116 protein-coding genes, 2 tRNA genes, 1 other RNA gene and 1 other annotated feature (1 of these 120 running past the window's edge) are annotated in these 112653 nt (G+C 56.4%); of the genes, 55 read left to right on the top strand and 64 right to left on the bottom strand.

Annotated elements, in window-relative coordinates:
* Positions 1 to 8 precede the first annotated feature (8 nt).
* Positions 9 to 758: a chitin disaccharide deacetylase gene (gene chbG, locus FOY96_RS12825; RefSeq protein WP_143347202.1), complete on the top strand. Its 750-nt coding sequence runs from the start codon at positions 9 to 11 to the stop codon at positions 756 to 758.
* Positions 759 to 887: 129 nt separating this feature from the next.
* On the opposite strand, the gene katE is transcribed toward chbG, so the two are convergent.
* On the bottom strand, positions 888 to 3137 hold the full coding sequence (gene katE / locus FOY96_RS12820) for a catalase HPII (protein WP_143347201.1): 2250 nt from the start codon (positions 3135 to 3137) through the stop codon (positions 888 to 890).
* A gap of 50 nt (positions 3138 to 3187) precedes the next feature.
* On the opposite strand from katE, the gene cedA reads away from it, so the two are divergent.
* Positions 3188 to 3580, top strand: a complete 393-nt coding sequence (gene cedA / locus FOY96_RS12815; RefSeq protein WP_315987703.1) for a cell division activator CedA — start codon at positions 3188 to 3190, stop codon at positions 3578 to 3580.
* Between the two features lie 48 nt (positions 3581 to 3628).
* On the opposite strand, the gene FOY96_RS12810 is transcribed toward cedA, so the two are convergent.
* From FOY96_RS12810 to hxpB, 3 genes are all read right to left on the bottom strand, one after another.
* Complete coding sequence (locus FOY96_RS12810) at positions 3629 to 5020, bottom strand: L-cystine transporter (RefSeq protein ID WP_045336125.1); 1392 nt, start codon at positions 5018 to 5020, stop codon at positions 3629 to 3631.
* 127 nt (positions 5021 to 5147) lie between these two features.
* Complete coding sequence (locus tag FOY96_RS12805; RefSeq protein WP_014883483.1) at positions 5148 to 5738, bottom strand: metal-dependent hydrolase; 591 nt, start codon at positions 5736 to 5738, stop codon at positions 5148 to 5150.
* 101 nt (positions 5739 to 5839) lie between these two features.
* Positions 5840 to 6511, bottom strand: a complete 672-nt coding sequence (gene hxpB / locus FOY96_RS12800) for a hexitol phosphatase HxpB (RefSeq protein ID WP_143347200.1) — start codon at positions 6509 to 6511, stop codon at positions 5840 to 5842.
* 148 nt (positions 6512 to 6659) lie between these two features.
* Here hxpB and FOY96_RS12795 point away from each other — a divergent pair, with 148 nt between their 5' ends.
* The gene (locus tag FOY96_RS12795) at positions 6660 to 7196 is read left to right on the top strand and encodes a YniB family protein (protein WP_023311291.1); all 537 of its coding nucleotides are present in this window, start codon (positions 6660 to 6662) and stop codon (positions 7194 to 7196) included.
* Between the two features lie 36 nt (positions 7197 to 7232).
* On the opposite strand, the gene FOY96_RS12790 is transcribed toward FOY96_RS12795, so the two are convergent.
* The 3 genes from FOY96_RS12790 to pfkB all read right to left on the bottom strand — a co-directional run bounded on the left by FOY96_RS12790 (position 7233) and on the right by pfkB (position 9528).
* Positions 7233 to 8093: a fructosamine kinase family protein gene (locus tag FOY96_RS12790; protein ID WP_143347199.1), complete on the bottom strand. Its 861-nt coding sequence runs from the start codon at positions 8091 to 8093 to the stop codon at positions 7233 to 7235.
* Positions 8094 to 8198: 105 nt separating this feature from the next.
* Positions 8199 to 8489: a type V toxin-antitoxin system endoribonuclease antitoxin GhoS gene (ghoS, locus tag FOY96_RS12785; protein ID WP_143347198.1), complete on the bottom strand. Its 291-nt coding sequence runs from the start codon at positions 8487 to 8489 to the stop codon at positions 8199 to 8201.
* A 106-nt stretch (positions 8490 to 8595) separates the two neighbouring features.
* Positions 8596 to 9528 (bottom strand): 6-phosphofructokinase II, encoded by a 933-nt coding sequence (gene pfkB / locus FOY96_RS12780; protein WP_143347776.1) that lies wholly within the window; start codon positions 9526 to 9528, stop codon positions 8596 to 8598.
* Between the two features lie 295 nt (positions 9529 to 9823).
* Here pfkB and FOY96_RS12775 point away from each other — a divergent pair, with 295 nt between their 5' ends.
* Positions 9824 to 10582 (top strand): DUF481 domain-containing protein, encoded by a 759-nt coding sequence (locus FOY96_RS12775; RefSeq protein WP_033145273.1) that lies wholly within the window; start codon positions 9824 to 9826, stop codon positions 10580 to 10582.
* Positions 10583 to 10662: 80 nt separating this feature from the next.
* On the opposite strand, the gene yniD is transcribed toward FOY96_RS12775, so the two are convergent.
* Both yniD and yncL read right to left on the bottom strand, forming a co-directional pair.
* Positions 10663 to 10770: a small membrane protein YniD gene (gene yniD, locus FOY96_RS12770; protein ID WP_008500658.1), complete on the bottom strand. Its 108-nt coding sequence runs from the start codon at positions 10768 to 10770 to the stop codon at positions 10663 to 10665.
* Between the two features lie 98 nt (positions 10771 to 10868).
* Complete coding sequence (gene yncL, locus FOY96_RS12765; protein WP_021241082.1) at positions 10869 to 10961, bottom strand: stress response membrane protein YncL; 93 nt, start codon at positions 10959 to 10961, stop codon at positions 10869 to 10871.
* 322 nt (positions 10962 to 11283) lie between these two features.
* Here yncL and thrS point away from each other — a divergent pair, with 322 nt between their 5' ends.
* From thrS to selO, 14 genes are all read left to right on the top strand, one after another.
* The gene (gene thrS, locus FOY96_RS12760; RefSeq protein WP_008500657.1) at positions 11284 to 13212 is read left to right on the top strand and encodes a threonine--tRNA ligase; all 1929 of its coding nucleotides are present in this window, start codon (positions 11284 to 11286) and stop codon (positions 13210 to 13212) included.
* Between the two features lie 3 nt (positions 13213 to 13215).
* Positions 13216 to 13758, top strand: coding sequence for a translation initiation factor IF-3 (gene infC, locus FOY96_RS12755; protein WP_014069901.1), 543 nt, complete (start codon positions 13216 to 13218; stop codon positions 13756 to 13758).
* Positions 13759 to 13855: 97 nt separating this feature from the next.
* Positions 13856 to 14053 carry a 50S ribosomal protein L35 gene (gene rpmI / locus FOY96_RS12750; RefSeq protein WP_003030583.1) on the top strand — a complete coding sequence of 66 codons (198 nt, stop codon included), beginning with the start codon at positions 13856 to 13858 and terminating at the stop codon, positions 14051 to 14053.
* A 50-nt stretch (positions 14054 to 14103) separates the two neighbouring features.
* Positions 14104 to 14460 (top strand): 50S ribosomal protein L20, encoded by a 357-nt coding sequence (gene rplT, locus FOY96_RS12745; RefSeq protein ID WP_000124850.1) that lies wholly within the window; start codon positions 14104 to 14106, stop codon positions 14458 to 14460.
* Positions 14461 to 14577: 117 nt separating this feature from the next.
* Positions 14578 to 14702 (top strand) — a sequence feature (Phe leader region).
* Positions 14583 to 14627 (top strand): pheST operon leader peptide PheM, encoded by a 45-nt coding sequence (gene pheM / locus FOY96_RS22980; RefSeq protein WP_001386830.1) that lies wholly within the window; start codon positions 14583 to 14585, stop codon positions 14625 to 14627. Its footprint overlaps the feature before it by 45 nt.
* Positions 14703 to 14764: 62 nt before the next feature.
* Positions 14765 to 15748: a phenylalanine--tRNA ligase subunit alpha gene (pheS, locus tag FOY96_RS12735; protein WP_003857809.1), complete on the top strand. Its 984-nt coding sequence runs from the start codon at positions 14765 to 14767 to the stop codon at positions 15746 to 15748.
* 15 nt (positions 15749 to 15763) lie between these two features.
* Positions 15764 to 18151, top strand: coding sequence for a phenylalanine--tRNA ligase subunit beta (gene pheT, locus FOY96_RS12730; RefSeq protein WP_143347197.1), 2388 nt, complete (start codon positions 15764 to 15766; stop codon positions 18149 to 18151).
* A 4-nt stretch (positions 18152 to 18155) separates the two neighbouring features.
* Complete coding sequence (gene ihfA / locus FOY96_RS12725) at positions 18156 to 18455, top strand: integration host factor subunit alpha (RefSeq protein ID WP_003857805.1); 300 nt, start codon at positions 18156 to 18158, stop codon at positions 18453 to 18455.
* A 103-nt stretch (positions 18456 to 18558) separates the two neighbouring features.
* Positions 18559 to 19539 (top strand): vitamin B12 ABC transporter permease BtuC, encoded by a 981-nt coding sequence (gene btuC, locus FOY96_RS12720; RefSeq protein WP_143347196.1) that lies wholly within the window; start codon positions 18559 to 18561, stop codon positions 19537 to 19539.
* 34 nt (positions 19540 to 19573) lie between these two features.
* Positions 19574 to 20125 carry a glutathione peroxidase gene (locus FOY96_RS12715; protein ID WP_023311298.1) on the top strand — a complete coding sequence of 184 codons (552 nt, stop codon included), beginning with the start codon at positions 19574 to 19576 and terminating at the stop codon, positions 20123 to 20125.
* Positions 20125 to 20880, top strand: a complete 756-nt coding sequence (gene btuD, locus FOY96_RS12710) for a vitamin B12 ABC transporter ATP-binding protein BtuD (RefSeq protein ID WP_143347195.1) — start codon at positions 20125 to 20127, stop codon at positions 20878 to 20880. The genes FOY96_RS12715 and btuD overlap by 1 nt, the downstream gene beginning before the upstream one ends.
* 74 nt (positions 20881 to 20954) lie before the next feature.
* Positions 20955 to 21419 (top strand): NlpC/P60 family protein, encoded by a 465-nt coding sequence (locus FOY96_RS12705; protein ID WP_008500650.1) that lies wholly within the window; start codon positions 20955 to 20957, stop codon positions 21417 to 21419.
* A gap of 294 nt (positions 21420 to 21713) precedes the next feature.
* Positions 21714 to 22430: an EAL domain-containing protein gene (locus FOY96_RS12700; protein ID WP_032657851.1), complete on the top strand. Its 717-nt coding sequence runs from the start codon at positions 21714 to 21716 to the stop codon at positions 22428 to 22430.
* 61 nt (positions 22431 to 22491) lie between these two features.
* On the top strand, positions 22492 to 23934 hold the full coding sequence (gene selO / locus FOY96_RS12695; protein WP_143347194.1) for a protein adenylyltransferase SelO: 1443 nt from the start codon (positions 22492 to 22494) through the stop codon (positions 23932 to 23934).
* A gap of 40 nt (positions 23935 to 23974) precedes the next feature.
* Here selO and FOY96_RS12690 read toward each other — a convergent pair whose 3' ends face one another.
* The 5 genes from FOY96_RS12690 to FOY96_RS12670 are packed head-to-tail and all read right to left on the bottom strand — an operon-like array spanning position 23975 to position 28749.
* Positions 23975 to 24745: a 3-hydroxybutyrate dehydrogenase gene (locus tag FOY96_RS12690; protein ID WP_143347193.1), complete on the bottom strand. Its 771-nt coding sequence runs from the start codon at positions 24743 to 24745 to the stop codon at positions 23975 to 23977.
* A 10-nt stretch (positions 24746 to 24755) separates the two neighbouring features.
* Positions 24756 to 26147: a GntP family permease gene (locus FOY96_RS12685; RefSeq protein WP_048979470.1), complete on the bottom strand. Its 1392-nt coding sequence runs from the start codon at positions 26145 to 26147 to the stop codon at positions 24756 to 24758.
* Between the two features lie 44 nt (positions 26148 to 26191).
* On the bottom strand, positions 26192 to 27373 hold the full coding sequence (locus FOY96_RS12680) for an acetyl-CoA C-acetyltransferase (RefSeq protein WP_143347192.1): 1182 nt from the start codon (positions 27371 to 27373) through the stop codon (positions 26192 to 26194).
* Positions 27374 to 27382: 9 nt separating this feature from the next.
* Complete coding sequence (locus FOY96_RS12675) at positions 27383 to 28039, bottom strand: CoA transferase subunit B (protein ID WP_143347191.1); 657 nt, start codon at positions 28037 to 28039, stop codon at positions 27383 to 27385.
* 2 nt (positions 28040 to 28041) lie between these two features.
* A complete protein-coding gene (locus FOY96_RS12670) occupies positions 28042 to 28749 on the bottom strand; it encodes a CoA transferase subunit A (RefSeq protein WP_033145285.1) in 708 nt (235 codons plus the stop codon).
* 140 nt (positions 28750 to 28889) lie between these two features.
* On the opposite strand from FOY96_RS12670, the gene FOY96_RS12665 reads away from it, so the two are divergent.
* Positions 28890 to 29813, top strand: a complete 924-nt coding sequence (locus FOY96_RS12665) for a LysR family transcriptional regulator (RefSeq protein ID WP_033145286.1) — start codon at positions 28890 to 28892, stop codon at positions 29811 to 29813.
* On the opposite strand, the gene FOY96_RS12660 is transcribed toward FOY96_RS12665, so the two are convergent.
* The 8 genes from FOY96_RS12660 to ppsR all read right to left on the bottom strand — a co-directional run bounded on the left by FOY96_RS12660 (position 29780) and on the right by ppsR (position 37910).
* Positions 29780 to 30559, bottom strand: coding sequence for a heme ABC transporter ATP-binding protein (locus FOY96_RS12660; RefSeq protein ID WP_033145287.1), 780 nt, complete (start codon positions 30557 to 30559; stop codon positions 29780 to 29782). The genes FOY96_RS12665 and FOY96_RS12660 overlap by 34 nt on opposite strands.
* On the bottom strand, positions 30552 to 31544 hold the full coding sequence (locus FOY96_RS12655) for a FecCD family ABC transporter permease (protein ID WP_143347190.1): 993 nt from the start codon (positions 31542 to 31544) through the stop codon (positions 30552 to 30554). The genes FOY96_RS12660 and FOY96_RS12655 overlap by 8 nt, the downstream gene beginning before the upstream one ends.
* Positions 31544 to 32365 carry a heme/hemin ABC transporter substrate-binding protein gene (locus tag FOY96_RS12650; protein WP_033145289.1) on the bottom strand — a complete coding sequence of 274 codons (822 nt, stop codon included), beginning with the start codon at positions 32363 to 32365 and terminating at the stop codon, positions 31544 to 31546. The genes FOY96_RS12655 and FOY96_RS12650 overlap by 1 nt, the downstream gene beginning before the upstream one ends.
* Positions 32362 to 33390, bottom strand: a complete 1029-nt coding sequence (locus tag FOY96_RS12645) for a hemin-degrading factor (RefSeq protein WP_143347189.1) — start codon at positions 33388 to 33390, stop codon at positions 32362 to 32364. The genes FOY96_RS12650 and FOY96_RS12645 overlap by 4 nt, the downstream gene beginning before the upstream one ends.
* A gap of 35 nt (positions 33391 to 33425) precedes the next feature.
* Positions 33426 to 35408 carry a TonB-dependent hemoglobin/transferrin/lactoferrin family receptor gene (locus tag FOY96_RS12640; protein WP_143347188.1) on the bottom strand — a complete coding sequence of 661 codons (1983 nt, stop codon included), beginning with the start codon at positions 35406 to 35408 and terminating at the stop codon, positions 33426 to 33428.
* 77 nt (positions 35409 to 35485) lie between these two features.
* Positions 35486 to 35668, bottom strand: a complete 183-nt coding sequence (hemP, locus tag FOY96_RS12635; RefSeq protein ID WP_033145291.1) for a hemin uptake protein HemP — start codon at positions 35666 to 35668, stop codon at positions 35486 to 35488.
* A gap of 209 nt (positions 35669 to 35877) precedes the next feature.
* Positions 35878 to 36924 (bottom strand): 3-deoxy-7-phosphoheptulonate synthase AroH, encoded by a 1047-nt coding sequence (gene aroH / locus FOY96_RS12630; RefSeq protein WP_033145292.1) that lies wholly within the window; start codon positions 36922 to 36924, stop codon positions 35878 to 35880.
* A gap of 152 nt (positions 36925 to 37076) precedes the next feature.
* Positions 37077 to 37910 (bottom strand): posphoenolpyruvate synthetase regulatory kinase/phosphorylase PpsR, encoded by an 834-nt coding sequence (ppsR, locus tag FOY96_RS12625; RefSeq protein ID WP_023311315.1) that lies wholly within the window; start codon positions 37908 to 37910, stop codon positions 37077 to 37079.
* Positions 37911 to 38245: 335 nt separating this feature from the next.
* Between ppsR and ppsA the strand changes: the two genes are divergently transcribed.
* The 3 genes from ppsA to FOY96_RS12610 all read left to right on the top strand — a co-directional run bounded on the left by ppsA (position 38246) and on the right by FOY96_RS12610 (position 44637).
* Positions 38246 to 40624: a phosphoenolpyruvate synthase gene (gene ppsA / locus FOY96_RS12620; RefSeq protein WP_023311316.1), complete on the top strand. Its 2379-nt coding sequence runs from the start codon at positions 38246 to 38248 to the stop codon at positions 40622 to 40624.
* Positions 40625 to 40857: 233 nt separating this feature from the next.
* Positions 40858 to 42258, top strand: coding sequence for an MFS transporter (locus tag FOY96_RS12615; RefSeq protein ID WP_033145293.1), 1401 nt, complete (start codon positions 40858 to 40860; stop codon positions 42256 to 42258).
* Positions 42259 to 42261: 3 nt separating this feature from the next.
* On the top strand, positions 42262 to 44637 hold the full coding sequence (locus tag FOY96_RS12610; protein ID WP_143347187.1) for a glycoside hydrolase family 3 N-terminal domain-containing protein: 2376 nt from the start codon (positions 42262 to 42264) through the stop codon (positions 44635 to 44637).
* Positions 44638 to 44642: 5 nt separating this feature from the next.
* Here the strand turns inward: FOY96_RS12610 and rprA are convergent.
* Positions 44643 to 44750: antisense sRNA RprA (rprA, locus tag FOY96_RS12605), an RNA gene on the bottom strand.
* 209 nt (positions 44751 to 44959) lie between these two features.
* Positions 44960 to 46075: an AI-2E family transporter YdiK gene (gene ydiK, locus FOY96_RS12600; protein ID WP_033145295.1), complete on the bottom strand. Its 1116-nt coding sequence runs from the start codon at positions 46073 to 46075 to the stop codon at positions 44960 to 44962.
* Between the two features lie 199 nt (positions 46076 to 46274).
* Between ydiK and ydiJ the strand changes: the two genes are divergently transcribed.
* The 3 genes from ydiJ to FOY96_RS12585 all read left to right on the top strand — a co-directional run bounded on the left by ydiJ (position 46275) and on the right by FOY96_RS12585 (position 50018).
* Positions 46275 to 49331, top strand: coding sequence for a D-2-hydroxyglutarate dehydrogenase YdiJ (gene ydiJ, locus FOY96_RS12595; RefSeq protein ID WP_143347186.1), 3057 nt, complete (start codon positions 46275 to 46277; stop codon positions 49329 to 49331).
* Positions 49328 to 49738: a 1,4-dihydroxy-2-naphthoyl-CoA hydrolase gene (gene menI / locus FOY96_RS12590; protein WP_023311321.1), complete on the top strand. Its 411-nt coding sequence runs from the start codon at positions 49328 to 49330 to the stop codon at positions 49736 to 49738. Before ydiJ ends, menI begins: the two co-directional genes overlap by 4 nt.
* Before the next feature lie 85 nt (positions 49739 to 49823).
* Positions 49824 to 50018, top strand: a complete 195-nt coding sequence (locus FOY96_RS12585) for a YdiH family protein (RefSeq protein WP_003857766.1) — start codon at positions 49824 to 49826, stop codon at positions 50016 to 50018.
* An 88-nt stretch (positions 50019 to 50106) separates the two neighbouring features.
* Here the strand turns inward: FOY96_RS12585 and fdhF are convergent, their stop codons facing one another.
* From fdhF to ycgZ, 4 genes are all read right to left on the bottom strand, one after another.
* Positions 50107 to 52257, bottom strand: a complete 2151-nt coding sequence (gene fdhF / locus FOY96_RS12580) for a formate dehydrogenase subunit alpha (RefSeq protein WP_143347185.1) — start codon at positions 52255 to 52257, stop codon at positions 50107 to 50109.
* Positions 52258 to 52448: 191 nt separating this feature from the next.
* Entirely contained in the window at positions 52449 to 52727 is a 279-nt protein-coding gene (locus tag FOY96_RS12575) for a biofilm/acid-resistance regulator YmgB/AriR (protein WP_048977426.1), read from the bottom strand.
* A 29-nt stretch (positions 52728 to 52756) separates the two neighbouring features.
* Positions 52757 to 53077, bottom strand: coding sequence for a hypothetical protein (locus FOY96_RS12570; RefSeq protein ID WP_143347184.1), 321 nt, complete (start codon positions 53075 to 53077; stop codon positions 52757 to 52759).
* A gap of 4 nt (positions 53078 to 53081) precedes the next feature.
* Complete coding sequence (gene ycgZ, locus FOY96_RS12565) at positions 53082 to 53321, bottom strand: regulatory protein YcgZ (RefSeq protein WP_143347183.1); 240 nt, start codon at positions 53319 to 53321, stop codon at positions 53082 to 53084.
* 338 nt (positions 53322 to 53659) lie between these two features.
* On the opposite strand from ycgZ, the gene FOY96_RS12560 reads away from it, so the two are divergent.
* The 9 genes from FOY96_RS12560 to ldtE all read left to right on the top strand — a co-directional run bounded on the left by FOY96_RS12560 (position 53660) and on the right by ldtE (position 62739).
* Positions 53660 to 54880: a diguanylate phosphodiesterase gene (locus FOY96_RS12560; RefSeq protein ID WP_143347182.1), complete on the top strand. Its 1221-nt coding sequence runs from the start codon at positions 53660 to 53662 to the stop codon at positions 54878 to 54880.
* Between the two features lie 188 nt (positions 54881 to 55068).
* Positions 55069 to 55797, top strand: a complete 729-nt coding sequence (locus FOY96_RS12555; RefSeq protein WP_033145300.1) for a MerR family transcriptional regulator — start codon at positions 55069 to 55071, stop codon at positions 55795 to 55797.
* A gap of 313 nt (positions 55798 to 56110) precedes the next feature.
* Complete coding sequence (sufA, locus tag FOY96_RS12545; RefSeq protein WP_033145301.1) at positions 56111 to 56479, top strand: Fe-S cluster assembly scaffold SufA; 369 nt, start codon at positions 56111 to 56113, stop codon at positions 56477 to 56479.
* 8 nt (positions 56480 to 56487) lie between these two features.
* The gene (gene sufB / locus FOY96_RS12540) at positions 56488 to 57978 is read left to right on the top strand and encodes a Fe-S cluster assembly protein SufB (protein ID WP_143347181.1); all 1491 of its coding nucleotides are present in this window, start codon (positions 56488 to 56490) and stop codon (positions 57976 to 57978) included.
* A 9-nt stretch (positions 57979 to 57987) separates the two neighbouring features.
* Positions 57988 to 58734, top strand: a complete 747-nt coding sequence (gene sufC, locus FOY96_RS12535) for a Fe-S cluster assembly ATPase SufC (RefSeq protein WP_143347180.1) — start codon at positions 57988 to 57990, stop codon at positions 58732 to 58734.
* A complete protein-coding gene (gene sufD, locus FOY96_RS12530; protein ID WP_143347179.1) occupies positions 58709 to 59980 on the top strand; it encodes a Fe-S cluster assembly protein SufD in 1272 nt (423 codons plus the stop codon). Before sufC ends, sufD begins: the two co-directional genes overlap by 26 nt.
* Positions 59977 to 61197 (top strand): cysteine desulfurase SufS, encoded by a 1221-nt coding sequence (gene sufS, locus FOY96_RS12525; protein ID WP_143347178.1) that lies wholly within the window; start codon positions 59977 to 59979, stop codon positions 61195 to 61197. The genes sufD and sufS overlap by 4 nt, the downstream gene beginning before the upstream one ends.
* A gap of 14 nt (positions 61198 to 61211) precedes the next feature.
* Complete coding sequence (gene sufE, locus FOY96_RS12520) at positions 61212 to 61628, top strand: cysteine desulfuration protein SufE (protein ID WP_028012869.1); 417 nt, start codon at positions 61212 to 61214, stop codon at positions 61626 to 61628.
* A gap of 97 nt (positions 61629 to 61725) precedes the next feature.
* Entirely contained in the window at positions 61726 to 62739 is a 1014-nt protein-coding gene (gene ldtE, locus FOY96_RS12515) for a L,D-transpeptidase LdtE (RefSeq protein WP_039262109.1), read from the top strand.
* 60 nt (positions 62740 to 62799) lie between these two features.
* Here the strand turns inward: ldtE and lpp are convergent, their stop codons facing one another.
* From lpp to FOY96_RS12495, 5 genes are all read right to left on the bottom strand, one after another.
* On the bottom strand, positions 62800 to 63036 hold the full coding sequence (gene lpp, locus FOY96_RS12510; protein ID WP_010430241.1) for a murein lipoprotein Lpp: 237 nt from the start codon (positions 63034 to 63036) through the stop codon (positions 62800 to 62802).
* A gap of 309 nt (positions 63037 to 63345) precedes the next feature.
* Entirely contained in the window at positions 63346 to 64767 is a 1422-nt protein-coding gene (gene pykF, locus FOY96_RS12505; RefSeq protein WP_029739779.1) for a pyruvate kinase PykF, read from the bottom strand.
* Positions 64768 to 64774: 7 nt separating this feature from the next.
* A complete protein-coding gene (ynhH, locus tag FOY96_RS23365) occupies positions 64775 to 65071 on the bottom strand; it encodes a protein YnhH (RefSeq protein ID WP_432612584.1) in 297 nt (98 codons plus the stop codon).
* Between the two features lie 73 nt (positions 65072 to 65144).
* Complete coding sequence (locus tag FOY96_RS12500; RefSeq protein WP_045887795.1) at positions 65145 to 66290, bottom strand: trans-sulfuration enzyme family protein; 1146 nt, start codon at positions 66288 to 66290, stop codon at positions 65145 to 65147.
* Positions 66291 to 66301: 11 nt separating this feature from the next.
* Positions 66302 to 67672 carry a pyridoxal-phosphate dependent enzyme gene (locus FOY96_RS12495; protein ID WP_032657782.1) on the bottom strand — a complete coding sequence of 457 codons (1371 nt, stop codon included), beginning with the start codon at positions 67670 to 67672 and terminating at the stop codon, positions 66302 to 66304.
* A gap of 400 nt (positions 67673 to 68072) precedes the next feature.
* On the opposite strand from FOY96_RS12495, the gene FOY96_RS12490 reads away from it, so the two are divergent.
* The 4 genes from FOY96_RS12490 to fumD all read left to right on the top strand — a co-directional run bounded on the left by FOY96_RS12490 (position 68073) and on the right by fumD (position 70912).
* On the top strand, positions 68073 to 69095 hold the full coding sequence (locus FOY96_RS12490) for a methionine ABC transporter ATP-binding protein (protein WP_143347177.1): 1023 nt from the start codon (positions 68073 to 68075) through the stop codon (positions 69093 to 69095).
* Positions 69088 to 69756, top strand: coding sequence for a methionine ABC transporter permease (locus FOY96_RS12485; protein ID WP_008500617.1), 669 nt, complete (start codon positions 69088 to 69090; stop codon positions 69754 to 69756). Before FOY96_RS12490 ends, FOY96_RS12485 begins: the two co-directional genes overlap by 8 nt.
* A 23-nt stretch (positions 69757 to 69779) precedes the next feature.
* A complete protein-coding gene (locus FOY96_RS12480; protein ID WP_008500616.1) occupies positions 69780 to 70592 on the top strand; it encodes a MetQ/NlpA family ABC transporter substrate-binding protein in 813 nt (270 codons plus the stop codon).
* Positions 70593 to 70702: 110 nt separating this feature from the next.
* Positions 70703 to 70912, top strand: coding sequence for a fumarate hydratase FumD (gene fumD / locus FOY96_RS12475; RefSeq protein ID WP_008500615.1), 210 nt, complete (start codon positions 70703 to 70705; stop codon positions 70910 to 70912).
* On the opposite strand, the gene FOY96_RS12470 is transcribed toward fumD, so the two are convergent.
* From FOY96_RS12470 to FOY96_RS12455, 4 genes are read right to left on the bottom strand one after another with little or no spacing between them, the layout of a single operon-like run.
* Positions 70893 to 71579: an amino acid ABC transporter permease gene (locus FOY96_RS12470; RefSeq protein ID WP_032657777.1), complete on the bottom strand. Its 687-nt coding sequence runs from the start codon at positions 71577 to 71579 to the stop codon at positions 70893 to 70895. The two genes, fumD and FOY96_RS12470, sit on opposite strands and share 20 nt — an antisense overlap.
* Positions 71563 to 72339, bottom strand: coding sequence for an amino acid ABC transporter permease (locus tag FOY96_RS12465; RefSeq protein WP_039262345.1), 777 nt, complete (start codon positions 72337 to 72339; stop codon positions 71563 to 71565). The genes FOY96_RS12470 and FOY96_RS12465 overlap by 17 nt, the downstream gene beginning before the upstream one ends.
* Positions 72339 to 73154, bottom strand: a complete 816-nt coding sequence (locus FOY96_RS12460) for an amino acid ABC transporter ATP-binding protein (RefSeq protein WP_039262344.1) — start codon at positions 73152 to 73154, stop codon at positions 72339 to 72341. Before FOY96_RS12460 ends, FOY96_RS12465 begins: the two co-directional genes overlap by 1 nt.
* A gap of 2 nt (positions 73155 to 73156) precedes the next feature.
* Positions 73157 to 73987 (bottom strand): ABC transporter substrate-binding protein, encoded by an 831-nt coding sequence (locus tag FOY96_RS12455; protein ID WP_161798672.1) that lies wholly within the window; start codon positions 73985 to 73987, stop codon positions 73157 to 73159.
* A 242-nt stretch (positions 73988 to 74229) separates the two neighbouring features.
* On the opposite strand from FOY96_RS12455, the gene FOY96_RS22975 reads away from it, so the two are divergent.
* Complete coding sequence (locus FOY96_RS22975) at positions 74230 to 74400, top strand: hypothetical protein (RefSeq protein ID WP_157843316.1); 171 nt, start codon at positions 74230 to 74232, stop codon at positions 74398 to 74400.
* 92 nt (positions 74401 to 74492) lie between these two features.
* On the opposite strand, the gene FOY96_RS12450 is transcribed toward FOY96_RS22975, so the two are convergent.
* Entirely contained in the window at positions 74493 to 74633 is a 141-nt protein-coding gene (locus FOY96_RS12450; RefSeq protein ID WP_003857665.1) for a hypothetical protein, read from the bottom strand.
* A 125-nt stretch (positions 74634 to 74758) separates the two neighbouring features.
* On the opposite strand from FOY96_RS12450, the gene FOY96_RS12445 reads away from it, so the two are divergent.
* Both FOY96_RS12445 and FOY96_RS12440 read left to right on the top strand, forming a co-directional pair.
* Positions 74759 to 75541 (top strand): MBL fold metallo-hydrolase, encoded by a 783-nt coding sequence (locus FOY96_RS12445; protein WP_143347176.1) that lies wholly within the window; start codon positions 74759 to 74761, stop codon positions 75539 to 75541.
* A gap of 72 nt (positions 75542 to 75613) precedes the next feature.
* A complete protein-coding gene (locus FOY96_RS12440; RefSeq protein WP_023311344.1) occupies positions 75614 to 76249 on the top strand; it encodes a carbonic anhydrase in 636 nt (211 codons plus the stop codon).
* 28 nt (positions 76250 to 76277) lie between these two features.
* Here the strand turns inward: FOY96_RS12440 and FOY96_RS12435 are convergent, their stop codons facing one another.
* From FOY96_RS12435 to mdtK, 4 genes are all read right to left on the bottom strand, one after another.
* Entirely contained in the window at positions 76278 to 77873 is a 1596-nt protein-coding gene (locus FOY96_RS12435) for an FAD-NAD(P)-binding protein (RefSeq protein ID WP_143347175.1), read from the bottom strand.
* 118 nt (positions 77874 to 77991) lie between these two features.
* Positions 77992 to 78068 (bottom strand) — tRNA-Val (locus FOY96_RS12430).
* Between the two features lie 4 nt (positions 78069 to 78072).
* Positions 78073 to 78149 (bottom strand) — tRNA-Val (locus tag FOY96_RS12425).
* 153 nt (positions 78150 to 78302) lie between these two features.
* The gene (gene mdtK, locus FOY96_RS12420; RefSeq protein WP_087822431.1) at positions 78303 to 79676 is read right to left on the bottom strand and encodes an MdtK family multidrug efflux MATE transporter; all 1374 of its coding nucleotides are present in this window, start codon (positions 79674 to 79676) and stop codon (positions 78303 to 78305) included.
* A 225-nt stretch (positions 79677 to 79901) separates the two neighbouring features.
* Between mdtK and FOY96_RS12415 the strand changes: the two genes are divergently transcribed.
* The gene (locus FOY96_RS12415) at positions 79902 to 80546 is read left to right on the top strand and encodes a riboflavin synthase (RefSeq protein WP_039262338.1); all 645 of its coding nucleotides are present in this window, start codon (positions 79902 to 79904) and stop codon (positions 80544 to 80546) included.
* A 30-nt stretch (positions 80547 to 80576) separates the two neighbouring features.
* Here FOY96_RS12415 and cfa read toward each other — a convergent pair whose 3' ends face one another.
* Together cfa and punC are read right to left on the bottom strand one after the other, a co-directional pair.
* Positions 80577 to 81725 carry a cyclopropane fatty acyl phospholipid synthase gene (gene cfa, locus FOY96_RS12410; protein ID WP_023335428.1) on the bottom strand — a complete coding sequence of 383 codons (1149 nt, stop codon included), beginning with the start codon at positions 81723 to 81725 and terminating at the stop codon, positions 80577 to 80579.
* Positions 81726 to 82023: 298 nt separating this feature from the next.
* Positions 82024 to 83223: a purine nucleoside transporter PunC gene (gene punC / locus FOY96_RS12405; protein WP_143347174.1), complete on the bottom strand. Its 1200-nt coding sequence runs from the start codon at positions 83221 to 83223 to the stop codon at positions 82024 to 82026.
* Positions 83224 to 83337: 114 nt separating this feature from the next.
* Between punC and punR the strand changes: the two genes are divergently transcribed.
* Entirely contained in the window at positions 83338 to 84249 is a 912-nt protein-coding gene (punR, locus tag FOY96_RS12400) for a DNA-binding transcriptional activator PunR (protein ID WP_064672347.1), read from the top strand.
* Positions 84250 to 84266: 17 nt separating this feature from the next.
* Here the strand turns inward: punR and purR are convergent, their stop codons facing one another.
* Positions 84267 to 85292: an HTH-type transcriptional repressor PurR gene (gene purR / locus FOY96_RS12395; RefSeq protein WP_023335431.1), complete on the bottom strand. Its 1026-nt coding sequence runs from the start codon at positions 85290 to 85292 to the stop codon at positions 84267 to 84269.
* A 297-nt stretch (positions 85293 to 85589) separates the two neighbouring features.
* On the opposite strand from purR, the gene cydH reads away from it, so the two are divergent.
* A complete protein-coding gene (cydH, locus tag FOY96_RS12390; RefSeq protein WP_008500596.1) occupies positions 85590 to 85679 on the top strand; it encodes a cytochrome bd-I oxidase subunit CydH in 90 nt (29 codons plus the stop codon).
* A gap of 163 nt (positions 85680 to 85842) precedes the next feature.
* Positions 85843 to 87009, top strand: coding sequence for an MFS transporter (locus tag FOY96_RS12385; RefSeq protein ID WP_143347173.1), 1167 nt, complete (start codon positions 85843 to 85845; stop codon positions 87007 to 87009).
* A gap of 38 nt (positions 87010 to 87047) precedes the next feature.
* Here FOY96_RS12385 and sodB read toward each other — a convergent pair whose 3' ends face one another.
* Both sodB and FOY96_RS12375 read right to left on the bottom strand, forming a co-directional pair.
* Positions 87048 to 87629 carry a superoxide dismutase [Fe] gene (gene sodB / locus FOY96_RS12380; protein ID WP_029739795.1) on the bottom strand — a complete coding sequence of 194 codons (582 nt, stop codon included), beginning with the start codon at positions 87627 to 87629 and terminating at the stop codon, positions 87048 to 87050.
* Positions 87630 to 87751: 122 nt separating this feature from the next.
* Positions 87752 to 88525, bottom strand: a complete 774-nt coding sequence (locus FOY96_RS12375) for a C40 family peptidase (protein WP_023311354.1) — start codon at positions 88523 to 88525, stop codon at positions 87752 to 87754.
* Positions 88526 to 88863: 338 nt separating this feature from the next.
* Here FOY96_RS12375 and grxD point away from each other — a divergent pair, with 338 nt between their 5' ends.
* Positions 88864 to 89211 carry a monothiol glutaredoxin 4 gene (gene grxD, locus FOY96_RS12370; protein WP_003832760.1) on the top strand — a complete coding sequence of 116 codons (348 nt, stop codon included), beginning with the start codon at positions 88864 to 88866 and terminating at the stop codon, positions 89209 to 89211.
* 44 nt (positions 89212 to 89255) lie between these two features.
* On the opposite strand, the gene rnt is transcribed toward grxD, so the two are convergent.
* The 5 genes from rnt to eptA all read right to left on the bottom strand — a co-directional run bounded on the left by rnt (position 89256) and on the right by eptA (position 93927).
* On the bottom strand, positions 89256 to 89906 hold the full coding sequence (gene rnt / locus FOY96_RS12365; protein ID WP_023311355.1) for a ribonuclease T: 651 nt from the start codon (positions 89904 to 89906) through the stop codon (positions 89256 to 89258).
* 95 nt (positions 89907 to 90001) lie between these two features.
* Positions 90002 to 90409, bottom strand: coding sequence for a lactoylglutathione lyase (gene gloA, locus FOY96_RS12360; RefSeq protein WP_013096923.1), 408 nt, complete (start codon positions 90407 to 90409; stop codon positions 90002 to 90004).
* A gap of 100 nt (positions 90410 to 90509) precedes the next feature.
* Positions 90510 to 91607 carry an alkene reductase gene (locus FOY96_RS12355; RefSeq protein WP_023311356.1) on the bottom strand — a complete coding sequence of 366 codons (1098 nt, stop codon included), beginning with the start codon at positions 91605 to 91607 and terminating at the stop codon, positions 90510 to 90512.
* Positions 91608 to 91660: 53 nt separating this feature from the next.
* Complete coding sequence (locus FOY96_RS12350) at positions 91661 to 92260, bottom strand: TetR/AcrR family transcriptional regulator (RefSeq protein WP_029739798.1); 600 nt, start codon at positions 92258 to 92260, stop codon at positions 91661 to 91663.
* A gap of 41 nt (positions 92261 to 92301) precedes the next feature.
* Entirely contained in the window at positions 92302 to 93927 is a 1626-nt protein-coding gene (gene eptA / locus FOY96_RS12345; RefSeq protein WP_143347172.1) for a phosphoethanolamine transferase EptA, read from the bottom strand.
* Positions 93928 to 94076: 149 nt separating this feature from the next.
* On the opposite strand from eptA, the gene FOY96_RS12340 reads away from it, so the two are divergent.
* From FOY96_RS12340 to sodC, 3 genes are all read left to right on the top strand, one after another.
* Positions 94077 to 94316: a DUF1289 domain-containing protein gene (locus FOY96_RS12340; protein ID WP_008500587.1), complete on the top strand. Its 240-nt coding sequence runs from the start codon at positions 94077 to 94079 to the stop codon at positions 94314 to 94316.
* A 48-nt stretch (positions 94317 to 94364) separates the two neighbouring features.
* Positions 94365 to 95261 (top strand): aldo/keto reductase, encoded by an 897-nt coding sequence (locus FOY96_RS12335; protein WP_143347171.1) that lies wholly within the window; start codon positions 94365 to 94367, stop codon positions 95259 to 95261.
* A gap of 81 nt (positions 95262 to 95342) precedes the next feature.
* Positions 95343 to 95861 carry a superoxide dismutase [Cu-Zn] SodC gene (gene sodC / locus FOY96_RS12330; protein WP_045887807.1) on the top strand — a complete coding sequence of 173 codons (519 nt, stop codon included), beginning with the start codon at positions 95343 to 95345 and terminating at the stop codon, positions 95859 to 95861.
* Here the strand turns inward: sodC and FOY96_RS12325 are convergent.
* From FOY96_RS12325 to FOY96_RS12315, 3 genes are read right to left on the bottom strand one after another with little or no spacing between them, the layout of a single operon-like run.
* Entirely contained in the window at positions 95840 to 97873 is a 2034-nt protein-coding gene (locus FOY96_RS12325; RefSeq protein WP_143347170.1) for an FUSC family protein, read from the bottom strand. The two genes, sodC and FOY96_RS12325, sit on opposite strands and share 22 nt — an antisense overlap.
* Positions 97873 to 98733 (bottom strand): efflux RND transporter periplasmic adaptor subunit, encoded by an 861-nt coding sequence (locus FOY96_RS12320; protein ID WP_087822437.1) that lies wholly within the window; start codon positions 98731 to 98733, stop codon positions 97873 to 97875. The genes FOY96_RS12325 and FOY96_RS12320 overlap by 1 nt, the downstream gene beginning before the upstream one ends.
* 2 nt (positions 98734 to 98735) lie before the next feature.
* A complete protein-coding gene (locus tag FOY96_RS12315) occupies positions 98736 to 98972 on the bottom strand; it encodes a DUF1656 domain-containing protein (protein WP_143347169.1) in 237 nt (78 codons plus the stop codon).
* A 186-nt stretch (positions 98973 to 99158) separates the two neighbouring features.
* Here FOY96_RS12315 and slyA point away from each other — a divergent pair, with 186 nt between their 5' ends.
* A complete protein-coding gene (gene slyA / locus FOY96_RS12310; protein WP_033145325.1) occupies positions 99159 to 99599 on the top strand; it encodes a transcriptional regulator SlyA in 441 nt (146 codons plus the stop codon).
* A 36-nt stretch (positions 99600 to 99635) separates the two neighbouring features.
* On the opposite strand, the gene FOY96_RS12305 is transcribed toward slyA, so the two are convergent.
* Both FOY96_RS12305 and slyB read right to left on the bottom strand, forming a co-directional pair.
* Entirely contained in the window at positions 99636 to 100997 is a 1362-nt protein-coding gene (locus FOY96_RS12305; RefSeq protein WP_143347168.1) for a sensor domain-containing diguanylate cyclase, read from the bottom strand.
* Positions 100998 to 101196: 199 nt separating this feature from the next.
* Positions 101197 to 101664, bottom strand: coding sequence for an outer membrane lipoprotein SlyB (gene slyB, locus FOY96_RS12300; RefSeq protein WP_023311367.1), 468 nt, complete (start codon positions 101662 to 101664; stop codon positions 101197 to 101199).
* A 255-nt stretch (positions 101665 to 101919) separates the two neighbouring features.
* On the opposite strand from slyB, the gene anmK reads away from it, so the two are divergent.
* The 5 genes from anmK to pdxY all read left to right on the top strand — a co-directional run bounded on the left by anmK (position 101920) and on the right by pdxY (position 106502).
* Complete coding sequence (anmK, locus tag FOY96_RS12295) at positions 101920 to 103044, top strand: anhydro-N-acetylmuramic acid kinase (protein ID WP_143347167.1); 1125 nt, start codon at positions 101920 to 101922, stop codon at positions 103042 to 103044.
* A gap of 93 nt (positions 103045 to 103137) precedes the next feature.
* Entirely contained in the window at positions 103138 to 103461 is a 324-nt protein-coding gene (gene mliC / locus FOY96_RS12290; protein WP_143347166.1) for a C-type lysozyme inhibitor, read from the top strand.
* 57 nt (positions 103462 to 103518) lie between these two features.
* Complete coding sequence (pdxH, locus tag FOY96_RS12285; RefSeq protein ID WP_024909355.1) at positions 103519 to 104175, top strand: pyridoxamine 5'-phosphate oxidase; 657 nt, start codon at positions 103519 to 103521, stop codon at positions 104173 to 104175.
* Positions 104176 to 104300: 125 nt separating this feature from the next.
* Positions 104301 to 105575: a tyrosine--tRNA ligase gene (gene tyrS, locus FOY96_RS12280; protein WP_143347165.1), complete on the top strand. Its 1275-nt coding sequence runs from the start codon at positions 104301 to 104303 to the stop codon at positions 105573 to 105575.
* A 66-nt stretch (positions 105576 to 105641) separates the two neighbouring features.
* Entirely contained in the window at positions 105642 to 106502 is an 861-nt protein-coding gene (gene pdxY / locus FOY96_RS12275) for a pyridoxal kinase PdxY (RefSeq protein ID WP_047061666.1), read from the top strand.
* Positions 106503 to 106579: 77 nt separating this feature from the next.
* Here the strand turns inward: pdxY and gstA are convergent, their stop codons facing one another.
* The 7 genes from gstA to rsxC form a co-directional block, all read right to left on the bottom strand.
* Positions 106580 to 107185: a glutathione transferase GstA gene (gene gstA / locus FOY96_RS12270; RefSeq protein ID WP_143347164.1), complete on the bottom strand. Its 606-nt coding sequence runs from the start codon at positions 107183 to 107185 to the stop codon at positions 106580 to 106582.
* A 105-nt stretch (positions 107186 to 107290) separates the two neighbouring features.
* Positions 107291 to 108799, bottom strand: coding sequence for a dipeptide/tripeptide permease DtpA (dtpA, locus tag FOY96_RS12265; protein ID WP_033145330.1), 1509 nt, complete (start codon positions 108797 to 108799; stop codon positions 107291 to 107293).
* Between the two features lie 591 nt (positions 108800 to 109390).
* The gene (gene nth, locus FOY96_RS12260; RefSeq protein WP_008500570.1) at positions 109391 to 110026 is read right to left on the bottom strand and encodes an endonuclease III; all 636 of its coding nucleotides are present in this window, start codon (positions 110024 to 110026) and stop codon (positions 109391 to 109393) included.
* Entirely contained in the window at positions 110023 to 110709 is a 687-nt protein-coding gene (locus FOY96_RS12255) for an electron transport complex subunit E (protein WP_023617347.1), read from the bottom strand. The genes nth and FOY96_RS12255 overlap by 4 nt, the downstream gene beginning before the upstream one ends.
* Before the next feature lie 2 nt (positions 110710 to 110711).
* A complete protein-coding gene (gene rsxG, locus FOY96_RS12250; RefSeq protein ID WP_048979524.1) occupies positions 110712 to 111332 on the bottom strand; it encodes an electron transport complex subunit RsxG in 621 nt (206 codons plus the stop codon).
* Positions 111333 to 111342: 10 nt separating this feature from the next.
* Positions 111343 to 112395 carry an electron transport complex subunit RsxD gene (gene rsxD, locus FOY96_RS12245; protein ID WP_143347163.1) on the bottom strand — a complete coding sequence of 351 codons (1053 nt, stop codon included), beginning with the start codon at positions 112393 to 112395 and terminating at the stop codon, positions 111343 to 111345.
* Positions 112396 to 112653: the final stretch of an electron transport complex subunit RsxC gene (gene rsxC / locus FOY96_RS12240; protein ID WP_143347162.1), read on the bottom strand. 1878 nt of this gene lie beyond the right edge of the window; only the last 258 of its 2136 coding nucleotides appear in the window; the start codon falls outside the window, past its right edge — the gene reads right to left on this strand; it ends in the stop codon at positions 112396 to 112398.

The following is a 112653-nucleotide window of genomic DNA, read 5'->3' as shown; positions in this document are numbered from 1 at the left end:
GACGCACAATGGAAAACCTGCTGATCGTTAATGCTGATGATTTTGGCCTCTCGAAAGGTCAGAACTACGGCATTATTGAAGCCTGTCGCCGGGGTGTTGTGACCTCGACCACGGCACTGGTGAATGGTGAGGCGGTTGAACACGCGGCGCAGCTGAGCCGCGAGGTGCCGGAGCTGGGCGTCGGCATGCATTTTGTGCTGACGCTCGGGATGCCGCTTTCGCCAATGCCGGGCCTGACGCGCGACGGCCAGCTGGGCAAATGGATTTGGGAACTGGCGGAACAGGGCGTTCTGCCTCTCGAAGAGGTTGCCCGCGAGCTGGAGTGTCAGTTCAACCGCTTTGTTGACGCCTTTGGTAAGGCGCCGACGCACATCGACAGCCATCACCACGTGCATATGATCCCGGCAATTTTCCCCATTGTCGCTGAGTTTGCAAAATGCAAAGGCGTGGCGATGCGCGTGGATCGGGAGGCTCGCGGCGTGCCCGACTGCGCCGTGACCACCACTGAGGGATTCAGCAGCGCATTTTACGGCGACGAGATCGACGAAGCGCTGTTCCTTAAGGTGCTGGATGATTCCAGCGCGCGGGGGGAACGGTCGCTGGAGGTCATGGCGCATCCTGCTTTTGTCGATAACACCGTGCGGAAAAGCGCCTACTGCTGGCCGCGCCTGGCGGAGCTGGACGTGTTGACGTCGCCGTCGCTGAAATACGCGATTGCCGAGCGCGGGTATCGGTTGGGAACGTTCGGGGATTTGTGAGAAATTCCCCCTCACCCTAACCCTCTCCCCAAAAGGGAGAGGGGACTGGGCCGTGCGGTCTGTAATGCGAACACAGGTCTGCATTTCACCCTCTCCCTTTCAGGGAGAGGGCCGGGGTGAGGGTATTTTTTACGCCGGGATCTGGTCAATCTTACTGCTGCGCGACCAGACGCGGTGCGCGGCGAGCAAATCAAACAGCTTCGTCATAAAGGCATCGTCAACGTTGTCTCCCTCGACAATGCCGTCCTCACCCTGATCGGCCACCTTCAGGTGCGCCTTAAACCGTCGCGCGTCGCCGGACAGCGCGATCGGTTTCAGGTGCTTGTAGGCTTCCAGCAGATAATACACCGCGTCACCGTTGCTCAGCAGGCTGTCTATATCTCCGCACGGCACAATCACCGCATCGACGGTCAGCGATGGCGCCCCGGCAAAGGTCGCCGCCACCGGCAGCACGGAGCCGTCATCGGCGGTCACTTCCCCCATGCGGGAATAAAGCAGTTTCGCATGCACGCCCTGTGTCTTCAGCGCCTGCATAATCCCCAGCACGTCGCTGGCGCGGGTTTTGTCGTTCAGCAGGATGGCGACCACGCGGCCTTTAATCGAGCCACCCGGCACGGCATACAGGCTCAGCGACGGATCTTTCTTCACGCCGTTAACCTCTTTAGGCGGGGCAAGATTGCGCTGCTCGTCGGTCAGCGTAATGCCCAGGTTATCCGCAACGCTCTGGGCGAGCTGAATATCAATGCGCGCCAGATGATCGACCACACGCTCGCGGATGTAGGTACGCACCACTTTGCTCAGCTCAAAGCTGAAGCCGCCGATAATGTGCTGTTGCTCAATCGGCGTCTGGCTGTTCCAGAACAGGCGAGGATGGGCGTAATACTCGCCGAACGACGGGCTGCGCTCGCGAATTTTGTTGCCGTCGATACGCTCCTGGTACGATTCGAATCCACCGCGTTTCGGCGCCGGAGGCGTTTCGCGCGGCCAGTTATCGTTGATGGAGTTCGGCTCATAGTTCGCCGGATTGGTATCAATATCCTGACGGTGCATCCCGTCGCGCTGGAAATTGTGGTATGGGCAGGTTGGGCGGTTAATCGGAATTTCGTGGAAGTTCGGCCCGCCCAGACGGCTGATCTGCGTATCGGTATACGAGAACAAACGTCCCTGCAGGAGCGGATCGTTGGTGAAGTCCAGCCCCGGCACGATATGCCCCGGGTGGAACGCGGCCTGTTCGTTTTCGGCAAAGAAATTATCCGGGTTGCGGTTGAGCACCATTTTACCCACCAGCTGAACCGGCACCAGCTCTTCCGGGATCAGCTTCGTCGGGTCAAGCAGGTCGAAATCGAACTTAAATTCGTCCTCCTCCGGAATGAGCTGCAGGCCCAGTTCATACTCCGGGAAGTCGCCCGCTTCAATGGACTCCCACAGCTCGCGGCGATGGAAATCCGGATCGCGACCGGTCAGCTTCTGCGCCTCATCCCACACCAGGGAGGCTTTACCCGCCACCGGCTTCCAGTGGAAACGGACGAACGTGGCTTTACCCTCGGCGTTGATCAGACGGAAGGTATGGATGCCAAAGCCTTCCATGGTGCGATAGCTGCGCGGAATGCCGCGGTCTGACATCGCCCACATCACGTTGTGTAAGGTTTCAGGCTGCAGGGAGACATAGTCCCAGAAGGTGTCGTGCGCGCTTTGTCCCTGCGGTATGGCCCAGTGGGGCTCCGGTTTTACCGCATGGACAAAGTCAGGAAATTTATGCGCATCCTGAATGAAGAACACCGGGGTGTTATTGCCCACCAGATCGAAAATACCCTCTTCGGTATAAAACTTGGTGGCAAAGCCGCGGATATCCCGGACGGTATCTGCCGAACCCGCGCCGCCCTGTACGGTGGAGAAGCGCACAAATACCGGAGTGATTTTGTCCGGATCGGAGAGGAAATCCGCTTTGGTGATCGCTTTCAGGCTCTTATAGGGCTGGAAGTAGCCGTGCGCAGCGGAACCGCGCGCGTGGACGATGCGTTCCGGTATCCGCTCGTGGTCGAAATGGGTGATTTTTTCCCGCAGGATAAAATCTTCCAGCAGGGTTGGCCCGCGCGCGCCTGCGCGAAGGGAGTTCTGATCGTCAGCAATGCGCACGCCCTGATTGGTGGTCAGCGCAAAACCTTCGCCGCCTTTGCGGTGCGGCTCAAGCGATTTCAGCTTCTCGTTTCCCGTCTCCGGCGATTTCATGCTTCCCGGTGCGGTAGGCTGTTCGCCCGGTGCAGAGGGGCCAGGGGAGGGGCGATGAGAGCCGTCAGCAGGGGCGAGAGAGTCCATACCCGGTTGAGATTCCTCAGTGCCATGAATCGGTGATTGATGTGTTTTATCTTTGTTCGACATTGCACGCTTCTCCTTTATCCATTGCTAAAAACCCTATTAAGGATAGAACAATGTCGCGAGATGGCTCGCGAACTAAGAGTTTTCACATGCCGTCATTGACGAAAGGAGCCTTCTCACCCACTCGGGGCGCGACGGAAGGCAGCAGGATCGGCTATCATAGAATTTTCCTGCTTCAAGAATTTGCTTTAGTGAACCAGTCGCTTATGAAACCTCTTCGTCAACAAAACCGCCAGGTTATTAGCTATGTGCCCCGCGTTGAGCCCGCGCCGCCTGACCATGCCCTGAAAGTGGAGGGTTTTCGCGATGTCTGGCAGCTTCGGGGGAAATACGTGGCCTTCGTGCTGATCGGCGAACATTTCCGCCGCTCGCCCACGTTTACGGTGCCGGAGTCAGCGCAGCGGTGGGCGATGCAGATCCGCCAGGATGAAGAGGTTGAAGAATAACAGCCATAAAAAAACCGCCATCAGGCGGTTTTTTTATTTCTACCGAGTTTAACGGTGCGCCAGCTCGGCGTCGTCTTCACTTTCCAGAATCGCTTTGTCGGTCTGCTTCAGCCACTGGCTGGTCAGCGTACCGGCGGTCATGGAGCCGCTTACGTTCAGCGCGGTACGGCCCATGTCGATCAGCGGCTCAACGGAGATCAGCAGCGCGACCAGCGTCACGGGCAGGCCCAGCGCGGGCAGCACAATCAGCGCGGCGAAGGTTGCGCCACCGCCAACGCCCGCAACGCCTGCGGAGCTTACGGTAACAATCCCGACCAGCGTGGCGATCCAGACCGGATCCAGCGGGTTAATCCCAACGGTAGGGGCGACCATCACGGCCAGCATCGCCGGATACAGACCCGCACAGCCGTTCTGACCAATGGTGGCACCAAAGGAGGCAGAGAAGCTGGCGATGGATTCAGGCACGCCCAGACGGCGGGTTTGCGCTTCAACGTTCAGCGGAATAGACGCGGCGCTGGAACGGCTGGTGAAGGCAAAGGTCAGTACCGGCCAGACTTTACGGAAGTATTTCAGCGGGCTGACGCCGTTTACGCCCAGCAGGATGCCGTGCACCACGAACATAATGCCCAGGCCCAGATAGGAGGCGACAACGAAGCTGCCCAGCTTGATGATGTCCTGCAGGTTAGAGCCGGCAACCACTTTGGTCATCAGCGCCAGCACGCCGTAAGGCGTCAGCTGCATCACCAGACGCACCAGCTTCATCACCCAGCTTTGCAGGGTGTCAATCGCGGTCAGCACGCGTTCGCCTTTAGGCGCGTCGTCTTTCAGCAGCTTCAGCGCCGCTACGCCCAGGAACGCGGCGAAAATAACCACGCTGATGATCGAGGTTGGGCTCGCACCGGTCAGGTCAGCAAACGGGTTCTTCGGAATGAAGGAGAGCACCATCTGCGGCACGGTCAGGTCAGCCACTTTACCAACATAGTTGGTTTGAATCGCGGTAAGACGCGCCGTTTCAGCGGTACCCTGAACCAGACCTTCTGCGGTCAGGCCAAACAGGTTGGTGACCAGCACACCCACCAGCGCGGCAATCAGCGTAGTGAACAGCAGCGTACCAATGGTCAGGAAGCTGATTTTTCCCAGCTGCGTGGCGTTATGCAGGCGGGCCACGGCGCTCAGAATAGAGGCGAACACCAGCGGCATAACGATCATCTGCAGCAGCTGGACATAGCCGTTACCGACGATGTTGAACCACTGAATAGAATCTTTCAGAACTGGATTATCGGAGCCATAAATTGCCTGTAATGCCAGACCAAATACGACACCCATGGCCAGACCAACCAGCACTTTTTTCGCCAGGCTCCACTGTTTGTGGCGCGCCTGCGCGAGAAGCAATAGCAATACAGCGAACACAACGACGTTCGCGATGAGTGGAAAATTCATCCCCGTTCTCCTGATTTATTATTGGGTCGGTTTTTACCGATCCTGTTGGCGGAAGGTTAGCAGAAGTGTGATGTAGCGCTTATATCCAAATGGAATGGTTTATGACAAATGGGATAATTTTGTCGGTTTACTGTTCAATCTGGTGATGAATAAAGCGATTAAACTGAAATTGCAGCGAATTAATCATCTGGGATGACCAGCGAACTGCACTGTTTTCGGGCAAGGTTTGCGGCATCCAGACGGCGTAAGCAAACAGCGCCATGCACAATACGCGCTCAAGCTGGTTTCCTTTCTGCGGTGCGAGGATGGGAAAACGGAAACGCCAGCGGCAGGGCCACAGCAGCGGCACGCCCGCAGGCGTCAGCATATCGGCGAGAATATGGCTTAAATAGCCCAGCACCATCCCCTGGATGGCATCGGCGGGGACTATCCAGCTTTCGGGCACCTTCAAATAGAAAAGCGTCAGCAGGCCAAACACGGCCAGCAAGCTGTGCGTAAACCCCCGATGGCCGAACGCGCGGGCGATGGGTTTCGACACCCACTTCAGGCGTTGTCCGAGGAAGGACTTGGGGTGGTCAATGTCGGGCAGCAGACAGGTCAATACGGCGGAAGGGACAATATGCCACCAGTCCCCCTGTGCCAGCACGGGGGTGAGTTCAGCGTTTTTGGCAAATACTGCGCACGCAATAGAAAAAAGCAGGTGGCCTTCCGCCGTCATGATAAAACCCACAAAACTGTCAATTCATACAGTATAGGGTTTTTATACAGTAGGCGGAAGAGGTGACGGTGTAACTGTTTGTCACAAACCGGAGAAGGGCGTTAACTGCCCTGCAGATGATGCACCGTGAGTTCTGCCAGCGAGTTAAGCTTAACGTCGGCGAGGGCAAACCGGGGGTCGTGACGGCCTTCTTCAGCGGGCACCACAATGGAGCGCATCCTTGCAGCCTTCGACGCCACCATACCGTTAACGGAATCTTCCAGCGCAACGCAGTTGAGGGGATCCAGGCCCAGCTTTGCGGCACAGTCCAGATAGACCTGCGGGTGCGGCTTGCTGTAAGGCAATTTTTCAGCGGACGCCAGCGCGTCGAAACTGTCGCGCAGTTCAAACATCGTGAGCACTTTTTCCAGCATATGCAGCGGTGAAGCCGAGGCCAGTCCGACCTTCAGCCCCTGGGCTTTACACAGCGCGACGGCCTCACGTACGCCGGGCAGCAGCGGCCTGTTCTCTTCCACCAGAGAAATGGCGCGGCTGATAATGCGTGCGGTCACCTCATCGCGATTGGGACCTACCCAAGGCTGTTGGGCAAACCACAGGTCAACCACCATATCGATGCGCAGGCCCAGCGTATCGGGAAGTTCATTACGGCGGCTGATATCCACGCCCAGGCTGGCCATAACGTCCAGTTCGGCGCGATCCCACAGCGGTTCGGAATCGATCAGTAATCCATCCATGTCAAAAATTGCGGCAAGAATTTGGCGCGGTGTCGACATCACAACGTCTCCTTATCCAGGGTGTTCGACAGACGATACGTGCTAAGCACACTCTGCAATTTAGCATATTGCTTTTAAAGAGCGGGCGAAATTGATGACCAGCAGGTAGACTTAGGCACAAATAACGCGTCTTTATGAAGAGGAACTGATGACGTATCAACAAGCTGGACGCATTGCGGTCTTAAAACGTATTGCTGGCTGGGTGATTTTTATTCCTGCCGTCATTTCTACGCTGATTTCTGTACTCAAATTTATGTACGACCACAGCGAAAAACAGCCGGGTATCAATGCGGTAATGCTTGATTTCGCTCATGTCATGATTGAGATGATGCGTTTTAATACGCCATTTTTGAATGTCTTCTGGTTTAACTCACCCACCCCGGATTTTCATCAACAGCTGAATATCGGCTTTTGGGTGATATATGCCCTGATCTTTGTCGCGCTGGCATTACAGGCCTCTGGCGCGAGAATGAGTCGCCAGACGCGCTTTTTACGCGAAGGCGTTGAGGATCAGTTGATTCTGGAGCAGGCCAAAGGCCCGGAAGGAATGAGTCGGGAGCAGATTGAATCCCGCATTGTTGTGCCGCGTCACACCATTTTCCTGCAAATTTTCCCGCTCTATATCCTTCCCGTGATTATCATTGTGGCGGGATACTTCTTCTTCTCACTGCTCGGTTTTCTGTAAGCGATAAGGGTGGCGGCAAGGCCACCCGTTATCTTCTCAGGCGGCAAGCATACGCTCGAGTGCCCGCTGCGCGTTAACAAGGTGTTCTCCGCCAAAAAGAATGGCACGGTTCATCAGCGTATAAAGCTGATACACCGGCTGGCGGTCGAGGAAACCGGGCGGGAGGGGGGAAACAGACTGGTATCCGTCGTATATTTGCGGCGGCTGCTCAGGATGAAGCGGCAGCATGGCAAGATCGCACTCTCTGTCACCCCAGTAGCAGGCCGGGTCAAAGATGTACGGGCCGTTGGGACCCAGCGCGCAGTTATTGGACCACAAATCGCCGTGAAGCATAGACGCCTGAGGCTGGTGGGATGCCAGACGCTGTTGAACGTGCTCGACGATGGCGTCGATATTGCCAAATTCCAGCCCTTTCTCGGCGGCTAGCTCTAGCTGCCAGCCAATGCGCTGCTCGGCAAAAAATGTCGACCAGCGACGCTGCCAGGCATTGGGCTGTGGCGTGGTGGAGAGATCGTTGTCAAAGTCGAGACCAAACTGCGGCTGGTCGCTCCATTGATGCAGGCGCGCCAACTGTTGGCCAAGGATGAACGCATTATGGGCATCCAGCGGGCGGGCGGGGAGATATTCCATCACCAGGAAGCTGTAGTCGCGGTCGCTCCCCACGGCCAGAACCTGCGGGACCGTGACCGTTTTACTGCGGGACAACAGCTCCAGCTGGTCGGCTTCGGCGGTAAATATTGGAAGCAGCTCTCGCTCATCGCATTTAACGAAGAGATCGCGCCCAGCGTAGCGTAAATGCCACGCGGCGTGGATCTCACCGCCTGGCAGTTCGTTACGCAGTTCAATTTCACCTTCACCCAGCTGCTCACGTAAAAGATGACTGATAGCCTGCCACATGTTGTCTCTCCCATGTTGTCTGCCAGATCATAAAGTTAGCGCATAACTGCGGTAAAAAAATACGAACTAACGCACACCTGAGCGGTTTAAATTCATACTGCGCACTTATTGTTCTTTTTTTCGCCAGCTTTCCCAGGTATCCACGTCAATTTCGGCAGGCTTGTCGGTCACGCTCTCCACCAGACTGGCGGCCAGCGCATGAACCTCTTCCTGACTCAGGGCGCCGATCAGACCAAATGTCAGGGTGCCTAAATCATGAATGTTGCCCTCGTCATCCGTCAGCGTGAGGAGAAAATTAGCCCGGGTGAAAGCATTGTTGAGCTCATTCAGCTCGGTTAGCGATGCTTCATGAAGGTTGATGGTCACGACGTGGCGTGTGATGTCACCACTGCTCATAATTCACCTCATTGTTATCATGGAAGTTTTCTTAGCATAGTCGATAGTTTGCGTTTGGCGACTCAGAGACGACATTCCCCTCCGTAACGACGAAGGGGAACAGGCGTTAATTTCGGGACAGGTAATCGACGATTTTTTGCGTATCGGCAAGCGAACAGAGACGCGTGCCCTGGTTGATGGTGGCGGCGCTACCCGCCGCCACGCCGTAGCGTGTCATTTCGAGCAGAGAGGCGCCCTGCGCCAGTTTTAGCGTCATCGCACCCACCATGCTATCGCCAGCGCCAACCGTGCTCTGGCTCTTCATCGGCGGTGGGACAACCTGAACGGACGACGATTCATCGACTGCCAGCGCCCCCTGAGGGCCAAGGGAGACGACTACGCGCCGCGCTTTACCGCTTCGCACCAGCTCCTGCGCGGCGGTGCGCACATCATCAGGCTGCGTCAGTTCGCGGTTGACCAGCGCGCTTAACTCTTTCTGGTTGGGTTTGACCAGCTCCAGATTGCCCGGCACCAGAGCCGCCTGCAGGGCCTCGCCGCTGCTGTCGACTATGCAGCGGATACCGCGCTGCTGCGCGGCCTGAATCAGCGCCGTCAATTTTTCCGTGCTTACGCCGGGCGGCAGGCTGCCGCTTACCACCAGCAGCGCGCCGCTTTCTATTGTCAGCACTTTCTCTTCAAGCTGACGAAACTCGTCATCGCTGAGTTTCGCGCCCGGCATGACAAAACGGTACTGCTCGCCGCTGGATTCTACGTGGACATGCAGGTTTTGCCGCGTCCAGTCTTTCGCCTCAACGGTTTCAACGGCCACCTGTTCATCGGCCAGCAGAGAGACCAGGTATTCACCGGTAGCACCGCCTGCGGGAAAAATTGCCGTGGCTTTGCCGCCGAGGTGTGTAATGGCGCGCGCCACGTTGATCCCGCCGCCGCCGGGCTCAAAGACCGGGGCGCTGCAGCGCAATTTACCTTCCGGGTAAATCTGCGGCGTCAGGGTGGCGGAATCCAGGGAAGGGGAGAGCGTCAGAGTATAAATAGAAACCATCATTACCTCCTTTTAGCATGGGTTCTTATTAGCCTGGCACCATTTGTCAGGAAGGCAATGTAAATAACAGTATGATTTTAAATATGAATACTGACGAAAAGTGAGGCGGGGGATATATAAAATAAAACGCTTTTTGAGATCGTTCTTATTCAAAAAATGAAATAAGAAAACATTGCTATGTTATTTGCGGCTTTTTATAATTTGTTACCTTTCTCTGGACGCCTTGTCATTGATCCTCAAGAAAGATTCCGGGACCGTGTGGTCTCTTTTTTTGTTGTACGGACTCCTTAATAAAATGAAGCTTTTAAAGACAGTGCCCGCTGCACTGATGCTGGCGGGTGGCGTGTTTGCGGCTATGAACGCGACCGCTGATGATACCGTTTTTACTGTCATGGACGATCCTTCCACCGCGAAAAAACCGTTTGAAGGTAACCTGAACGCCGGATACCTGGCACAATCCGGTAACACGAAAAGCTCTTCTCTGACGGCGGACAGTACGCTCACCTGGTACGGTAATACCACCGCCTGGTCTCTGTGGGGTAATGCCAGCAACACTTCCGCTAACGACGAACGTTCTTCCGAGAAGTATGCGGTAGGCGGACGTAGCCGTTACAACATGACCGACTATGACTACCTGTTTGGTCAGGCAAGCTGGTTAACCGACCGGTACAACGGTTATCGCCAGCGCGATGTATTCACCGCCGGTTATGGTCGCCAGTTCCTGAACGGTCCGGTACACAGCTTCCGTTTTGAATTCGGTCCGGGTGTGCGTTATGACGAGTACACCAATGGCGATACCAAAACCCAACCGCTCGGTTACGCTTCCGGTACCTATGCCTGGCAGATGACTGACAACACCAAATTTACCCAGGGTGTTTCTGTATTTGGTGCCGACGATACGACGCTGAACTCTGAGACGGCGCTGAACGTGGCTATCAACGAACACTTTGGCCTGAAAGTCGCCTACAACGTGACCTGGAACTCTTCACCACCAGAATCTGCACCGGATCATACCGACCGCAGAACCACGGTTTCACTGGGTTATAGAATGTAATAAAAGCGGGCCGATGATGATGTCGGCCCGTTTATTGTCTGCGGTCTTTTGACGTCCCTTCTGATGACTTGTCTTCGCCCCTAGCCCCAAATCATTGCCGCCCAACGGAGTAGCAGCATTGCGCCGCAGATGGCAATCAGCACCAGCACCATTTTCCAGTGTTTTACGGCAAATCGTTTAGTTGGCATAACCTAATCCTTGTTGGTTGATATCCCCAGTCTACCAAACAGGGCCGAAATATGCCCCTTCTCAGGAACGATTGGGTTATGCCAGCGTAGGGTTCGGCTCAGAACCAGTGGAATCGTTCGGCGAGAATCAACAATAAACCTGTGGCGGAAAGGATGTTCAATATCACAACCGTTCTACTGGATACGTTCATGGTATGCACCTTTGGGTTTATAGACCTGTTCAAGAGTAGCCCAGCATCTTTGAAATGCGAGCGCAGGGGAGAAGCAACCTGCAAATTCGTGCGAAAGCGCCAGCCCATCAATCTGGCCGCAGAGGGTGCAATCTCCTTGCCGTTAGTGTTAACATTACGTCGCTTGCCGTAAATCCACATTAATCTGAATTCGGCTGGTGAATGATGACGAACCAATTTGACGATTGTTGGTCAGATGGTGTCGTAATCTATTGTCAAATCACGATTATTTTCTTTGTATATGCTCTTATGTGTGGGGCATCACTGCAAATAAGGATATAAAATGCCTGTAATTACTCTTCCTGATGGCAGCCAACGCCATTTCGACCGTGCTGTTAGCCCAATGGATGTTGCCCTGGACATTGGTCCTGGTCTCGCGAAAGCGACTATCGCTGGCCGCGTTAACGGTGAGCTGGTGGATGCTTCCGATCTGATCGAAAACGATGCGACGCTTGCAATCATCACCGCGAAAGACGAAGAAGGTCTGGAGATCATTCGTCACTCCTGCGCGCACCTGTTAGGCCATGCCATCAAACAGCTGTGGCCAAACACCAAAATGGCGATCGGTCCGGTTATCGACAATGGTTTCTACTACGACGTTGACCTTGACCACACCCTGACTCAGGAAGATATCGACGCGCTCGAAAAACGCATGCACGAGCTCGCCGAAACGAACTATGACGTCATCAAGAAGAAAGTCAGCTGGCACGAAGCGCGTGAAACCTTCGTGAAGCGCGGCGAGAGCTACAAGGTCTCTATTCTTGACGAAAACATTTCGCATGATGACAAGCCTGGCTTGTACCATCACGAAGAATACGTCGACATGTGCCGTGGACCTCACGTGCCGAACATGCGCTTCTGTCATCACTTTAAGCTGATGAAGATCGCAGGCGCCTACTGGCGTGGCGACAGCAACAACAAGATGTTGCAGCGTATCTATGGTACCGCGTGGGCCGATAAAAAAGCCCTGAACGCGTACCTGCTGCGCCTGGAAGAGGCGGCGAAGCGTGACCACCGTAAAATCGGTAAGCAGCTTGACCTGTACCACATGCAGGAAGAAGCGCCGGGCATGGTGTTCTGGCATAACGACGGCTGGACTATCTTCCGTGAACTGGAAACTTTCGTACGCTCCAAGCTGAAAGAGTACCAGTATCAGGAAGTGAAAGGCCCGTTCATGATGGACCGTGTGCTGTGGGAAAAAACCGGCCACTGGGACAACTACAAAGATGCGATGTTCACCACCTCGTCTGAGAACCGTGAATACTGCATCAAGCCAATGAACTGCCCGGGCCACGTTCAGATCTTCAACCAGGGTCTGAAGTCCTACCGCGACCTGCCGCTGCGTATGGCGGAGTTCGGTAGCTGCCACCGTAACGAGCCATCAGGTGCGCTGCACGGTCTGATGCGTGTTCGTGGCTTTACTCAGGATGATGCGCATATCTTCTGTACTGAAGATCAGGTCCGTGACGAAGTTAACGCCTGTATTCGTATGGTCTACGATATGTACAGCACCTTTGGCTTCGAGAAGATCGTAGTCAAACTCTCAACGCGTCCGGAAAAACGTATCGGTAGCGATGAGACATGGGATCGCGCAGAAGCGGATCTCGCCGTGGCGCTGGAAGAGAACGGCATTCCGTTCGAATACCAGCTGGGCGAGGGCGCATTCTACGGTCCGAAAATTGAATTTACCCTGTATGACTGCCTCGATCGCGCATGGCAGTGCGGTACTGTACAGCTGGACTTCTCCCTGCCGCAGCGTTTAAGCGCCTCTTATGTTGGCGAAGACAACGAGCGTCAGGTACCGGTAATGATTCACCGTGCAATTCTCGGTTCTCTGGAGCGCTTCATCGGCATCCTGACCGAAGAGTTCGCTGGCTTCTTCCCAACCTGGCTTGCGCCAGTGCAGGTCGTGGTGATGAACATTACCGATTCTCAGGCGGATTACGTTAAAGAATTGACGCAGAAACTACAAAATGCGGGCATTCGCGTAAAAGCAGACTTGAGAAATGAGAAGATTGGCTTTAAAATCCGCGAGCACACTTTACGTCGTGTCCCGTATATGTTGGTCTGTGGTGATAAAGAGGTGGAAGCAGGCAAAGTTGCCGTTCGCACCCGCCGTGGTAAAGACCTGGGCAGCCTGGACGTAAGTGAAGTGATTGAGAAGCTGCAACAAGAGATTCGCAGCCGCAGTCTTCAACAACTGGAGGAATAAGGTATTAAAGGCGGAAAACGAGTTCAAACGGCACGTCCGAATCGTATCAATGGCGAGATTCGCGCCCAGGAAGTTCGCTTAACAGATCTTGAAGGTGAACCACTGGGGATTGTGAGTCTGAGAGAAGCGATCGAAAAAGCTGAAGAAGCTGGAGTAGATTTAGTTGAAATCAGCCCTAACGCCGAACCGCCAGTTTGTCGTATCATGGACTACGGCAAGTTCCTTTATGAAAAGAGTAAGTCTTCTAAGGAACAGAAGAAGAAGCAAAAAGTTATCCAGGTTAAGGAAATCAAATTCCGTCCTGGTACCGACGATGGCGATTATCAGGTAAAACTCCGCAGCCTGATTCGCTTTCTGGAAGATGGCGATAAGGCCAAGATCACACTGCGTTTCCGCGGTCGTGAGATGGCCCACCAACAGATTGGTATGGAAGTGCTTAACCGCGTCCGTGACGATCTGAGTGAACTGGCAGTAGTCGAATCCTTCCCTACGAAGATCGAAGGCCGCCAGATGATCATGGTGCTCGCTCCTAAGAAGAAACAGTAAGGCCTTCAAGCAGCAAAATCTGTGGAGCCTTCGGGTTTCATAGGTTTTGTTCGCCTATGTTTCGTTTATTTAACAATGCGAAGTGGAAGTTATTAAGATGCCAAAAATTAAGACCGTACGCGGTGCTGCTAAGCGCTTCAAAAAAACCGGTGGTGGTGGATTTAAGCGTAAGCACGCAAACCTGCGTCATATTCTGACCAAAAAATCTACTAAGCGTAAACGTCACCTGCGTCCAAAAGGCCTCGTTTCTAAAGGCGATCTGGGTCTGGTTATCGCGTGCCTGCCGTACGCATAAGCCGTTAACGTTTAATTTTTTACTAAGAATATAGATACAGGAGAGCACATATGGCTCGCGTAAAACGTGGTGTAATTGCACGTGCACGTCACAAGAAAATTTTGAAACAAGCTAAAGGCTACTACGGTGCGCGTTCACGCGTATACCGCGTTGCCTTCCAGGCTGTTATCAAAGCAGGTCAGTACGCTTACCGTGACCGTCGTCAGCGTAAGCGTCAGTTCCGTCAACTGTGGATTGCGCGTATCAACGCAGCAGCACGTCAGAACGGTATTTCTTACAGCAAATTCATCAACGGCCTGAAAAAAGCCTCTGTTGAAATCGACCGTAAGATCCTGGCTGACATCGCAGTATTCGACAAAGTAGCGTTCACCGCTCTGGTCGAAAAAGCGAAAGCAGCACTGGCATAAGCCAGTTGAGAGAGGGGGCTTTGCTCCCTCTTTTCATTTAACACCATCAGAAGATTGACATTTATCCGTCCAGGCTTTTCAATAAGGTCTTAACGGTTTTTACCAGACAAGGTAACGCAAGCATGAATGCTGCTATTTTCCGCTTCTTCTTTTACTTTAGCACCTGATTTCAGGAGGCTAGCGCGTGAAAGATGAAACGAAAAACAGCGCCAGATAAGCCTCCCGATGGAGGCTTTTTTTGTGCCTGAATTTGAGAGAATAACTCCACCAAATCGGTGTCTGCACCGACATAATGAGGAAAATCATGTCACATCTCGCAGAGCTGGTTGCCAGTGCAACAGCCGCCATTAATCAGGCCTCAGATGTTGCCGCGTTAGACAATGTCCGCGTCGAATATCTTGGGAAGAAAGGGCACCTGACCCTTCAGATGACAACCCTGCGTGAGCTGCCGGCAGAAGAACGCCCGGCAGCAGGTGCGGTGATTAACGAAGCCAAAGAGCAGGTACAGCAGGCGCTGAACGCGCGTAAAGCCGAGCTGGAAAGCGCGGTGCTGAATGCGCGTCTGGCCGCAGAGACGATCGACGTTTCTCTGCCGGGTCGCCGTATCGAAAACGGTGGTCTGCACCCGGTTACCCGCACCATCGATCGCATTGAAAGTTTCTTCGGTGAGCTCGGCTTTACCGTGGCGACTGGCCCGGAAATCGAAGATGATTACCACAACTTCGACGCCCTGAACATTCCTGGCCATCATCCGGCACGCGCTGACCACGACACTTTCTGGTTCGACGCTACGCGTCTGCTGCGTACTCAGACCTCCGGCGTTCAGATCCGTACCATGAAGGAGCAGGAGCCGCCAATCCGTATTATCGCGCCGGGCCGCGTCTATCGTAACGACTACGATCAGACCCACACCCCAATGTTCCACCAGATGGAAGGTCTGATTGTTGATAAAAACATCAGCTTCACCAACCTGAAGGGCACGCTGCACGATTTCCTGAACAACTTCTTTGAGGAAGATCTGCAGGTTCGTTTCCGTCCGTCCTACTTCCCGTTCACCGAACCGTCTGCGGAAGTTGACGTGATGGGTAAAAACGGCAAATGGCTGGAAGTGCTGGGCTGCGGCATGGTGCATCCAAACGTGCTGCGCAACGTGGGTATCGATCCGGAAGTTTACTCCGGCTTTGCCTTCGGCATGGGCATGGAGCGTCTGACCATGCTGCGTTACGGCGTGACCGACTTACGTGCATTCTTCGAAAACGATCTGCGTTTCCTCAAACAGTTTAAATAAGGGCAGGACAGAACAATGAAATTCAGTGAACTGTGGTTACGCGAGTGGGTGAACACCACCCTGGACAGCGACGCGCTTTCTAACCAGATCACCATGGCAGGTCTGGAAGTCGACGGCGTTGAGCCGGTTTCCGGTGCCTTCAACGGCGTGGTCGTTGGCGAAGTGGTCGAGTGCGGCCAGCACCCGAATGCTGACAAACTGCGCGTAACAAAAGTAAACGTGGGCGGTGACCGTCTGCTGGATATCGTCTGCGGTGCGCCAAACTGCCGTCAGGGCCTGAAGGTGGCCGTGGCGACCGTCGGTGCGGTGCTGCCGGGTGATTTCAAAATTAAAGCGGCTAAGCTGCGCGGCGAGCCGTCTGAAGGCATGCTGTGCTCCTTCTCCGAGCTGGGTATTTCCGACGATCACAACGGCATTATTGAGCTGCCGCTGGATGCGCCAATCGGCACCGATATCCGTGAATACCTGAAGCTTGATGACAACACTATCGAAATCAGCGTCACGCCAAACCGTGCCGACTGCTTAGGTATCATCGGCGTGGCGCGCGACGTGGCCGTGCTGAACCAGACTGAGCTGAACGCGCCGGAAATCGCGCCGGTTGAAGCGACCATCAGTGACGTGCTGCCTATCCAGGTTGACGCTGCGGATGCTTGCCCGCGCTACCTCGGTCGCGTGGTGAAAGGCATCAACGTGAAAGCGCCAACTCCGCTGTGGATGAAAGAGAAGCTGCGCCGCTGCGGTATTCGCTCTATCGACGCCGTGGTCGACGTGACCAACTACGTTCTGCTGGAGCTGGGCCAGCCAATGCACGCGTTCGATAAAGACCGTATCGACGGCGGCATCGTTGTGCGCATGGCGAAAGAGGGCGAAACCCTGGTTCTGCTCGACGGCAGCGAAGCGAAACTGAACGCCGACACCCTGGTGATTGCTGACCACAGCAAAGCGCTGGCAATGGGCGGTATCTTCGGGGGCGAGCACTCGGGCGTCAACGACGAGACGCAAAACGTCCTGCTGGAATGCGCGTTCTTCAGCCCGCTCTCCATCACCGGTCGCGCACGCCGCCACGGCCTGCATACCGATGCCTCTCACCGCTACGAGCGCGGCGTTGACCCGGCACTGCAGTACAAAGCGATGGAACGTGCGACCCGCCTGCTGATCGACATCTGCGGCGGTGAAGCGGGCCCGGTTATCGACGTCACCAACGAAGCGGCCCTGCCGAAGCGTGCGACCATCACCCTGCGCCGCAGCAAGCTGGATCGCCTGATTGGTCACCACGTTGCCGATGCGCAGGTAACCGACATCCTGAAACGTCTGGGCTGTGAAGTAACCGAAGGCCAGGACGAATGGAAAGCCGTTGCGCCATCATGGCGTTTCGACATGGAAATTGAAGAAGATCTGGTGGAAGAAGTGGCCCGCGTTTACGGCTACAACAACATCCCTGACGAGCCTGTCCAGGCAGGTCTGGTGATGGGCACCCACCGCGAAGCCGACCTGTCCCTGAAGCGCGTGAAAACCATGCTGAACGACAAAGGCTACCAGGAAGTGATCACCTACAGCTTCGTTGATCCAAAGCTGCAGCAGCTGATCCACCCGGGTCAGGAGGAGCTGATCCTGCCAAGCCCAATTTCCAGCGAAATGTCCGCGATGCGTCTGTCTCTGTGGACGGGCCTGCTGGGCACTGTCGTTTATAACCAGAATCGCCAGCAAAACCGCGTGCGAATTTTCGAAAGCGGTTTGCGCTTTGTACCGGATAATCAGGCAAATTTAGGCATCCGTCAGGATCTCATGCTGGCTGGCGCCATCAGCGGCAACCGCTATGAAGAGCACTGGGACCTGGCAAAAGGCACGGTTGATTTCTACGATATGAAGGGCGATCTGGAAGCGATTCTGGATCTGACCGGTAAATTATCTGAAATTGAATTCCGCGCAGAAGCTATCCCGGCTCTGCATCCGGGCCAGAGCGCAGCTATCTATTTAGACGGCAAACGCGTTGGTTTTATTGGGGTTGTTCACCCTGAGCTGGAGCGTAAGCTGGATCTGAACGGCCGTACCATCGTGTTCGAGCTGGAATGGAACCCGGTGGCTGACCGTGTTATTCCTCAGGCTCAGGACGTCTCCCGCTTCCCGGCAAACCGCCGTGATATCGCGGTTGTGGTCGCGGAAAATGTGCCTGCAGCAGATATTTTGGCCGAATGTAAGAAAGTTGGCGTAAATCAGGTAGTTGGCGTAAACTTATTTGACGTGTACCGCGGCAAGGGCGTAGCAGAAGGTTTCAAGAGCCTCGCTATTAGCCTTATCCTTCAGGATACCAGCCGTACACTCGAAGAAGAGGAGATTGCCGCTACCGTCGCCAAATGTGTAGAGGCATTAAAAGAGCGATTCCAGGCATCATTGAGGGATTGAACCTATGGCGCTTACAAAAGCTGAAATGTCAGAATATCTGTTTGATAAGCTTGGGCTTAGCAAACGGGATGCCAAAGAGCTGGTAGAGCTGTTTTTCGAAGAGATCCGTCGTGCTCTGGAAAATGGTGAGCAGGTAAAACTCTCCGGTTTTGGCAATTTTGATTTGCGAGACAAAAACCAACGTCCGGGCCGCAACCCGAAGACGGGGGAAGATATTCCCATTACAGCCCGCCGCGTGGTGACCTTCAGACCCGGCCAGAAGTTGAAAAGCCGTGTCGAAAACGCAACGCCCAAAGCAGAGTAATATGAACTAACTAAAAAGGCCGCCCACGCGGCCTTTTTTCTTTGCGCTCTCCGGCAAACCCGCCGTAAAATCAATTACATCTCTCGCTACTAAAACCGTACACATGCTTGATTATGCCCATCGCCAGCACCGTTCCGATAAGCGTCACCTGCTTTTGCTGGTGCTGTTGCTCATTGTCGCCGCGGGCGTGAGCCTCTGCGCGGGCGACAGATGGATCGGGCCTGAAAGCTGGTGGGGGCCTGACGGGCAGCTCTTCGTCTGGCAAATTCGCCTGCCGCGCACCGTCGCGGTGGTTCTGGTCGGCGCCGCGCTGGCGCTGTGCGGCACCATAATGCAGGCGTTGTTTGATAACCCTCTGGCGGAGCCCGGGCTGCTCGGCGTGTCAAACGGCGCAGGCGTAGGCCTGATTGCGGCGGTGATGCTGGGTGGGGGAGAACTCTCCGGATGGAGTATTAGCCTGAGCGCTATCCTCGGCGCGCTGCTAATCACCGCGATCCTTCTTCGTTTCGCCAGACGGCACTTATCGACCAGCCGCCTGCTGCTTGCCGGCGTGGCGCTGGGGATCATTTGTAGCGCGCTGATGACCTGGGCGGTCTACTTCTCAACATCCTTTGACTTGCGTCAGCTGATGTACTGGATGATGGGCGGCTTTGGCGGCGTTGACTGGCACCAGGGCTGGCTGATGGCGCTGCTGGTACCGGTTATCGTGTGGGCTGCCCTGCAGGCGCAGCCGCTGAATATGCTCGCGCTGGGTGAAACCTCTGCCCGCCAGCTCGGCATGCCGATTGGGTTCTGGCGTAATGTGCTGGTGATCGTCATTGGCTGGCTGGTCGGCGTCAGCGTGGCTCTGGCGGGCGCGATCGGTTTTATCGGGCTGGTTATTCCGCATATGCTGCGTCTGTGTGGCCTCACGGACCATCGGACCCTGCTTCCGGCCTCGGCGGTTGCCGGGGCCGTCACGCTGCTGGTGGCTGATATCATCGCCCGGCTTGCCCTGACGGCCGCAGAGCTGCCGATTGGCGTGGTGACCGCCACGCTGGGCGCGCCGGTATTTATCTGGCTACTATTAAAAGCTGGACGTTAATTCAACAAGCCGTAAGACAACCTGAGGGAATGCTATGCAGTCAGATATCCTGAATACTGAAGTGACCACCATTGATGGCGATAACACCACGCTGGAAGGCTACAAAGGCAACGTGCTGCTTATCGTCAACGTGGCATCCAAATGTGGCCTGACGCCGCAGTACGAACAGCTGGAGAACATTCAGAAGGCCTGGGAGAAAGACGGTTTCACCGTACTGGGCTTCCCGTGCAACCAGTTCCTGGGCCAGGAGCCGGGCAGCGAAGAGGAGATTAAAACCTTCTGCAGCACCACCTATGGCGTGACGTTCCCGATGTTCAGCAAAATCGATGTCAACGGCGAAGACCGCCATCCTCTGTATGCGAAGCTGATCGCTGCCGCGCCGAAGGCCGTTGCGCCGGAAGGAAGCGGTTTTTATGAACGCATGGCCAGCAAAGGCCGCGCGCCGCTTTACCCGGACGATATCCTGTGGAATTTTGAAAAATTCCTGATTGGCCGCGACGGCCAGGTCGTTCAGCGTTTTTCGCCGGACATGACCCCTGAAGATCCGATCGTCATGGAATCGATCAAGCTGGCGCTGGCGAAATAATGTCGTTGCTGATGCAGCTCACGGACGTTGCCGAGAGGGGACGTCTGGAACCGATAACCGGTACCATCAATGCGGGAGAAATCCTGCATCTTGTCGGGCCAAACGGTGCAGGGAAGAGCACGCTGCTGGCACGGATGGCAGGCATGACCGACGGAGAAGGGCAGATAACGCTGCTGGAGCATACGCTCGCCGACTGGTCACCGGTCTCGCTGGCGCACCGGCGCAGTTACCTCGTGCAGCAGCAGGTGCCGCCCTTTGCGATGCCGGTCTGGCACTATCTGATGCTGCATTTGCACGACAAACAACAGACGGCACTGCTGACGGACGTGGCCGCAGCCCTGGGGCTGGAAGATAAACTGTCCCGGCATGCCAGCCAGCTTTCCGGCGGAGAGTGGCAGCGGGTGCGTCTGGCGGCGGTCATTCTTCAGATCCACCCGGCAGGTAATCCTCACGGGCGAATGCTGCTTCTCGATGAACCCATGAGCGGTCTGGACGTGGCGCAGCAGGCGGCACTGGATACGCTGTTAAGCGCCCTGAGCCGAAAAGGTATCGCCGTGGTGATGAGCAGTCATGACCTCAACCACACCCTGCGTCATGCCCACCGGGTGTGGCTGCTGTCGCAGGGAAAGATGATCGCCAGCGGCGCGCGGGATCGGGTTCTTACGCCGCCCCATCTTGCCCGCGCGTACAACATGTCGTTCCGCAGGCTGGATATTGAGGGACATAAGATGCTGATTTCTACCGGGCAGACGTAACCGTTTCTTGCCTCTTAGCACAATTGCACGCTAAATTACGAAAAGAACAAAAAAAGCAGAGGATTCGTCTGAAAATGCGATTCTGGTTTCTCCTGATGGCCGCACTTTTTCTTGCGGGATGCAGTAGCCATCGTGCGCCGCCGCCTAACCCACGGCTTTCAGATTCGATCACCGTCATTGCCAGCCTCAACGATCAGCTGAGCAACTGGCGCGGCACGCCTTATCGCTACGGCGGAATGAGCCGCGGCGGCGTAGATTGTTCCGGCTTCGTTCTGATGACGTTCCGCGATAAGTTTGATTTACAGCTTCCGCGCGAAACGCGCAAGCAGGCCGAAATTGGCACTGAAATTGATAAAGACGATCTTCTCCCCGGGGACCTGGTTTTCTTCAAAACCGGATCGGGTGAAAGCGGTCTTCATGTGGGGATATATGATACAGACAATCAGTTCATTCACGCCTCGACAAGCCGCGGGGTGATGCGCTCTTCTCTTGATAATGTTTACTGGCGTAAAAATTTCTGGCAGGCACGACGTATATAGTCTTTGTCAGACACTTCTCTTATGACGGCATGGTATCTAATAAATCATGCCGTTTTTTCTCAAATAAGATGCTTAAAGTTAAATTTATCTAAAATTAGCGAATCCTGCATGTGTCTGTTTTATCTAAAACTGGCTATTATTCGGCAACCAGGATAAAATTATTTTAGATTCAGGGATAAATCTGAAAATAAATACGGAACTAATGAAATTAATCTTATTAAAATCAAGACAGTGGAATTGTGTCGGCAATTGCTCCAGGATGTCCTCTCTCATCTTTAATGCGGAGCGAGTGCAATGATTATTACGCTAGATAATGCTTACCAGTCTGAACTGCTGCTTCTGCCTGCTCGTAATAGCGCAGGGGAGCTTAAAGGTTTAGAGGTTCTGGTTAACTTTACTGGCGTCGGCAGCGATGTGCGGATCCCCACTGAGCTCGTTATCCCTCGGCTTTCAGCAGCTGAAGAGTTAGTGCTGTTTAACGAAAAATTGCAATTGCTTGATACCTGTAAACTGTTTTTTATTCAGCATCAGTTAATTGCATGGATCAATATTACACCTGCAATAGTTGAATTTTTATTAAGTAATGGAAACGCTGTTTCAATCCTTGAGCGTTACCCGTTTCTTGAGTTTACTGTTAATGAGAATTATCCAGGTTTAAATAACGGAAAGGACGATCTGCAGCTGGCGAGAATGGCAATCCATTTCCCGTTGGTCCTGGCAAACTTTGGCGCAGGTGCCGCATCGCTCAAAGCGGTCTATGATGGATTATTTAAACGGGTTATTCTCGACAAAGGCTTCATTCAGCAGCGTGCCCCGGAGCTCTCTTTTGAGCCCTTTATGCGCGCCATCCTCTGGCAAATCACGCCGCACTGCCAGTCAGTGATCGTCTCGGGCATTGACGACCACGGCCTGTTGCAACGCGTTTTGTCCTTCAATTTTGGCGCCATGCAGGGCGCACTCTGGCCAGCCGTCTCTGCGGAGCACGTTACATCGCTGGTTCAGCAGCGATAACCCTTGTTTTCGCCCGTGTTTAAGTCCGGGTAAACCCTCTACACTAAAAGCAGGAGGACTTATGACCCTGTCTTTTACTGCTCACTGGCATGACGAGTTGCCTGGCTTTTACACCGCACTCAAACCAACACCGTTACAAAATTCACGCCTTATCTGGCATAACGATTCGCTTGCAGAAGAGCTGGCCATTCCGCCTGAGCTGTTTCAGCTTTCAGAGGGCGCTGGCGTCTGGGGCGGTGAAACGCTTCTCGCCGGGATGCAACCTCTGGCTCAGGTCTATAGCGGACATCAGTTTGGCGTCTGGGCGGGGCAGTTGGGCGACGGCAGGGGGATCCTGCTCGGCGAACAACGGCTTCCCAACGGGGGAACGGTTGACTGGCACCTGAAAGGGGCAGGCCTTACTCCCTATTCGCGAATGGGCGACGGGCGCGCGGTGCTGCGTTCAACGATTCGCGAGTGCCTGGCGTCCGAAGCGATGCATGCCCTGGGTATTCCCACTACGCGCGCGCTGTCGATTATCACCAGCGATACGCCGGTAGCGCGCGAAACGGTGGAAAAAGGGGCAATGCTGATGCGTATTGCGCAAAGCCATTTGCGCTTCGGCCATTTCGAGCACTTTTACTATCGCCGCGAGCCGGACAAGGTTCGCCAGCTGGCTGATTTTGCCATTCGTCACCACTGGGCGCATTTGCAGAACGAGGCGGATAAATACGTTCTCTGGTTCAGGGATGTGGTTGCCCGTACCGCAAGCCTGATTGCCCGCTGGCAAACGGTGGGCTTTGCGCATGGCGTCATGAATACGGACAACATGTCGATCCTGGGGCTGACCTTTGATTACGGTCCGTTTGGTTTCCTGGACGATTATCAGCCTGGCTATATCTGCAACCACTCCGACTATCAGGGACGTTACAGCTTTGATAATCAGCCAGCGGTTGGCCTGTGGAACCTGCAGCGGCTTGCGCAAACCCTGTCGCCGTTCATCGACGTAGATGCCCTCAATGATGCGCTCGACAGCTATCAGGACATATTGCTGCGAGAATATGGCACGCTGATGCGCAACAAGCTGGGGCTGATGACGCAGGAGAGGGGCGATAACGACATTCTCAACGGTCTGTTTGCCCTGATGGCGCGCGAGGGCAGCGATTATACCCGTACCTTCCGGATGCTGAGCCAGACGGAGCAGCACAGTGCGGCCTCACCGCTGCGCGACGAGTTTATTGACAGACAGGCGTTTGACGACTGGTTTGCCACTTACCGCGCGCGGCTGCAGCAGGAGCAGGTAGATGACGCTGTCCGACAGACGCAGATGAACGCGACGAATCCAGCGATGGTGTTGCGCAACTGGCTGGCGCAGCGGGCGATTGAGCAGGCAGAGCAGGGTGAATACGACGAACTACACCGTTTGCATCTGGCGCTGCGCACGCCGTTTGCCGACCGGGATGATGACTACGTCAGCCGCCCGCCTGACTGGGGCAAGCGGCTGGAGGTCAGCTGCTCAAGCTAGCGATTTTGCCGGGTGGCGGCGTCGCCTTACCCGGCAAAAATTACTGCGCAACCCAGCCGCCATCCATATTCCACGCGGCGCCGCGAACGTTCACGGCGCCATCGCTGCACAAAAACAGCGCCAGTTCACCCAGCTGCTCCGGGGTAACAAACTCGCCCGAAGGCTGTTTCTCCGCGAGAAGCCGATCGCGAGCCAGCTCCGGCGGGACGCCTTCAGCGATGCGCTGGTCGATTTGCTGTTGCACCAGCGGCGTCAGTACCCAGCCGGGGCAGATGGTGTTGGCGGTAATACCGGTGCGGGCAGTTTCCAGCGCCAGCGATTTCGTAAAGCCCACTACGCCATGCTTGGCGGCCACGTAGGCTGACTTCTCTTTTGACGCGACCAGCCCGTGAACGGAGGCGATATTGATGATGCGCCCCCAGTTTTTCTCGCGCATGGCTGGCAGCGCCAGCCGGCTGGTGTGAAATACCGAGGAGAGATTAATGGCGATAATGTCGTTCCATTTCTCCACCGGAAACGCATCAACCGGGGCGACATGCTGTATCCCGGCGTTGTTGACAAGAATGTCCACGCCGCCAAACTGCGATTCGGCGTAGCGCATCATGGCTTCAATTTGCAGCACGTCACGCAGGTCCGCATCGTGATAGCCCGGCTTTTTGCCCAGTTGCGCAATCTCTTCTCTTGCTGATTCGCTGTCGCCGAAACCGTTGAGGATCAGCTGCGCTCCGGCCTTCGCCAGCACGCGGGCGATCCCAAGTCCAATGCCGCTGGTCGAGCCCGTCACCAGCGCGGTCTTACCGTTCAGATTCATCTTTCTCTCCTTACACAATGCCGGTCAGATAGAACACGGCAATGACAAAAAGCACTGCCAGACTTTTAATGAGGGTGATAGCGAAAATGCCGCCGTAGGCCTGACGATGGCTCAGGCCGGTAATCGCCAGCAGGGTAATCACCGCGCCGTTATGGGGAAGGGTATCCATCCCCCCGCTCGCCATCGAGGCCACGCGGTGCAGCACCTCAAGCGGGATATTGGCGGCGTGGGCGGCGGCGATAAACGAGTCTGACATGGCGGCGAGGGCAATGCTCATCCCGCCGGACGCCGAGCCGGTGATCCCCGCAAGCACCGTCACGCTGATGGCCTCATTCAGCAGCGGATTCGGGATGGCCGCCAGCGCTTTGGATAACACCAGGAACCCGGGCAGGGCGGCGATCACCGCGCCGAAACCGTATTCCGAGGCGGTATTCATCGCCGCCAGAATGGCACCGCTCACCGCGGTCCGGCTGCCTTCAGCCAGACGACCCCGAATATTGCGAAAGCCAAAAATCAGCACCAGCACGATACCGGAGATCAGCGCAGCCTCGACGGCCCAGATGGCGGTGATCTTGCCCACCTCGGTCACAATCGGTTTCGCCAGGCCGGGCAGAGTAAGCTCGTGGGTCGTGCCGTACCAGCCGGGGATCCAGCGGGTAAACAGCAGGTTCAGTATGCCCACCACAAGCAGCGGGGAGATAGCAATAAGCGGGTGCGGAAGGTTAATGTTATCCGGCGTCTCGGGTTCATTTTTCAGATCCGTGCCGTAGCCCTCGTTGTTATTGAACGCCTTACGACGCTGGCGCTCCAGCCAGAGCAGGCCAAAAACGATAATAAACAGAGAGCCGATAAGCCCCAGCCACGGCGCGGCCCAGGCGTTTGTGCCAAAGAAGCTGGTGGGGATGATATTCTGGATCTGCGGCGTGCCGGGCAGGGCGTCCATGGTAAACGAAAACGCCCCCAGCGCCACGGTGGCCGGGATCAGCCGCTTGGGGATGCCGCTCTGGCGGAACAGTTCCGCGGCAAAAGGGTAAACCGCAAACGCCACCACGAACAGCGACACGCCGCCGTAGGTTAACAGCGCGCACACCAGGACGATCACCGGAATGGCGTGGCGACGACCGAGGATCTGAATCGCGGCCGCGACGATAGATCGTGAGAAACCGGAAAGCTCAATCAGCTTGCCGAAAACGGCCCCCAGCAGGAACACAGGGAAGTAGAGCTTGACGAAGCCCACCATCTTTTCCATAAACAGGCCGGTAAACGTCGGGCCGACGGCACCCGGATCGGTCAGCAGCACGGCGCCGAGCGCCGCAATCGGCGCAAACAAAATAACGCTGTATCCGCGATAGGCCGCCAGCATCAGCAGCGCCAGCGCCGCCAGGGCAATTAACACGCTCATTACGACTCCTCACTTTAATTATTATTCGGGTATCAACGAGATGCTTAACGCTCGACGGTCAGAGCAATGCCTTGCCCGCCGCCCACGCACAGGGTGACGAGCCCTTTTTTGACGTCACGGCGCTGCATTTCGTACAGCAGCGTCACGAGGATGCGGCAGCCGGAGGCGCCAATCGGATGACCCAGGGCGATAGCGCCGCCGTTAACGTTCACCCTGCGCTCATCCCAGCCGAGCTGCTTGCCTACCGCCAGCGCCTGGGCGGCAAAGGCTTCATTGGCTTCAATGAGATCCACGTCATCGAGCGTCCAGCCCGCCCGCGCCAGCGCCGTCCGGCAGGCGCTGACCGGACCGATGCCCATTACCGACGGGTCAACGCCCGTCACGGCGTAGCTCACGATGCGACCGAGGATCGGCAAACCGCTCTCCCGCGCCTTTTCGCCGCTCATCAGCAGCACCGCGGCGGCACCGTCGTTGAGCGTCGACGCATTTCCGGCCGTGACCGTGCCTTCCGCCTGCAAAAAGGCGGGGCGCAGCTGCGCCAGCTGCTCAGCGGTGGTGCCTGGCCGGGGCTGTTCGTCACGGCGGACGATAAGCGGCGGTTTTTTGCCCTGTTTCACCGTCACCGGCGCTATCTCGGCGTCAAAGCTACCCGCTTCGATGGCGGAGGCCGCTTTGTGCTGCGACCGGGCAGCGAAGGCGTCCTGCTGCTCGCGGGAAATGGCATTCTCCCGGGCGACGTTTTCAGCGGTAATCCCCATGTGGTAATCGTTGAACGCGTCCCACAGGCCGTCGGTAATCATGCTGTCCTGCAGGCCCGTATGGCCAAAACGGAGCCCTGCACGCGCGCCGTCCAGCAGATAGGGAGCGTTGCTCATGCTCTCCTGACCGCCAGCGATAGCCATGTCCGCGTCGCCGCAGCGGATCGCCTGCGCGGCGAGCTGCACCGCTTTTAGGCCCGCGCCGCAGACCAGGTTGACCGTTGTCGCCGGCGTGCTGACGGGTAATCCGGCGGCGATGGCCGTCTGACGCGCGGGGTTTTGCCCGCATCCCGCCGTCAGCACCTGTCCGAAAATCAGTTCATCTACCTGTTCTTCGCGAAGATCGCTGTTCTCCAGCAGGTGCCGCACCGCTACGGCCCCTAGCTCAACCGCTGAAAGGGACGATAGCGAGCCGCGAAAACTGCCTATGGGGGTCCGCGTTGCCCCGACAATCATGACTTCTTTCATCGTGAGTCCTCAGTTGAAGCGCATCTCGCGAACGTCGTCCGCCACAATCATTTTCCCGGCTGTCTTAGCCGCAATTTCGTCGATACTGACGCCGGGAGCGTATTCCCGCAGGATGAACGCGCCGTCCTCGATCTCCAGCAAAGCGAGGTCGGTGAGGACCCGACGGATACAGCCCGCGCCCGTGAGCGGCAGCGTGCAGCGCGGCAGCAGCTTTGATTCACCGTTTTTCGACGCGTGGGTCATCACCACAATGATGTTCTGCGCCCCGGCCACGAGATCCATCGCGCCGCCCATGCCCTTGACCATCTTTCCGGGGATCATCCACGAGGCGATATTGCCCTCGACGTCCACTTCAAACGCGCCCAGCACGGTCAGATCCACATGACCGCCGCGGATCATGGCAAACGACTGGGCCGAGTCGAAAATGGCCGCGCCGGTGCGCGCGGTTACGGTCTGTTTACCGGCGTTGATCATGTCGGCGTCAAGGCTCTGCTCGTCAGGAAAAGCCCCCATCCCCAGCAGTCCGTTTTCCGACTGGAGCATCACGTCCATTCCGTCCGGAATGTAGTTCGCCACCAGGGTAGGGATGCCGATCCCCAGGTTGACGTAATACCCGTCGCGCAGCTCGCGGGCGACGCGCATGGCCATCTGTTCACGGGTTAACATCGTCAAACTCCTTCCGCGCGCAGGGTGCGCTGTTCAATGCGTTTTTCAAACTGGCCGACAATCAGCCTGTCGACGTAAATTCCCGGGGTATGAATGGCCGACGGGGGCAGCTCGCCCGGTGCAACAATCTCTTCCACCTCAACGACCGTTATCCGGCCCGCCGTTGCCATCAGCGGATTAAAATTTTGCGCGGTATGCCGATAGACAACGTTGCCGTACCAGTCCGCTTTCCAGCCCTTAATGAGCGCGAAATCGCCGGTAATGGCCTCTTCAAGGATGTAGTGCTTCCCCGAAAACTGGCGCACGTCTTTGCCGGCAGCCACGGGCGTGCCGTAGCCGGTGGCCGTGTAAAATGCCGGAATACCCGCGCCGCCCGCGCGCACCTTTTCCGCCAGCGTGCCCTGAGGCGTGAGTTCAATCTCCAGTTCGCCGCTCAGCACCTGCCGCTCGAACAGGGCGTTCTCGCCGACGTAAGAGGCCACCACTTTGCGAACCTGCCGCGTTTCGAGCAGTATCCCGAGACCGAAACCGTCCACGCCGCAGTTGTTTGATACCACCGTCAGATCTTTCACCTGACGGCGTCTGACCTCTGCAATCAGGTTCTCCGGAATCCCGCACAGGCCGAAGCCGCCCGCCAGCAAGGTCATTCCGTCCGTCAGCCCTTCCAGCGCCTGCGCATAGCTGCCGACGCGCTTGTCCAGTCCAGCCATAGTCATCCCTCCCGTTATCCGTGCCGGTATCATTAGGGGCGGCGACTCATTTGTTAATTTTGAATTTGTGACCCACTCATTTGGTTTTTTTATTAATTTACTGTTAACTAAATTTTTTCAATTAGTTAACAGGATGAAAAATGAGAATGAGTGTCAAACAGTTACGCGCGTTTTTAGCGGTAGCTCACACTCTCAATTTCGCGCACGCCAGCGAACGGCTGAATCTTTCCCAGCCGGCCCTGAGCCTGACGATTAAAGCGCTGGAGGATGCGCTCGGCGGACCGCTGCTGCAGCGGAGCACGCGCAAGGTCGCGCTGACGCAGGAGGGAGAGACGTTTTTGCCGATGGCGCGCCAGCTGCTTGCCGACTGGGATAACGTCGAAGAGGCGATGCACCAGTGCTTTACCCTGCAGCGCGGTAAAATTTCGGTTGCGGCCATGCCATCGTTTGCCGCGAATGTCCTGCCCGAGGTGCTAAAAGCGTTTCGCGATCGCCATGCCGGGATCAACGTCACCGTGCATGATGTCATTAACGAGCAGGTGATAGAGATGGTGCGGGAAGGGCGGGTCGAGATGGGGATCGCCTTTGAGCCCGCGCCAACGCACAACCTGCTGTTTACCCCGCTGGGCCTCGACAGGTTTGTGGCCATTGTGCCGAAAGATTCCTCGCTGGCAGGCAAGAAGCGCCTGTCATGGGAAGAGCTGCTGACGCTGGATTTCATCACCCTGCAGCGCCCTTCGGCGGTACGTCTGATGATGGAGGAGGAGCTGGCGCGAAGCGGCAGAAAGCTGGACGTGGCGCTGGAGAGTCATCAGCTGGTGACGGTCGGGAGAATGGTCGCGAGCGGGCTGGGAGGCAGCGCCGTTCCGGCGCTCTGCGAGGCGCAGATGACGGCGCTGGGCGCGGTCTGTATTCCGCTGGATAACCCGCCGATAGAAAAGTGCATTGGAGCGATCCATCCAGGGCACACGCAGCTCTCTAAAGCGGCGCATGCCCTGCTGGAAACGCTGAAAGATTTTTACCAGCCCAATCAGGGGGCGAGAAACACCTGCGGCGCGGCGTGAGCCGGATGCCTGCCGACGATAACCTGCGCGCCGTACCAGCGCGCCAGCGCGTCGGCCTGCAAAACGGTTTCCGGTGCTCCCTGGGACACGATTCTGCCGTCATGCAGCAGCAGGATGCGGTCCGCCCACAGCGCCGCCAGATTAAGGTCGTGCAGCACCGCGCAAACGTGCAGATGACCCCGACGGGTCAGGGATTTCAGCAGGCGCAGCAGATGCTGCTGGTGATAGAGATCCATTGCAGACGTGGGTTCATCAAGGAACAGCCAGCCGCGCGGCGCGCCGTCGCACCAAAGCTGAGCCAGCGCGCGGGCGAGCTGGATGCGCTGCTGCTCGCCGCCGGAGAGTGCGGCAAACTGCCTGCCCGCCAGCGGTAAACAGCCGGTGACGGCCATGACCTCCTCAATAACCGTCGCTTCAGGCGTGCGGGTCCAGGGCGCTCGCCCCATACCGACGACCGCCTCAACCGGCCAGTCAAATCCGAGCTGCGTGTTCTGGCGCATTACCGCCCGGTAGCGGGAAAGCCTGTTCGGCTGCCAGGCCGCAAGCGGTGTGCCCGCCAGGCTGCACCGTCCGCCCGCAGGTTTAAGGTAGCCGGTCAGCAGCCGCAACAGCGTTGATTTCCCGGCGCCGTTGGGGCCAATCAGCGCCACCAGCTCGCCCTGAGATAAGGTCAGCGACACGTCGTCAATCAGCGTGCGTTGTCCGGCGCGAAAAACAAGGTTTTCAGCACAATAGCGTTCAGCCATGCGCACCTCCGCGACGAAAGATAAGCCACAGAAACCACGGCGCGCCGAGAAGGCTGGTCAGTAAGCCGACCGGCATTTCCGCCGGTGCGACCAGGCTGCGCGCCAGCGTATCGGCAACCAGCAGAAGCAACGCGCCGGCCAGCACCGAGCCGGGGAGCACGGCCCGGTGGTCGGCTCCCAGCCACATGCGCACCAGGTGCGGCACCACCAGGCCGACAAAGCCGATCACGCCGCTGACCGCAACGGCGGCGGCCACCAGCAGGGCGCTGCACAACAGCAGGATCCGCTGCACGGCGGCAACCTCCACGCCGAGGTAATGTGCCTCTTCGTCGCCCAGCTGCAGCAGGTTGAGGGCGCCTGCCAGACGCCAGATCGCGAGCACGGTGGGAACCATCAGCGACGCGACGGCCAGCAGCGTTGACCACTGCGCCTGGCCGAGGCTGCCCATTCCCCAGAGCGAAAGCTGGCGAAGCTGGGAATCATTGCTGAGCCATGACAGCACCCCGACGGCCGCGCCGCACAGGGCGTTGATAGCAATTCCCACCAGCAGCAGGCGCGACAGGGAAGCGTCACGCTGTCGGCTGAGCAGGAAAATCACGAAGGTGGCGGCCAGCGCGCCGAGAAACGCCGCCAGCATTGGGGCATACAGCATCACCAGTGCAGGCAGCGAGAGCGGAAGAACCACCCACAGCGCAACGGCGAGCGCCGCGCCGCTGCTGATGCCGAGCAGTCCCGGGTCCGCCAGCGGATTTCGAAACAGCCCCTGCATCACGCAACCCGCCAGCGCCAGTGAACCGCCGATCGCCAGCGCCAGCAGCACGCGAGGCAGGCGGATTGTCAGCCAGATTTGACGCAGCGCCTCGTCGGTCCCGTTCCACAGCAGGCTGATCGGCAGGTGTAATGCCCCAACCCCGGTCGCTGCGAGCGTCATGATGGTCAGGATCGCGGTCAGCATCCATAACGATAAGGCGATCCGCCGGGACATCAGGGCAGCAGCTCCGCTTTGGCACGCAGCTGCTGGATGGCTTCCGGCGTTCGCACGCTGAAGCCCAGCAGCGCCATATCGTCAATCGCCAGCACCTGCTTGTTCCGTCCCGCCGGGGTTTGCGCCAGGCCGGGCAGCGTCCACAGATTTGCTTCACCGCCCAGGGCGTTGAGACCGTCCTGAGAAATCACCACCAGATCGGGTTGGCTGGCTATCGTGCCTTCCTGAGAAAGCGGCTGATAGCGGGTAAACCCCTGCATCGCGTTCTGCAGCCCCGCCGCACGAATGGCAGCATCCGCGCCGGTCTGTTGTCCGGCGGCCATGGCGGTCATCCCGCCGTGGTTGAGAATAAACAGTACCCGCTTATTGAGCGGCGACGCGGGAAGCGCCGACAGTGCCTGGCGCAGCGTGCTGCGCAGGACCTCCCCCTCGACCTCGCGGTGCGTCGCTTCAGCGACGATCCGCACCTTTTCGTCAATGACGTTCAGGTCGTTACTGGCAGGAACAGCGATCACCCTGACGTGGCTTTGCTCAACCTGCTTTAGCGCCAGAGACGGCTGCGCCTGAGCGCTGGCCAGCACCAGCGTGGGGCGCATGGATAAGATCCCTTCCGCATTGAGCTGGCGCAGATAGCCCACGTCAGGCAGCGAATTCGCCGCCTGCGGCCACTGGCTGGTGCTGTCGCGGGCCACCAGCGAGGGCGCCGCGCCGAGAGCGTAGACAATCTCGGTGACGTCGCCGCCGAGGGTAACGATTTTCTCCTGCGGCGCCGCAGACGCCAGCAGGGGCAGGGCGCTAAGCAGGGCAAGCCACCGTTTCATGCGGCCAGCCCTTTCGCCGTTAAGGCGTCAATCTGGCTGCGCCACTGGCTCTGCTCCGGTTCGCCTTCCGTACGCTGGCCGTACAGCTGGGCGATTTGCGTTCCGTCGGCGGCAAACAGCTCCAGGCTGGTGACATGCCCGTCAGCCGTCGGCTTGCGCGTGACCCACGTTTCCGCAATGGATCCTTCAAGCAGATGCAGGGTAAAGCTTGGGTTAAAGACGTTCAGCCAGCCTTTCATTGGCACCAGCTTTTCCACCGCGCCGGTGAAGATCTGCACGCAGCCGCGGTTGCCGACGAAGACCATGATTTCGTTACCGTCCCGACGTGCCGTCTCCAGGAGCTGCGCCAGCGCGGTGTTTTCTACCCGGCAGGCCAGATCGTCACCCACCAGGCGAAACGCCTGCTGGCGGCTGAGGTTATGGCGCTTGAGCAGGCTGAAGAACTGATGAACGTCGGTCATGGCGCGCCACTCGTTATCCACGAGAGCGGCATTTGCGTTTTCTGCATGAGCCGGAGCATCGGCTATCCTCAACGCCAGCGGCGGGTTGTCGGCAAAGATAAAGCGGGTCAGCACGTCGCCCCAGGCGGAAACGTCGGTGTTGTCCGTGGCGTAGACCTTCAGCAGGACATCGCCCTGGTGATCGAAGAACTGAATGCTCTGCCGCTCGCCGCGTGCGGTGGCTTCACTGATGTGAAACACGCTCGACCACTGGTTGAGGAACAGGCGCAGATCCAGCGCGCGCGGGTTCAGCACCAGCCCGGCGTGGCCGTTCAGGTGCTGGTTGGTAAATCTCCCGACCTGCTCGTGTACGGCGTATTCGTTGCGGCAGATACATTTGGTTTCGCCCACCGCCTCCAGCGCGCCCAGGATCTCGCGGATTTCACCGCGCAGTCGCCAGGCGTCGTGACCTACGCGGGCAAAGGTCAGCTCTGCTTCACTGATGTTCATTAACCCCGCGACGTCGCGCGCGTACATACCCGGATTGGCTTCTTTTAGCTCAAGCCAGCGCGTGTAGTGATTCATTGTCTCTTCCTTCTGAATAGTTGCCCCGAAGGGAATTACCACTGATAGCTTACGAAAATCTTGCCGTTACGACCGTCCTGCGGAATGCCCTGAGGTGACCAGTACGCTTTGTCAAAGGCGTTGCCCAGCACCAGCGTGGTGGTCACGCCTTTGAGCCGCTCCTGGCCTTTGTAGCTCACGTAGAAATCGTTGACCGCATAGCCCGGCTGCTTGCTGTAGCTGCTGCTGATATGCGTTGAGCGATCGACAAAAGTACCGATCCAGCCGACGGAGAACCCGCTTTGCGCCACCGGGATATCCAGCTTGCTGGTGACGGTGTCCGGGTTAATGCTGGAGATGTACTCGCCCGTATCGGTGTCTTTCCCGCGCGTGCGGTTGTAGGCCAGATCGAGGCTGAAGAGATCGGCCGAGTATTTTGCCATCATATCCCAACCCCAGATTTTGGCGTTCGGAACGTTGTACGACATGGTGGTCGCGGCGGCAAAATCGACGGTGGTGGAGATATAGTCTTTGGCTTTGGTGTCGAAATAGCTGGCTTTAAACTCCAGCGCATCGTTGGCAAGCATCAGATTGTCAAAGCGCAGGCCAAAACCAAACTCCTGCGTTTCGTTGGTTTCCGGGCGCAGGTTCGGGTTTGGCACCCAGTAGTTGGTATAGAAGCGGCCAATGGAGAAGTGTTTGGCGTCGTTATACATTTCGCCCATGGTCGGCGCGCGGAAGGCCTGCGCGTAAGAGCCAAACAGCATCAGCCAGTCGGTTGGGCTGATGGTTAACCCGGCGCGGGATGACCACTTGTCTGCATCCACATCTTTGTAGCCGTCGCTGCTGCCGCGGTAGCTGTCATAGCGCGTGCCGCCCAGCAGGGTAACAGGCAGATCGCGCAGGGTGATCTCATCCTGCAGCCAGCCGGAGCTGAAGTCGATTTTCGCGTCCGGGAAGCCGGTGGTTGCCCCGCCCGGATGCTGCTCCTGACGATAGTATTCCCCGCCGTAGGTCAGAAGGTGTGCTGCAAAGGTGTCGCTGAACAGACGGGTGCGGTTTTCCACCTTGCCGCCTTTGGTGGTCTGCTTGCGGAACTCACCGCTACCGTCGACGTTTTGGGCATTAATGCGCGCTTCGGACCAGTAGACCTTCGCGTCGGCGTCCAGCCAGTCGTACCCTTCCGGTGAAATGTGGTAGCCAACCTGCGCATCGCGCTGGATGGTGGAGCGGTCGGTCATCGGGTTACTGCTGTCCGCCCCGGTGGTTTGCGGGTTTTTCGGCTCCTGAGCGGCGTTGTTGTAGTAGCGCAGGGAGCCGCTCAGGGTCTGGGCGGGGTCGATTTTCCAGCTGCCTTTCGCCAGCATGTTGTTGATGGATTCGTCGTTAGGCGCGGTAGCACCGTCGCTCTGGCGGACATCACCGCGATCCCGGCTGGACCAGGAGACCAGACCGTCAAGCGTATCGGTGCGGCCGTAGGCGCTGGCCCCCATCCCGAGGCTATGATCGCCCGTTGCGCCCGTTCCAAACACGCGGTAGCCGCTGTTTTTACCCGGTTCGAGCAGATCGTTGGCATCGGCGGTGTCATAGGAGATCACGCCGCCCAGCGCGCCGCTGCCGTACAGCAGGGCCGACGGGCCGCGGACCACCTCGATACGTTTGATTAGCGCGGGATCGAGAAAGGTGCTGTTCAGGTGACCGGTGTCGGTGCCCTGACGCACGCCGTCAACCAGCACCAGCACGCCGCGACGGTCATAGCCGCGCAGGTTGACGTCCTGCCCGTTAGTGCGCCCAGTGCCGTCCAGCGTCAGACCGGGGACGTTACGCAGCAGGTCGGCCGCCGAGCTTGCGGTTTGTTTCTCCGGCGCGCTGGCGTCAATTACGCTTACCATCATGGGCGCTTCAAAGGTGCTGCGGGCGTTGCCCGTGGCGGTGACGGTAATGTCGTCTGTGGCGGCGAACGCGACGCCCGGTAGGGTACTGGCAATCGCCAGCGCCAGAAGTGACGGACGTAAAGATGCGGAAGGCAGGTGTGGCATAGCAACTCTCCATAAGAAGTGAAAAGCGCTGGCTGCCTGGGGATAACCTGGGTGGCTGGCGTATTTTTAGGTGTTGTTTATTTTGTGAGGATCAGTTTTCCGGCATGGGTCTGGCGCAGAAGATAGCGCTGTCCGTCATGCTCGATAATGACCCGTCCCTCATCGCCGAGGAGGGTTTTGCTGTCAATGCGACGCTCGGCGGGGGCTGGCGCTGTGTGTGTTTTTTCTGGCGTTGCCGCGCTGTTATCCGTACGTGACATAATGTTTATAAATAACAATCAATGTAACAATGATAATCATTATCAATAAACTGCAAATTGACGGCAAGCATTTTTGTGAAAAAAGGGTGAGGGGATCAAATTTGGGGGTGAGGTGCGGTCTGATGCCCTCACTCCGACCCTCTCCCACAGGGAGAGGGAGAAGGGCACAATCGTAGGTCGGGTAAGCGCAGCGCCACCCGACAATAACATCAGAAGCGAGAATCTACCGCAGCTGCCAGCTTTTCCAGCAGCAGTTCGCTGTCTTCCCAGCTCAGGCACGGGTCGGTGATCGACTGGCCGTAAACCATCTGCTGTCCGGCAACGATTTTCTGCGTGCCTTCTTTGATAAAGCTCTCAGCCATAATCCCTGCAACGGCGGTCGAGCCGCTGCGGATCTGCTGGCAGATCTCATCGCAGACGTCCAGCTGGCGGCGATGCTGCTTCTGGCAGTTGCCGTGGCTGAAATCCACCACCAGATGTTCCGGCAGGTCAAATTCGGCCAGCGTTTCACAGGCCGCCGCAATATCTTGGGCATGGTAATTGGGTTTCTTCCCGCCGCGCATAATGATATGCCCGTAAGGGTTACCGCTGGTCTGGTAGATGGTCATATGACCGCTCTTGTCCGGCGACAGGAACATGTGGCTGGCACGGGCAGCGCGGATGGCATCAACCGCGATACGGGTGTTGCCATCGGTCCCGTTTTTGAAGCCGACCGGGCAGGAGAGGGCAGAGGCCATCTCACGGTGGATCTGGCTTTCGGTGGTGCGCGCGCCGATCGCGCCCCAGCTGATCAGATCGGCGATAAACTGCCCGGTCACCATATCGAGAAACTCGGTCGCCGTCGGAACGCCCAGCTCGTTGACCTGTAAAAGCAGCTTCCGCGCCAGCTCGATACCGTGGTTAACGCGATAGCTGCCGTTGAGGTCAGGGTCGGAAATCAGGCCTTTCCAGCCCACCACGGTGCGCGGTTTTTCAAAGTAGGTGCGCATCACGATCTCAAGGCGATGCTGGTACTTATCCCGCAGTCCCTGGAGTCGTTTTGCATAATCCATCGCGGCATCCAGATCGTGGATGGAGCAAGGCCCAATCACCACCAGAAGACGTTTGTCTTCACCGTTCAGGATTTTTTCAATGCGGCGGCGGGAGGCCGTCACATGTTCCGCGACGGCGGCGGAAACGGGATGCCGCTGTGCCAGTTCAGCCGGCGTGACCAGGCTGTCAATGCGCGCAGTGCGGAGTTCATCGGTTTTATTCATGGAATGTCTCAGAAAATTTTTGCTTCATCGGCAGACTACCGGGAAGTGATGGGCATCACCTTAAACCAATCCCTGCTGATTTCAAGTTCGGGGCGACACCGCCCCGTGGTTGCAGATGATGATACCTGAATCTGAGTTAATGTACTAGCATATTAGTACATGCGGCGATTAAGCCCCATGATGTCGAGAATTTTGGTGGCAATTTCTTCAACTGAATAGTTGGTGCTGTTCAGCCACGGGATCTGGTTTTTGCGGTACAGCGCTTCCACTTCGGAGACCTCCATCCGGCACTGGCGCATGGAGGCGTAGCGGCTGTTCTCGCGACGCTCCTCGCGGATGGCCGCAAGGCGTTCAGGGTTGATCGTCAGGCCGAACAGCTTGTGCTGCAGCGGCTTAAGGGCGGCGGGCAGCACCAGGTTATCCATATCGTCGGCGATAAACGGGTAGTTTGCGGCGCGAATGCCAAACTGCATCGCCAGATAAAGGCTGGTCGGGGTTTTGCCGCAGCGCGACACGCCAAGCAGGATCACCTGCGCCTGGTCGAGATTTCGCAGCGAAATACCGTCGTCGTGGGCCAGGGTGTAGTCGATAGCGGCGATACGCGCGTCGTACTTGGTCAGGTTGCCGGGGTTCAGCCCGTGGGTTCGGTGGGCAATCGGGGTCGGGTCGAGCTTAAGCTCGCTCTGCAGCGGCGCCACCAGCGCCTGCACGATATCCTGGCAGAAGCCTTCACTTTGCAGAATGATGGAGCGAATCTCGGGGATCACGATAGAGTAGAACACCAGCGGGCGGACGCCGGTCTGCTGGTAGATGGCGTCAATCTGGTCCTTCACCGCTTTAGCGCGGCTCTCGTTTTCGACAAACGGCAGCGTGATGCTGTTAATCGAGACGGGAAACTGCGACATCACCGCGTGGCCCAGCACCTCGGCGGTGATCGCCGTACCATCAGAAATATAAAAAACGTGGCGATCGACAGCACTATCCATTTTACTCACCCTGAATATCAGACCTAATTGTCTGAAAGCATAAATTAAAAAAGTAATTTACACAGCAAAGAACTTATCCTAATTATGAATGAAACACTGTTTTTGATTTTCCTGAAAAGTGGATTTCATTTTTCAAATAGCGACTTTATTTTTGGGGTTTCTGGCTGAATATAGAGGAATCATCGGGTTAATCGTTGATGGGAAAGTATCCGAAAAGTTGAAATTTTAAATTGCTTACACGATTCACCGTTTTTTTAGCGGAAATAAATATGCCAGTATAAATACGTAGTCAGGTGTTACTTACTCCGATCAAATATCACAAAAGGATTGTTTCGATGTCCAACAATGGCTCGTCACCGCTGGTGCTTTGGTATAACCAACTCGGCATGAATGATGTAGACAGAGTTGGGGGCAAAAATGCCTCCCTGGGTGAAATGATTACAAATCTGTCGGGTATGGGTGTCTCCGTACCGAACGGGTTTGCCACCACCGCCGATGCCTTTAACCTGTTTTTAGACCAGAGCGGTGTTAACCAGCGCATTTACGACCTGCTGGATAAAACGGATATTGATGACGTTACCGAGCTTGCCAAAGCCGGGGCGCAGATCCGCCAGTGGATCATCGACACACCTTTCCAGCCGGAACTGGAAAAAGCCATTCACGACGCGTACAACCAGCTCTCAGCTGACGATGCGCAGGCCTCCTTTGCCGTACGTTCCTCTGCGACCGCAGAAGATATGCCGGACGCCTCGTTTGCCGGGCAGCAGGAAACCTTCCTGAACGTCCAGGGTTACGATGCGGTGCTGGTGGCGGTGAAGCACGTGTTTGCTTCCCTGTTCAACGATCGCGCCATCTCCTATCGCGTGCACCAGGGCTACGACCATCGCGGCGTGGCGCTCTCCGCTGGCGTGCAGCGCATGGTGCGCTCGGACGTGGGCTCATCCGGCGTGATGTTCTCCATTGATACCGAATCCGGCTTCGACCAAGTGGTGTTTATCACCTCCGCGTGGGGTCTGGGTGAGATGGTGGTGCAGGGCGCGGTAAACCCTGACGAATTCTACGTCCACAAGCCAACGCTGGCCGCTGGCCGTCCGGCGGTGGTGCGTCGCACCATGGGCTCGAAAAAAATCCGCATGATCTATGCCCCGACCCAGGAGCATGGCAAGCAGGTTAAAATTGAAGATGTACCGCAGGAGCAGCGCGACCGCTTCTCCCTGACCGACGCCGAAGTGCAGGAACTGGCGAAGCAGGCGGTGCAGATCGAAAAACACTATGGCCGTCCGATGGACATCGAATGGGCAAAAGACGGTAACACCGGCAAGCTGTTTATCGTGCAGGCGCGTCCGGAAACCGTCCGCTCGCGCGGTCAGGTGATGGAGCGTTATACGCTGCACGCGCAGGGTAAAATCGTGGCGGAAGGCCGCGCCATCGGTCACCGCATCGGTGCCGGTCCGGTCAAAGTGATCCACGACATCAGCGAGATGAACCGTATTGAGCCAGGCGACGTGCTGGTGACCGACATGACCGACCCGGACTGGGAACCGATCATGAAGAAAGCGGCGGCTATCGTCACCAACCGCGGCGGTCGTACCTGCCACGCGGCGATCATTGCCCGCGAGCTGGGCATTCCTGCGGTTGTCGGCTGCGGTGACGCCACCGAACGCATGAAGGACGGCCAGAACGTGACCGTCTCCTGTGCCGAAGGCGATACCGGCTACGTCTACGCCGATATCCTCGACTTCAGCGTGAAGAGCTCAAGCGTGGATACCATGCCGGACCTGCCGCTGAAGATCATGATGAACGTCGGCAACCCGGACCGCGCGTTTGACTTCGCCTGCCTGCCGAACGAAGGCGTTGGCCTGGCGCGTCTGGAATTTATCATCAACCGTATGATCGGCGTTCACCCGCGCGCGCTGCTGGAGTTTGACGACCAGGATCCGAAGCTGCAGAACGAAATCCGCGAGATGATGAAAGGCTACGACTCACCAAAAGAGTTCTACGTCGGTCGTCTGACCGAAGGGATCGCGACGCTGGGCGCCGCCTTCTATCCGAAACGCGTGATCGTGCGTCTGTCAGATTTTAAGTCTAACGAATACGCCAATCTGGTAGGCGGCGAGCGCTACGAGCCGGAAGAAGAGAACCCGATGCTTGGCTTCCGCGGAGCCGGACGCTACGTGTCCGACAGCTTCCGCGACTGCTTTGCGCTGGAGTGCGAGGCGGTGAAACGCGTGCGCAACGACATGGGGCTGACCAACGTCGAAATCATGATCCCGTTCGTGCGTACCGTGGATCAGGCGAAAGCGGTGGTGGACGAGCTTGCGCGTCAGGGTCTGAAGCGCGGCGAGAACGGGCTGAAGATCATCATGATGTGCGAAATCCCGTCCAACGCCCTGCTGGCCGAGCAGTTCCTCGAGCACTTCGACGGCTTCTCTATCGGCTCGAACGACATGACGCAGCTGACGCTGGGTCTGGACCGCGACTCCGGCGTGGTCTCCGAGCTGTTCGACGAGCGCAACGAGGCGGTGAAAGCGCTGCTCTCCATGTCCATCCGCGCGGCGAAGAAGCAGGGTAAATACGTCGGGATCTGCGGTCAGGGTCCATCCGACCATGAAGACTTTGCCGCATGGCTGATGGAAGAGGGGATCGATAGCCTGTCCCTTAACCCGGACACCGTGGTGCAAACCTGGCTGAGCCTGGCGGAACTGAACAAGTAACGCCACGCTGACCCGAAAAGGCGAGGATATTATTCCTCGCCTTTTTTATTTCATTTCTTATTTGCTCCCCATCACAAATAAAGTAAAAAACCAAATATCATAATTTGTCTGTCAATTTAGACAATTGTTAGCGCGCAAACCGTTGCTAATACTTGAGCCTTACTGCGCATTTCCCTTAAGAAGATGCGCAACTGGTTGAAATACGTTTTAACCTGATAAAAAGGCAAATAACAATGACTCTCTCCTCTGTATTGCGTACCAAAGATAAAATAGGTTATGGCTTAGGCGATATGGCCAGCGCGCTGGTCTGGCAAACGGCTACCTTATTTCTCGCTTATTTTTATACAGACGTATTTGGGCTGCCCGCCGCGATTATGGGCACCATGTTTTTAGTGGTGCGCGTGGTCGATGCGTTTGTCGATCCGTGCATTGGCGCACTGGTTGACCGCACCCGGACGCGTCACGGACGTTTCCGTCCCTGGCTGCTGTGGTTTGCCATCCCGTTTGGCGTGAGCTGCCTCATTACCTTCTATGTGCCGGACGTTGGGCCGACGGCGAAAATCGTTTACGCCTGCGTGACCTACGCGATTTTAAGCCTGATTTACTCCGCAATTAACGTGCCTTACTGCGCTATGCCCGGCGCGCTGACGCTGGACCCGCGCGAGCGTCATTCTCTGCAGTCGTGGCGCTTTGGGCTGTCGTTTATCGGCGGGCTGATCGTGACGGTTATCGCCCTGCCGCTGGTCTCACTGTTAGGCCAGGGCAACGTGCAGAAAGGCTATTTCTATGCCATGAGCCTGATGGGTCTGCTGGGAATTGTGCTGTTCTTCTGCTGTTTCCTGATGACCCGCGAGCGTTATTCTCCGCGCAATGATACCTCCGGCTCCATGCTCACCGATTTAAAACTGCTGGCCGGGAACAGCCAGTGGCGGATTGTGTTTCTGTTTAATATTTTGCTGTTAACGGCGGTGGTAACGCGCGGTTCCGCCACCATGTATTACGTGAACTATGTGCTGCTGCGCCCGGATCTGGTTTTTGCCTTTATTGTTTCCGGCATGGTGGCCTCCTTAAGCGGCGCATTATTATCTGAACGGCTGCTGGGGAAATTTGACCGCGTGCGCGCCTACCAGTGGACGATTATCTCCTTCGTTATCTTCGGCGCGCTGATTTTCTTCCTGCCTCCTTCACAGGTGTGGCTAATCTTTGGCCTTAACATCGTCTTTAGCTTTATTCAAAACCTCACCACGCCGCTGCAGTGGACCATGTTCTCCGATGTGGTCGACTACGAAGAGCACCGCAGCGGTCGTCGTCTGGACGGGCTGGTCTTCTCCACCGCGCTGTTTGCCATCAAGTTTGGCCTGGCGCTGGGTGGGGCGGTCGTCGGCTGGGTGCTTGGCATGGTGGATTACGCCCCGGGCCAGGCAACCCAGGCGCCAGGCGTTCTCTCGACCATCAACGCGCTGTTCACCCTTATCCCTTGCGCGCTGTTCCTCTGCATGGTCGCGCTGCTTGCTATCTACAAGCTCAACAGCCGGCTGGTGGATTCCATCGCCAGGGAGCTGGCCAGCAAGCGTGAAGTCAGACCCGAAGCGGGGCAGCTTCGCCCGGCAACCCCTTCCGCACTACAGGAGTAAAACATGACGACTATCTATAAGGACGCGGGACGTCCCGTGCACGAGCGCGTCGCCGATTTACTGGCGCGCATGACCCCGGAAGAGAAGTTCGCCCAGATGCACGCGTACTGGCTGATCCTCGATGAAAACGGTAACCACCGCGAGCGCAGCGATCTGAGTGACGAATTTGCCGGCGTGAGCGAGCAGGCTGCGCTCAGCGAACGGCTGAAGCTCGGCGTCGGGCAGATCACGCGGCCGCTGGGCACCCACATCGTTGACGTGAAGACCGGCGTGCGCGCGGCGAACCGCCTGCAGCGCATGATGATGGAAGAGACGCGGCTCGGCATCCCGGCGCTATTCCACGAGGAGTGTCTGGTGGGGCTGCTGTGCAAAGACGCCACCCTGTTCCCGTCGTCATTGAACTACGGTTCGACCTGGGATCCGGAGATGGTGCAGCGGGCGGCAGAGCAGATTGGCAAAGAGGCGCGCTCCGTCGGCTGCCAGCAGGGGCTGGCGCCGGTGCTGGACGTGTCACGCGACGTGCGCTGGGGGCGAACCGAAGAGACCTTCGGGGAAGATCCCTGGCTGGTGGGCGTGATGGCGACCGCCTACGTGAAGGGCTTACAGGGCGATAAGCGCGACCTGCTGGCAACCCTGAAACATTACGTGGGGCATTCGTTCAGCGAGGGAGCGCGCAACCATGCGCCGGTCCACCTGGGGTTCAGCGAGCTGAACGACACCTTCCTGCTGCCGTTCGAAATGGCGGTCAAGCTGGCAAACGCCGGTTCGGTGATGCCCGCGTACCACGATATTGATAACCAGCCGGGGCACAGCGACAGCTTCCTGTTGACCACCGTCCTGCGAGAGCAGTGGGGGTTCGACGGGATTATTGTCGCGGACTACGGCGGCGTAAGCCTGCTGCACCAGCACCATGGGATTTCCCACGATGCGGCCGAATCTGCTGCGCTGGCGTTCAACGCCGGGCTTGACGTCGAGCTGCCGAAAGACGACTGCGCGCGGCATCTGGCGGAAGCGGTAGAGCGCGGGCTGATCTCTATGGCGAAGGTCGACGAGATCGTGGCGCGTACGCTGACGGAAAAATTCCGCCTTGGCCTGTTTGAAAAGCCGTACGCGGATGAAAATGGTATCGACCTGCAAAATACTATCACCCGACAGGCCGCGCGGGAGGTGGCGACGAAATCGATCACGCTGCTGGAAAACAACGGCATTTTACCGCTCGGGGGCAAACCCCGCGTGGCGGTAGTGGGGCCGACGGCAGACGATCCGCTGGCATTACTCAGCGGCTACAGCTTCCCGGTGCATTTGATCATCAGCGATATGGTGGAAGAGACCTCGCAGGTCACGACCCCGCGCGCGGCGCTGGAGCAGTATCTCGGTGCATCGAACGTCCGCTATGCCAAAGGGTGCCACATCATCGAAAAACGGATGGCGGGCGCGCCGGTCTTCCCTGGCGACAGCGGCGGCAAACCGATGCAGCAGTCGCCGGTATCGCAAAGTACCGCCCCGATCCCCGAGGCCGTGAACGCCGCGCAGGAGAGTGACGTGGTGGTGGCCTGTGTGGGCGATCTCGCCGGGCTGTTCCAGAGCGGTACCGTGGGGGAAGGTTCCGATACCGATTCCCTGAACCTGCCGGGCGTGCAGCAACAGCTGCTGGAAGCGCTGGTCGCCACCGGTAAACCGGTGATTGTCGTGATGACCGGGGGGCGTCCATACAACCTGCAGGGTCTGGAAGATAAGGTCGCGGCGCTGATGATGGCCTGGGCGCCGGGGCAGGAAGGGGGCTGGGCGATTGCGGACGTGTTAACCGGGCGTGCGGAGCCGCAGGGTCGTCTGGTGGTGAGCGTACCGAAAAGCGCCGGTGCGATGCCGTATTACTACAATCACAAGCTCAAAAGCGGCGGCACGCCGTTTGCGTTCCATTTCGGCTCACGTTACCCGTTTGGCTTCGGCCTCGGCTGGACGACGTTTAGCTGGGGCGCTGTCCGCGTCGCCGAAAGCAGCGTGCCGGTCGACGGTGAGGTGAGGCTGAGCGTGGATATCACCAATACCGGAGAGCGCAGCGGCAGCGAGGTGGCGCAGGTTTACGTCAGGGATAAGGTCGCCACGCAGGTGCGGCCGCTTCAGGAGCTGAAGGCCTTCCAGCGCGTCACGCTCTCGCCGGGAGAAACCGCCACGCTCACCTTCACGCTGCCGGTTGAGATGTTCAACTTCACCCGTCGCGACGGAAAACGCATCGTCGAGCCGGGCGAGTTTGAGCTGCAGGTTGGCGCATCGTCGGCGGATATCCGCGAGACGGTGATGGTCAATGCGACAGGGGAAACGCGGGTGCTGCCGGCTGAGTGGCGGATGCTCAGTACCTGCGAGGTTAAGCGCGCGTAGTCAGGATAAAAAAAAGCCCATCGTGGGAGATGGGCAAAGACTACACACAGCAATTCGTTGTTTCACTCAGGGGATTTCCATGCTTATAAATCAAGGTGTTGATTTATAACCGTGTGCTAATAGTAGGCATTGTGTTATTTAGCGTCGATCGGATTCGTCTCAATAGTTAAAGAGACGTAAAGAATTCTTGAGGTTATTAGCAGACTTACTGCTGAAAAGGCGGGTCTGACCAGTGAGCAACGAATAAATACTTTAGCAGTGTTTAAGTATCATGCGGGAAAGTGTAGGCCGGGTGAGCGTTAACGCCACCCGGCAGCATACCTTAATGCGTGTTCTTCTCTTCCAGCTCTTCCAGTTCGCTCAATATCACGTCCGGGTCAGTTCCCGGCGGCGGAATTTCATGCACCCAGGCAGAGAACAGACGCCAGGTGACGGCTAGCAGCACCGGGCCAATAAACAGGCCAATCATGCCAAAGGCAATCAATCCGCCAATGACCCCGGAAAGGATCAGGATCAGCGGCAGGTCTGCACCCATGCGGATGAGGATCGGACGAATGACGTTATCCATGGTGCCGACCACGCAGCTCCAGACCAGCAGCACCGTTCCCCACGTGGTGTCGCCCGTCCAGTAGAGCCAGATAATACTGGGAACCAGCACCAGCAGCGGCCCCAGCTGTGCAAGACAGGTCATCAGCATGACCACGGTGAACACGGTGGCGTACGGTACGCCGGAAATCGCCAGACCGATCCCGCCCAGCACCGCCTGCACCAGCGCGGTGACCACCACGCCCAGCGCAACCGCGCGCACGGCCTGTGCGGCCAGCAGCACCGCGGCGTCACCGCGTTTGCCCGCCAGGCGGGTGGCAAAGTGACGAACGCCTAAAGCCACCTGCTCGCCGCGCCAGTAGAGCAGGGCGCTGAAGAGCAGCATCAGGGTACAGTGCATCATAAAGCGGCCGATATGCGCCGCCTGACCGACAAACCAGGTGGTGGTGGTGCCAATATACGGGCGGACTTTTGCCATCAGCGCGCTGCCGCCCATCTCCAGCAGGCTATGCCAGCCGCTGTAGAGTTTGGCGCCCACCAGCGGAATGCTGTTCAGCCAGGCGAGATCCGGCAGCGTCAGGTCGCCGCTGCTAATGGCGCGAATAACCGGGCCACTCGAATCCACCAGGCTATTTACCAGCAGGGCAATCGGAATGATAAACAGCAGGAACAGCAGGAGCGTCATGACCAGCACGGCGAGCCCGCGACGGCCGAACAGCAGCTTCTGCAAGCGCAGCAGCAAAGGCCACGTGGCCACGACAACGGTCGCTGCCCACGCAAAGCCGAGAATAAAGGGTTGAACAATCCACAGACACGCAATAATCATGAGGGCCAGAAACAGCACCGACAGCAAAATTTGCGCAACATCCCTGGGCTGGCGAAGATTGACCATAAATGAAACTTTCCTTAAAAGAACGCCAGTAAGACTGGCGGGAACGGAAAACCGCGTCTCTTTAATCATTAATGATCTCAGCGGTTTTTAACAGGCGAATTCTGCCTGTAATTCAGCAGAGATTATAAGAAAAAAATGTGATAAAACTTTTAAGATACACGCAAACGATTTCATACAACTCTAATTAGGGTCGACAGTCATGATCCCACAGATTTCTCAGGCACCTGGCGTCGTTCAGCTGGTGCTTAATTTTTTGCAGGCACTGGAGCAACAGGGTTTTACAGGTGATACCGCCACGAACTATGCCGACAGGCTGACGATGGCGACCGATAACAGTATCTACCAGCTTCTTCCCGATGCCGTGGTTTTCCCCCGTTCAACGGCCGACGTCGCGCTTATCGCCCGGCTGGCCACGCAGGAGCGGTTTGCCTCGCTGGTCTTCACGCCGCGCGGCGGCGGCACCGGAACCAACGGTCAGGCGCTGAACCAGGGCATCATTGTTGATATGTCGCGCTATATGAACCGCATCATTGAGATCAACCCGGAAGAGGGGTGGGTGCGGGTCGAAGCGGGCGTCATCAAAGATCAGCTTAATCAGTATCTCAAGCCGTACGGCTACTTTTTTGCCCCTGAGCTTTCCACCAGCAACCGCGCGACCCTTGGCGGGATGATTAACACGGATGCCTCCGGGCAGGGCTCGCTGGTCTACGGTAAAACTTCCGATCACGTGCTGGGCGTGCGTGCGGTGCTGCTGGGCGGCGACATCCTCGATACCCAGCCGATGCCGGTTGAACTGGCGGAAACGCTGGGCAAAGACAACACCGCCAGCGGGCGCATCTATCGTACCGTGCTGGAACGCTGCCGCGACAACCGCCAGCTTATTCTCGATAAATTCCCCAAGCTGAACCGCTTCCTGACCGGTTACGATCTGCGTCACGTCTTCAACGATGACCTGACCCAGTTTGATTTAACCCGCGTGCTGACCGGCTCCGAAGGAACGCTGGCGTTTATTACCGAAGCGCGGCTGGATATCACCCGGTTGCCGAAAGTGCGCCGTCTGGTGAACGTCAAATATGACTCCTTCGACTCCGCGCTGCGCAATGCGCCGTTTATGGTGCAAGCGCAGGCGCTGTCGGTGGAAACCGTCGACTCTAAGGTGCTCAATCTGGCCCGGGAAGATATTGTCTGGCACTCCGTGAGCGACCTCATTACCGACGTGCCGGACAAAGAGATGCTCGGTCTCAACATCGTGGAATTTGCCGGCGATGATGGGGAGCTGATTGAGCGGCAGGTCACCACGCTCTGCCAGCGTCTGGACGAGCTGATTGCGCAGGGTGAAGGCGGCGTGATCGGCTGGCAGCTCTGTAACGATCTGGCCGGGATTGAGCGTATCTATGCGATGCGTAAAAAAGCCGTGGGCCTGCTCGGCAATGCGAAAGGGGCGGCGAAGCCCATTCCCTTTGCCGAAGATACCTGCGTGCCGCCCGAGCATCTGGCGGATTACATCGTGGAGTTTCGCGCCCTGCTGGACAGCCACGGCCTGAGCTATGGCATGTTCGGCCACGTCGACGCCGGGGTACTGCACGTGCGTCCGGCGCTGGACATGTGCGACCCGCAGCAGGAGAGCCTGATGAAGCAGATCTCCGACGACGTGGTGGCCTTAACCGCCAAATACGGCGGTCTGCTGTGGGGGGAGCACGGGAAAGGGTTCCGCGCGGAGTACAGCCCGGCATTCTTCGGCGAACAGCTCTACGCGGAATTGCGTAAGGTGAAAGCGGCTTTCGACCCGCATAACCGCCTCAACCCGGGTAAAATCTGCCCGCCTGAGGGTGTTGATGCCCCGATGCTGCAGGTGGATGCCGTCAAGCGCGGCACCTACGACAGGCAGATCCCTATTGCGGTGCGCTCGTCCTGGCGCGGCGCGATGGAGTGCAACGGCAATGGCCTGTGCTTTAACTTTGATGTGAAAAGCCCGATGTGCCCGTCGATGAAAATCACCAGCAACCGTATTCACTCGCCGAAAGGGCGGGCGACGCTGGTGCGCGAGTGGCTGCGTCTGCTGGCCGACCGCGGGGTGGATCCGCTCAAGCTGGAGCAGGAGCTGCCGGAAAAACGGGCCAGCCTGCGCTCGCTGATTGAGCGCACCCGCAACAGCTGGCATGCCAACAAGGGCGAGTATGATTTCTCCCACGAGGTGAAAGAGGCGATGTCCGGCTGTCTGGCCTGTAAAGCCTGCTCCACCCAGTGCCCGATTAAAATCGACGTGCCGGAGTTCCGCTCGCGTTTCCTGCAGCTTTACCACACCCGATACCTCCGCCCGGTGCGCGACCATCTGGTGGCTACGGTGGAAAGCTACGCGCCGCTGATGGCGCGTGCGCCAAAGACCTTCAACTTCTTTATCAACCAGCCGCTGGTGCGCAAGCTCTCCGAAAAACACATCGGCATGGTCGATCTGCCGCTGCTGTCGGTCCCGTCTCTGCAGCGACAGCTCGTCGGTCACCGTTCGGCGAACATGACTCTGGAACAGCTGGAGGCGCTCGCTCCGGAGCAAAAAGGCAATATGGTGCTGGTGGTGCAGGATCCGTTCACCAGCTACTACGATGCGCAGGTCGTGGCCGATTTCGTCCGTCTGGCGGAGAAGGTGGGTTACCAGCCGGTTGTGCTGCCCTTCTCTCCCAACGGCAAGGCGCAGCACATTAAAGGTTTCCTGAACCGATTTGCGAAGACCGCGCAGAAAACGTCTGACTTCTTAAACCGCGTGGCGCAACTCGGGATACCGATGGTCGGCGTCGATCCGGCGCTGGTGCTTTGCTATCGCGATGAATACAAGCAGACGCTGGGCGATAAGCGCGGCGATTTCAACGTCATGCTGGTGCACGAGTGGCTTCCGGTGGCGCTGGCAGATAAAGCCGTTCAGGACGTCAGCGGTGAACCGTGGTATCTGTTCGGCCACTGCACGGAAGTGACCGCGCTGCCGGGTGCCCCCGCGCAGTGGGCGTCCGTTTTTGCCCGCTTCGGTGCGAAGCTGGAGAGCGTCAACGTAGGCTGCTGCGGGATGGCCGGAACCTACGGACACGAAGTGAAAAACCACGCCAACTCGCTCGGCATCTATGAGCTGTCCTGGCATCAGGCGATGCAGCGTTTGCCGCGAAACCGCTGTCTGGCGACGGGCTACTCCTGCCGCAGCCAGGTAAAACGGGTAGAAGGTAACGGTGTGCGTCACCCATTGCAGGCTTTACTGGAGATAATTGGATGATCTGGAAACGTGCCGTGACGCTGCAGGCGCTGAACGCCATGGGCGAGGGGAATATGGTGGGGCTGCTGGATATCCAGTTTATCCGCATTGGCGACGATGAGATTGAGGCCACCATGCCCGTCGATAGTCGCACCCACCAGCCGTTTGGTTTATTGCACGGCGGGGCCTCCGTCGTGCTGGCCGAAACGCTGGGCTCGGTGGCGGGCTATCTCTGTACCGAAGGGGAGCAGAAGGTTGTTGGACTCGAGGTGAATGCTAACCACATACGCTCGGTGCGCAGCGGGCGCGTGCGCGGTGTTTGCCGCGCGCTGCACGCCGGAAGCCGCCATCAGGTGTGGCAGATAGATATTCTCGATGAGCAGGATCGCCTGTGCTGCTCGTCGCGGCTGACCACGGCGGTTGTGTAAAGTTTTCAGATGTTTTGCCTTTGGTCAAAAACTAGCCAGTCCGTTGTGATATACTGGTCAGGTTTTGTACATAAGCGAGGACATCATGGATACTGAAATAACCCCAACACAGCTGGCAATTGAATATTTACGTCGCGATAAGAGCAACCTGTCTCCGGCGCAGTACCTGAAAAAGCTGAAACAGCTTGAGCTGGAATTTACAGATTTGCTGGCGCTCTCTTCGAATGAACTGAAAGAAGAGATCTATTTTGCCTGGCGGTTGGGCGTTCACGTCCATTGAGTACATGAGAATAAAAGGGCCGCGAGTGCGGCCTTTTTTGTGTCTGCAATTCAGTATCGGGCGGCGGTGACGCCACCCGATATTTTCCTCAGACATTGACGGCGTTGATCAGCCGCGACTTCATGGACTGATACGCCGACGCCGCAAAATCCTCCGCCCAGCGCTGGTCCTCAATCGCCTCCAGCTGCACCGCGCAATACTTCGTTTCCGGCGTTTTTGAGATGGGATCGAGATTATCCTGGGTCAGCTCGTTGCAGGCGCCAATCCACCACTGATAGGTCATGTAGACCGCCCCGGCGTTGATACGCTCGCTAATGCTGGCGCGGGTGATCACTTTGCCGCGACGCGAACGCACCCAGACCAGCTGGCCCTCCGCGATGCCCAGCTTTTCCGCATCGGCTGGGTTCATTTGCACCCGGCCCGGCTCATCGGCCAGGCTTTGCAGCGCGGCGCAGTTCCCGGTCATCGAGCGGCAGGAGTAGTGCCCCACTTCACGGACCGTACACAGCACCAGCGGGAAATCTGCGTCCGGAGTTTCCGCCGGTGCGCGCCACGGTGCGGCAAAGAGCTGGCCTTTACCGGTTGGGGTGTCGAACTGATTGTCTTTGTACAGGTACGGCGTTCCCGGATGATCCAGCGTCGGGCACGGCCACTGCACGTGGCCCATCTCGCCCATTTTTTCATACGTCACGCCGTAGAAGAGAGGGCACAGCTCGCGCATCTCGTCCCAGATCTGCTGGTTGGAGTCATAATGCATCGGGTAGCCCATCTCGGTGGCGAGCAGGCTGATAATCTCCCAGTCGCGCTTCACGTTGCCGCTGGCCTCAATGGCTTTGCCAAAACGCTGGAATCCGCGATCGGCACAGGTAAAGACGCCGCCGTGTTCACCCCAGGAGGTGGCAGGAAGCAGAACGTCCGCCACTTCTGCCGTTTTGGTCATAAAGATGTCCTGAACCACCACAAAGTCGAGCGCCTCAAAACCGCTGCGAACGAGACCGAGATCGGCTTCGGTCTGAAGCGGATCTTCCCCCATGATGTAGTAGGCCTTGACCTTGCCTTCCAGCGCCAGATGGGGCACCTCGGTAATGCGCGTCCCGACCCGATCGTCCATTTTATCGGCGTCAATTCCCCAGGCATCGGCAAACTTCTGCCTGACCGCCGGATCGGTCACATCCTGATAGCCGGGGAACATATTTGGCAGAACGCCCATATCGCAGGCGCCCTGAACGTTGTTTTGCCCGCGCACGGGACCGACGCCGACGGCAGGGCGGCCGAGGTTGCCGGTCAGCAGCGCCAGGCTGGAAAGCCCTTTGACCACATCCACGGCCTGACCAAACTGGGTCACGCCCATCCCCCACATCACGGTGGCGGAAGGGGCCGCCGCGAAGGTGCGCATCGCCTGGCGAACGTCGCGGGCGGGAATGCCGGTAAGATGCTCAACCTTCTCCGGCGCATAGTCTTTCACCGTCTGGCGGTAGGCCTCAATCCCCTCGGTAAAGCGCGCCACGTAGCTTTTGTCGTAGAGCTCCTCTTCCAGCAGCACGTAGCCAAAGGCGTTTACCAGCGCCATGTTGCTGCCGTTTTTCAGCTGCAGATGCTGGTCGGCGATGCGCGCCGTTTCAATGCGCCGCGGATCGCAGACGATAATTTTTGCGCCATTTTCCCGCGCTTTCAGCACGCGTCGGGCGACGATAGGGTGGGAGTCCGCGCAGTTATAGCCAAACACCAGCAGGCATTTTGAGTTTTCAATATCGTTGATTGAGTTGCTCATCGCGCCGTTGCCGAGCGTTTCCTGTAAACCGGCCACGGAAGGGCCGTGACAAACGCGCGCGCAGCAGTCCACATTGTTGGTGTTAAGCACCGCTCGGGCAAATTTTTGCATCACATAGTTTGTTTCATTGCCGGTTCCGCGAGAGGATCCTGTGGTCATGATCGACCGCGGCCCGTGCTGCGCTTTGATGCTGCTGAGCCTGTGGGCGGTGTAGCGGATAGCCTCTTCCCAGGTGACGGGAGTAAATGCCTCGCCTTTATGGTAGCGGATCATCGGCTGGGTCAGGCGCGGGGTGAGCAGACGGGTATCGTTGAGGAAGTCCCAGCCGTAAAAGCCTTTCAGACACAGGGTGCCCTGGTTTGTGACGCCTTCTGCGGCTTCGGCACGGATGATACGGTTATTTTCAACGACAAGGTTTAATTTACAGCCTGCACCGCAGTAGGGGCAGACGCTGGCGATCTTTTTCATCAATAACAGACCTGTTAAGAAATGAAGCAAAGTTGACTGGAAAACCCAGTCCCGTAAGCAGAGGTAAGCAGGAACCATGCCAGGTTGGCTTTGCTGGTTTTACAGGGTGTTAAGCGGGGAAGGCGCGTGTCATCGTCAGAACATTCGTCAGTTTTGACGATGACACGAAAGCAGGATGAGTGGCCGTGAAATTACAGGTCGTCCATGGTGTAGCCCACGACAATTTCCAGCGTCTTGCGAATTACATCCGCCTGGACAACATCGTGGGTCGCTTCCAGCGTCTGAATGAGCCAGAGGATAATCGCTTTGTTGGACAGATGGCCTTCGGAGGCCAGAACACAGCGTACTGCAGTAGAAAAAATAGCGGACTCTTCAGCAAAACGATCGCCTGCATGACGGAAATATTCCGCCAGCGCACTGTCTAAAAAAGCAGAGTGGTACTCGGGTTGAAGCTGAATATTTTGTCTCATTTGTTCTCACCGTAGCTGTTAAATTGCAGTCAATGTATTTTTTTGGGGTCGGACGGTTTTCCACTTCCAAATAACGGCACTACATTGTCTTTCTTATCGTTGAGAGGTCCCTCTCTGTTCGTTCGTCCTTGCGCGGTTCTGCGACGTGTAAAGGCGGTGCTATTTGAGCCGATCTCGGCAATCACCACCGCAAGTGTCTCCCGCCGCCGGGGATCCTTTTCATGTTCTTCCATGACCCGCAGACGCTGCAGCAATCCTTCGGTTGTCACTGGCCCCCGCTCTTTCAAAAGAGAGAGAACGGCTTCACCGATAAGCGTGTCGATCAGCTTGTCTGCGTTACTGCTCTTCATATCCTTACCGTTCGAAGAGCAGACCAAGCAGCTTGTGGTAATGCTCTTCCTCTTCCGGGCCATCGGCCTTTTCGAGGCGGCTGAGCAGTTTGGTACAGAGCGATTTGCGATTCAGATTTCGCCCGTCGCTGAGAATTTCAACAACGACCTGGCCCAGCGTCTCCTGCTGGGTAGGAAGCACGACTTTTTCGAAGTACTGTGCGATTGCTGCTGCGGAATCTGCGACGTAACCTTTCTGCTGCATGTTTCGCTCCTGTAAAATTTTGTAATCACTAACGTTACAATTAAGGTATACATAATTTCTAAATCTGTACACTAAAAATGTACAGATTTTTAATATTTTTATGATATTTTTTATAAAGTACTTTATTTTCATTTGGTTATGAGTATGTTGTGGACCGGTAATGTTACAGGATATATTGTACAAAAAGTTCGGGCGCTGATAAGTTGTACAGCCTGGAAAAAAGCATCATCAAATGCCGTAAATGGTTGAGATGTAAATTATTTGTCAGGCAATTAATGTGCTATAAATGATCCTTATCCACCTTTTTTGTGGCCAAAACCCTAACCCCCAGGAATAGCATGCTCACAACCATCATTTACCGCAGTCATATCTGCGAGGACGTTCCAGTTAAAGCGCTGGAAGCAATGGTCGCTGCTGCAAATAGTAAAAACCGGCAATCCAATATCACGGGGATCCTGCTGTTTAACGGCACACATTTTTTTCAGCTGCTTGAAGGGCCAGTGGAACACGTCTCTGCTATCTATGAGCAGATCTGCAACGACCCGCGCCACCATAACGTGGTGGAGCTGATGCGCGATCACGGACCTGTCCGGCGTTTTGGCAACGTGGGCATGGAGCTTTTTGATTTGCGCCACTTCGACAGGGACGAAGTGCTGCAGCAGGTGCTCAACAGGGGGACGACACGCTATCAGCTGACGTATAATGACCGCCCGCTGCAGTTTTTCCGCACCTTTGTCGAGGCCACGGAAAAAGCGAACTATTTTGAACTGCCGCCTGCGGATTCCTGGGAGTTCGTTCGCGAAGAAACGCGCCTGTCCGCGCAGCCCGAAGTGGTCGCGAAAGGGGCGGATTGCAGCTTTGCGTTCCAGCCGATAGTCGATCCGTTTATGCAGCAGGTCGTCTCCTGGGAGGCGCTTCTCCGCACGCCTGACGGCGGCGCACCGGGAGATTACTTTGCTAATCTGCCGCGTGACGAGGTGTACGCCTCTGATTTACACAGCAAGCAGGTGGCGCTCTCCATGGCCAGCGCGCTGGGGCTACAGGATCAGACGTTATCCCTCAATCTGCGGCCCATGACGCTGGTCAACATTCCCAACGCCGTGGATTTCCTGCTCACCGCGATTGAAGCCAATGGGTTTGTACCCGAGCAAATTGTGGTGGAGTTCACCGAGAGCGAAGCCATTTCCCGTTTTGATGAATTCACGGATTCGGTCAGGCAGTTAAAAAGCGCGGGTATCAGCGTGACGATCGATCACTTTGGCGCCGGTTTTGCCGGGCTGCAGCTGCTGGCGCAGTTCCAGCCGGACAGAATTAAGATTAATCGCGATCTGGTCGCGAACGTGCATAAAAGTGGCCCCCGACAGGCCATTATTCAGGCGATTATTAAATGCTGCTCCTCGCTTGAGATCCAGTTCTGCGCGGTAGGAGTAGAGAAGGCTGAAGAGTGGATGTGGCTGGAATCCGCCGGGATTTCCCAGTTCCAGGGACATCTTTTTGCCAGCCCGCGACACGGCGGTATTCCCGCGATTGCGTGGCCGGAGAAAAAGTTCGACTTCTGATAAAGCTGTACACATTACGGCAGAGTTAACTGTACGAATGGTAATTTTTATACAACAATGTATTAACAGGTGAAGGGAGGAGTAGCCCATTCACCTGAGCAAAATGCGGTCTTAGTTATACAAATGGTGTGTACAATCTGATAAGGTTGGTGCAGTTAGGTATGGAAGTTCTGAGCGTGAGGGAGTTAATGGCCTATTACAGTATCGGCGAAGTGGCCGAACGATGCGGTATCAACCCCGTTACGCTGCGTGCCTGGCAGCGCCGTTATGGATTGTTGAAGCCGCAGCGCAGCGAAGGAGGTCATCGTCAGTTTGACGATGAAGATATCCTCCGCATAGAAGAGATCAAGCGCCTGATGAAAAGCGGCGTCTCGGTCGGAAAAGTCAAAGCCTTGCTGGAAAACAAAGAAGTATTGACTCAGGGCAACTGGGTCTCGTTCCAGGAAGAAATGATGACCGTTCTGCGTTACGCCAGCCCGGCAAAGCTGCGCGCCAAAATGGGCGAATTCCGCCGCGATCACGCGATAGATGCGCTGATTGACAATATTATTTCTCCCGTTCGTCAGCGCATGAATCAGGATCAAAACACCGTGCGTCACATGGCGAGCCTGTTTGACGGCGTCCTGATCGAATTCGCGATTGCAAGCCTGGCGGAATCCCGCAAAAAAGCTGGTAAAGACGCCCTCCTGATTGGCTGGGAATGCGATGACCGCACCCACCTGTGGCTGGAAGCCGCGCGCTTATCGCAGAAGGGATGGCACATTGACGTCCTGGCGGAACCTATTGATTCGCCGCGTCCTGAACTGTTCCCTGGGCAAAAAATCTTCGTCTGGACGGGGAAATCCCCAACGCCTCGCCAGCAGGAACAGCTCGACCACTGGCGTGAACAGGGGTTTGCTGTCTCATTTCATCACTGATTAACAGAGGCCTTGAGGGCCTTTTTTTGTTTTTGTCCTTTTCTGAACAAAAGCTATCTCAAAAATAGGCATTTCCGATGCATATTTTACTTTTCTCTTCCCTGTCATAAATGCCGCGACGAAATGCATTATTAATCAATGCATTGAACAAATACATCCATCCTGACTGCATCCTCTCACAGGGTCTATGCTTAATAAAAGTAGGCAAAAAGGGCGGTTTAGCCGAATGCCCCTGCTGACAGAGGGTTGAAGTGATAATCGTTATCACTAACATGGTGTTATGCCCTGATGGCTTATCAGATGAGGTGGACCTATGGAACTGCATTCAGAAACCTTTAATCCTGCCGATTTTGCCTGGCGCGGCTTAACGCTCACGCCAGCGGCGGCGGCACATATTCACGATCTGGTGGCGAAAAAGCCTGAGATCCTTGGCGTGCGTTTAGGCGTCAAACAGACCGGCTGCGCGGGTTTCGGCTACGTGCTCGATACCGTCACCGAACCCGAGAAAGATGACCTGGTGTTCGAGACTGACGGCGCGAAGCTGTACGTCGCGCTGCAGGCCATGCCGTTTATTGACGGCACCGAAGTGGACTACGTCCGCGAAGGCTTAAACCAGTTATTCAAATTTCATAACCCGAAAGCCCAGAACGAATGCGGCTGCGGCGAAAGCTTTGGGGTATAGGCGGTACTATGTCTCGTAATACTGAAGCAACGAGTGAAGTAAATACCTGGGGCGGTGGGCACCTCAACTATAAAGAGGGGTTCTTCACCCAGCTGCAGACCGATGAGCTGGCGAAAGGCATCAACGAAGATGTCGTGCGGGCGATCTCGGCGAAACGCAACGAGCCCGAGTGGATGCTGGAGTTCCGCCTGAGCGCCTTCCGCGCCTGGCTGGAGATGGAAGAACCGCACTGGCTGAAAGCGCACTACGACAAGCTGAACTATCAGGATTACAGCTACTACTCCGCGCCCTCCTGCGGCAGCTGTGACGATACCTGCGCCTCGCAGCCCGGCGCGGTGCAGCAAACCGGTGAGGAGAACAGTTTCCTCAGCAAAGAGGTGGAAGAAGCCTTTAACCAGCTTGGCGTGCCCGTGCGTGAGGGGAAAGAGGTGGCGGTGGACGCCATTTTCGACTCCGTCTCGGTGGCAACCACCTACCGCGAGAAGCTGGCAGAGCAGGGGATCATTTTCTGCTCCTTCGGCGAAGCGATTCACGATCATCCGGAACTGGTGAAAAAATACATTGGGACCGTGGTGCCTTCTAACGACAACTTCTTTGCGGCGCTCAACGCGGCGGTAGCCTCTGACGGCACCTTTATCTATGTGCCGAAAGGCGTGCGCTGCCCGATGGAGCTGTCGACGTATTTCCGTATCAACGCCGAAAAAACCGGCCAGTTCGAACGCACGATTCTGGTTGCGGATGAAGGCAGCTACGTCAGCTATATCGAAGGGTGCTCCGCCCCGGTCCGCGACAGCTACCAGCTGCACGCGGCGGTGGTGGAGGTCATCATCCACAAAGATGCCGAGGTGAAATACTCCACGGTGCAAAACTGGTTCCCGGGCGACGGCAATACCGGCGGTATCCTGAACTTCGTCACCAAGCGCGCGCTGTGCGAAGGCGAAAACAGCAAGATGTCGTGGACCCAGTCAGAAACCGGCTCTGCCATCACCTGGAAATACCCGAGCTGCATTCTGCGCGGGGATAACTCCATCGGCGAGTTTTACTCGGTGGCGCTGACCAGCGGCCATCAGCAGGCCGATACCGGCACCAAGATGATCCACATCGGTAAAAACACCAAATCAACCATCATCTCGAAAGGGATCTCTGCCGGGCATAGCCAGAACAGCTATCGCGGGCTGGTGAAAATCATGCCGACGGCCACCAATGCGCGAAACTTTACCCAGTGTGACTCGATGCTGATTGGCGCTGACTGCGGGGCGCATACCTTCCCGTACGTCGAGTGCCGTAACAACACGGCCCAGCTTGAGCACGAGGCGACGACGTCGCGGATTGGGGAAGATCAGCTCTTCTACTGCCTGCAGCGCGGGATCAGCGAAGAAGACGCCATCTCGATGATCGTTAACGGCTTCTGTAAGGACGTGTTCTCTGAACTGCCGCTGGAATTTGCCGTTGAAGCCCAGAAACTCCTCGCCATTAGTCTTGAACACAGCGTCGGTTAAGGAAAGCACATGTTAAGCATTAAAGATTTACAGGTCAGCGTAGAAGACAAAGCCATCCTGCGTGGCCTCAATTTTGACGTCAAGCCGGGTGAAGTTCACGCCATCATGGGGCCGAACGGCTCCGGGAAAAGTACGCTTTCTGCGACGCTGGCGGGGCGCGAAGATTATGAGGTAACCCACGGCTCGGTGGAGTTTAACGGCAAAGACCTTCTGGAGATGTCGCCGGAAGACCGCGCGGGAGAGGGCATCTTCATGGCCTTCCAGTACCCGGTCGAAATTCCTGGCGTCAGCAACCAGTTCTTCCTGCAGACGGCGCTGAATGCGGTGCGCAAGTATCGCGGCCTGGAGGCGCTGGACCGCTTTGACTTCCAGGACCTGATGGAAGAGAAGATCAAGCTGCTGAAAATGCCGGAAAATCTGCTGACCCGTTCGGTGAACGTTGGCTTTTCCGGCGGCGAGAAAAAGCGTAACGACATTCTGCAGATGGCGGTGCTGGAGCCCGAGCTGTGCATTCTGGATGAAACCGACTCCGGTCTGGATATCGACGCCCTGAAGATTGTCGCTGACGGGGTGAACTCCCTGCGCGACGGCAAGCGTTCGTTCATTATCGTCACCCACTACCAGCGCATTCTGGACTACATTAAGCCGGATTACGTTCACGTGCTTTACCAGGGGCGTATTGTGAAATCCGGTGATTTCACGCTGGTTAAACAACTGGAGGAGCAGGGCTATGGCTGGCTTACCGAACAGCAGTAATGCGCTCCAGCAGTGGCACCGGCTGTTTGAAGCCCAGGGCGGCACGCGCTCTGAGCAGGCGCAGCAGCATCTGCAGCAGATGCTGCGTCTCGGCCTGCCGACGCGTAAGCATGAGAACTGGAAATACACCCCGCTTGATGGCCTGCTGAACGCCGAGTTTGTGACCCGCCTGGCGGATCTCATCCCGGCGCAGCGTGACGCGCTGGCCGTAAACGTGGACGCCGTGCGCTTGGTGTTTGTCGACGGTGAGTTCCGTCCGGAGCTGAGCGACGCCCTTCAGGGGAGCGGATTTGAGATTGAGATAAACGACGATCGCCAGCCCCTGAGCGCCCCGGTTCAGCCTGAGGTTTTCCTCCACCTGACCGAGAGCCTGGCCCGCAGCGTGACGCATATACGCGTGAAGCGTAACCAGCGTCCGGCAAAACCGCTGCTGCTGATGCACATCACCCAGGGTCTGGACGGCGACGAAATCAACACCGCGCACTATCGCCACCATCTTGAGCTGGCGGAGGGGGCGGAAGCCACGGTAATCGAACATTACGTCAGCCTTAACGATGTCCGGCACTTTACCGGATCGCGTCTGACGATGAACGTTGCCGCCAATGCCCAGCTTCACCACGTCAAGCTGGCGTTTGAGAATGCGCAGAGCCACCACTTTGCCCATAACGATATTGTGCTGGGTCAGGATGCCGCGGCGTACAGCCACAGCTTCCTGCTCGGCGGGTCGGTATTGCGCCACAACACCAGCACGCAGCTTAACGGTGAAAACACCACGCTGCGCATCAACAGCCTGGCGATGCCGGTTAAATCTGAAGTGTGCGACACGCGCACCTGGCTTGAGCACAACAAGGGCTACTGCAACAGCCGCCAGCTGCACAAAACTATCGTGAGTGATAAAGGGCGCGCGGTGTTTAACGGACTGATTAACGTGGCGCAGCACGCCATTAAAACCGACGGGCAGATGACCAACAACAATCTGCTGTTAGGTCGCCTGGCGGAAGTGGACACCAAACCGCAGCTGGAGATCTACGCCGACGACGTGAAGTGCAGCCACGGTGCGACGGTCGGGCGCATCGACGACGAGCAGATGTTCTACCTGCGTTCCCGCGGTATCGACCAGCAGGCGGCGCAGAAAATGATTATCTATGCGTTTGCCGCCGAACTGACGGAAGCGCTGAACGATGGTCAGTTGAAACAGCAGGTGCTGGCGCGTATCGGTCAGCGTCTGCCTGGAGGCGAAGCATGAGTTTTCCCGTCGAGAAAGTACGGGCAGATTTTCCGGTTCTGACCCGTGAAGTAAACGGTCTTCCTCTGGCCTATCTGGACAGCGCGGCCAGCGCGCAGAAGCCTAACCCGGTAGTGGATGCGGAAGCCGAGTTTTATCGCCACGGCTACGCCGCCGTGCATCGCGGTATTCATACCCTGAGCGCCGAGGCGACCCAGCGTATGGAAAACGTGCGCACGCAAATTGCTGCCTTCCTCAATGCGAAATCGCCCGAGGAGCTGGTCTTCGTGCGCGGAACCACCGAAGGGATCAACCTTGTCGCTAACAGCTGGGGCAACGCGCAGGTCCACGCAGGGGATAATATTATCATCACCCAGATGGAGCACCACGCCAATATCGTGCCGTGGCAGATGCTCTGTGAGCGCGTTGGCGCGCAGCTGCGGGTCATTCCGCTTAACCTTGACGGGACGCTGCAGCTTGAGCAGCTCGACGCACTGCTGGATGACCGCACGCGGCTGGTGGCGGTCACCCAGGTCTCCAACGTGCTGGGGACGGAAAACCCGGTGGCAGAGATTATCGAAAAAGCCCACCAGGCCGGCGCGAAGGTGCTGATTGACGGCGCCCAGGCGGTAATGCACCACGCGGTTGACGTTCAGGCGCTGGACTGCGATTTCTACGTCTTCTCAGGCCACAAGCTCTATGGGCCGACCGGGATCGGCGTGCTCTACGTGAAGGAAGATATCCTGCAGGCGATGCCGCCGTGGGAAGGGGGCGGCTCGATGATCGCCACCGTCAGCCTGACGGAAGGCACCACCTACGCGCGCGCGCCGTGGCGTTTTGAGGCGGGTACGCCCAACACCGGCGGGATTATCGGGCTGGGGGCGGCGGTTTCCTACGTCTCCGCAATCGGCCTTGAAAGCATTCAGGAGTACGAACAGCTGCTGATGCACTATGCGCTTGCCGAGCTTGCCAGCGTGCCGGATCTGACCCTCTACGGGCCTGCCGACCGGCAAGGGGTGATCGCGTTCAATCTCGGGAAACATCACGCCTATGACGTGGGCAGTTTCCTCGATAACTACGGCGTGGCGGTCCGTACCGGGCACCACTGCGCCATGCCGCTGATGGCGTTTTACCAGGTGCCGGCAATGTGCCGCGCGTCGCTGGTGATGTACAACACAACGGAAGAGGTCGACAGGCTGGTGGCGGGGCTTAAGCGCATTCACCAGCTGCTGGGCTAACGGAGAGGCGAAAGATGGCAGAACTGCCGGACAGAGACAAATTGCTGCGCAACTTTGGGCGTTGCGCAAACTGGGAAGAGAAGTACCTGTATATCATCGAGCTGGGGCAGCGTCTGCCGCCGCTCGGTGAAGAGGCGCATAACCCGGAAAATATTATTCAGGGCTGTCAGAGCCAGGTGTGGATTGTGATGGAGCAGTCTGACGACGGCACGATAGCACTGCACGGCGACAGCGATGCGGCCATTGTAAAAGGGCTTATTGCGGTCGTCTTTATTCTTTATCACCGGATGTCGGCGCAGGATATTGTCGCGTTCGATGTCCGCCCGTGGTTTGAAAAAATGGCCCTCACACAACACCTCACCCCGTCTCGTTCCCAGGGACTCGAAGCGATGATTCGCGCGATTCGCGCCAAAGCTGCAATCCTTAGCTAGAATTACAGAACAGCATTCATTCTGTTTCGCGAGGTGGTTCCCGCCTCGCTGGTTTTTCAGCTTTCTGGCGTCCTGCCAGTGAATAAGGAATCTCAGCATGAAGCGCGCGTCTCTCATAACTCTATTACTCCTCAGTTCGCTCGGCGCACTTAATTCGGCCCGCGCGATGGACTATCCGTTGCCGCCCGCAGGCAGTCGCCTGATTGGGCAAAATCAAACCTACACGATACAGGAAGGGGATAATAAGCTGCAGACCATCGCCCGCCGGTTTAATACCGCGGCGCAGGTGATTCTGGAAACGAACAATACCATTGCGCCAGTCAACCCGGCGCCGGGAACCGTCATTACCATCCCGTCGCAGATGCTGCTGCCGGACACGCCGCGCGAGGGGATTGTGGTGAACCTCGCTGAGCTGCGGCTCTACTACTTCCCGCCGGGAGAAAACATCGTTCAGGTCTTCCCGCTCGGCATCGGACAGCTGGGGCTGGAAACGCCGGTTACGACCACGCGCGTAAGCCAGAAAATCCCGAATCCTACCTGGACGCCCACGCCGGGCATCAGAGCCCGCTCTCTGGAGCAGGGAATCAAATTACCGCCGGTGGTACCTGCCGGGCCAAATAACCCGCTGGGACGCTTCGCACTGCGTTTAGGCGTGGGCAACGGGGAATATCTCATCCATGGCACCAGCGCGCCGGACAGCGTTGGCCTGCGCGTCAGCTCCGGCTGTATGCGGATGAACGCCCCGGACATTAAAGCCCTGTTTGAACAGGTGCGGGTTGGCACGCGGGTACAGATTATCAATGAACCCGTGAAGTTCTCCGTGGAGCCGGATGGTAAACGCTATATTGAAGTCCATCGCCCGCTGGCGCAGGCTGAGGGAGAAAACCCGCAGGTCTCGCCCATTACCCACTCCGCCGACTTTGCGACCTTTGTTTCTCAGGCGGGAAGCGATAAGGCGCTGATCGAGAAAGCCCTGTCACGCCGCGCCGGGATCCCGGTTATCGTGTCGTCAGAGAGCGGCCCGTCGGCCAGCAATAGCGTGTTGTCGGTGCAGAACAGTCGGGTGTCCGCTGCGGTAGCGGAAGATGAAGGGGAGAAGGTGACGCAGTAGCCGTTTGACGCAGGCAAAAAAAATGGCGCACAATGTGCGCCATTTTATTAACAGGTACTATTACTTACGGTATTTAGTAGCCTGGTTGTCCAGACGCTGGTTAGCGCGAGCTGCGTCGTCTTTAGCAGCCTGAACGTCGGAACGGATTGCGTTCACGTCGTTGCTCAGCTGGTCAACTTTAGCGTTCAGAGTCTGAACGTCAGAAGACAGCTGATCGATTTTAGCGTTGCTGGAGCAACCAGCCAGCAGAGTAGAACCCAGGATTACCGCGCCCAGTACCAGTTTAGTACGATTCATTATTAATACCCTCTAGATTGAGTTAATCTCCATGTAGCGTTACAAGTATTACACAAAGTTTTTTGGGTTGAGAATATTTTTTTGATGGGAATACACCTATTTTTGATCGTTCGCTCAAAGAAGCATCGAATCGGCCCTTTTTGAGCAAAAATCTATGTAAAAAAAGGCATTTATCATCGGATTCATCTTAGATAATTCGCAATTAAATAGAAAAACCCGATTTGCAATTTGAATGACTTTAGCTAATGCCAGGAATAAAAAAAGCGCCCGGAGGGCGCTTTTTATCAAAATTAATTCGTTCGGGAATTATTACAGCACGTGAACAGATGCGGTATTGGTGGTTCCGCTTGGCACCAGCGCGCCAGAAACCATGACCACAACGTCACCTTTCTGTGCCAGACCACGATCAACCAGCTCCAGAGCCACTTCTTTACCCAGACGGTAGAAATCATCCGTAGACGCGATCTCTTTCACCAGGTGAGGGATCACGCCTTTGCTCAGCACCAGCTGACGAGCCGTGGTTTCGTTGGTGGTCAGCGCCAGGATAGTCGCATCCGGGAAGTATTTACGCACCGCGCGAGCAGATTTACCGCCCTGGGTCGCAACCACGATCAGCGGTGCTTCCAGCTTCTCAGCCGTCTCTACTGCACCGCGGCAAACCGCTTCGGTGATGCGCAGCTTGCGGCTGTCGTTGTTGTAGTCCAGACGGCTTTTCATTACGCGGTCGGTACGTTCGCAGATGGTGGCCATGATGGACACCGCTTCCAGCGGATATTTACCTTTTGCGGATTCGCCGGACAGCATAACGGCATCAGTACCGTCGAGGATGGCGTTAGCCACGTCGCCTGCTTCTGCGCGGGTTGGGCGTGGGTTTTTGATCATGGAGTCCAGCATCTGCGTTGCGGTGATAACCACTTTGCGCGCGCGAACGCATTTCTCGATCATCATCTTCTGCGCGAAGATCACTTCTTCAACCGGGATTTCTACGCCCAGGTCACCACGTGCAACCATGATGCCGTCAGACGCTTCGAGGATTTCGTCGAAGTTGTTCAGGCCTTCCTGGTTTTCAATTTTGGAGATGATCTGGATCTTCTCGCCGCCGTGCGCTTTCAGGTGCTCACGAATTTCAACCACGTCAGAACGCTTACGGATGAAGGAGGCCGCAACAAAGTCAACGCCTTGTTCGCAGCCGAAGATCAGGTCCTGTTTGTCTTTTTCGGCCAGTGCTGGCAGTGCGATAGAGACGCCCGGCAGGTTAACGCCTTTGTTTTCGCCCAGGTCGCCGTTGTTCAGCACCTTACAGATAACCTTGTTGCCTTCGATCGCGGTGACTTCCATACCGATCAGACCATCGTCTACCAGCACGGTGTTACCGACGGACAGGTCGTTGGTGAAGCCTTCATAGGTCACTGCAACGATTTCGCTGTTGCCGACAACGGATTTGTCGGTGGTGAAGGTGAAGGTCTGGCCCGCTTTCAGAGAGACGTCGTTACCGCCTTCCAGTTTGATGGTACGGATTTCTGGACCTTTGGTATCCAGCAGGATCGCAGCTTTTTTACCGGTCTTGCTCATTACGTTGCGCAAGTTCTGGATACGCTGACCGTGTTCTGCGTAATCACCGTGGGAGAAGTTCAGACGCATCACGTTCATGCCGGCGTCCAGCATTTTGGTCAGCATCTCTTCAGATTCGGTTTTCGGGCCGATAGTACAAACAATTTTCGTCTTTTTCATGACAGTCTTAGTCTTTAAGTTGGGAAGGATATGGAAATCTCGCTCCGGGGGCGCACCGCCGCGGAGTCAAACCTGTGTTGCAAAAGAGTATATGACACGCACTAAGGATAGGAGACATCAAATGAGCGTGCAGAAGAAAGTGTGCCTGATTGACAGCCCAACGAAGGAGAGGAGAAGTTGTACGTTGTTTTTTGTATTCCAAGCGCTGAAACCATTCACCAGGGATTAGGCGCGCATTATACGCTGATTTTAAGATAAAAGGAAAATGGAAACGGTGTTTCAGAAATAATCTGTGCAGTTTCACATAATATTGTTATCAAGGCGTTAAGCCATGATGACAACTTATGGCGGCAGGTGATTGACCTGCCGCGTTTTGCTTATTTTTGCAGCGCCTGGCTGAGATCGGCAATCAGGTCTTTCGGATCTTCAATCCCGACTGAGAGCCGAATTAGCTGCGGCACAATGCCGTTAGCCAGGCGTTGCTCCAGCGGAATCGAGGCATGCGTCATGCTGTAAGGCTGGCTCACCAGACTTTCCACACCGCCGAGGCTTTCCGCGAGGGTGAACAGCTTCAGGTTGCGAATCACCTCGGTGGCGCGTTGCGCATCGCCTTTTACCACCACGGAAATCATCCCGCCGGGCAGGGCCATCTGCGTGCGGGCAAGTTGATATTGCGGATGCGATTCCAGGCCGGGATAGAACACCTTTTCGACCAGAGGATGCTGCTCCAGCCATTGCGCAATCGCCAGCGCGTTGGTGCTGTGCTTTTCTACCCTCAAAGCAAGCGTGCGAATACCGCGCAGCGTCAGGAAGCTGCTGAATGGATCCAATACGCCGCCTACCGCGTTTTGCAGATAGCCCAGCTTATCCGCCAGTTCCCTGTTGTCCCCGACAATCGCCAGCCCGGCCACCACGTCAGAGTGGCCGTTCAGGTATTTGGTGGCGGAGTGCACCACGATATCGAAACCTGACTCCAGCGGACGGTGGATCACCGGTGACGCGAAGGTGTTATCCGCCACGCTGATGACGTTATGACGGCGGGCGATCGCCGCAATGGCCGCCAGATCCGCCAGCTTCAGCAGCGGGTTGGTTGGCGTTTCGACCCACACCATGCGGGTATCCGGGCGAATGGCGGCCTCGAGACCAGCTAAGTCGTCCGGTTTAACCCAGCTGACCTGCAGGCCGGTGCTGCGCTTGCGCACGTTTTCAATCAGGCGATACGTCCCGCCGTAAACGTCATCAATGGCGACAATATGGCTGTCTTTATCCAGCAGTTCGAGCACCGTGGAGATGGCCGCCAGACCGGAGGCGAAGGCGTAGCCGCGCGTGCCGCCTTCCAGTTCAGCGATGGCGGTTTCCAGCGCATGGCGGGTAGGGTTGCCGCTGCGGGAATACTCATAGCCGGTATGCTCGCCGGGTGACGGTTGCGCAAACGTTGAGGTGGCGTATATCGGCGGCATGACGGCACCGTGCTGGTCGTTGAACTCGCCGCTGTGTACGCTCAGGGTAGCCAGGTTTTTCATCATCGATTCCTTTATTGCTGAAGACGGTTGCGCCAGGCGGTCAGAACGTCGCTGCGCGTAATCAGACCGAGAAAACGGTCGTTGTCATTAATCACGGCCACAAGACCGCGGTCGAAGATGGCGTTCAGGGCGCTTTCCGGGGCGTGTTTATCAAGAAACTCCACCTGACGCGTCATGGCTGCCGTCACCGGAAGCGCGAAGCGGTCTCCGTCGCCGCCGATGTGCCGCAGGAGATCCCACTCGTCGATAATGCCCACCACCTTGCCGTTCTCCAGCACCGGCAGCTGGGAGATGTCATACAGGCGCATGCGTGCCAGTACGGTGGAAAGCGTGTCGTCCGGGGCGGCGGTAACGGTGGCGCCTTCATCGTGGCGCAGGGCGATATAGTCGGAGAGATCGCCGGCCTGAGGGCGCGTGATGAGCCCTTGCTGACGCATCCAGTCATCGTTGAACATCTTCGAGAGATACTTATTGCCGCTGTCGCAGGCGAAGGTCACCACGCGTTTCGGCGCGGTCTGCGCCTGGCAATACTTCAGCGCGGCCGCCAGCAGCGTGCCGCTGGAGGAGCCCGCCAGAATGCCTTCCGTTTTCAGCAGATCGCGCGCGGTGGTGAAGGCCTCGCGGTCGGTGATGCGCCAGGCGCGATTCACCCCTTCAATGTGGGCCAGCGGCGGAATAAAGTCTTCGCCAATACCTTCAACCAGCCAGGAGCCCGCGTCGTGATAGCGTCCGGTTTCCACCTGGTCGGCGAGAACCGATCCGGCCGGGTCTGCCAGGACAAACTCCGTGTGCGGAGAGTGCTCGGCGAACCACGCCTGCAGGCCGCCCAGCGTACCGCCTGAGCCGACGCCCACCACGATGGCGTCGATCCGCCCGTCAAGCTGCTCGTACAGTTCCGGTGCCGTGGTGGTGCGGTGCGCCAGCGGGTTGGCCTCGTTATTGAACTGGTCGATGTAAAACGCGCCGGGCAGCTCGTTGGCCAGGCGCTGGGCGTAATCCTGGTAGTAGGCAGGGTGGCCCTTGTTAACGTCGGAGCGGGTCAGCACCACCTGGGCACCCAGCGCGCGCAGGTGGAAAATCTTCTCGCGGCTCATTTTGTCCGGCACCACCAGGATCAGCGAGTAGCCTTTCTGGGCGGCAATCAGGGCCAGGCCGAGACCGGTATTCCCCGCCGTCGCCTCAATAATCGTGCCGCCCGGCTGCAGCTGGCCGGTACGCTCCGCTTCGTTAATCATCGACAGCGCAACGCGATCCTTAATAGAGCCGCCCGGATTCTGGTTTTCCAGCTTCAGGAACAGCGAGCAGGGGCCAGTATCAAGCTTGTGCAGCTGGATAAGCGGGGTACGGCCAATCAGTTCAGTGACGGAGTGGTAAATCGTCATGATGTTTTCCTTTCTGGATGTCATGACGGGATGATAGAGCGGCGAAATTTTCGCAATAAAGAACCATTCACTGCTCTTTAGAACAGAAAAGAATATAAATGCCATTTTTGGATGTCAGGACAGCAAGACGTAAAGTTGTCTGGATGTGAGGATGGCTATATCGGCAGGAAATGCTGAAAAAATGAGCGTTTTTAGCGGGCATCTGCCAGCAGATATGCATCCGGCAGATAATCATTGCTGAAATTGATCTAAATGCTTCCCACCCTGTAAATCCGCTGTTTATTTCCGAAAGTTATAACAAATTCTTTTTTGTTCATTTGAAAGCTGATAACGCCTGTTTACTATCGTTTGGACATCCATACTGCTAAACAGCCATGCGCGAAACGGATAAAGAATAAGAATGATCGTACTCAGGAATATTTCGAAGGTTTTTGACAACGGAAAGGTCGCGCTGACTGCCGTTGATAACGTCAATTTGACGATAGAACAGGGACAGATTTACGGAATTATCGGCTACAGCGGAGCCGGGAAAAGCACGCTGATTCGTCTGCTGAATGGCCTGGAAAAACCCAGCGCCGGAAGCGTGACCATTAACGGGCAGGATATCTCTGCGGCCAAGGGTGAAGCGCTGCGCCAGGCGCGCCTGAAAATCAGCATGGTGTTCCAGCACTTCAACCTGCTGTGGTCGCGCACGGTGAGCGAGAATATCGCTTTCTCGATGCAAATCGCCGGTGTGCCAAAAGCCAGCATCAAGGCGCGCGTCGCCGAGCTGGTGGAGCTGGTTGGCCTGAAGGGGCGCGAGAATGCGTACCCGTCCCAGCTGAGCGGCGGGCAAAAGCAGCGCGTCGGCATTGCGCGCGCTTTGGCTAACAGCCCTGACGTGCTGCTCTGCGATGAAGCCACGTCCGCGCTCGACCCGCAGACCACCGATCAGATCCTCGATCTGCTGCTGGATATTAACCGCCGCTTCAGGCTGACCATCGTGCTGATCACCCACGAGATGCACGTGGTACGCAAAATCTGCGACCGCGTGGCGGTGATGGAGAACGGTAAAGTGGTGGAAGAGGGCGACGTGCTGAGCGTCTTTACCCATCCGCAGCAGCCGATTACGCAGCAGTTTGTCCGTCAGGTGAGCCAGTACGCCGAGGAAGAAACCTTCAATACCGAACTGGCAAACGATTTGGAAGGCACGGTCATCAGGCTGACCTTTACCGGGCACAGCACCCATAAGCCGATTGTGGGTGAACTGACCCTGCGCTACGGCCTGCCGTTTAACATCCTGCACGGGAAAATGACGCAAACCGCCCACGGGGTGTTTGGTCAGCTCTGGGTAAATGTCGTGGCATCCGATGAACAACTGAACAATATCCTCGCCGACCTGCAGCACAGCGATATTGAAGGCGAGGTGATTAAACATGGCTGAGAATCTCTTTCCGCATCTCAAGTGGGATCAGCTCTGGGCGGCGACGCTGGAGACGCTGTACATGACCGCGCTGTCCGGCGTGGCGACGTTTGTGCTGGGCATCGTGCTGGGGCTGGCGCTGTTTTTAACCGCGCGCGGCGGGCTGTTCCACAACCGCACGGTCTACAGCGTGATTTCGATTGTGGTGAACGTGTTCCGCTCTATTCCGTTCATCATTTTGATTGTCCTGCTGATCCCGTTCACCAAGACCGTCGTCGGCACCATTCTCGGCGCCAACGCGGCGCTGCCGGCGCTGATTGTAGGCGCCGCACCGTTCTACGCACGCCTGGTGGAGATCGCCCTGCGTGAAGTGGATAAAGGCGTCATCGAAGCAACGCGCTCGATGGGCGCACGACTGAGCACGTTAGTGTTTCGGGTTTTACTGCCGGAATCATCACCCGCACTGGTATCGGGTATTACGGTGACGCTCATTGCGCTGGTGAGCTACAGCGCAATGGCGGGGGTGATTGGCGCCGGCGGTTTGGGAAATCTGGCTTATCTGGAAGGATTCCAGCGCAACCATGGTGACGTCACGCTGGTGGCAACGGTGACCATTCTGATCATCGTTTTCATTATCCAGTTCTGCGGCGATGTCATTACTTCACTGTTAGATAAACGCTAATAAATACACACAGGAACCACATCATGAAAAAAACACTGACACTGATCGCCGCCGCAACCCTGAGCGCCCTGAGCTTCGCCTCCTGGGCCGACACCCTGACCGTGGGCGCATCCAACACGCCGCACGCCGAAATTCTGGAGCAGGCTAAGCCGATTCTGGCGAAGCAGGGTATCGACCTGGAGATTAAACCGTTCCAGGACTACATTCTGCCGAACACCGCGCTGGCGGGTCATGACATCGACGCGAACTATTTCCAGCACATTCCTTACCTGAACAGCGTGCTTAAGGATCATGCGGGCGATAAAGACTACGATTTCGTCAGTGCGGGCGCGATCCACATTGAGCCAATCGGCATCTACTCCAAAAAATACAAGTCGCTGAAAGACCTGCCGGAAGGTGGCAAGATCATCATGCGTGACGCGGTTTCTGAAGAGGGGCGCATTCTCTCCATCTTCGAGAAAGAGGGCGTGATCAAGCTGAAGCCGGGCATCGATAAAGTGACCGCGCGCATCAGCGACATCGTTGAGAACCCGAAAAAGCTGAAGTTCACGCCGAACGTGGAAGCCTCTCTGCTGCCGCAGATGTACAACAACAACGAAGGCGATGCGGTGGTGATTAACGCCAACTACGCGATTGACGCCGGTCTGGATCCGGTTCACGACCCGATTGCGGTAGAGAGCGGTGAAAACAACCCGTACGCCAACATCATTACCGTGCATCGCGGTGACGAGAAGAAGAAAGATATCGTTGCGCTGGTGAACGTGCTGCACTCGAAAGAGATTCAGGACTGGATCCGCACCAAGTACAAAGGCGCGGTCATCCCAGTAAACAACTAATTTACTGATTTTACAGATGAAGCCCGGCGAGTCTCTCGCCGGGCTTCTTTTTTGTATCCGGCAGGAGAATCATTTAAGCTCAACGTTTAACAGGCAATGGAGTGATGACGATGGGTAACGTGACCAAAGATGAAGCGCTGTATCAGGAGATGTGCCGGGTGGTCGGGAAGGTGGTGCTTGAGATGCGTGATTTAGGGCAGGAGCCAAAGCATATTGTCATTGCCGGAGTCCTGCGTACCGCGCTGGCGAACCAGCGCGTTAAGCGCAGTGAACTGACAACCGAAGCGATGGAAACGGTGGTTAAAGCGCTGGCCGGGTAATGCGCCAGCGTTTCGCAAGCTGTTCGAGCGAGCAGCAGAGCAGGTAGTAGACCACGCCCGTAAAGATAAAAATGGCCGCCGGGTAGATTTGCACCCGGTTGTTGACCTGTCCCGCCACCGTGGTCAGTTCCGGTACGTTCACGATAAACGCCAGCGACGTATCCTTCAGCAGGCTGATAAAAATCCCCACCAGCGACGGCAGAATATTCCTCAGCGCCTGCGGCAGCAGCACGCGCAGGAGGGTTTGCTGCGTGCTGAATCCCTGAGACAGTGCGGCCTCGTACTGTCCGGACGGTAGCGCGTTAAGCCCGGCCAGCACCGAGTGCATCACCGTTGCCGCGGTAAACCAGGCCAGGGCCAGCGTGACGGTCAGCGCTCCCGGCAGATCGCCCCCGGTCATAAGCGGCAGGAGATACCACATCCAGAAAATCACGAAGATGAGCGGGATGCCGCGGATCAGCTCTGCCCATAAAAAGAGGGCCTTTCGCACGAGCCCGGTAAAGCGCCAGGCCAAACACGCGAGCACTATCCCACCGGGCAGGGCGATGACGGCGGCCCCGGCCGCCATCATCAACGACAGCAATACGCCCCCCGGTTCACCCGTCGCCGCGCGTCCCCACAGCAGATAGTCGAGGTTATCGGTGATGACGTTAAGTCCGGCAATCATGTTTTTCACTCCCTGTGGTGGCGACGCCTGGGCGTTTACGTTTCGCGTCAGGCCCGATGCGAACCAGCACCAGCCCCATGACCAGGCCGGTCAGCAGATAGAGTGCGGTACCGAGGGTAAACGCCTCCAGCGCGTGCGCGTTATAGCTCTCGATCTGCCTGACCTGATAGGTCAGCTCGGCAAAGCCAATCCCGCTCGCGAGCGAGGAGAGCTTCATCAGATTAAGGTACTGGCCCACAACCGGCTGCCAGGCGTTGGCCAGGCCCTGCGGCAGAAGGATGTAACGAAACAGACGCCACGCGGAGAATCCCTGCGCGAGCGCCGCCTCCCGCTGTCCGGCAGGTACGGAACGTAACCCCGATTCCACCTCTTCGATTAAAAACGCCGAGGTAAAGACGCCCAACCCCCAGGCAGAACATAAAAATTCGGGCGTAAACCACCAGACGTCGCCGGGCAGAATTGACCAGCTGTGATCCGCGTTCACCGCGTCGCGGAACGCCTGCGGTAGCCCGTTCCAGGCGGCAAAATACCAGAACAGCAGCTGCACCAGCAGCGGCGTATTGCGAAACAGCGACACCCAGCTGCTGACGACCGCGTTCCCGGGGCGTCCGCCGGAAAGGCGCAGGAGCATAAAGAGCAGTGCGAGCAGGCTGGCCAGCAGCATCCCGGCAAGCGTGACCCACAGGGTGGTGAGGAATCCGGAGAGTATCCACTGCAGAGGCTGTCCGGTCAGTACCCCCTGCCAGTCGAGCGCGGGCATTACAGATGCTCCTGATGCAGCGGGTTGAGCACCTTCTGCAGGAACCGCTGCGCGCGCGGATGCGACGGCTGGCTGAAAAATTGTGCCGGCGGCGCCGTTTCCAGAATTTGCCCGCCGTCGATAAAGACAATCCGGTCGGCAATTTCCCGGGCAAACTGCATCTCGTGGGTCACCACGATCATCGTGATCCCGCTGTGGGCGAGGGCTTTCATCACGTACAGCACTTCACCAATCATCTCCGGATCCAGCGCGGAGGTGGGTTCATCGAACAGAATGATTTGCGGTGAAGAGGCCAGGGCGCGGGCAATCGCGACGCGCTGCTGCTGTCCACCGGAAAGCTCTGCCGGGAAATGGTGGGCTTTTTCCAGCATCCCGACCTTCTCCAGCAGGGCCAGCGCGCGCTCCTGAGCTGGCTGCGGCTTCCAGCCGTGAACGTGCTCCAGCGCCAGGGTAATGTTCTGGCTGGCGGTGAGGTGGGCGTAAAGATTGAACTGCTGGAACACAAACCCCACGCGGCTGCGCAGCTGGCGCAGCCCGGTACCGGAGAGCTTTGCGGTAGGCTTGTTGTCGACCAGAATCTCCCCGCCGCTCAGGGTTTCAAGCTGGTTGATGAGACGAATCAGGGTGGATTTACCGGAACCCGAAGGGCCGAGGATGGCGACCACTTCACCGGGCGTGATGGTGAGGTTAATGTCGTTTAAAACCTGATGGTCACCGTAGCGTTTGTCCACATGACGAAACTCGACGCTGGCCTGTTCCAGATGTGAAAAATCCGCGGCACCGGCCGCGGAGTGTGAAAATAAACCTGAGAGCATAATTATCTGGCTTCTATTTTAAAGGCGCGAGGCTGTGGGGAAGGCGTGTTTGGGCCAAACCAGACATCGTAGATTTTTGCTGCCTGACCGTTCTTCTCGAGATTAACCAGCTCGTCGTTAACGGCCTTCAGCAGCGCCGTTTCACCTTTCTTCACCCCAACGCCAATCTCTTCTTTGCTGAGCAGATCGGGCAGGATTTTAAAGTTCGCTTTATCCGGCGCCTGCGCCAGCAGACCGGCCAGAATGGTGCTGTCCTGGGTGATGGCCTGTACGTTACCGTTGCGCAGCGCCGTCAGCGCCAGCGGAATATCGTCATACGAGAGCACGCGTGACTGCGGGAAACGCTGGTGCAGCGCCTGCTCGCCCGTCGTTCCTTTGACCGCGCCAATACGCGCCCGGCTGTAGTCATCAAGCTTGTCCGGTGATTTAGCCGGCACCAGGAACTGCTGACCGGTGACAAAGTAAGGCGTTGAGAAATCAATCACCTGCGCGCGTTCCGGAGTGATAGTAATATCCGCCACGATCAGATCGGCTTTTCCGGACTGCAGCAGCGGAATACGGTTAGCCGGATTGGTGGCAACCAGTTCAAGCTTCACGCCGAGCGATTTTGCCAGCGCTTTGGCGAAGTCCACGTCATAACCCACGATCTCGTGCGTTTTGGCATCAATAGAGCCAAACGGCGGGTTGGCGTCAAAGGTGGCCACTTTTACCACCCCTGCGGCCTTAATATCCGCCAGCTGATCGGCCTGTGCCTGCGCTGAAAGCAGGCTGCCCGCCGCCAGTAATCCCAGAACCAGTGTCCGTTTTGTAAACCCTTTCATGTTTGCTGCCATAGTCATTCGCCATCCCGTTGTTTTTGTTTTACCCCGCTACGCTCCCATAAGCGAAAGCTATCGCCAAATAAGAAATCGTTCTTTGCTATGAGCAAAAAAGCATTAGTGAACAACGTGTTAATGAAGAGTGAAAAGAACGGGATGCTATTTGCAGATCCTGCACATCAACAGTGAATTTTGGTATTTCCCCCGCGAGGCATTTGAGTGCTTAACTGAGATCAGACACGGCGAGAGAGGGTAAGATGATGAAAAAATGGATCAGCACGTTACGGCGGTTTTTTGCGACCCGACCAGTGAATGCGGAGAACAGCGCGCAACGTGTTCTTGAGTCAATCCTGCCTGTCGCCAGCCTGTATGGCGTCGACGTTGCCAACATTGACCCGGAGTGGTTCCATGATAAAACGTCACGCTGAACTGCGCCGCACGCGCGAAACGTACTGGAACGAGGTGTGCGTGACGTATAACGAGTGAAATAAAAAAGCACCGGTTTCCCGGTGCTTTTTTATTAGATTTTGCAGGCGTCGCCGCAGTCGTCGTCGGCGACAATCGCCTGCGCTTTTTTGTCTGCATCATCCAGACGTTCGGCATTACGCTCTTCGGCTTCATCCAGACCGTTAAAGACTAAGTTATCGAGATCAATTTCCATGTGGCACCTGCTCTGTTCAGTTTTTGATACTGGCACAGTATAGGGCAAAAAAAGCCAGCAATGTACCTCGCAGCACATAAGGATAATCCCTGCCATACTCAGTGCTTTATCGCTGAGGAGAGCACATGATTACACTCTGTAAAACCTGTGGAACCGCCTACGATGCCCGCCCGGACAGATGCCCGATTTGCGAAGATGAACGTCAGTACGTGCCCGCCACGGGCCAGGCGTGGACCGATTTCGACACCGTCACCGCCACCCATACCAACAAATGGCAGCAGCTGGAGCCGCGGCTGTTTGGGATCAAAACGGTGCCCGCGTTTGCGATAAACCAGCGGGCGCTGCTCCTGCAAACGGCCCACGGCAATATTCTCTGGGACTGCATCGCCAACCTCGACTCCGCAACCAAAGCGCTCGTTACCGCCCTCGGCGGCATCAGCGCGATTGCTATTTCACATCCGCACTATTACACCACCATGCAGGAGTGGGCTGCGGCGTTTGATGCGCCGGTTTACCTGCATGCCAGCGACAGAGAGTGGGTCATGCGCGACAGCCCGGCCATTCATTTCTGGGAGGGGGATGCGCTGGAGATTTTCCCGTCGGTCACCTTGCTGCGTCTGGGCGGGCATTTTGCCGGTGGAACGGTGCTGCACTGGCAGGAGGGGGATGGGGTATTGCTGGTGGGCGATATTCTGCAGGTCACGCCGGGTAAAGACGCCGTCTCGTTTATGTGGAGCTACCCGAATTATCTTCCGCTGCCGGCCCGCACCGTGGCGTCGGTGGTGAGTCATCTCGAAAGGAAAACCTTCGAACGTCTTTACGGCGCGTTTGAAGGGCAGAACATCCCGGCCTTCGCGGACGAGATTGTTCAGCGGTCGGGCCAGAAATATATTGCTTGTCTGAAGTAAACCACGATGGGTAAACTTTACGAGTGTGATCTCGATCATGCCTAAACTAAAACAGATAAAAGAGACATTGCTATGCAACATATCATTGAAGGTTTTCTCAGCTTTCAAAAAGAGATTTTCCCGCAACGTAAAGAACTCTTCCGCAGTTTAGCGTCCAGCCAGAATCCCAAAGCGCTGTTCATCTCATGCTCCGACAGCCGTCTGGTTCCGGAACTGGTCACCCAGCAAGAGCCAGGACAACTCTTTGTCATTCGTAATGCTGGCAACATCGTGCCGCCGTTCGGGCCGGAGCCTGGCGGCGTGTCTGCAACCATCGAATACGCCGTGGTGGCGCTGGGCGTCACGGATATCGTGATTTGCGGTCACTCCAACTGTGGCGCGATGAAGGCGATTGCCGATAACGCGAACCTGGAGCCGATGCCTGCTGTGTCACACTGGCTGCGCTATTCTGACGCGGCGAAAGCCGTGGTTGAGAAGAAAACCTGGGATAAGCCGATCGATAAAGTCAATGCGATGGTGCAGGAGAACGTGTTTGCGCAGCTGAGCAACATTAAGACCCACCCGTCCGTCGCGGTGGGCCTGCGTAATAACTCCATCCGACTGCACGGCTGGGTGTACGACATTGAAAGCGGCAAAATTCTTGCCCTGGATAAAGCGACGAAAACCTTCGTTTCGCTGTCTGAAAACCCGGAAGTCTTCTTCGAGTAATCCGCGACAGCAGGGCATGGAAGCCCTGTCAGTTCTCGATATACGGTAGTCTGCGCCGCGATCGCGACGCGGGTTTTTCCGCCGCCTTCGCCATTGCTTGTGCAATCTCTGCACACTCCGCCAGCCCCTGAACGAAGGGACGATCGTGCATCAGCCACGGTATCGCGCCGAAGGCAATGCGCCCGCGAACGGCGTCAGGCGCATTTAAGGTGTAATCCTCACCGACGTCCGGTATCTCTTCACCCGTGGCTTCCAGCTGTTTGCGCAGCGTCGGAAAGGGCAGATCTTTCGTTTTGAGCGGCTTTTGTCCGCGCGCATCAATAAACACGTCGAAACGGTAAACGGTCTCTTGTGTGGTGATTACCGTTCGATCGCTGCCAATGTCCAGCGTGTAATCGTCACCGAGCGTCGCCACGCTAATGATGCCGGCTTCGCGAAGCGCGAGCAGCCTGCGGATAGACTGCGGAGGAATGGCCGCATAGTTGTCGATGAATACGCGGGCGAGGCCTTGCTTAAAGCGCTCTCTGTCCCGTTCGCTGAGGTGGGGAACAATCTCCTGAACCACTTCATGCAGCCGAAGCACGGTATAGCGCCAGGCTACGGTGCGCCGCTCGCGTTTGTTCCGCTCCACCTCGTTGAGATTCTCTTCGGCCCAGGTAAAGGGGCCGTGCCGTTTACGATCCTCAAACCAGGCCTCACGAATGCTGTCCGCATTCTGCTTATGCAGGGATATTTTCTCACACCACGTCGGGTCAGCGAGCTGAAGCTCTTTCACCATCAGGGTAAATATACGGTCGAGCAGGCCATTCGATCCTTTGGCGATCTCGTTTTCAACCACAAATTCGGTTAAGACCGACAGCGGTTCATAAGGAATAGGGCAGTAAAAATCGGCTTCCGGCAGAATGCCCGTTCGGGACATCAGGACAATCTTCAACGCGTCGCTGCCTTTATCCAGCACGAATTTATCATCACGAAATTCACCGTGCTGCATCACTACCGCCATGGCCGCGTCGAGACCGCTTAACGATGTCCCCATGATACCGACGCGGCAGGGAGGAATACTGGCATCCATCAGACCGGACCAGGGGCTTGGAAAGAACGCGCGCGTGGCTTCGTCCTCGTCTGGCCAGACGTGACCGGTGGCGATAACCGCAAGGTCGAAGCGTTCAGGAAAGGCGCTGTCGTTGACGGAAAGCGTGACCCCTTCTTTCGTGGGCACGATATCGGTGACCTGGGTGGATTCATGGACATCAACCTGAAACCGCAGCTTTCTGGCCTCTTTCACGATTGAACGAAAGCTGTCGCGAAAATACTCGCCCAGCAGAAGCCGTGGCAGGAACTGTCGGTCATGCAGGCGGGCTTTATCAACTTTAAAGCGCGCCAGATGAGCTTCGCTCTGATCCTTCAGCCAGTCGAGGTAGGTCATAAAAATGGGCGGGATTTCAATGCTCGCAATGTTCGCCAGCATCAGACGAGAGTTATCGTCGTCGTTATAGGGCATACCCACGCCAGCTTCATCGGCCTGTTCGAAAACGGAAACGGAGAGCGGCGTGCTGTTTTTAAGGAGATGATAAAAAGTATAAATCCCTGTGGGGCCGGAGCCGATAATCGCGATTTTCTTCATCGACGGTCTTCCTGTTTTTTTTCCATAAGAAAAGCGTAGCAGGAGAACAATGATGAAAATAAGGGATTAGGAAAATTCAGGATATCAGAAGAGGATTTGCACCATTTCAGGACTGAAATGGTGCGTCCGAGTGGACTCGAACCACCGACCCCCACCATGTCAAGGTGGTGCTCTAACCAACTGAGCTACGGACGCAGAATGGTGCGTTCAATTGGACTCGAACCAACGACCCCCACCATGTCAAGGTGGTGCTCTAACCAACTGAGCTATGAACGCAACGTGTTGTCGGCGACAACGGGGACGAATATTAGCGGCACAGCACCGAGGTGGCAAGAGGGAAAATGCATTTTTCTCTCTGATTTCACGCGATTGCTTCATTACCGCGCAAAGTGAAGAGAAAGTAGCCGCCGTGCGGCGGCTACCGCGTCGTTAACGTGCCGCGCGTTGCAAAATGACCGTTGATGGCTGGCGCTGCAGGAAGCGCATTCGCATCATCATCATAATCGCCGCCGACGTCAGGCCGATGATAAAGCCCATCCAGAACCCTGCCGGTCCCATGCGATCCACCACCAGATCGGTAAGCGCCAGGATATAGCCACACGGCAGACCCAGCACCCAGTAGGCGATGAAGGTGATAAAGAAGATTGAGCGCGTGTCTTTATATCCGCGCAGCACGCCGCTGCCAATCACCTGGATGGAGTCAGAGATCTGGTAAATCGCGGCCAGCAGCATCAGGTGCGATGCCAGCGTGACCACTTCCGGGTTGTCGTTATAGAGCAGGGCAATCTGCTCGCGTAATGCAACGGTAAAGAGCGCCGTACAGACAGCCATGCAGACGCCGACGCCCAGCCCGGTCCGGGCGGCCGTTTGCGCATCAAGCGTTGAGCCCTGGCCCAGGCGGAAGCCGACGCGGATGGTCACCGCCGCCGCCAGCGACATCGGCAGGACGAACATCAGGGAGCTGAAGTTCAGCGCAATCTGGTGCCCGGCCACGTTCACGATGCCCAGCGGGGAGACCAGCAGGGCGACTACGGCAAACAGGGTCACCTCAAAGAACAGCGCGAGGGCGATCGGCAACCCTAACTGCACCAGACGCGTCATGATGTTCCAGTCCGGCGTGCTAAATTTTTTCTCGTTGCGAATATCGCGCATGGAACGGGCGCGTTTTACAAAGGCGATCATGGAGAAGAACATCACCCAGTAAACGGCTGCTGTCGCCACGCCGCAGCCGACGCCGCCGAGCTCCGGCATCCCGAAATGACCGTAAATAAAGACATAGTTCACCGGAATGTTGACCAGCAAACCGATAAAGCCCATCACCATTCCGGGCTTGGTTTTCGCCAGGCCTTCACACTGGTTACGCGCCACCTGGAAAAAGAGGTAGCCGGGCGCACCCCAGAGCAGGGCGCGCAGATAGCCCACGGCTTTATCAGCCAGTGCCGGGTCAATGTTATGCATAGCGCGAATGATGTGGCCCGCGTTCCAGAGCACGACCATGATCAGCACGGAAACAAACCCTGCCAGCCAGAAACCCTGACGAACCTGATGGGCAATGCGCTCGCGACGACCCGAGCCATTGAGCTGAGCGATAACCGGCGTGAGCGCGAGCAGCAGACCGTGGCCGAACAGGATGGCCGGAAGCCAGATTGACGTGCCGATAGCAACGGCCGCCATATCGGTGGCGCTATAGCCACCTGCCATTACCGTATCCACAAATCCCATTGCGGTCTGGGCCACTTGCGCGACGATCACTGGTATAGCCAGTGCCAATAGCTGGCGCGCTTCATTCATGTACTTCTGCACGTGAACACCTTTATTTTGTTGTTATTTGAGAGACTAAAAAAGCCGCCGAAACGGGCAGCAAGAAGAAAATGCAGGGGGGTGCCAGCTATTGTAGCGGGCTTTAGCTATTTATCTAGTGAAAAAATCGCCAGAAAATGCGCTCCGCTGGCAACCTCTTTTTCCAACTGTTATTGTGGTGGGATTAAACGGTGTCACCACCGTCCGGAAAAAACAGGAGTTGTAAGCATGTTTACTGGTATTGTGCAGGGCACCGCCAAAGTGGTGTCCATTGATGAAAAACCTAATTTCCGTACTCATGTTGTTGAGCTGCCGGAATATATGCTTGAGGGCATTGAAACAGGCGCGTCGATTGCTCATAACGGCTGCTGCCTGACCGTTACCGAAATTAACGGCAACCAGATTAGCTTTGATTTGATGAAAGAGACGCTGCGCATCACCAACCTTGGCGAGCTGGCGGTGGGAGATACCGTCAACGTTGAGCGGGCGGCAAAGTTCAGCGATGAGATTGGCGGCCACCTGATGTCCGGGCACATCATGACCACCGCTGAAGTGGCAAAAATCGTGACCTCGGAAAATAACCGTCAAATCTGGTTTAAAATGCAGGATCCTTCATTAATGAAATACATCCTCTATAAAGGATTTATTGGCATTGACGGGATTAGCCTGACGGTGGGTGAAGTAACGCCAACGCGTTTTTGCGTGCATTTAATTCCTGAAACGCTGCTGCGCACCACGCTGGGCGCCAAAAAACTGGGGCATCGCGTGAATATTGAAATCGATCCGCAAACCCAGGCGGTGGTGGATACGGTTGAGCGCGTGCTGGCAGCAAAAGAAGCGGCAATAATAAAGACCGCCGCAGAAGAAGAATAAAAAATAACCCCGGCTATCCGGGGTTATTTTTTAGCGTGCGACACGTAATCCGTGTTCAATCCCACGGCTGAATACCACCTGCCAGAGCTGAATATCCCGTGCGCGAAACGCCCCCGCGCAGGCATTCAGATAATAGCTAAACATCCGCCTGAATCGTTCAGAATAGTTGTCCGCAATCTCAGGCCAGGTTTCCTGAAAACGCGCATGCCAGGCCATCAACGTGGTGTCGTAATCCGCGCCAAAGTTGTGCCAGTCTTCCATTACAAAATGGGGTTCACTGGCGTTGGCAATCTGGCGGACTGACGGTAAACAGCCATTCGGAAAGATGTATTTGTTGATCCACGGGTCGACGTTATTGTCGGTTCGCTTAGAGCCGATGGTGTGCAGCAGGAAGATGCCGTCCGGTTTCAGATTCCGATCCACCACCTCAAAATAGGTAGCGTAGTTTTTCGGCCCGACGTGCTCGAACATGCCGACGGAAACGATCCGGTCAAACTGTTCGTTCAGGTCACGGTAATCCTGCAGCCGGATATCCACATCGAGGCCCTGGCAGCGTTCCCGCGCCATTTTTTGCTGTTCCGCTGAAATCGTGACGCCGACGACGCTGACGCCATAGTGTTTCGCCATAAAATACGCCAGCCCGCCCCAGCCGCAGCCGATATCCAGCACGCGCATACCCGGCTGGAGCTGCAGCTTCTCGCTAATCAGACGCAGCTTGGCCTGCTGGGCCTCTTCAAGCGTCGACGCCTCTTTCCAGTAGGCGCAGGAGTACTGCATGAAAGGGTCCAGCATACGGCTGAACAGGTCGTTGCCAAGATCGTAGTGCTCTTTGCCTACGATCCATGCGCGTTTTTTACTTTGCAGATTGAACAGTCGGGCAGAGGCGACGCGCAGGGTGTCTTTCAGATTGCGAGGGAGTTGATTTTCAAGACCGGCACGCAGCACGCTGGCGAAAAAGGTATCCAGACGTTCGCACTCCCACCAGCCGTCCATGTAGCTTTCTCCCAGGCCTAACGATCCCTCTCGCAGCACGCGTTTAAAAAAGTCGGGATGTTTAACCTGAGGATCGGATGGCGATGATCCATTGATAGTGATGCCTGCTCGACCTAACAGTTCACTGACGATCCGGGACCAGTTATCGTCCGGAACGCTGACTTCTTCTATACACGATGAACTCATAGCTTCTCCATCACCCTACTGTGATCAGAACCTTAAAACAGCGTAGACGCTTTTTTTGGTTTGTGAGAAATCTCACGGTAAATACCGCGAGGCTAATATCCGACGTAGAACAGAGGAAGGGAGATAACCCTTGCCGAAATGCCTTCCATGGTAAAACGGGAGCACTCCGGCTCCCGTTAACACTTAATATTTATCGTATTTAATCGAACCAAATTTAGTATAGGCCTCAAAATTTGGTGATTCAATAGAAAATTCTTAGCAACCTAATCACTGAAAATTAACATGATTTCTGGCGCAATCAGGCATGTGACGTTTCAACCTGAGCACTCTTTTCATGCTCACGCTGCGCGGAGGCCTGCATGCGATAGCCCAACACCGCCAGCGCAACGGTCACCAGCATCACGCTGGTGGTGGTCAGGAGCGGCGTGGCAATCAGCGCCGATACAACCAGGCTTGCCAGGAAGCACAGCCCCAGCTGCAGGGTGTTCTGCAGCGCGGCGGCGCGGCCTGTCGCCTGCGGGAAGGGACGCAGCGCCTGGGCTACAACGATAGGGTAAATCGCCCCGTTCGCGACGGCCATCACGCAGAAGGGGATCAAAATTTCGGCCAGACCGGCACCCGGAATAAAGCCAACGGCCCAGGTCCCGATAACGCTCAGCGCATACAGCACCAGCAGCCACGGCAGCATCTGCTGACCTTCCCACTTTTGCAGCGCCGCTCGACAGCCGTACCCGCCCACCAGGAACGCGATGGTCTGCGGAACATAGCTCAGGCCGATGGCTGCCGGGCTGTAGCCCATATCGTGCAGAATGAACGGCGAGCCGGTGAGCCACGCGAAGAAGCTTGCCGAGCAGGCGGCATAGATCAGGACATTCCCGCGATACGCTTTGGCGCTGAGCAGGGACGTGAAGGTAATCGGCTTCGCGTCTGCATGCGCTTCTTTTTTATGCGCGGGCTTAAGGGCTAACGCCGGCAGCATCAGGACCAGGGTAATGGCAAACAGCGTGGCGAAAATGGCCTGCCAGTCGAAATGCGCGAGGATCCAGCTGCCCAGCAGGGGAGCGAGGGCAGGTGAGAGGCCCACCAGCGGCATAATGGTGGCGAAAATACGGTTTGTGCGGTTAGCCGGGTAATAGTCGGTGACCAGCGCCTGCCAGGTCACGGCCGCGGCACAGACGCCCACGGCCTGAATAAACCGCAGCACCAGCAGCCAGGTGGCATCGCGTACCCATAACATTCCCAGGCAGCCCACAGCAAAAATGGCCAGGCCCAGCAACAGTACCGGTTTACGACCAAAGCGATCCGAGAGCGGTCCCCAGAGCAGCTGTGCGAAGGCAAAGCCGGCGAGGAATAAGCTCAGGCTGGCGCTGATGGCGGCAGCCGGGGTTTGCAAATCTTCCTGCATGGCGGCAAACGCCGGCAGGTACATATCGGTGGCCAAAAAGCCCAGCACGCTTAAGCCGCCGAGCCAGACTAAAAAACCGTTCCTGGGTTGCATTATTTTATTCTCCTGAGGAGGCAGGTATACATTGGCGCTGAGTGTAGGGAGTGCAAAGCCGCTTGTGAAACGCTAATATTTGGCGGGTGCATTCAAAAAATTTGCAGGCAGAAAATGTGGTCAGATTATTCTCTTGAAGTGGTCGATGCTGTTGCACGTAACGGCAGCTTCAGCGGTGCGGCGCAGGAGCTGCACCGCGTCCCTTCGGCAATAAGCTACACGGTGCGCCAACTGGAGGAGTGGCTGGCGGTTCCGCTGTTTGAACGGCGGCATCGTGATGTGGAATTAACGCCCGCAGGCGCGTGGTTTTTGAAGGAAGGGCGTTCTGTTATCAAAAAAATGCAGATCACCCGCGAACAGTGTCAGCAGATCGCTAACGGCTGGCGGGGACATCTTTCCATCGCGGTGGATAACATCGTTAAGCCGGAACGCACCCGGCAGATGATCGTCGATTTCTACCGTCATTTTTCTGACGTCGAGCTGCGGGTCTCGCAGGAGGTGTTTAACGGCGTCTGGGATGCGCTGGCGGACGGCAGGGCAGAGATGGCGATTGGGGCTACGCAGGCGATCCCGGTCGGGGGACGTTACGCTTTTCGCGATATGGGGATGCTGAGCTGGAAATGCGTGGTGGCAAGCGATCATCCGCTGGCGTCGATGGAAGGGCCGCTCAGCGATGACACGCTGCGCAACTGGCCGTCGCTGGTGCTGGAGGATACGTCCCGTTCATTGCCCAAGCGTATCACCTGGCTTCTGGACAACCAGCGGCGGGTGGTGGCTCCGGACTGGGAATCGTCGGCGACGTGCCTCAGCGCCGGGCTTTGCGTCGCGATGGTGCCCGTTCATTTCGCGCGTCCGCGCATCGATACCGGAGAGTGGGTTGAGCTGACGCTGGAGAATCCGTTCCCGGATGCGGCCTGCTGCCTCACCTGGCAGCAAAATGACGTCTCGCCTGCGATGGCCTGGCTGCTGGATTATCTGGGAGACAGCGAAACGCTGAACCGGGAATGGTTACGGGAGCCAGCATAGCTGGCCCCGTAAAGCGATTAACGACGGTAGTCGCGGAACGGACCATCCGCAACGGAACGGCGTTCGATAAGACGCGGGTGAACTTCAATAGACTGCGACTCTTCGCGCTTGTTGACGATCCTGTCCATTAGCATATTGAAGGCCGTTTCGCCCAGCGAATCTTTCGGCTGGTGAATGGTGGTCAGCGCCGGGGTGAAGAAACGCGCGTTACGCACGTTGTCATAGCCGATCACGGAAATATCCTGCGGTACGCGCAGGCCCAGCTCGTCGGCAGCGCAGAGCGCGCCCATGGCCATGATGTCGCCCCCGCAGAACACGGCGGTCGGACGGTGCGGCTGGGAGACGATCTGCTGCATCGCGCGGTAGCCCGATTCCGGCTCAAAGTCGCCCTGCACAATCCAGTTTTCCGGCACGTTGATCAACGCTTCTTCCATCGCTTTCATAAAACCGGCCAGACGGCCCGCGCCGGTGTTGCGCTCCAGCGGACCGGGGATCACGCCAATCTCGCGGTGACCGCGTTCGATCAGATAACGACCGGCCATATAGCCGCCTTCAAAGGCGTTATCGATAACGGAATCGGTAAAGTCTGCGCGCGCTTCGCCCCAGTCCATCACCACCATCGGAATATGGCGATACTCTTCCAGCATCGACAGCACGGATTCCGGGTACTCGGAACACATCACCAGCAGGCCATCAACGCGCTTTTGCGCCATCATCGACAGGTAGGCACGCTGTTTTTCAATGCTGTTCCACGCGTTGCCCAGAATCAGGGTATAGCCTTTCTGGAAGCAGTTCTTTTCGACCGCTTCAATGATCTCGGCAAAATAGGCCGCTTCACTGCTGGTCGCCAGCAATCCAATGGATTTGGTGTGATTAACCTTGAGGCTACGCGCAACCGCACTTGGCGAATAGTGCAGCTCTTTGATCGCTGCCCAGACGGCGTTGCGCGTCTCTTCCGCCACAAAGCGGGTTTTGTTAATTACATGTGATACGGTTGTAGTGGAAACGTTTGCGCGTTTTGCTACGTCTTTAATTGTTGCCATTAAATGTCACTCCAGACCATATCCTAAGCTCCTGAAAAACTTGAAGGTAAACGTTTGCCTTCTCTCACCCTTATCTCGCAATCTTGAATTGCGGCACGCCGGGAAAACGACACGGGACGTCAGGAGGGGGTCAATGGCCGGTACGCTAATAAATTTAGCGTGGAATTTTGTCCTATCTTGATGAAAAGGGGAAGAGGTAAAGTGGTTATCAGTATAAATCCAGGAAGATTTTTGACGTAATCTGTGCAAAAATGAGCAAGCTCACTTTTCGTGTGGGGATTAAAAGGAGAAAAATTGATGAGTTCCGATCTTAAGTTTTCGCTGTTCACCACCGTTGTTGTGCTGGCTCTGATTGTTGCGGCCGGTCTGACGGCTGCGCTGCACTGATTTACGCGGAGGGAGAGCCTTCTCCCTCCCGACTCCCCGGATTGTTACTTCTCTGGCAAAAATCTTTTGCCATTTTGTTAACTTCTCATTTTTTGTGATTGATGTCATGCTTTCTGCTTCTTTGTTCTGTGTCACCACATGACACGGCATCCGGAGTTGACGCATGAAAATCAATTTTCCCCTGCTGGCCCTGGCGATTGGCGCTTTTGGGATTGGCACCACTGAATTCTCCCCGATGGGGTTACTGCCTGTTATTGCCCGGGGCGTAGATGTCTCTATCCCTGCGGCAGGGATGTTAATCAGCGCCTACGCTATCGGCGTGATGGTCGGGGCGCCGCTGATGACGCTTCTTCTTTCACACCGCGCGCGCCGCAATGCGCTGATTTTCCTGATGGCGATTTTCACCCTAGGCAACGTGCTTTCGGCCATTGCGCCGGACTACACCACATTGATGCTGTCGCGCATTCTGACCAGCCTTAACCACGGCGCGTTCTTTGGGCTGGGATCGGTCGTGGCTGCCAGCGTGGTGCCAAAACACAAGCAGGCGAGCGCCGTGGCAACCATGTTTATGGGGCTGACGATTGCCAATATCGGCGGGGTGCCTGCGGCAACCTGGCTGGGAGAAGCGATCGGCTGGCGTATGTCTTTCCTGGCGACGGCCGGGCTGGGCGTGGTTGCAATGGTGGCGCTGTTCTTCTCCCTGCCGAAAGGCAATGCCGGAGAACGTCCGGAAGTGCGTAAAGAACTGGCGGTGCTGATGCGCCCGCAGGTGCTCTCCGCGCTGCTCACCACCGTGCTGGGGGCAGGGGCGATGTTTACCCTCTACACCTATATTTCACCGGTACTGCATGATATCACCCACGCAACGCCTCTCTTCGTTACCGCGATGCTGGTGCTGATTGGCGTGGGCTTCTCGATCGGCAACTATCTCGGCGGGAAATTTGCCGACCGTTCCGTGAGCGGGACGCTGAAGGGCTTCTTAACCCTGCTGATTGTCATAATGGTTGCTATTCCGTGGCTGGCGCGCAATGAGTTTGGGGCCGCGATTGCGATGGTCGTCTGGGGAGCCGCCACTTTCGCCGTGGTGCCGCCGCTGCAGATGCGCGTGATGCGTGTCGCGCACGAGGCGCCGGGACTTTCATCTTCCGTGAATATCGGTGCGTTTAACCTGGGTAATGCCCTGGGCGCGGCGGCCGGTGGGGCCGTGATTTCAGGTGGTCTGGGGTACAGCTTTGTGCCGGTGATGGGGGCGATTATTGCCGCGCTCGGCCTGCTGCTGGTGATGATGTCGGGTCGTAAACAGCCTGAAGCAGCCTGCGCTGCGGAGTAAACCAAAAACGCAGAAGGGCGAACCCTTCTGCGTGTCTCTTACGCGGCGAAGTTCTTCGCGACAAAGTCCCAGTTAACCAGTGCCCAGAAGTGCTCCAGGTAGTTCGGACGCGCGTTGCGGTAGTCAATGTAGTAAGCGTGCTCCCACACGTCCACGGTCATCAGCGGCTTCGCGCTGGTGGTCAGCGGGGTACCCGCGTTAGAGGTGGACACGATAGCCAGTTTGCCATCCGCCTCTTTAACCAGCCACGTCCAGCCAGAACCGAAGTTCTTGATGGCTGCATCGGTAAATTTCGCTTTGAAATCCGCGAAGCTGCCAAATGCGGCATTGATAGCGGTAGCCAGTTCACCGACAGGTTCACCGCCGGCATTTGGCGCCAGGCAGTGCCAGTAGAAGGTGTGGTTCCACACCTGAGCGGCGTTGTTAAAGACGCCACCCTCTGAGCTGCGGACGATCTCTTCCAGCGTTTTGCCTTCAAAATCGGTGCCCTTGATTAGATTGTTCAGGTTGGTGACGTACGTCTGGTGATGCTTGCCGTAGTGATATTCCAGGGTTTCCGCAGAAATGTGCGGTGCCAGGGCGTCTTTTGCATACGGTAGTGCAGGTAATTCGAACGACATTGCTTCTCTCCTTATTGTATTTTGTGTTGCCAATAACCACACAGACAACATGGACAGGATAGCAAATTGAAAGGGTATGCAAAAGAGGAACTTACCCTGCCACGGATGCGGCAGGGCAGGGGTTAGCGAATGGTTTTTGGCGTCATCACGCGACGCGCGCCGACGTAGTGACGTACCCAGTAGTCTTCACTGAGAGAAGTGATCTGAATATCCTGGCCGCTACGGGGAGACTGGATGAATTTCCCGTTGCCGACATACACGCCGACGTGGTCAGCCGTGCCGCGACCCTGGGTGCGGAAGAACACCAGATCGCCGTTTTCCAGCTCACCGCGGTCAACCGGTGAGGCATCGCGCAGGTGGTACATCTCATTGGCGGTACGAGGAATGCGGAATTTGACCAGATCTTTATAGGCGTAATAGACGAGGCCGCTGCAGTCAAAGCCGGTACGCGGCGAGCTGCCACCCCAGTGATAAGGTTTGCCAATCTGCCCCATCAGTTTGTTCATCGCGGTTTTTTGCGCTTTTTGTACGCGCACTTTATGCACTTCCGCTATTTTCGTGACCTTCGTGCATTTCGCCTTGTGGCCTTTACGCGTGATGCATTTTTCAGTAACGAGGTTAGCGGCGGTTTGCGAAGCTTTACTTTTGGCGGAGTGGGCAGTGCGGGAAGGTTTTGTTTTCGTCTTGCTGGAAGCTGTCTGTTTCGTCTGAGCCGGTGTTTTTTTCTTGTCGTTCTTAGCGGTGGTTTTTTTCTTACGTTCTGTGGCTTTCACAAGATGGTTTTTTTGTACAGCAGAATGCCGCGCCTGCTGAGAGGCGTTTGCCACTGGCGTGAAAGTGAGTGAAGTAAACAGTAAAGCACAGAGCGTGATCGAGATTTTATTTATCCGCGCCACTGGGCAGTCCCCTGATAAATGCAGGTCATCAATAATACCCGCGTGTGATTTACAAAGCCCGTCGATTCTAATCTATAAAAACCCAGAAAGTTAATAGCATTTTTCAATCTACAATCGTGTTTCGTTAGCAAGTGCAAAAAAATTCATCGTTCTGTCGTACATTTGCCCACTCCCTAAGCAAAACCCTGACTGCCGCAGGGGTAAACACCATTTGCAATGCAACTTTTCGTGACTCGGGGTAGAATGTATAAACGTGACAAAAATGTTATTTTCCGATGCCAGTCTGAACCGCTACAATGTCAGACGAATGCCGTAACAGAAGTTAAAGGAAGCAAGACATGAGCACCACTATTGAAAAAATCCAGCGCCAGATCGCTGAAAACCCGATTCTGCTGTATATGAAAGGTTCTCCGAAGCTGCCAAGCTGCGGCTTCTCCGCGCAAGCGGTTCAGGCGCTGTCAGCCTGTGGTGAGCGTTTTGCTTACGTTGATATCCTGCAGAACCCGGACATCCGCGCTGAGCTGCCTAAGTACGCTAACTGGCCGACTTTCCCACAGCTGTGGGTAGACGGTGAGCTGGTTGGCGGCTGCGATATCCTGATTGAAATGTATCAGCGCGGCGAACTGCAGCAGCTGATCAAAGAGACGGCGGCGAAGTACAAAACTGAAGAGCCGGACGCAGAGTAATTTTCTGCGCAAATAAAAAAGCGACCTGATAAGGTCGCTTTTTTTTATTCTTCGCTGTCGCCCATCGGCAGCGGCCAGCCGCCCAGACGCTTCCAGCGGTTGACGATCTCACAGAACAGCTCTGCGGTGCGCTCCGTGTCGTATAAAGCGGAATGCGCCTGCGTGCCGTCAAAAGGTATACCCGCCGTGATGCAGGCTTTAGATAACACCGTTTGTCCCAGAGCCAGGCCGCTCAGCGCGGCGGTGTCGAAGGTCACAAAAGGATGGAAGGGGTTGCGTTTGAGCGCGGCGCGCTCCGCGGCGGCCATGGTAAAGCTGTGATCGAAGGTGGCGTTATGGGCCACCATGATGGCGCGGCTGCAGTTACTCTCTTTCATGCCTTTACGCACCATTTTAAAAATGGCGTGCAGCGCATCATATTCACTGACTGCACCACGCAGCGGGTTATGCGGATCGATACCGTTAAACGCCAGCGCTTCCGGCTGTAGGTTTGCCCCTTCGAAAGGTTCAACGTGGAAATGCAGCGTGGTGTCCGGTGTAAGCCAGCCCTGTTCATCCATCTTCAGCGTGATGGCGGCAATTTCGAGCAGCGCATCGGTTTTAGCGTTAAATCCGGCTGTTTCTACATCAATGACAACGGGATAAAAACCACGAAAACGGTCGCACAGACCGCTAAATTGAGCGTTATCGGACATCAGGGTCTCTTACAAGGGGAAAAAGCAGAGCGCATTATGGCAAATTTTGCAGGGTGATGCAGTAAAACTACGGGCGCATGTTGCGCCCTGAGGGATCAGTTGCCCAGACCGCGACCCGCGTCTTTGGCTTCAATCAGTTCGATTTTGTAACCGTCCGGATCTTCCACGAACGCAATCACGGTGGTACCACCTTTTACCGGACCCGCTTCGCGCGTAACGTTACCGCCGTTGCTGCGAATGCGTTCACACGCTTCGGCCGCGTTGTCCACTTCCAGCGCGATGTGGCCGTAGGCGGTGCCCAGCTCATAGCTGTCCACGCCCCAGTTGTAGGTCAGCTCGATCACCGCTTCATCCGTTTCCGGGCCGTAACCCACGAACGCCAGCGAGTATTTGTATTCCGGGTTTTCGCTGGTGCGCAGCAGCTTCATGCCTAGGACGTTAGTGTAGAAATCAATGGAACGTTGCAGATCGCCAACGCGCAGCATGGTGTGAAGTAGGCGCATAATTTCCTCATTAACCAATGGAATAGACTGTCTTTTTGAACAGAAACGATGTTTTAGTATAGCGGCGAAGTATCGCCGCTATCAATGAACAATGGCGAGATTACAGAGAAGGGTAGTCGGTGTAGCCTTCCGCGCCGCCGCCGTAGAAGCTTTCCGGGCGCTGCGGATTCAGGGCCGCTTTTTTCTGCAGACGGGCAACCAGATCCGGGTTGGCGATGTAGTCGCGGCCAAACGCGACGGCATCGATCAGCCCTTTGCCGATCAGGTCTTCGGCTTTCTCCGGGGTATAAGCCCCCGCACCGATGATCACCCCGTGGAAACGCTCGCGCACTTTCTGACGGAAAGCGTCCGTGTAAGGCTTACCGCCAGCCCAGTCCGGCTCGGACATGTGCAGATAGGCGATGCCACGCTTAGCCAGTTCTTCGATCAGATACAGGGCATCGGCTTCTTCGTTCGGACCGTTGTCGACGTTCTGGAAAGAACCGATTGGGGAGACGCGGATCCCTATACGATCCGGGCTCCACTCCTGGCATACGGCGTCAACCACTTCCAGCACCAGGCGAGCGCGGTTTTCGACGCTGCCGCCGTACTGGTCGGTGCGGTGGTTAGAAGACGGTGACAGGAACTGGTGCAGCAGGTAGCCGTGCGCGGAGTGCAGCTCAATCAGGTCAAAACCGGCTTCACGAGCGTTGGCCACGGCCTGGCGGAAGTCGTTCACGATACCCGGAATTTCATCCAGCTCAAGCGCGCGCGGCATAGAGGTATCCACGCGGATCGCATTGCCGTTTTCATCACGCAGGGACGTACGGGTATTTGCGCTCAGGGCCGAAGCGGAGACCGGAGCCTGGCCGCCAGGCTGAATGCTGCTGTGAGAGATACGACCGGTATGCCACAGCTGGACCGCAATGCGACCCTCTTCAGCGTGAACGCCCGCGGTGATTTTCTGCCATGCGGCGATCTGCTCCGGGCTGTGAAGACCCGGCGCACCCGCATACCCTTTAGCCTGAGCGGAAATCTGCGTGGCTTCCGTGATGATCAGGCCAGAGCTTGCGCGCTGACGATAGTATTCACCCATCAGTGGGGTTGGGATGTCGCCCGGCTCAATGCTGCGCAGGCGGGTAAGCGGAGCCATAAACACGCGGTTAGGCGCAGTGACGGCACCCACTTTTAATGGGGTAAATAATTTTTCAGCTGACATAAAGACTCCTGAGTAGACCAGTCGACTAGTTATTGGGTAAATAAAAACGCCTGTTAAATGCCAGGCGCAGTAATGCTGTTTTTCACATGTGCCAGCGCGCTTTCCAGCGGAACGGCACTGCGCGAAATTTTTGCCTGCAGGTTAGCGCCTAGCCAGAGCGCATATAACACCTGCGCCTGGGTTAACGGCTCGCCGGAAAAGGCCAGCGTTTTTTCATCGCGGCCTTTCTCCAGCGCCTGGGCCAGCAGGGCGATAACGCCGCGGGCACCTTTATCCATCGCCGTGCGCATATCTTCAGAAAGATCGCACACTTCTGCAGACAGCTTAACTGTCAGGCATCCGCTGATAATGCCCTGCTGACAGAACTGGTTCAGCGTTTCCTGATAGTAGTTCAGAACACGATCCCGGTAGTTACCTTCACCCGACGCAAAGTGGGTCGCCAGACGCTGGTGGTAGCCAGCATAATGACGCTCCAGCATCGCTACGCCAAAAGCCTCTTTGGACCGGAAGTAGTGATAAAACGACCCCTTCGGTACCTCAGCGGTTTTTAATAGCTCGCTCAACCCCATACCGGTAAACCCGCGATGCATGCAAAGTCGCTCGCCGGTTGCCAGTAAATGTTCGCGGGTATCGTGTTCAGTATTTCTGCTCATGGCCGCACTCTAATAGACCGTTCGGTCTAATGCAAGCGAGTTTACTGACGACAGGCGCTCAGTATATCCAGCTGCGGTTGATAAACCGTTGATTTCACGTCCATCATACCCAATACGGTTGAGAATAAATTGTCCTGGGAAACCGCATTTTTTGCTGCATTGTCGCGCAAACACTGTTCGTTGACGCCAAAGTTTTTCGCGTAATCCGGTGACAGCCAGAACATAAACGGAATATGCGTTTGCTGCTCCGGCGCCAGCATGTACGGCGTGCCGTGCAGATAAATACCGCTTTCGCCCAGCGATTCACCGTGATCTGAGAGATAAATCAGCGCGGTGTTCATGCTCGACTGGCGCGCTTTCAGCGCATCAATGGTTTTGCTGACCATACTGTCTGTATAGAGGATAGTGTTGTCATAGGTATTGATCAGCGCCTGATGGTCGCAATCCTGAATTTCATTAGTGTCGCAGGTTGGGGTGAATTTACGGAAGTTGTCCGGGTAACGGCGATAGTATGCCGGACCGTGGCTCCCCATCAGGTGGATAACCAGCACCGTGTCCTGCTTCAGGCCATCCAGCACGTTGTCCAGACGGTAGAAATTGACATCGTCGATACAGGATTTGTCTTTGCAGAACTGGTCCAGTTTCCACTGCGTCATGTCGGTATGGGGTATGCGATCGCAGGCACCTTTGCAGCCGCCGTCGTTGTCGCGCCACAGCAGGTTGACGCCCGCATGGTTGAGCACGTCGAGCAGCCCTTCCTGATGATGAGCCAGGTCGGCATCGTATTTGCTGCGCGTCATGCCGGAGAACATGCAGGGAACGGAAACGGCGGTTTCAGTCCCGCACGAGGAGGCCTGCGGGAAGTTAATCACATCCTGCTTTTTCAGCTCCGGGTTGGTTTCACGCCCGTAACCGTTCAGGGAGTAGTTTGCCGCGCGAGACGCTTCGCCGACGACAAGCACCAGAACGGTTTTCTTTTGCTGACCGGAAATCAATGGCCCTTTATGGGCATCTTCGCCAATCCGCACCAGCGTTTGATCGCCTGCAAACCAGCGCATTTTGCTGTACTTCACCACGGCGCTGACATAGTTCGCCGGGGTCACCATTTTGACGATGCTTTTGTTGTTGCGAAACAGCGACGCGTAATCTTTATAAAACAGCGCGGCAATCAGGATAATCACCAGCAGGGCACCGAGCATCGCGGCAACGCGCGTCAGCAGGGCATACCACCATTTTCCGGTACGGATGCGGGTCAACGCCAGCACAACCGAGGGAACGAGGCCGGCAAGGGCAATCCACAGAATCATCTGCGGGGTGACCAGGGCGGTGGCTTCCTGTGAGTTGGTTTCGAACACGTTCACAATCATGTTCTGATCGATAACCGCGCCGTAGGTGTACATAAAATAGGTCGCTGCGGCGCAACCGATGGTTAAGACAATCAGCAGCGGCTTGCGGATATACGGAATGTTTAGCAGGCTAAAGACAATCACCCAGCCGCAAAAAAGCACCAGCGGTACGGACGCGGCAAAGAGGATATCGTGCAGATGCGCAGGGGCGATAATCGCCCAGCTGCGCTGGATAAACAGCCCATTAATCAACGTAAAAAAGAGTGCACAGCCCAGAGTAAATTTAATGTCGTTACATTGTAACTTTTTGATTAACCACATCGAACGGGAAACCTGTCATTGTATTGATGGGCCGAGTATAGGGAGGGAAGATTAGTGAAACCTTAATGCCACAAATCTGTGGTAAAGCCCTTGCACGTGGCGCGTTTAACGTCTTCACTGTAGGTGAGAGTAGCTATCGGGAGGTGAGTGTGGCAGAGCAGCTGGAGTTTTTCCCCATCCAGAGCCCGTGCCGGGGTATTTGTCAGGTAGATGAACGCGGGTATTGCCGCGGGTGCATGCGTACCCGTGATGAGCGTTTTAACTGGCAAAACTTTAGCGACACGCAAAAACAAGAGGTGCTTCGCCTTTGCCGACAGCGACTTCTGCGCAAAATACGCGCAAACAAAGCCGGTGAGACCGAAGAACCGCAGCAGCCTTCACTTTTTTAACACGGTAATTGCGTATACTCATGACATTACGTCCTTGAGGAAAATGTTATGGTTCAGCGAATTACCCTTGCCCCCCAGGGGCCAGAATTCTCCCGTTTTGTGATGGGCTACTGGCGCCTGATGGACTGGAATATGTCCCCCCTCCAGCTGGCGAGCTTTATTGAAGAGCATATCGATTTAGGCGTCACCACCGTCGATCATGCGGATATTTACGGTGGCTACCTGTGTGAAGCCGCCTTTGGCGAGGCGCTCAAGCTGGTTCCGGCTCTCCGCGACCGCATGGAGATCGTCACGAAGTGCGGGATTGCCACCACGGCTAAACCTGAACATGCCCTCGGTCATTACATCACCGACAGCGCGCATATCATCAAGAGCGCCGAGCAGTCGTTGGTCAATCTGGCGACCGACCGTATCGACCTGCTGTTAATCCACCGCCCCGACCCGCTGATGGATGCCGATGAGGTAGCGGAAGCCTTCCTGAACCTGCATCAGAGTGGGAAAGTGCGTCACTTCGGCGTGTCAAACTTTACCCCGGCACAGTTTGCGCTGCTTCAGTCTCGTCTGCCGTTCACCCTCGCCACCAACCAGGTTGAGATCTCCCCGGTACACCAGCCGCTGCTGCTGGATGGTACGCTCGATCAGCTGCAGCAGCTGCGCATTCGCCCGATGGCGTGGTCCTGCCTGGGGGGCGGACGTCTGTTTAATGATGAGGAATTCCAGCCGCTGCGCAACGAGCTTGAAACCATCGCCCGCGAACTGAACGCGGAGAGCATCGAACAGGTGGTTTACGCATGGATCCTGCGCCTGCCGTCAAAACCGCTGCCCATTATCGGCTCCGGCAAAATAGAACGCGTGCGTTCTGCACTGGCCGCTGAAGAGCTGCAGATGACCCGTCAGCAGTGGTTCCGCATCCGTAAGGCCGCGCTGGGTTACGACGTACCATAAACCGCCTGAAGGTGGCTTTCCGGTGAAATCTTTGCCCCTGGTATACACTTAAGGGGCAAAAAAAAACCCGCGGAGGTCACTATGAAGCGTTTTGCTCTGGCACTGGTCACGCTGGTTGTTTGCGCAGGGGCGCAGGCAGCCAGTGACGAAGTGGAAATGAATCTCGTCACCCCACAGGGTGTGGGTCAGTCCATCGGAACGGTGAAAATCACTGAAACCGATAAAGGACTGGAGTTTGCCCCCAACCTCAAAGCCCTCCCTCCCGGTGAACATGGTTTCCATGTCCACGCCAAAGGCAGCTGTCAGCCCGCTTTAAAAGAAGGTAAACCGTCTGCGGCGGAAGCGGCAGGAGGGCACCTCGATCCGCAGCATTCCGGCAAGCATGAAGGCCCGGATGGAATGGGGCATTTAGGCGATCTGCCTGTGCTGGTGGTGAATAACGACGGTAAAGCCACCGATCCTGTTGTCGCGCCGCGACTGAAAAAGCTGGATGAGGTGAAAGGCAAGGCGCTGATGATCCATGTCGGCGGCGACAATATGTCCGATCGGCCTAAACCACTTGGCGGTGGCGGAGCACGCTATGCGTGCGGCGTGATCTGATCTCCAATCGTTCCCGGTGGCGGTGCCTGTTCCAGCTGCGACAGCGAGCAGTGCAGGCGCCAGATTATCGAGGCCAAATCACGGGCTGCGGGCAGATGATGCTGTGCCAGCGTATCGCAGATCCGCTGCAGTTCATTCAGCGTGGCTTCCAGCGGCCGCTGCTGGACACCGCGCTCGCTCATTACATCGCGCAGCAGGGAGATGCAAACATCACGAACCTGCGACAGCGGATCGGAACGCGTTTCCCACGCGCGCAGCTGCCAGACCACGTGCGAGCAGTTCAACAGCACCACGCCCCAGCGCAGCAGCCAGCGCCGGGACAGCGCGTCCTGGCTGTTATTCAGCTGACTGACGTGATGATAGACCAGCGATTCATACTCGTTTTCACCCAGGTGCGGTTTACGGCTGAGCTGGTCGACAAACCCTCTGCGTAGCTCCCGAATATGCCTGCGGCTCTTGCGTGCATCGGAGCCGGGACGTAACACCGCAAAAGCCAGCCACGCCAGCCCCACGCCAAGGATCTTTGCCAGGTTATCATTGAGAAAATCGGCGTAATCATAAACCGGTGGATTCGTCACGGAGATAAACGAGCCCATAAAGACAATCAGCTGTCCCCAGAGGCCCGCCAGCTTAGGCATTTGCAGCTTCAGAAGCTGCATGGTGGTTAACAGGGGAAACAGGAACAGCAGGAACTGCCACAGATCGCTTATCTGCACCATCAGGCCAAACTTCACCACGAAGCTGAACAGCGACAGCAGCACCAGCGTGCGCAGCAGCAGCGTAAGCGAGTTGAACGGCGAGGCCGCGACGGAATAAAGCACGCAGCTGATGGCGGCAAGCGTCAGGGCCGCCGTACCGGACTCCCACTGCGTGGTAATGCTCCACGCCCCCACCAGCATCAGCGCACAGAAGGTGCGAAAACCGCTCCACAGCGCTTCCAGATAGTCGGTATGGCGCGCAAGTGCCGGGCTGCCGGGGACGTTGAACTCCGTCAATGGGGTCGCGTTTTCGACGGCCGTAATCCAGCGGCTGCTGCGCAGGTACAGCCGACAAAAGTAATTCAGGCGCTGCCAGAAAGCGCGATGGCGATAGTCGTATTCATCAACCGGGGCGAGCGGGGCGATAATCCGCGCTACGGTGTAAATGTCCGCACCCGGGCGCGCAAGGGCCGCGAGCAGCGTTTCAATCACGGCCCGGGTGTTTTCAGGCGGCGTCGGCCAGTTGAGCAGCATCCTGCGCAGGCTGGAGATGGCGCTGGTCATGCGCAGCTGCTGGTGCAGCAGATAGTTAAGAAGTGTGTTCTGGCGGCGAAAGCGGTAGTGGCTCCAGAACGCCTGAATGCGCAACAGATTCATCGTCAGGATCTGTCCGATAACCTTTTCATGCGCGAGGCGGATATCGTCGCTGGTATCCGGTTGCCACAGCAGACTCGCGTGTTCCAGCAACCGTGTGTGCATGGTTTTGAGCGCGGTGATAAGCGCGGTGCCGTCGGATGTGCTGGGGAGGATCATCATCATGAAGCCGCCGCTGAGGATCCCGACAATCACTTCACAGACGCGCGCCTGCGCAATATCCCACAGCTCGGTGGTGTCGAGCACGTTAACCACCGGAAAGGCGATAATGGCGGCGGTATAGCCCGCCAGCTGGAACGCGTAGGCGACGTTATTGGTAAAATGGGCGCAGGCCCAGGTACAGCAGCCCAGCCATGCGGCCATGCTCAGCAGGAACAACCACGGATCGTTCAGCGTATGGCCGGCGATAATTAACGCCGCGGTGGCGCCCAGCAGGCTGCCTGCGATGCGGCCAAGGCTTTTACTGATCACCCCGCCTACCGTCGGAAAACTGACCACCGCCGCAGACGTCATCGCCCAGTAGGGCTCATCCAGGTTCAGGTAATAAGCCACAGTCAGCGCAAGACACATGGCAATGCCGTTACGCAGCGCGTAGCGCCACTGGGGACGCGTTGCTTTCATCCACGGCGTGTTTTGCCAGGAGAGATCCTGCAGCTTCATCACCGGTTTCCGATGGAGACAGTGCAGGTTGTGCCGGACACCAGGGTAATGTCCTCCGGCAAGCGGTCAAACTCCACGCGAACCGGAACGCGCTGGGCCAGGCGCACCCAGGGAACGTTCGGCTTTATGTCCGGCACCAGGCCTGAATCCGTTTCAACACTCTGATCGTAAATGGCGCGGCCAATGCTGGACACGTGACCCTGTAACTTTTGAGAGCCGCTGTAAAGCGTTATTGCGGCTGGCGAACCCTCGCGAATATGCCGAAGCTTAGTCTCTTCGAAATAGCCCACGACGTAGAAGGAGTGGCTGTCGACGAGGGCAAATATCGGTTGTCCCGTGGTGGCATAATTCCCCACGCGGGCCGAGAGGTTGGTCACCCATCCATCAACAGGTGCCGTAATCACGGTTTGGGTCAGTTGCCACTGCGCCTGCTTCAGCGTCGCCTCCGCCACGTTAACGTTAGCTTGCATCGCCTTGACGTTGATATTGGCGGTGTCTAAATCTTCCGCTGAGATGTAGTTTTGTGACAGGTGGCGGCGGCGGTTGGCCTCGTTGTTGGCCTTAGCCAGATCCGACTGGGCTTTTGCCAGCTGCGCCTGGGCGTTCAGGATCGCAATGTGGTACGGGGTGTCGTCGATGCGGAATAAAATGTCTCCCTTTTTGACGAACTGGTTATCCTTAACCAACAGCGTCGTAATACTTCCCGACACCTGAGGGGTAATGCTGACCTGCTCAGCGCGGACTTTGCCATCACGCGTCCAGGGCGACTGCATATAAAAATTCCACATCCACCAGCCCGCAACCAGCGCGAGGGCAAGGACCAACAGGGTGGAAAAGTACTTTAGCGTTTTCAGGGACATATTCACCACACAGTCAAAACGGCAAGGCCCAGGCATACGGAAAGGGCAAACAGGGAAAGATCCATCAGCATGGGATGCCAGATTTCGCCGGAGTACATCCAGTCGCGAAGCAGGCGATGCGCGATGAGCCAGAGGATAAAGCCCACCAGAACGGCCTTAAACAGAGGAGGAAAGAAGACTGACGCACCGAAGATCAGGTCCTGAAGGGGTAAACCCTCTGAGCGATGAAAAAACGTCACGGGCAGAAATCCTTTGCAGTGAACAGAATGCCGCGTTGGCTTGTCTTAGTATGATGAAGCATCACAATTCAGTGTAAGTCATACTTTTAAGTCCGATGAATGCAGTATTGCATTTGTTTTGGCAATACAAATGCTGCACACTATTCTAAAATCAGTATAATAACTTAGCAAGCTAATTATAAGGAGATGAAATTGGAATCGCCATTAGGTTCTGATCTGGCAAGGTTGGTACGCGTCTGGCGTGCTCTGATTGACCATCGCCTGAAACCTCTGGAACTCACACAGACGCATTGGGTCACGCTGCACAACATTCATCAGCTGCCGCCCGAACAGTCGCAAATTCAACTGGCAAAAGCGATAGGGATTGAGCAACCGTCGCTGGTGCGCACGCTTGACCAGCTGGAAGAGAAGGGGTTGATCTCGCGGCAAACCTGCGCCAGCGATCGTCGCGCCAAGCGGATTAAACTCACCGAGAAAGCGGCGCCTATCATCACGGAAATGGAAGCCGTGATCACTAAGACGCGCGGTGAAATCCTGTCAGGCGTTTCACCGGCGGAGCTGGAAATGCTCATCAGCCTCATTGGGCGCCTTGAGCAAAACATCCATGAGCTACAGTCGCGCGACTGACAAACAACAAGGCCTTGCAGCAGCAAGGCCTTTTTTTTACTTAAAGACGACAACGCGGTTACGGCCCGTCTCCTTCGCTTCATACATCGCTTTGTCGGCATTTTCCACGCACGTTTCTGCGGCTATTGCGGGTGACGTTGCCGTATATACCCCCATGCTAATCGTGATTGGCTCCGGTAGTTGACCGCCGCTGCTGGCGTTATCGAAGCTGCTCAGATTTAACCGTATGCGTTCCGCCACCTGATACGCCGCGTCTGATGAGGTGTTGGCCAGCATCAGAACAAACTCCTCACCACCGATACGGGCCGCGATGTCCTGGGGGCGCACGGAATCCATCAGCAGATTAGCGACAAACTGCAGGACCTTGTCGCCCTGAAGATGCCCGTAGGTGTCGTTGATGCGCTTGAAGCGATCGAGATCGCTGACGATGACGGAAACCGGACGGCTGGTTTTGGCAATATCCAGCGCCTGCTTTAATGTTTCATAAAAATAACTGCGGTTATACAGGCGCGTCAGCGGGTCGCGAATGGAGTTCTGGTAAGACTGCTGATACTTAACGTGCGAGTCGCGATACAGCCTGAAAACATCGTAGAGCAGAACAAAAATGATCATCAGCGTGGCGACGGTTTCAAATAAGCGAGCGCGATACCAGGAGACATCTTCAACATGTCCACCCACTAACAGCATTGAGAGCGTGACGATATAGCAGACGCACAGAAAATTACCGCCCACCCAGAATAAGTTGCGTATGCGCGTAATAAACATCAGCGTGGCTAATGTGACCCCCCAGAGTGCAATCAATGCAATATTAATAAAGTGGCTCCAGAGAACCATAAACTCACGGGTTTCATTATCAACAAGATCAATGGATAAAATGGAAGAATGACTGGAATACATCCAGGCCAACCCTACAGTAAAAGCGGTAAAGAGAAACTCGCCGCTCACAATAGCAATATGCGCCAGCCGCGAAAGGGGACAATTGCGCGTGGTATAAAGTATTGCCGAAACGATTATTAGCACCGCCATTAAGAGATGGCGGAACATATAGAAGATCATCGCATCGTTGTAGTTCACCGCGTTGAACTGATAGAGGTCCAGCCAGGCGGGAAAGCTGCACAGCGTTCCGACCATCAGCGATGCCGACCCGGCAAAGGCAAAAGCAAGCGATACCAGATACAACCGTTTTCGGTCACACCAGTATTTCATTGCCATAAAGCAGGCAATAAACAGGTCAAACACCAGTAAAAAAATGGTGAGCGTAGGGAACAAGTGAGACGAAAAGGTAGGAACCCATTCGGCAATTTTTGAAAACAGGGCGTGTAAGATGCCGATAACAGCAATACAACCTAGACAGAACGAGATATAACGGCCCTTTACAGAACGGCGATTCGCAAACATATATGGTTTTAATGACTTTATAATGAATTAAGGTGAGGGTATTGCGAAGAGTGTAATCAATTAGCACGCTAAATACTTTGCGCAGAAACAATATATGACGTGGTTAATAATGGGTGGGGTGAATGTATTTTGTAAATATATTTGTGGGAGTGATAAATAATGTAAATGGATGTGGCCTGATGACCACATCCATTTTTAATTAACGTGGAGAAACGGTCACCTGACTTCCGTTGCTTGCCAGAACAACGCGCTGGCCTGCAGAGAAGCGAGTGCTGCCTTGTTTCTGAACAACCATGATCGTGCTGCCGTCGTCTTTACGAATTTCCAGCTCTACGCCCTGGGTTTTGTTCATCGCACCCTGAACGCCCTGGCCGGCTACGCCACCCGCAACGGCGCCTGCGGCCGTTGCCAGCGAGCGACCTGTACCGCCGCCGACGGTATTACCGAGGAAACCACCCAGCACGGCACCGCCGATTGCGCCCATCACGTTGCTTTCATCACCACCCTGGATCTGTACAGGGCGTGCGTTAACAACGGTACCGTAAGTCACGTTCTGAACCTGTTTCGCTTCAGAAGCGCTGTAAACGTCGCCAGAAAGTGAACTGTCATTCACACAGCCAGCCAGAGTTAAACCAATCAGCGAAACGCCCAGTACACGTAAAATCATTTGAATCTCCTGTTCACCAAAAACGCCCGATTGGGGGCATCCGTTATGGCTAAATTATATGGCATAAGGAGCCATAGTTCATATCTTTGCACTAACAATAAGAAAATTGTACTTGAATTTGACTTAACGAGACATAAACAGGATCCGCCCGTGTTACCCGTCTGACATTGTTAAAAAATATTATCGCCGGATGGCAAAGCTGCGCCGTTTATGGTTGAGTGGATATCCTTAGCCCACGCAACGTAAGGAAAGCGCATGAAATCGGGTCGCTACATTGGTGTGATGTCAGGCACCAGTCTGGATGGGGTAGATGTCGTTCTGGCCGCCATTGACGAAAACATGGTGGCACAGCAGGCGAGCCTGACCTGGCCAATCCCCATTTCACTGAAAGAGGATATTCTGAGTATCTGTCAGGGGCAGCAGTTGACCCTTTCCCAGCTTGGACAGCTTGATGTTCGCCTGGGGGCGCTGTTTGCGGATGCGGTGCAGGCTTTGATGCAAAAAGAACATCTTCGCCCGCAGGATGTGGTGGCCATCGGGTGTCACGGACAAACGGTCTGGCATGAGCCCGGCGGAGATGCCCCGCATACCCTGCAAATCGGCGATAACAACCAGATTGTGGCGAAGACGGGCGTGACGGTGGTAGGCGATTTCCGTCGTCGCGATATCGCCCTTGGTGGGCAGGGGGCGCCGCTGGTACCCGCGTTCCATCAGGCGTTACTGGCGCACCCTACAGAACGTCGCATGGTGCTCAATATTGGCGGGATTGCCAACCTGTCAATGCTCATCCCGGGACAGCCCGTCCGCGGCTACGATACCGGCCCGGGCAATATGTTAATGGATGCCTGGATCTGGCGTCAGTGCGGACAACCGTATGATAAAAACGCGGAGTGGGCGAGCGGGGGAAAAGTGATTATTCCGCTGCTGCAGTCGATGCTAAGCGATCCTTATTTTGCCCTGCCGGCCCCTAAGAGCACGGGGCGTGAATACTTCAATCTGGGCTGGCTTGAGCGTCAGCTGGCGCCATTCCCGGCGCTCGCGCCGCAGGATGTCCAGGCGACGCTTGCCGAGCTGACGGCCGTGTCGATCTCCGAACAGGTTCTGCTCAGCGGCGGATGTGAACGCCTGCTGGTGTGCGGCGGAGGAAGCCGAAACCCGCTGGTGATGGCGCGTCTTGCGGGGCTACTGTCGGGTACCGAAGTGACCACGACCGACGAGGCAGGCATCAGCGGGGATGATATGGAGGCGCTGGCCTTCGCCTGGCTTGCCTGGCGCACCATTGCCGGACTGCCGGGCAACTTGCCGTCGGTGACCGGCGCGCGTGAGGTGAGCGTCCTCGGGGCGATTTTCCCGGCAAATCCTCGTCATAATCAGAGTTAACTGAAATTCAGCGCGGCGCGTCATCGTTAGAATGGAACGAAACAGGAGGGCAGCCATGCCCTCCAGGACCAGGAAAGTCTTCGGAATACGCCCATGAAAAAACTTCTTCTTATTGCCGCGCCTTTATTGCTGTCAGGATGCAGCGTCTATAACCAGCTTCTTGACCGCATGCAGACCGATACGCTGGAGTATCGCTGCGATGAAAAACCGCTGACCGTCAAGCTGAATAACCCACGCCAGGAAGCCAGTTTTGTTTATGACAATAAATTGCTGACGCTGAAGCAGGGCATGTCAGCTTCCGGCGCACGTTATTCCGACGGTATCTACGTCTTCTGGTCGAAAGGCGACAGCGCCACGGTCTACAAACGCGACCGCATTGTGCTGAACAATTGCCAGCTCGAAAATCCGAAGCGTTGAGATTTTTACAGGGGCGGCGCACAATAGCGCCACCCACTCTCAATGTCAGCTAACGCCATGTCAGATAACGACGAACTGCAGCAAATTGCGCATCTGCGCCGTGAATACACTAAAGGCGGCCTGCGTCGCCAGGATCTTCCCGCTGAACCCCTCGTGCTTTTTGAACGCTGGCTGAAACAGGCCTGCGAAGCGAAACTCGCCGACCCAACCGCCATGGTTGTCGCGACGGTGGATGAAAACGGCCAACCTTATCAGCGCATCGTATTGCTCAAGCATTATGACGAGAAAGGGCTGGTGTTCTATACCAACCTTGGCAGCCGCAAGGCACACCATTTAGAAAACAATCCGCGTATTAGCCTGCTGTTTCCCTGGCACATGCTGGAACGTCAGGTAATGGTCACCGGCAAGGCGGAACGTCTCTCGACGCTGGAAGTGGTGAAGTATTTCCACAGCCGCCCGCGCGACAGCCAGATTGGCGCCTGGGTATCAAAACAGTCCAGCCGAATTTCCGCCCGCGGCGTGCTGGAAAGTAAATTCCTGGAGCTGAAACAGAAGTTCCAGCAGGGTGAAATTCCTTTGCCAAGCTTCTGGGGCGGTTTCCGCATCCCGATTGAGCAGATGGAGTTCTGGCAGGGGGGCGAACATCGCCTGCACGACCGCTTTTTATACCAGCGCGAGAATGGCGGCTGGAAAATCGACAGACTGGCACCGTAATCCCCGAAATTTGTTGATTTAAGCGCTAGCGCACACCGCGCTTGCGCTTTATTCTATTGTCCTTTCGCATCAGGCGAAAAGTCGTGTACCGGCAAAGGTGCAGTCGTTTATACATGGAGAATTTGATGGCAAGCAGTAACTTGATTAAACAATTGCAAGAGCGGGGCCTCGTGGCCCAGGTGACGGACGAGGAAGCGTTAGCAGAGCGACTGGCGCAAGGCCCGATCGCGCTCTATTGCGGCTTCGATCCCACCGCTGACAGCTTGCATTTGGGGCATCTTGTTCCATTGTTATGCCTGAAACGCTTCCAGATGGCGGGCCATAAGCCTGTTGCGCTGGTGGGCGGCGCGACCGGCCTGATTGGTGACCCAAGCTTTAAAGCCGCTGAGCGTAAACTGAACACCGAAGATACCGTGCAGGAGTGGGTGGATAAGATCCGCAAACAGGTTGCACCATTCCTCGACTTCAACTGTGGTGAAAACTCTGCCATTGCCGCGAACAACTACGACTGGTTTGGCAGCATGAACGTGCTGACCTTCCTACGCGACATCGGCAAGCACTTCTCTGTTAACCAGATGATTAACAAAGAGGCCGTGAAGCAGCGTCTGAACCGTGACGACCAGGGTATCTCCTTTACCGAGTTCTCCTACAACCTGCTGCAGGGTTATGACTTTGCCTGCCTGAACAAGCTGCACGGCGTTTCCCTGCAGATTGGCGGTTCCGATCAGTGGGGTAACATCACCTCCGGTATCGACCTGACCCGTCGTCTGCACCAGAACCAGGTCTTCGGTCTGACCGTTCCGCTGATCACCAAGGCAGACGGCACCAAATTTGGGAAAACCGAAGGCGGCGCGGTATGGCTCGATCCGAAGAAAACCAGCCCGTACAAATTCTACCAGTTCTGGATCAACACGGCGGATGCCGATGTTTACCGCTTCCTGAAGTTCTTCACCTTTATGGACATCGAAGACATCAACGCGCTGGAAGAAGAGGACAAAAACAGCGGTAAAGCACCGCGCGCCCAGTATGTGCTGGCGGACGAAGTGACCAAACTGGTTCACGGTGAAGAAGGTCTGGCCGCGGCAAAACGCATTACCGCAAGCCTGTTCAACGGTACCCTGAGCGATCTGAGCGAAGCGGACTTCGAACAGCTGGCGCAGGACGGCGTGCCAATGGTTGAGATGGAAAAAGGGGCTGACCTGATGCAGGCGCTGGTGGACTCTGAGCTCCAGCCTTCGCGCGGTCAGGCGCGTAAAACTATCGCCTCTAACGCTATCACCATCAACGGCGAGAAACAGGCTAACCCGGAATACACCTTCGTTGACGGTGACCGTCTGTATGGTCGCTACACGCTGCTGCGTCGCGGTAAGAAAAACTACTGCCTTGTCTGCTGGAAATAATTAATAGTCTCCAGGGGCGTGGGAAACCACGCCCCTTTTGTTTTTTCAGGGTTTGGTAAGAAAAAAATGAAGAACATCCTCGCCATTCAGTCCCACGTTGTTTTTGGACACGCTGGCAATAGCGCCGCGGAATTCCCGATGCGTCGCCTCGGCGTCAACGTCTGGCCCCTTAATACCGTGCAGTTCTCTAACCACACGCAATACGGCAAATGGACCGGCTGCGTAATGCCGCCTTCGCACCTCACCGAGGTTGTGCAGGGGATTGCCGATATCGACCAGCTCAGACGCTGTGACGCCGTGCTGAGCGGCTACCTCGGCTCAGCGGAGCAGGGGGAGCATATCCTCGGCATCGTACGTCAGGTGAAAGCCGCAAACCCGGCGGCAAAATACTTCTGCGACCCCGTCATGGGCCATCCGGAGAAAGGCTGTATCGTGGCGCCAGGCGTCGCAGAGTTTCACGTCCGCCACGCGCTGCCCGCCAGCGATATCATTGCGCCAAACCTGGTCGAGCTCGAAATTCTCTGCGAGCGTCCGGTTAACAGCGTAGAAGAGGCGGTAAGCGCGTCTCGCGAACTGATCGCTCAGGGGCCTGAGGTGGTGCTGGTAAAACATCTCGCCCGCGCAGGGCTGAGTCAGGACCGTTTTGAGATGCTTCTGGTGACGAAAGATGACGCCTGGCATATTAGCCGTCCGCTGGTGGATTTCGGCCTGCGCCAGCCGGTTGGGGTCGGAGATGTTACGAGTGGTCTGCTGCTGGTGAAATTACTGCAGGGGGCGACGATACGTGACGCGCTGGAACACGTTACCGCGGCGGTGTACGAAATCATGATTGCGACGAAAGAGATGCAGGAATATGAACTGCAGGTGGTTGCGGCACAGGATCGTATCGCGAAGCCGGAGCACTATTTCAGCGCAACCCAGCTTTAAACGATGCCGGGTGGCGCTGCGCTTACCCGGCCTACAAAACCCGTAGGCCCGTGCAAGCGAAGCGCCGCCGGGCGATATTAGCTAAGACCTTCCGCTTTCAGCGCCGCAGCCACTGCAGGACGCTCTGCCACGCGTTTCATATACGATGCAATATGGTCTAACCCTTCCAGGTTCAGCTTAACCGCGCGCGCCCAGCGCAGCACGGTAAACAGATACGCATCGGCAATCGTGAAGCGCGAACCACAAATCCACTGTTCGTCATTCAGCGATTCGTTAACGTACTGCAGCTTTTTCTCAAGAAGCGCACGCAGGGTCGGTTTGAACTCCTCTGGCGTATCCGGGCGGAACAACGGCGTAAATCCTTTGTGCAGTTCGGTCGCAATGTAGTTCAGCCATTCCAGCGTCTTATAGCGAGAAATGGTACTGACCGGAGCCAGCAGCTGGCGATCGGGTACGCTATCGGCCAGGAACTGCATAATCGCGACGCCTTCGGTCAGCAGAGTACCGTCATCCAGCAAGAGCGCCGGAACTTGTCCCTTGGGGTTAATGGCAAGAAAATCATCGCCATTTTCCAGACGCTTTTTCATCAGATCAACGCCGTCCAGCGTGAAATCTTTGCCGCTCTCGCGCAGGGTGATATGGGAAGCAAGAGAGCACGCGCCCGGTTTGTAGAACAGTTTCATCGGTAACTCCTTTTTGCTGAGGTTTCAGCTATGTTAGTGCGCCAACGGACAAAAAAAAAGCCGCTAATACATTAGCGGCTTCTGTTCTGTCGTTTCTCAATAATCTTACGCGGTAGCGGTTTTGGTCGCTTCAGCCGTCTTGTCGTCGTCCTGAGTCATACGATTCAGTTTCGGCGCGGTCAGCAGCATCAGAACTGCAATAACCGCAGTCGCGATACCAATCTGCATGAACACGGTACCGTAGACGTTCAGGGAGACCAGTGGGTCAGTGACGTTTTCCGGCACAGCCATCAGGTTCGCAATTTTACCCGCAATGATTGCCGCACCGGCAGTGGTCAGGAACCAGCTACCCATAATGAAGCCCATCAGACGCTGTGGCACCAGCTGTGCAACCATCGCCAGACCCAGACCGGAGATCATCAGTTCACCGATAGACTGCAGCGCGTAGCTCAGGATCAGCCAGTTAACGGACACGATACCCGCGTCGGTGGCAAATTTGGTACCCAGCGGCAGCACCAGGAACGCGCCGGAGCACAGCACCATACCGATAGCAAACTTGTGCGGCATTGGCAGACGGTCGCCCATCTTGTTATAGATAGCGGCCAGAATCGGGCTACCAATCATGATCCAGAACGGGTTCAGCGCCTGATACTGTTCCGGCTCGAACGCGATGCCCAGAATTGAGTGCTCAACGTTACGAATGGCGAAGAAGTTCAGTGAGGTTGGCATCTGGCTGTACAGCACGAAGAAGATAATCGCTTCCAGCATCAGAATGAACGCCACAATCATCTTGCGACGGGCAGCACCCTGCATGGCGAACGCTTCTTTCGCAAAGATAACCACGATACCCAGCGCAACCACGCCCAGAACGGCACGGGCGATACCCTGGTTGTGCAGCAGCCAGGTGGCAATTGCCGCGAGGACAACAACGCCCACGATGGTGGCCAGCAGTTTGCCCATATGCACAGGCTCGAAGTCAGGTTTTGAACCGTAGTCTTTAACCCAGCTGCGGCAGAACAGGAAGTTGACCACGGTGATCAGCATGCCCACGAAGCTCAGCGCAAACGCCACGCTCCAGCCGAACTTCGCCGCAAGCCATGGGGTTGCCAGCATCGAGAAGAACGAACCGATGTTGATGGACATGTAGTACATGGTAAATGCACCGTCCAGGCGCGGATCGTCTTTGTTATAGCAGGTAGAAAGCAGGGAGGACGGGTTCGCTTTGAACAGACCGTTACCGACGGCAATCGTCGCCATACCCATATACACGACAGCGGCATCATGCCCTGACCATGCAACCAGACCATAGCCAATCGCCAGGACAATAGCGCCCAGCATGATGACGCGTTTAGTCCCGAGGACTTTATCACCCAGCCAGCCGCCAATAGCGACCAGACCGTACACCAGAGCACTAAAGGAAGAGAACAGCGTGATGGAATCGGCTTCGGACATACCCAGCTGTTTTACCAGGTAAACCGCCATGATCCCTTGCAGGCCGTAATAACCAAAACGCTCCCATAACTCGATAGAGAAGATGAGATAGAACGCTTTAGGCTGTTTAAAAGCGTTAAGACTCACGCTTTCATCTGTTGGTTTATTGTTTGCAGTAGACACATATACCTCTTTTTTTACATCCCATATTAACGGGGGTGTTCATAGCGCGATGGCCGTAGTCCATACGCCTTATAGTTATATTGGGAGGAGAAACGGCGGGTAATGTTCACTATCCTGCCCCATCTGGCAATACGTTTGTAATAATCTGTTACATATATCTGAAGTGGTATAATCGTCGGTTCATATAAATGTTATTCAGCGTTAAATTTCATACGATGAGTAAAGGTAGTTTTTTCGACTGGCGATAACCCACCCTGACCGGCTTTTGGCGATATGTTCTGCTATTTGCCGCTTAATGCAGTGATATGGGCCATATTCTGAAAAATAGCTGGTCTTATCTTCGGTGATGGAAGGAGAGTATCTTGTCAGACAAAGGGTTTAGGCGGATTTTGACAACAAAAATTCAACATGAAGTTATCAGGGTGATCGCGATCACAGATGTATAGAAATTTTTGGCTATGAAAAAAGTATTAACCTGTTTGAGCGTTAAACAACCGAACAAGTGACAGGTCAGGGGGAATGAAAGACGGACAAATAACGGCCAAAAGAAGGGTGTCTGGTAGCCCTTCTTTTGGTAAGGGTTTGTGACGGTCAGGGATACACTTTTTCTTTGTATTCGCAGAGATCTTCAATAATGCAGGAGCCGCAGCGAGGCTTACGGGCAATACAGGTATAGCGGCCGTGCAGAATCAGCCAGTGATGGCAGTCAACCTTAAATTCGGCCGGAACCACCTTTAACAGCTTCTCTTCGACCTGCTCAACATTTTTCCCCGGCGCGAAGTTAGTCCTGTTAGAGACGCGGAAAATATGCGTATCCACGGCGATGGTCGGCCAGCCAAACGCGGTGTTGAGCACCACGTTTGCGGTCTTACGCCCCACGCCCGGTAAGGCTTCCAGTGCGGCGCGATCTTCCGGTACTTCGCCTCCGTGCTGTTCCAACAGGATCCGGCAGGTCTTAATGACGTTCTCGGCTTTGCTGTTAAACAGGCCGATGGTTTTGATATAGGACTTCACGCCTTCCACGCCCAGCTCCAGCATGGCTTTTGGCGTATTGGCGACCGGATAGAGCAGGGCAGTGGCTTTATTGACGCTCACGTCGGTCGCCTGCGCAGAGAGCAACACCGCGATCAGCAGCTCAAACGGGGAGGTAAAATTCAGCTCCGTCGTCGGGTGCGGGTTCTCGTCCCGCAGACGGGTCAGGATCGCAATGCGCTTTTCTTTATTCATGAAGCCTTCTCGGGTGTCCCTTCCAGAACGCTACGCTCAGCCGCGCGGCGCTTACGTTTCTCATCAATCAGGTATTTTATCGCCAGCATCATGCCCAGGCCAATAAACGCGCCAGGGGGCAGCATTGCCAGCAGGAATGGCGTATCGGTGTGGAACACTTCAACGCGCAGCGCTTTGGCCCAGCCGCCCAGCAGCGCATCTGCGCCGTCAAACAGCGTACCGTTACCGAGGATCTCGCGCAGCGAGCCCAGCACGAACATGGCGCAGGTGGCGCCCATTCCAATGGAAAAACCATCCAGCGCCGACATGGCGGGGCTGTTTTTCACCGCGAACGCTTCCGCACGGCCAACGACGATACAGTTGGTGACGATAAGGGGAATAAAGATCCCGAGCGACTGATACAGGCCAAACGCGTAGGCGTTAATCAGCATCTGGACGATACTGACCACCGACGCAATGATCATGACGTAAATCGGAATACGAATTTCCGAAGGCGTCCAGCGGCGCAGGGCGGAGATGGAGAGGTTGGTCAGGGTCAGAACCAGCGTGGTTGCCAGACCCAGACCGAGCGCGTTGGTGGCGGTGGACGTTACCGCCAGCAGGGGACACATCCCCAGAAGCTGGACCAGCGCGGAGTTGTTCTTCCACAACCCCTGGACAATAACCTCTTTAACCTGGCTCATGATTACTCCTCACAGGCCGGAAGATTGTTGATTTGCGCGGGCAGCGTTTCAGCATACAGCCCGGCTCGTTTTACGGCGTTCACCACGGCGCGCGGCGTGATGGTCGCGCCGGTGAACTGGTCGAACTCGCCGCCATCTTTCTTCACCGCAAACGCGGTATCCCCTTCGCCATGGATAACTTTACCGGCGAAGTGCAAAATCCAGTCGCTCAGACGGGTTTCAATTTTATCGCCCAGGCCCGGCGTTTCATGATGTTCCGTCACGCGAGTACCCAGAATAGTGCCGGAGAAATCGCTGCCAACAAGCAGCTGAATGGCGCCGGAATAGCCGTCGGGCGCCGTCGCTTCCATCACCGCTCCTACCGGTTTATCCCCTTTGCGGGCAATAAAGAGGCGGTGTGGGCCTTTCCCAAGCTGCGGCGCGTCTACCACAAAGCAGCTCTTTTGCAGGTCATTATCGTAGAAATCTGACGGGATCACCTGATCGAACAGCGCCTTTTGCTGCTTTGAAGCCTGCTCTTCGATGGTCGTTTTGGTTAACGTGTTAACCAGGGCCGTCAGCCCGGTGAGAACCGCGGCGAAGACAGCCAGCGTGACGCCGTGCTTTTGCATCGTTTTTAACATGGCGAAACCCTTAGCGATGGCCGTACACGCGCGGACGCGTGTAATAGTCGATGAGCGGAACGGTAATGTTGGCAAGCAGGACGGCAAACGCGACGCCGTCCGGGTAACCGCCAAAGCTGCGGATGAGCCATACCAGCAGGCCCGCCAGCGCGCCGAAGATCAGGCGGCCGCGGTTAGTCGTTGACGCGGTCACCGGGTCCGTCAGGATAAAGAAGGCACCCAGCATGGTCGCCCCGGAGAGCAGGTGCATCTGCGGGCTGGCGAGTGATTCAGGAGAGAAGACCCATCCCAGCGTCGCGCAAACCGTCAGCGTCACGAGGAAGCTGACCGGAATATGCCAGCGAATGGCTTTTTGCTGCAGCAGGAACAGGCCGCCCAGCAGATACGCCAGGTTGACCCACTGCCAGCCTGCACCTGCCAGCATGCCGCTGTAAATCGCGGATTTCATGATCTGCTCAACGCTTTGCCCGGCGTGCAGGGACGTTTTAAAGGTATCGAGAGGCGTCGCCTGGCTGATGCCGTCCACGCCCATGCGCAGGGCGTTCATATCAGCGCCGAGCGCCGTATGGCCGGTAAAGATAACGTGCAGGGCATCCATAAAGCCCGGAACCGTGGCCGCAATCTCGTGCGGCGGCAGCCAGCTGGTCATCTGCACCGGGAAGGAGATTAGCAGCACCACGTAGCCAATCATCGCCGGGTTAAACGGGTTATGGCCGAGCCCGCCGTACAGCTGTTTGGCAATGATTACGGCAAACACGGTACCGAGCACGACCATCCACCACGGGGCAAACGGCGGAATACTGATGGCGAGCAGCAGGCCGGTCAGCAGCGCGGAGTTGTCAGCCAGAATGCGTGACACGGCCATCTTACGCAGCTTCAGGACGAGTGCTTCCGCCGCGACGGCGCTGGCGCAGCCCAGGGCTATCTGGAACAGGGTTCCCCAGCCGAAAAACCAGCACTGAACGGCAATGCCCGGCAGCGCGGCCAGGCAGACCAGCATCATAATGCGCGATGTCTGACGCTGGTTGTGGGTGTAAGGGGAACTTGCGATTCTGAAAACCATTTAATCCTCGTTTACGGCTTGCTGTGCGGCTTTCTTCGCCTGAACGCGCGCAATGGCGGCGGCGACGGCGGCCTTGCGCGGGTCATCGTTGGCGGCCTGCGGCTGCTCTTCCTGCTGCGCAGCCTTGCGGGCTTTGGCGCGAGCAATCGCTGCTTCGACGGCGGCTTTACGCGGGTCGACCGGTGGTGCTTCTGCTTCTGATACTGCCTCTGGCGCCTGCTGCGCAGCCTTACGGGCTTTGGCGCGGGTAATCGCTGC

Source organism: Enterobacter asburiae, assembly GCF_007035645.1.
GTDB lineage: Bacteria > Pseudomonadota > Gammaproteobacteria > Enterobacterales > Enterobacteriaceae > Enterobacter > Enterobacter asburiae_B.
Note: the sequence above shows the minus strand (reverse complement) of the source record. Positions and strands in the feature narration are given on the sequence as shown.

Coding starts and splice junctions, on each gene's coding strand:
- chbG (WP_143347202.1), top strand. CDS start 9: ATGGAAAACCTGCTGATCGTTAATGCTGATGATTTTGGCCTCTCGAAA.
- katE (WP_143347201.1), bottom strand. CDS start 3,137: ATGTCGAACAAAGATAAAACACATCAATCACCGATTCATGGCACTGAG.
- cedA (WP_315987703.1), top strand. CDS start 3,188: ATGTCGCGAGATGGCTCGCGAACTAAGAGTTTTCACATGCCGTCATTG.
- FOY96_RS12810 (WP_045336125.1), bottom strand. CDS start 5,020: ATGAATTTTCCACTCATCGCGAACGTCGTTGTGTTCGCTGTATTGCTA.
- FOY96_RS12805 (WP_014883483.1), bottom strand. CDS start 5,738: ATGACGGCGGAAGGCCACCTGCTTTTTTCTATTGCGTGCGCAGTATTT.
- hxpB (WP_143347200.1), bottom strand. CDS start 6,511: ATGTCGACACCGCGCCAAATTCTTGCCGCAATTTTTGACATGGATGGA.
- FOY96_RS12795 (WP_023311291.1), top strand. CDS start 6,660: ATGACGTATCAACAAGCTGGACGCATTGCGGTCTTAAAACGTATTGCT.
- FOY96_RS12790 (WP_143347199.1), bottom strand. CDS start 8,093: ATGTGGCAGGCTATCAGTCATCTTTTACGTGAGCAGCTGGGTGAAGGT.
- ghoS (WP_143347198.1), bottom strand. CDS start 8,489: ATGAGCAGTGGTGACATCACACGCCACGTCGTGACCATCAACCTTCAT.
- pfkB (WP_143347776.1), bottom strand. CDS start 9,528: ATGGTTTCTATTTATACTCTGACGCTCTCCCCTTCCCTGGATTCCGCC.
- FOY96_RS12775 (WP_033145273.1), top strand. CDS start 9,824: ATGAAGCTTTTAAAGACAGTGCCCGCTGCACTGATGCTGGCGGGTGGC.
- yniD (WP_008500658.1), bottom strand. CDS start 10,770: ATGCCAACTAAACGATTTGCCGTAAAACACTGGAAAATGGTGCTGGTG.
- yncL (WP_021241082.1), bottom strand. CDS start 10,961: ATGAACGTATCCAGTAGAACGGTTGTGATATTGAACATCCTTTCCGCC.
- thrS (WP_008500657.1), top strand. CDS start 11,284: ATGCCTGTAATTACTCTTCCTGATGGCAGCCAACGCCATTTCGACCGT.
- rpmI (WP_003030583.1), top strand. CDS start 13,856: ATGCCAAAAATTAAGACCGTACGCGGTGCTGCTAAGCGCTTCAAAAAA.
- rplT (WP_000124850.1), top strand. CDS start 14,104: ATGGCTCGCGTAAAACGTGGTGTAATTGCACGTGCACGTCACAAGAAA.
- pheS (WP_003857809.1), top strand. CDS start 14,765: ATGTCACATCTCGCAGAGCTGGTTGCCAGTGCAACAGCCGCCATTAAT.
- pheT (WP_143347197.1), top strand. CDS start 15,764: ATGAAATTCAGTGAACTGTGGTTACGCGAGTGGGTGAACACCACCCTG.
- ihfA (WP_003857805.1), top strand. CDS start 18,156: ATGGCGCTTACAAAAGCTGAAATGTCAGAATATCTGTTTGATAAGCTT.
- btuC (WP_143347196.1), top strand. CDS start 18,559: ATGCTTGATTATGCCCATCGCCAGCACCGTTCCGATAAGCGTCACCTG.
- FOY96_RS12715 (WP_023311298.1), top strand. CDS start 19,574: ATGCAGTCAGATATCCTGAATACTGAAGTGACCACCATTGATGGCGAT.
- btuD (WP_143347195.1), top strand. CDS start 20,125: ATGTCGTTGCTGATGCAGCTCACGGACGTTGCCGAGAGGGGACGTCTG.
- FOY96_RS12705 (WP_008500650.1), top strand. CDS start 20,955: ATGCGATTCTGGTTTCTCCTGATGGCCGCACTTTTTCTTGCGGGATGC.
- FOY96_RS12700 (WP_032657851.1), top strand. CDS start 21,714: ATGATTATTACGCTAGATAATGCTTACCAGTCTGAACTGCTGCTTCTG.
- selO (WP_143347194.1), top strand. CDS start 22,492: ATGACCCTGTCTTTTACTGCTCACTGGCATGACGAGTTGCCTGGCTTT.
- FOY96_RS12690 (WP_143347193.1), bottom strand. CDS start 24,745: ATGAATCTGAACGGTAAGACCGCGCTGGTGACGGGCTCGACCAGCGGC.
- FOY96_RS12685 (WP_048979470.1), bottom strand. CDS start 26,147: ATGAGCGTGTTAATTGCCCTGGCGGCGCTGGCGCTGCTGATGCTGGCG.
- FOY96_RS12680 (WP_143347192.1), bottom strand. CDS start 27,373: ATGAAAGAAGTCATGATTGTCGGGGCAACGCGGACCCCCATAGGCAGT.
- FOY96_RS12675 (WP_143347191.1), bottom strand. CDS start 28,039: ATGTTAACCCGTGAACAGATGGCCATGCGCGTCGCCCGCGAGCTGCGC.
- FOY96_RS12670 (WP_033145285.1), bottom strand. CDS start 28,749: ATGGCTGGACTGGACAAGCGCGTCGGCAGCTATGCGCAGGCGCTGGAA.
- FOY96_RS12665 (WP_033145286.1), top strand. CDS start 28,890: ATGAGAATGAGTGTCAAACAGTTACGCGCGTTTTTAGCGGTAGCTCAC.
- FOY96_RS12660 (WP_033145287.1), bottom strand. CDS start 30,559: ATGGCTGAACGCTATTGTGCTGAAAACCTTGTTTTTCGCGCCGGACAA.
- FOY96_RS12655 (WP_143347190.1), bottom strand. CDS start 31,544: ATGTCCCGGCGGATCGCCTTATCGTTATGGATGCTGACCGCGATCCTG.
- FOY96_RS12650 (WP_033145289.1), bottom strand. CDS start 32,365: ATGAAACGGTGGCTTGCCCTGCTTAGCGCCCTGCCCCTGCTGGCGTCT.
- FOY96_RS12645 (WP_143347189.1), bottom strand. CDS start 33,390: ATGAATCACTACACGCGCTGGCTTGAGCTAAAAGAAGCCAATCCGGGT.
- FOY96_RS12640 (WP_143347188.1), bottom strand. CDS start 35,408: ATGCCACACCTGCCTTCCGCATCTTTACGTCCGTCACTTCTGGCGCTG.
- hemP (WP_033145291.1), bottom strand. CDS start 35,668: ATGTCACGTACGGATAACAGCGCGGCAACGCCAGAAAAAACACACACA.
- aroH (WP_033145292.1), bottom strand. CDS start 36,924: ATGAATAAAACCGATGAACTCCGCACTGCGCGCATTGACAGCCTGGTC.
- ppsR (WP_023311315.1), bottom strand. CDS start 37,910: ATGGATAGTGCTGTCGATCGCCACGTTTTTTATATTTCTGATGGTACG.
- ppsA (WP_023311316.1), top strand. CDS start 38,246: ATGTCCAACAATGGCTCGTCACCGCTGGTGCTTTGGTATAACCAACTC.
- FOY96_RS12615 (WP_033145293.1), top strand. CDS start 40,858: ATGACTCTCTCCTCTGTATTGCGTACCAAAGATAAAATAGGTTATGGC.
- FOY96_RS12610 (WP_143347187.1), top strand. CDS start 42,262: ATGACGACTATCTATAAGGACGCGGGACGTCCCGTGCACGAGCGCGTC.
- ydiK (WP_033145295.1), bottom strand. CDS start 46,075: ATGGTCAATCTTCGCCAGCCCAGGGATGTTGCGCAAATTTTGCTGTCG.
- ydiJ (WP_143347186.1), top strand. CDS start 46,275: ATGATCCCACAGATTTCTCAGGCACCTGGCGTCGTTCAGCTGGTGCTT.
- menI (WP_023311321.1), top strand. CDS start 49,328: ATGATCTGGAAACGTGCCGTGACGCTGCAGGCGCTGAACGCCATGGGC.
- FOY96_RS12585 (WP_003857766.1), top strand. CDS start 49,824: ATGGATACTGAAATAACCCCAACACAGCTGGCAATTGAATATTTACGT.
- fdhF (WP_143347185.1), bottom strand. CDS start 52,257: ATGAAAAAGATCGCCAGCGTCTGCCCCTACTGCGGTGCAGGCTGTAAA.
- FOY96_RS12575 (WP_048977426.1), bottom strand. CDS start 52,727: ATGAGACAAAATATTCAGCTTCAACCCGAGTACCACTCTGCTTTTTTA.
- FOY96_RS12570 (WP_143347184.1), bottom strand. CDS start 53,077: ATGAAGAGCAGTAACGCAGACAAGCTGATCGACACGCTTATCGGTGAA.
- ycgZ (WP_143347183.1), bottom strand. CDS start 53,321: ATGCAGCAGAAAGGTTACGTCGCAGATTCCGCAGCAGCAATCGCACAG.
- FOY96_RS12560 (WP_143347182.1), top strand. CDS start 53,660: ATGCTCACAACCATCATTTACCGCAGTCATATCTGCGAGGACGTTCCA.
- FOY96_RS12555 (WP_033145300.1), top strand. CDS start 55,069: ATGGCCTATTACAGTATCGGCGAAGTGGCCGAACGATGCGGTATCAAC.
- sufA (WP_033145301.1), top strand. CDS start 56,111: ATGGAACTGCATTCAGAAACCTTTAATCCTGCCGATTTTGCCTGGCGC.
- sufB (WP_143347181.1), top strand. CDS start 56,488: ATGTCTCGTAATACTGAAGCAACGAGTGAAGTAAATACCTGGGGCGGT.
- sufC (WP_143347180.1), top strand. CDS start 57,988: ATGTTAAGCATTAAAGATTTACAGGTCAGCGTAGAAGACAAAGCCATC.
- sufD (WP_143347179.1), top strand. CDS start 58,709: ATGGCTGGCTTACCGAACAGCAGTAATGCGCTCCAGCAGTGGCACCGG.
- sufS (WP_143347178.1), top strand. CDS start 59,977: ATGAGTTTTCCCGTCGAGAAAGTACGGGCAGATTTTCCGGTTCTGACC.
- sufE (WP_028012869.1), top strand. CDS start 61,212: ATGGCAGAACTGCCGGACAGAGACAAATTGCTGCGCAACTTTGGGCGT.
- ldtE (WP_039262109.1), top strand. CDS start 61,726: ATGAAGCGCGCGTCTCTCATAACTCTATTACTCCTCAGTTCGCTCGGC.
- lpp (WP_010430241.1), bottom strand. CDS start 63,036: ATGAATCGTACTAAACTGGTACTGGGCGCGGTAATCCTGGGTTCTACT.
- pykF (WP_029739779.1), bottom strand. CDS start 64,767: ATGAAAAAGACGAAAATTGTTTGTACTATCGGCCCGAAAACCGAATCT.
- FOY96_RS12500 (WP_045887795.1), bottom strand. CDS start 66,290: ATGAAAAACCTGGCTACCCTGAGCGTACACAGCGGCGAGTTCAACGAC.
- FOY96_RS12495 (WP_032657782.1), bottom strand. CDS start 67,672: ATGACGATTTACCACTCCGTCACTGAACTGATTGGCCGTACCCCGCTT.
- FOY96_RS12490 (WP_143347177.1), top strand. CDS start 68,073: ATGATCGTACTCAGGAATATTTCGAAGGTTTTTGACAACGGAAAGGTC.
- FOY96_RS12485 (WP_008500617.1), top strand. CDS start 69,088: ATGGCTGAGAATCTCTTTCCGCATCTCAAGTGGGATCAGCTCTGGGCG.
- FOY96_RS12480 (WP_008500616.1), top strand. CDS start 69,780: ATGAAAAAAACACTGACACTGATCGCCGCCGCAACCCTGAGCGCCCTG.
- fumD (WP_008500615.1), top strand. CDS start 70,703: ATGGGTAACGTGACCAAAGATGAAGCGCTGTATCAGGAGATGTGCCGG.
- FOY96_RS12470 (WP_032657777.1), bottom strand. CDS start 71,579: ATGATTGCCGGACTTAACGTCATCACCGATAACCTCGACTATCTGCTG.
- FOY96_RS12465 (WP_039262345.1), bottom strand. CDS start 72,339: ATGCCCGCGCTCGACTGGCAGGGGGTACTGACCGGACAGCCTCTGCAG.
- FOY96_RS12460 (WP_039262344.1), bottom strand. CDS start 73,154: ATGCTCTCAGGTTTATTTTCACACTCCGCGGCCGGTGCCGCGGATTTT.
- FOY96_RS12455 (WP_161798672.1), bottom strand. CDS start 73,987: ATGGCAGCAAACATGAAAGGGTTTACAAAACGGACACTGGTTCTGGGA.
- FOY96_RS22975 (WP_157843316.1), top strand. CDS start 74,230: ATGATGAAAAAATGGATCAGCACGTTACGGCGGTTTTTTGCGACCCGA.
- FOY96_RS12450 (WP_003857665.1), bottom strand. CDS start 74,633: ATGGAAATTGATCTCGATAACTTAGTCTTTAACGGTCTGGATGAAGCC.
- FOY96_RS12445 (WP_143347176.1), top strand. CDS start 74,759: ATGATTACACTCTGTAAAACCTGTGGAACCGCCTACGATGCCCGCCCG.
- FOY96_RS12440 (WP_023311344.1), top strand. CDS start 75,614: ATGCAACATATCATTGAAGGTTTTCTCAGCTTTCAAAAAGAGATTTTC.
- FOY96_RS12435 (WP_143347175.1), bottom strand. CDS start 77,873: ATGAAGAAAATCGCGATTATCGGCTCCGGCCCCACAGGGATTTATACT.
- FOY96_RS12415 (WP_039262338.1), top strand. CDS start 79,902: ATGTTTACTGGTATTGTGCAGGGCACCGCCAAAGTGGTGTCCATTGAT.
- cfa (WP_023335428.1), bottom strand. CDS start 81,725: ATGAGTTCATCGTGTATAGAAGAAGTCAGCGTTCCGGACGATAACTGG.
- punC (WP_143347174.1), bottom strand. CDS start 83,223: ATGCAACCCAGGAACGGTTTTTTAGTCTGGCTCGGCGGCTTAAGCGTG.
- punR (WP_064672347.1), top strand. CDS start 83,338: ATGTGGTCAGATTATTCTCTTGAAGTGGTCGATGCTGTTGCACGTAAC.
- purR (WP_023335431.1), bottom strand. CDS start 85,292: ATGGCAACAATTAAAGACGTAGCAAAACGCGCAAACGTTTCCACTACA.
- cydH (WP_008500596.1), top strand. CDS start 85,590: ATGAGTTCCGATCTTAAGTTTTCGCTGTTCACCACCGTTGTTGTGCTG.
- FOY96_RS12385 (WP_143347173.1), top strand. CDS start 85,843: ATGAAAATCAATTTTCCCCTGCTGGCCCTGGCGATTGGCGCTTTTGGG.
- sodB (WP_029739795.1), bottom strand. CDS start 87,629: ATGTCGTTCGAATTACCTGCACTACCGTATGCAAAAGACGCCCTGGCA.
- grxD (WP_003832760.1), top strand. CDS start 88,864: ATGAGCACCACTATTGAAAAAATCCAGCGCCAGATCGCTGAAAACCCG.
- rnt (WP_023311355.1), bottom strand. CDS start 89,906: ATGTCCGATAACGCTCAATTTAGCGGTCTGTGCGACCGTTTTCGTGGT.
- gloA (WP_013096923.1), bottom strand. CDS start 90,409: ATGCGCCTACTTCACACCATGCTGCGCGTTGGCGATCTGCAACGTTCC.
- FOY96_RS12355 (WP_023311356.1), bottom strand. CDS start 91,607: ATGTCAGCTGAAAAATTATTTACCCCATTAAAAGTGGGTGCCGTCACT.
- FOY96_RS12350 (WP_029739798.1), bottom strand. CDS start 92,260: ATGAGCAGAAATACTGAACACGATACCCGCGAACATTTACTGGCAACC.
- eptA (WP_143347172.1), bottom strand. CDS start 93,927: ATGTGGTTAATCAAAAAGTTACAATGTAACGACATTAAATTTACTCTG.
- FOY96_RS12335 (WP_143347171.1), top strand. CDS start 94,365: ATGGTTCAGCGAATTACCCTTGCCCCCCAGGGGCCAGAATTCTCCCGT.
- sodC (WP_045887807.1), top strand. CDS start 95,343: ATGAAGCGTTTTGCTCTGGCACTGGTCACGCTGGTTGTTTGCGCAGGG.
- FOY96_RS12325 (WP_143347170.1), bottom strand. CDS start 97,873: ATGAAGCTGCAGGATCTCTCCTGGCAAAACACGCCGTGGATGAAAGCA.
- FOY96_RS12320 (WP_087822437.1), bottom strand. CDS start 98,733: ATGTCCCTGAAAACGCTAAAGTACTTTTCCACCCTGTTGGTCCTTGCC.
- slyA (WP_033145325.1), top strand. CDS start 99,159: ATGAAATTGGAATCGCCATTAGGTTCTGATCTGGCAAGGTTGGTACGC.
- FOY96_RS12305 (WP_143347168.1), bottom strand. CDS start 100,997: ATGTTTGCGAATCGCCGTTCTGTAAAGGGCCGTTATATCTCGTTCTGT.
- slyB (WP_023311367.1), bottom strand. CDS start 101,664: ATGATTTTACGTGTACTGGGCGTTTCGCTGATTGGTTTAACTCTGGCT.
- anmK (WP_143347167.1), top strand. CDS start 101,920: ATGAAATCGGGTCGCTACATTGGTGTGATGTCAGGCACCAGTCTGGAT.
- mliC (WP_143347166.1), top strand. CDS start 103,138: ATGAAAAAACTTCTTCTTATTGCCGCGCCTTTATTGCTGTCAGGATGC.
- pdxH (WP_024909355.1), top strand. CDS start 103,519: ATGTCAGATAACGACGAACTGCAGCAAATTGCGCATCTGCGCCGTGAA.
- tyrS (WP_143347165.1), top strand. CDS start 104,301: ATGGCAAGCAGTAACTTGATTAAACAATTGCAAGAGCGGGGCCTCGTG.
- pdxY (WP_047061666.1), top strand. CDS start 105,642: ATGAAGAACATCCTCGCCATTCAGTCCCACGTTGTTTTTGGACACGCT.
- gstA (WP_143347164.1), bottom strand. CDS start 107,185: ATGAAACTGTTCTACAAACCGGGCGCGTGCTCTCTTGCTTCCCATATC.
- nth (WP_008500570.1), bottom strand. CDS start 110,026: ATGAATAAAGAAAAGCGCATTGCGATCCTGACCCGTCTGCGGGACGAG.
- FOY96_RS12255 (WP_023617347.1), bottom strand. CDS start 110,709: ATGAGCCAGGTTAAAGAGGTTATTGTCCAGGGGTTGTGGAAGAACAAC.
- rsxG (WP_048979524.1), bottom strand. CDS start 111,332: ATGTTAAAAACGATGCAAAAGCACGGCGTCACGCTGGCTGTCTTCGCC.
- rsxD (WP_143347163.1), bottom strand. CDS start 112,395: ATGGTTTTCAGAATCGCAAGTTCCCCTTACACCCACAACCAGCGTCAG.